At 58.2% G+C, this 115343-nt stretch carries 108 protein-coding genes and 1 tRNA gene (2 of these 109 only partly in view); 71 read left to right on the top strand and 38 right to left on the bottom strand.

What is annotated here, in order from left to right:
* From FS819_RS14965 to hemC, 4 genes are all read right to left on the bottom strand, one after another.
* A protein-coding gene (locus FS819_RS14965) for a heme biosynthesis protein HemY (protein WP_156548017.1) crosses the window boundary here: on the bottom strand, positions 1-1522 show its 5' portion. Its footprint begins 65 nt before the window's first position; the window shows 1522 of its 1587 coding nt (coding positions 1-1522); it begins with the start codon at positions 1520-1522; its stop codon lies beyond the left edge, outside the window.
* 5 nt (positions 1523-1527) lie between these two features.
* On the bottom strand, positions 1528-2862 hold the full coding sequence (locus tag FS819_RS14960; protein WP_156548016.1) for a COG4223 family protein: 1335 nt from the start codon (positions 2860-2862) through the stop codon (positions 1528-1530).
* A 94-nt stretch (positions 2863-2956) separates the two neighbouring features.
* Positions 2957-3673 (bottom strand): uroporphyrinogen-III synthase, encoded by a 717-nt coding sequence (locus tag FS819_RS14955; protein WP_156548015.1) that lies wholly within the window; start codon positions 3671-3673, stop codon positions 2957-2959.
* A gap of 4 nt (positions 3674-3677) precedes the next feature.
* Entirely contained in the window at positions 3678-4607 is a 930-nt protein-coding gene (hemC, locus tag FS819_RS14950) for a hydroxymethylbilane synthase (protein ID WP_156548014.1), read from the bottom strand.
* A gap of 85 nt (positions 4608-4692) precedes the next feature.
* Between hemC and tsaD the strand changes: the two genes are divergently transcribed.
* The 5 genes from tsaD to FS819_RS14925 are packed head-to-tail and all read left to right on the top strand — an operon-like array spanning position 4693 to position 8181.
* Positions 4693-5790: a tRNA (adenosine(37)-N6)-threonylcarbamoyltransferase complex transferase subunit TsaD gene (tsaD, locus tag FS819_RS14945; RefSeq protein WP_156548013.1), complete on the top strand. Its 1098-nt coding sequence runs from the start codon at positions 4693-4695 to the stop codon at positions 5788-5790.
* Positions 5787-6776 carry an NAD(P)H-dependent glycerol-3-phosphate dehydrogenase gene (locus FS819_RS14940; protein WP_156548012.1) on the top strand — a complete coding sequence of 330 codons (990 nt, stop codon included), beginning with the start codon at positions 5787-5789 and terminating at the stop codon, positions 6774-6776. Before tsaD ends, FS819_RS14940 begins: the two co-directional genes overlap by 4 nt.
* An 18-nt stretch (positions 6777-6794) precedes the next feature.
* Positions 6795-7088 (top strand): YciI-like protein, encoded by a 294-nt coding sequence (locus FS819_RS14935; RefSeq protein ID WP_156548011.1) that lies wholly within the window; start codon positions 6795-6797, stop codon positions 7086-7088.
* A gap of 5 nt (positions 7089-7093) precedes the next feature.
* A complete protein-coding gene (locus tag FS819_RS14930; protein ID WP_070164311.1) occupies positions 7094-7525 on the top strand; it encodes an EVE domain-containing protein in 432 nt (143 codons plus the stop codon).
* Between the two features lie 11 nt (positions 7526-7536).
* Positions 7537-8181, top strand: coding sequence for a class I SAM-dependent methyltransferase (locus FS819_RS14925; RefSeq protein WP_234624575.1), 645 nt, complete (start codon positions 7537-7539; stop codon positions 8179-8181).
* Between the two features lie 14 nt (positions 8182-8195).
* On the opposite strand, the gene FS819_RS14920 is transcribed toward FS819_RS14925, so the two are convergent.
* Positions 8196-8534 (bottom strand): hypothetical protein, encoded by a 339-nt coding sequence (locus tag FS819_RS14920; protein WP_156548010.1) that lies wholly within the window; start codon positions 8532-8534, stop codon positions 8196-8198.
* A gap of 315 nt (positions 8535-8849) precedes the next feature.
* Here FS819_RS14920 and sdhC point away from each other — a divergent pair, with 315 nt between their 5' ends.
* From sdhC to FS819_RS14840, 16 genes are all read left to right on the top strand, one after another.
* Positions 8850-9242 carry a succinate dehydrogenase, cytochrome b556 subunit gene (gene sdhC, locus FS819_RS14915; protein ID WP_015917404.1) on the top strand — a complete coding sequence of 131 codons (393 nt, stop codon included), beginning with the start codon at positions 8850-8852 and terminating at the stop codon, positions 9240-9242.
* Between the two features lie 12 nt (positions 9243-9254).
* A complete protein-coding gene (gene sdhD / locus FS819_RS14910; RefSeq protein ID WP_015917403.1) occupies positions 9255-9635 on the top strand; it encodes a succinate dehydrogenase, hydrophobic membrane anchor protein in 381 nt (126 codons plus the stop codon).
* A 6-nt stretch (positions 9636-9641) separates the two neighbouring features.
* Positions 9642-11498, top strand: a complete 1857-nt coding sequence (gene sdhA, locus FS819_RS14905; RefSeq protein ID WP_071206120.1) for a succinate dehydrogenase flavoprotein subunit — start codon at positions 9642-9644, stop codon at positions 11496-11498.
* A gap of 15 nt (positions 11499-11513) precedes the next feature.
* Positions 11514-12293, top strand: coding sequence for a succinate dehydrogenase iron-sulfur subunit (locus FS819_RS14900; RefSeq protein ID WP_015917401.1), 780 nt, complete (start codon positions 11514-11516; stop codon positions 12291-12293).
* 390 nt (positions 12294-12683) lie between these two features.
* Positions 12684-13196, top strand: coding sequence for a protease inhibitor Inh/omp19 family protein (locus tag FS819_RS14895; protein ID WP_015917400.1), 513 nt, complete (start codon positions 12684-12686; stop codon positions 13194-13196).
* 81 nt (positions 13197-13277) lie between these two features.
* Positions 13278-14441 (top strand): cell division protein ZapE, encoded by a 1164-nt coding sequence (gene zapE, locus FS819_RS14890; RefSeq protein ID WP_156548009.1) that lies wholly within the window; start codon positions 13278-13280, stop codon positions 14439-14441.
* A 179-nt stretch (positions 14442-14620) separates the two neighbouring features.
* A complete protein-coding gene (mdh, locus tag FS819_RS14885; protein WP_015917398.1) occupies positions 14621-15583 on the top strand; it encodes a malate dehydrogenase in 963 nt (320 codons plus the stop codon).
* Positions 15584-15706: 123 nt separating this feature from the next.
* Positions 15707-16903 carry an ADP-forming succinate--CoA ligase subunit beta gene (gene sucC / locus FS819_RS14880; protein ID WP_070152906.1) on the top strand — a complete coding sequence of 399 codons (1197 nt, stop codon included), beginning with the start codon at positions 15707-15709 and terminating at the stop codon, positions 16901-16903.
* A gap of 4 nt (positions 16904-16907) precedes the next feature.
* A complete protein-coding gene (locus FS819_RS14875) occupies positions 16908-17288 on the top strand; it encodes a hypothetical protein (protein ID WP_070152909.1) in 381 nt (126 codons plus the stop codon).
* Entirely contained in the window at positions 17288-18190 is a 903-nt protein-coding gene (gene sucD / locus FS819_RS14870; protein WP_156548008.1) for a succinate--CoA ligase subunit alpha, read from the top strand. The genes FS819_RS14875 and sucD overlap by 1 nt, the downstream gene beginning before the upstream one ends.
* A 172-nt stretch (positions 18191-18362) precedes the next feature.
* Entirely contained in the window at positions 18363-21359 is a 2997-nt protein-coding gene (locus FS819_RS14865; RefSeq protein WP_156548007.1) for a 2-oxoglutarate dehydrogenase E1 component, read from the top strand.
* 57 nt (positions 21360-21416) lie between these two features.
* Positions 21417-22643 (top strand): 2-oxoglutarate dehydrogenase complex dihydrolipoyllysine-residue succinyltransferase, encoded by a 1227-nt coding sequence (odhB, locus tag FS819_RS14860; protein ID WP_156548006.1) that lies wholly within the window; start codon positions 21417-21419, stop codon positions 22641-22643.
* A gap of 117 nt (positions 22644-22760) precedes the next feature.
* Positions 22761-23174, top strand: coding sequence for an MAPEG family protein (locus FS819_RS14855; RefSeq protein WP_156548005.1), 414 nt, complete (start codon positions 22761-22763; stop codon positions 23172-23174).
* Between the two features lie 32 nt (positions 23175-23206).
* On the top strand, positions 23207-23848 hold the full coding sequence (locus FS819_RS14850) for a LysE family translocator (RefSeq protein ID WP_156548004.1): 642 nt from the start codon (positions 23207-23209) through the stop codon (positions 23846-23848).
* 109 nt (positions 23849-23957) lie between these two features.
* Positions 23958-25364, top strand: a complete 1407-nt coding sequence (lpdA, locus tag FS819_RS14845) for a dihydrolipoyl dehydrogenase (protein WP_156548003.1) — start codon at positions 23958-23960, stop codon at positions 25362-25364.
* Positions 25365-25504: 140 nt separating this feature from the next.
* Positions 25505-26011 carry a cytochrome b gene (locus FS819_RS14840; protein ID WP_156548002.1) on the top strand — a complete coding sequence of 169 codons (507 nt, stop codon included), beginning with the start codon at positions 25505-25507 and terminating at the stop codon, positions 26009-26011.
* Positions 26012-26024: 13 nt separating this feature from the next.
* Here the strand turns inward: FS819_RS14840 and FS819_RS14835 are convergent, their stop codons facing one another.
* Positions 26025-27035 carry a TraB/GumN family protein gene (locus tag FS819_RS14835; RefSeq protein ID WP_234624549.1) on the bottom strand — a complete coding sequence of 337 codons (1011 nt, stop codon included), beginning with the start codon at positions 27033-27035 and terminating at the stop codon, positions 26025-26027.
* Positions 27036-27236: 201 nt separating this feature from the next.
* Positions 27237-28172: a tyrosine recombinase XerC gene (locus FS819_RS14830; protein WP_234624548.1), complete on the bottom strand. Its 936-nt coding sequence runs from the start codon at positions 28170-28172 to the stop codon at positions 27237-27239.
* A gap of 199 nt (positions 28173-28371) precedes the next feature.
* On the opposite strand from FS819_RS14830, the gene FS819_RS14825 reads away from it, so the two are divergent.
* The 16 genes from FS819_RS14825 to FS819_RS14750 all read left to right on the top strand — a co-directional run bounded on the left by FS819_RS14825 (position 28372) and on the right by FS819_RS14750 (position 47707).
* Positions 28372-30591 carry a primosomal protein N' gene (locus FS819_RS14825; protein WP_156548000.1) on the top strand — a complete coding sequence of 740 codons (2220 nt, stop codon included), beginning with the start codon at positions 28372-28374 and terminating at the stop codon, positions 30589-30591.
* Between the two features lie 192 nt (positions 30592-30783).
* A complete protein-coding gene (locus tag FS819_RS14820; RefSeq protein WP_156547999.1) occupies positions 30784-31179 on the top strand; it encodes an AGROH133_08824 family phage infection protein in 396 nt (131 codons plus the stop codon).
* A gap of 251 nt (positions 31180-31430) precedes the next feature.
* Positions 31431-32012: a F0F1 ATP synthase subunit delta gene (locus tag FS819_RS14815; protein ID WP_234624547.1), complete on the top strand. Its 582-nt coding sequence runs from the start codon at positions 31431-31433 to the stop codon at positions 32010-32012.
* Entirely contained in the window at positions 32012-33538 is a 1527-nt protein-coding gene (atpA, locus tag FS819_RS14810; protein WP_070152934.1) for a F0F1 ATP synthase subunit alpha, read from the top strand. The genes FS819_RS14815 and atpA overlap by 1 nt, the downstream gene beginning before the upstream one ends.
* Positions 33539-33568: 30 nt before the next feature.
* The gene (locus FS819_RS14805) at positions 33569-34450 is read left to right on the top strand and encodes a F0F1 ATP synthase subunit gamma (protein ID WP_015917382.1); all 882 of its coding nucleotides are present in this window, start codon (positions 33569-33571) and stop codon (positions 34448-34450) included.
* Between the two features lie 24 nt (positions 34451-34474).
* A complete protein-coding gene (gene atpD / locus FS819_RS14800; RefSeq protein ID WP_015917381.1) occupies positions 34475-35932 on the top strand; it encodes a F0F1 ATP synthase subunit beta in 1458 nt (485 codons plus the stop codon).
* 68 nt (positions 35933-36000) lie between these two features.
* Positions 36001-36408, top strand: coding sequence for a F0F1 ATP synthase subunit epsilon (locus FS819_RS14795; RefSeq protein WP_015917380.1), 408 nt, complete (start codon positions 36001-36003; stop codon positions 36406-36408).
* A gap of 820 nt (positions 36409-37228) precedes the next feature.
* Positions 37229-38161 carry an L-lactate dehydrogenase gene (locus tag FS819_RS14790; protein ID WP_156547998.1) on the top strand — a complete coding sequence of 311 codons (933 nt, stop codon included), beginning with the start codon at positions 37229-37231 and terminating at the stop codon, positions 38159-38161.
* Positions 38162-38294: 133 nt separating this feature from the next.
* Positions 38295-38606, top strand: coding sequence for an ArsR/SmtB family transcription factor (locus FS819_RS14785; RefSeq protein ID WP_049777320.1), 312 nt, complete (start codon positions 38295-38297; stop codon positions 38604-38606).
* 77 nt (positions 38607-38683) lie between these two features.
* On the top strand, positions 38684-39619 hold the full coding sequence (locus tag FS819_RS14780; RefSeq protein WP_156547997.1) for a LysR family transcriptional regulator: 936 nt from the start codon (positions 38684-38686) through the stop codon (positions 39617-39619).
* 92 nt (positions 39620-39711) lie between these two features.
* Positions 39712-40191 carry a formate dehydrogenase subunit gamma gene (locus FS819_RS14775; protein WP_060718882.1) on the top strand — a complete coding sequence of 160 codons (480 nt, stop codon included), beginning with the start codon at positions 39712-39714 and terminating at the stop codon, positions 40189-40191.
* An 8-nt stretch (positions 40192-40199) separates the two neighbouring features.
* Positions 40200-41756 carry a formate dehydrogenase beta subunit gene (locus FS819_RS14770; protein WP_156548197.1) on the top strand — a complete coding sequence of 519 codons (1557 nt, stop codon included), beginning with the start codon at positions 40200-40202 and terminating at the stop codon, positions 41754-41756.
* Between the two features lie 5 nt (positions 41757-41761).
* A complete protein-coding gene (gene fdhF / locus FS819_RS14765; RefSeq protein ID WP_156547996.1) occupies positions 41762-44641 on the top strand; it encodes a formate dehydrogenase subunit alpha in 2880 nt (959 codons plus the stop codon).
* Between the two features lie 39 nt (positions 44642-44680).
* Positions 44681-45505, top strand: a complete 825-nt coding sequence (gene fdhD, locus FS819_RS14760) for a formate dehydrogenase accessory sulfurtransferase FdhD (RefSeq protein WP_156547995.1) — start codon at positions 44681-44683, stop codon at positions 45503-45505.
* Positions 45495-45767, top strand: coding sequence for a formate dehydrogenase subunit delta (locus FS819_RS14755; protein WP_156531809.1), 273 nt, complete (start codon positions 45495-45497; stop codon positions 45765-45767). The genes fdhD and FS819_RS14755 overlap by 11 nt, the downstream gene beginning before the upstream one ends.
* Positions 45768-46048: 281 nt before the next feature.
* Positions 46049-47707, top strand: a complete 1659-nt coding sequence (locus tag FS819_RS14750; protein ID WP_156547994.1) for an OFA family MFS transporter — start codon at positions 46049-46051, stop codon at positions 47705-47707.
* A 119-nt stretch (positions 47708-47826) separates the two neighbouring features.
* Here FS819_RS14750 and FS819_RS14745 read toward each other — a convergent pair whose 3' ends face one another.
* The 5 genes from FS819_RS14745 to FS819_RS14725 all read right to left on the bottom strand — a co-directional run bounded on the left by FS819_RS14745 (position 47827) and on the right by FS819_RS14725 (position 57479).
* Positions 47827-48306 (bottom strand): chemotaxis protein CheW, encoded by a 480-nt coding sequence (locus tag FS819_RS14745; RefSeq protein ID WP_015917370.1) that lies wholly within the window; start codon positions 48304-48306, stop codon positions 47827-47829.
* A gap of 113 nt (positions 48307-48419) precedes the next feature.
* The gene (locus FS819_RS14740; protein WP_234624546.1) at positions 48420-50099 is read right to left on the bottom strand and encodes a methyl-accepting chemotaxis protein; all 1680 of its coding nucleotides are present in this window, start codon (positions 50097-50099) and stop codon (positions 48420-48422) included.
* Between the two features lie 727 nt (positions 50100-50826).
* Positions 50827-55041, bottom strand: coding sequence for a translocation/assembly module TamB domain-containing protein (locus FS819_RS14735; RefSeq protein ID WP_197434097.1), 4215 nt, complete (start codon positions 55039-55041; stop codon positions 50827-50829).
* Between the two features lie 43 nt (positions 55042-55084).
* Entirely contained in the window at positions 55085-57025 is a 1941-nt protein-coding gene (locus FS819_RS14730; protein ID WP_409050045.1) for an autotransporter assembly complex protein TamA, read from the bottom strand.
* Between the two features lie 190 nt (positions 57026-57215).
* Entirely contained in the window at positions 57216-57479 is a 264-nt protein-coding gene (locus FS819_RS14725; RefSeq protein ID WP_015917366.1) for a YMGG-like glycine zipper-containing protein, read from the bottom strand.
* A 698-nt stretch (positions 57480-58177) separates the two neighbouring features.
* Here FS819_RS14725 and hemA point away from each other — a divergent pair.
* Both hemA and FS819_RS14715 read left to right on the top strand, forming a co-directional pair.
* The gene (gene hemA, locus FS819_RS14720; RefSeq protein ID WP_070164335.1) at positions 58178-59392 is read left to right on the top strand and encodes a 5-aminolevulinate synthase; all 1215 of its coding nucleotides are present in this window, start codon (positions 58178-58180) and stop codon (positions 59390-59392) included.
* 77 nt (positions 59393-59469) lie between these two features.
* Complete coding sequence (locus FS819_RS14715) at positions 59470-60705, top strand: serine hydrolase domain-containing protein (protein WP_156547990.1); 1236 nt, start codon at positions 59470-59472, stop codon at positions 60703-60705.
* Between the two features lie 66 nt (positions 60706-60771).
* Here FS819_RS14715 and dxr read toward each other — a convergent pair whose 3' ends face one another.
* On the bottom strand, positions 60772-61965 hold the full coding sequence (gene dxr / locus FS819_RS14710; protein WP_156547989.1) for a 1-deoxy-D-xylulose-5-phosphate reductoisomerase: 1194 nt from the start codon (positions 61963-61965) through the stop codon (positions 60772-60774).
* Between the two features lie 746 nt (positions 61966-62711).
* On the opposite strand from dxr, the gene FS819_RS14705 reads away from it, so the two are divergent.
* The 13 genes from FS819_RS14705 (at position 62712) to visR (ending at position 75270) form a co-directional block, all read left to right on the top strand.
* On the top strand, positions 62712-64346 hold the full coding sequence (locus tag FS819_RS14705; protein WP_234624545.1) for a globin-coupled sensor protein: 1635 nt from the start codon (positions 62712-62714) through the stop codon (positions 64344-64346).
* A 136-nt stretch (positions 64347-64482) separates the two neighbouring features.
* Positions 64483-64779 carry an STAS domain-containing protein gene (locus FS819_RS14700; RefSeq protein ID WP_041698243.1) on the top strand — a complete coding sequence of 99 codons (297 nt, stop codon included), beginning with the start codon at positions 64483-64485 and terminating at the stop codon, positions 64777-64779.
* Positions 64776-65141 (top strand): chemotaxis response regulator CheY1, encoded by a 366-nt coding sequence (cheY1, locus tag FS819_RS14695; RefSeq protein WP_006726298.1) that lies wholly within the window; start codon positions 64776-64778, stop codon positions 65139-65141. Before FS819_RS14700 ends, cheY1 begins: the two co-directional genes overlap by 4 nt.
* Before the next feature lie 15 nt (positions 65142-65156).
* Positions 65157-67412, top strand: coding sequence for a chemotaxis protein CheA (locus tag FS819_RS14690; RefSeq protein ID WP_070164339.1), 2256 nt, complete (start codon positions 65157-65159; stop codon positions 67410-67412).
* 4 nt (positions 67413-67416) lie between these two features.
* Positions 67417-67884 carry a chemotaxis protein CheW gene (locus FS819_RS14685; protein ID WP_070164340.1) on the top strand — a complete coding sequence of 156 codons (468 nt, stop codon included), beginning with the start codon at positions 67417-67419 and terminating at the stop codon, positions 67882-67884.
* On the top strand, positions 67881-68789 hold the full coding sequence (cheR, locus tag FS819_RS14680; RefSeq protein ID WP_015917358.1) for a protein-glutamate O-methyltransferase CheR: 909 nt from the start codon (positions 67881-67883) through the stop codon (positions 68787-68789). Before FS819_RS14685 ends, cheR begins: the two co-directional genes overlap by 4 nt.
* A complete protein-coding gene (gene cheB, locus FS819_RS14675; RefSeq protein ID WP_156547987.1) occupies positions 68786-69823 on the top strand; it encodes a protein-glutamate O-methylesterase CheB in 1038 nt (345 codons plus the stop codon). Before cheR ends, cheB begins: the two co-directional genes overlap by 4 nt.
* The gene (locus FS819_RS14670) at positions 69823-70212 is read left to right on the top strand and encodes a response regulator (RefSeq protein ID WP_015917356.1); all 390 of its coding nucleotides are present in this window, start codon (positions 69823-69825) and stop codon (positions 70210-70212) included. Before cheB ends, FS819_RS14670 begins: the two co-directional genes overlap by 1 nt.
* Positions 70209-70763, top strand: a complete 555-nt coding sequence (cheD, locus tag FS819_RS14665; RefSeq protein WP_015917355.1) for a chemoreceptor glutamine deamidase CheD — start codon at positions 70209-70211, stop codon at positions 70761-70763. The genes FS819_RS14670 and cheD overlap by 4 nt, the downstream gene beginning before the upstream one ends.
* Before the next feature lie 334 nt (positions 70764-71097).
* Positions 71098-71427: a chemotaxis protein CheT gene (gene cheT, locus FS819_RS14660; protein WP_049777318.1), complete on the top strand. Its 330-nt coding sequence runs from the start codon at positions 71098-71100 to the stop codon at positions 71425-71427.
* 279 nt (positions 71428-71706) lie between these two features.
* Positions 71707-73395 carry a flagellar basal-body MS-ring/collar protein FliF gene (gene fliF, locus FS819_RS14655; protein WP_070152972.1) on the top strand — a complete coding sequence of 563 codons (1689 nt, stop codon included), beginning with the start codon at positions 71707-71709 and terminating at the stop codon, positions 73393-73395.
* Positions 73396-73725: 330 nt separating this feature from the next.
* Positions 73726-74379, top strand: coding sequence for a transcriptional regulator VisN (gene visN, locus FS819_RS14650; RefSeq protein ID WP_234617693.1), 654 nt, complete (start codon positions 73726-73728; stop codon positions 74377-74379).
* A gap of 135 nt (positions 74380-74514) precedes the next feature.
* Complete coding sequence (visR, locus tag FS819_RS14645) at positions 74515-75270, top strand: transcriptional regulator VisR (protein WP_197434095.1); 756 nt, start codon at positions 74515-74517, stop codon at positions 75268-75270.
* A 72-nt stretch (positions 75271-75342) separates the two neighbouring features.
* Here the strand turns inward: visR and FS819_RS14640 are convergent, their stop codons facing one another.
* The 3 genes from FS819_RS14640 to FS819_RS14630 form a co-directional block, all read right to left on the bottom strand.
* The gene (locus FS819_RS14640) at positions 75343-76443 is read right to left on the bottom strand and encodes an AI-2E family transporter (protein ID WP_234624573.1); all 1101 of its coding nucleotides are present in this window, start codon (positions 76441-76443) and stop codon (positions 75343-75345) included.
* A gap of 199 nt (positions 76444-76642) precedes the next feature.
* Positions 76643-76719: transfer RNA gene (locus FS819_RS14635), tRNA-Arg, on the bottom strand.
* Positions 76720-76777: 58 nt separating this feature from the next.
* Positions 76778-77941, bottom strand: coding sequence for a M20 aminoacylase family protein (locus tag FS819_RS14630; protein WP_156547986.1), 1164 nt, complete (start codon positions 77939-77941; stop codon positions 76778-76780).
* A gap of 176 nt (positions 77942-78117) precedes the next feature.
* Here FS819_RS14630 and FS819_RS14625 point away from each other — a divergent pair, with 176 nt between their 5' ends.
* Positions 78118-79218, top strand: a complete 1101-nt coding sequence (locus FS819_RS14625) for a D-alanyl-D-alanine carboxypeptidase family protein (RefSeq protein WP_409050052.1) — start codon at positions 78118-78120, stop codon at positions 79216-79218.
* A gap of 137 nt (positions 79219-79355) precedes the next feature.
* Positions 79356-80516 carry a CobW family GTP-binding protein gene (locus FS819_RS14620; RefSeq protein WP_234624572.1) on the top strand — a complete coding sequence of 387 codons (1161 nt, stop codon included), beginning with the start codon at positions 79356-79358 and terminating at the stop codon, positions 80514-80516.
* Between the two features lie 48 nt (positions 80517-80564).
* Here the strand turns inward: FS819_RS14620 and FS819_RS14615 are convergent, their stop codons facing one another.
* The 6 genes from FS819_RS14615 to FS819_RS14590 all read right to left on the bottom strand — a co-directional run bounded on the left by FS819_RS14615 (position 80565) and on the right by FS819_RS14590 (position 85081).
* Positions 80565-80828, bottom strand: a complete 264-nt coding sequence (locus FS819_RS14615; RefSeq protein ID WP_234624544.1) for a sulfurtransferase TusA family protein — start codon at positions 80826-80828, stop codon at positions 80565-80567.
* Positions 80825-82177, bottom strand: coding sequence for a L,D-transpeptidase family protein (locus tag FS819_RS14610; protein ID WP_156547984.1), 1353 nt, complete (start codon positions 82175-82177; stop codon positions 80825-80827). The genes FS819_RS14615 and FS819_RS14610 overlap by 4 nt, the downstream gene beginning before the upstream one ends.
* A gap of 355 nt (positions 82178-82532) precedes the next feature.
* Complete coding sequence (locus FS819_RS14605; protein ID WP_156531824.1) at positions 82533-83486, bottom strand: acetyl-CoA carboxylase carboxyltransferase subunit alpha; 954 nt, start codon at positions 83484-83486, stop codon at positions 82533-82535.
* 207 nt (positions 83487-83693) lie between these two features.
* Positions 83694-84692 (bottom strand): site-specific tyrosine recombinase XerD, encoded by a 999-nt coding sequence (locus FS819_RS14600; protein ID WP_156547983.1) that lies wholly within the window; start codon positions 84690-84692, stop codon positions 83694-83696.
* A 36-nt stretch (positions 84693-84728) separates the two neighbouring features.
* Entirely contained in the window at positions 84729-84887 is a 159-nt protein-coding gene (locus FS819_RS14595) for a hypothetical protein (RefSeq protein WP_197434094.1), read from the bottom strand.
* A 17-nt stretch (positions 84888-84904) separates the two neighbouring features.
* Positions 84905-85081, bottom strand: coding sequence for a hypothetical protein (locus FS819_RS14590; protein ID WP_156547982.1), 177 nt, complete (start codon positions 85079-85081; stop codon positions 84905-84907).
* Positions 85082-85233: 152 nt separating this feature from the next.
* Between FS819_RS14590 and FS819_RS14585 the strand changes: the two genes are divergently transcribed.
* On the top strand, positions 85234-85827 hold the full coding sequence (locus FS819_RS14585) for a shikimate kinase (protein WP_156547981.1): 594 nt from the start codon (positions 85234-85236) through the stop codon (positions 85825-85827).
* A complete protein-coding gene (gene aroB / locus FS819_RS14580; protein WP_156547980.1) occupies positions 85824-86969 on the top strand; it encodes a 3-dehydroquinate synthase in 1146 nt (381 codons plus the stop codon). Before FS819_RS14585 ends, aroB begins: the two co-directional genes overlap by 4 nt.
* Before the next feature lie 2 nt (positions 86970-86971).
* Here aroB and FS819_RS14575 read toward each other — a convergent pair whose 3' ends face one another.
* The gene (locus FS819_RS14575; protein ID WP_070164429.1) at positions 86972-87253 is read right to left on the bottom strand and encodes a BolA family protein; all 282 of its coding nucleotides are present in this window, start codon (positions 87251-87253) and stop codon (positions 86972-86974) included.
* A 134-nt stretch (positions 87254-87387) separates the two neighbouring features.
* Here FS819_RS14575 and FS819_RS14570 point away from each other — a divergent pair, with 134 nt between their 5' ends.
* The 4 genes from FS819_RS14570 (at position 87388) to FS819_RS14555 (ending at position 92031) form a co-directional block, all read left to right on the top strand.
* Positions 87388-88014: a J domain-containing protein gene (locus FS819_RS14570; RefSeq protein WP_041697155.1), complete on the top strand. Its 627-nt coding sequence runs from the start codon at positions 87388-87390 to the stop codon at positions 88012-88014.
* 89 nt (positions 88015-88103) lie between these two features.
* Entirely contained in the window at positions 88104-89096 is a 993-nt protein-coding gene (gene cobS / locus FS819_RS14565; RefSeq protein WP_156547979.1) for a cobaltochelatase subunit CobS, read from the top strand.
* A gap of 17 nt (positions 89097-89113) precedes the next feature.
* A complete protein-coding gene (cobT, locus tag FS819_RS14560) occupies positions 89114-91015 on the top strand; it encodes a cobaltochelatase subunit CobT (RefSeq protein ID WP_156547978.1) in 1902 nt (633 codons plus the stop codon).
* A 38-nt stretch (positions 91016-91053) separates the two neighbouring features.
* Positions 91054-92031, top strand: coding sequence for an esterase-like activity of phytase family protein (locus FS819_RS14555; protein ID WP_197434106.1), 978 nt, complete (start codon positions 91054-91056; stop codon positions 92029-92031).
* A gap of 11 nt (positions 92032-92042) precedes the next feature.
* On the opposite strand, the gene FS819_RS14550 is transcribed toward FS819_RS14555, so the two are convergent.
* Together FS819_RS14550 and rpmB are read right to left on the bottom strand one after the other, a co-directional pair.
* A complete protein-coding gene (locus FS819_RS14550) occupies positions 92043-92675 on the bottom strand; it encodes a queuosine precursor transporter (RefSeq protein WP_156547976.1) in 633 nt (210 codons plus the stop codon).
* 181 nt (positions 92676-92856) lie between these two features.
* Positions 92857-93147, bottom strand: coding sequence for a 50S ribosomal protein L28 (gene rpmB, locus FS819_RS14545; RefSeq protein WP_015917333.1), 291 nt, complete (start codon positions 93145-93147; stop codon positions 92857-92859).
* Positions 93148-93370: 223 nt separating this feature from the next.
* On the opposite strand from rpmB, the gene FS819_RS14540 reads away from it, so the two are divergent.
* Both FS819_RS14540 and yddG read left to right on the top strand, forming a co-directional pair.
* Entirely contained in the window at positions 93371-94171 is an 801-nt protein-coding gene (locus FS819_RS14540; RefSeq protein WP_156547975.1) for a DUF3108 domain-containing protein, read from the top strand.
* 26 nt (positions 94172-94197) lie between these two features.
* The gene (yddG, locus tag FS819_RS14535; protein ID WP_156547974.1) at positions 94198-95082 is read left to right on the top strand and encodes an aromatic amino acid exporter YddG; all 885 of its coding nucleotides are present in this window, start codon (positions 94198-94200) and stop codon (positions 95080-95082) included.
* 3 nt (positions 95083-95085) lie between these two features.
* Here the strand turns inward: yddG and FS819_RS14530 are convergent, their stop codons facing one another.
* The 3 genes from FS819_RS14530 to gloB form a co-directional block, all read right to left on the bottom strand.
* The gene (locus FS819_RS14530; RefSeq protein WP_156547973.1) at positions 95086-95652 is read right to left on the bottom strand and encodes a cytochrome b; all 567 of its coding nucleotides are present in this window, start codon (positions 95650-95652) and stop codon (positions 95086-95088) included.
* 83 nt (positions 95653-95735) lie between these two features.
* On the bottom strand, positions 95736-96170 hold the full coding sequence (locus FS819_RS14525) for a cupin domain-containing protein (protein ID WP_156547972.1): 435 nt from the start codon (positions 96168-96170) through the stop codon (positions 95736-95738).
* On the bottom strand, positions 96170-96940 hold the full coding sequence (gene gloB, locus FS819_RS14520) for a hydroxyacylglutathione hydrolase (protein ID WP_156547971.1): 771 nt from the start codon (positions 96938-96940) through the stop codon (positions 96170-96172). Before gloB ends, FS819_RS14525 begins: the two co-directional genes overlap by 1 nt.
* Positions 96941-97043: 103 nt before the next feature.
* On the opposite strand from gloB, the gene FS819_RS14515 reads away from it, so the two are divergent.
* The 3 genes from FS819_RS14515 (at position 97044) to FS819_RS14505 (ending at position 99930) form a co-directional block, all read left to right on the top strand.
* Complete coding sequence (locus FS819_RS14515; protein ID WP_015917327.1) at positions 97044-97805, top strand: class I SAM-dependent methyltransferase; 762 nt, start codon at positions 97044-97046, stop codon at positions 97803-97805.
* Between the two features lie 83 nt (positions 97806-97888).
* Positions 97889-98995, top strand: coding sequence for a histidinol-phosphate transaminase (gene hisC, locus FS819_RS14510; protein WP_156547970.1), 1107 nt, complete (start codon positions 97889-97891; stop codon positions 98993-98995).
* Positions 98995-99930 carry a prephenate/arogenate dehydrogenase family protein gene (locus FS819_RS14505; protein WP_156547969.1) on the top strand — a complete coding sequence of 312 codons (936 nt, stop codon included), beginning with the start codon at positions 98995-98997 and terminating at the stop codon, positions 99928-99930. The genes hisC and FS819_RS14505 overlap by 1 nt, the downstream gene beginning before the upstream one ends.
* A 17-nt stretch (positions 99931-99947) precedes the next feature.
* Here FS819_RS14505 and FS819_RS14500 read toward each other — a convergent pair whose 3' ends face one another.
* A complete protein-coding gene (locus FS819_RS14500; RefSeq protein ID WP_070164358.1) occupies positions 99948-100907 on the bottom strand; it encodes a DUF2125 domain-containing protein in 960 nt (319 codons plus the stop codon).
* A 226-nt stretch (positions 100908-101133) separates the two neighbouring features.
* Between FS819_RS14500 and FS819_RS14495 the strand changes: the two genes are divergently transcribed.
* The gene (locus FS819_RS14495) at positions 101134-101673 is read left to right on the top strand and encodes a gamma-glutamylcyclotransferase (RefSeq protein ID WP_156547968.1); all 540 of its coding nucleotides are present in this window, start codon (positions 101134-101136) and stop codon (positions 101671-101673) included.
* Here FS819_RS14495 and FS819_RS14490 read toward each other — a convergent pair.
* From FS819_RS14490 to ftsE, 4 genes are all read right to left on the bottom strand, one after another.
* The gene (locus FS819_RS14490) at positions 101668-102471 is read right to left on the bottom strand and encodes a lysophospholipid acyltransferase family protein (protein ID WP_156547967.1); all 804 of its coding nucleotides are present in this window, start codon (positions 102469-102471) and stop codon (positions 101668-101670) included. The two genes, FS819_RS14495 and FS819_RS14490, sit on opposite strands and share 6 nt — an antisense overlap.
* 79 nt (positions 102472-102550) lie before the next feature.
* Positions 102551-103267, bottom strand: coding sequence for a YdcF family protein (locus FS819_RS14485; protein WP_070164361.1), 717 nt, complete (start codon positions 103265-103267; stop codon positions 102551-102553).
* Positions 103268-103334: 67 nt separating this feature from the next.
* Positions 103335-104285 carry a cell division protein FtsX gene (locus FS819_RS14480; protein WP_156548192.1) on the bottom strand — a complete coding sequence of 317 codons (951 nt, stop codon included), beginning with the start codon at positions 104283-104285 and terminating at the stop codon, positions 103335-103337.
* A gap of 100 nt (positions 104286-104385) precedes the next feature.
* Positions 104386-105045, bottom strand: coding sequence for a cell division ATP-binding protein FtsE (gene ftsE, locus FS819_RS14475; protein ID WP_070164362.1), 660 nt, complete (start codon positions 105043-105045; stop codon positions 104386-104388).
* A 153-nt stretch (positions 105046-105198) separates the two neighbouring features.
* Here ftsE and FS819_RS14470 point away from each other — a divergent pair, with 153 nt between their 5' ends.
* The 3 genes from FS819_RS14470 (at position 105199) to FS819_RS14460 (ending at position 107327) form a co-directional block, all read left to right on the top strand.
* On the top strand, positions 105199-106017 hold the full coding sequence (locus tag FS819_RS14470) for a DUF3426 domain-containing protein (protein WP_234889346.1): 819 nt from the start codon (positions 105199-105201) through the stop codon (positions 106015-106017).
* Positions 106018-106085: 68 nt separating this feature from the next.
* Positions 106086-106634, top strand: coding sequence for a hypoxanthine phosphoribosyltransferase (gene hpt / locus FS819_RS14465; protein ID WP_070164363.1), 549 nt, complete (start codon positions 106086-106088; stop codon positions 106632-106634).
* A gap of 333 nt (positions 106635-106967) precedes the next feature.
* Positions 106968-107327, top strand: a complete 360-nt coding sequence (locus tag FS819_RS14460) for a response regulator (RefSeq protein ID WP_015917316.1) — start codon at positions 106968-106970, stop codon at positions 107325-107327.
* Between the two features lie 105 nt (positions 107328-107432).
* On the opposite strand, the gene FS819_RS14455 is transcribed toward FS819_RS14460, so the two are convergent.
* The 4 genes from FS819_RS14455 to argH form a co-directional block, all read right to left on the bottom strand.
* Positions 107433-110144, bottom strand: coding sequence for a TIGR02302 family protein (locus FS819_RS14455; protein WP_234624542.1), 2712 nt, complete (start codon positions 110142-110144; stop codon positions 107433-107435).
* Between the two features lie 188 nt (positions 110145-110332).
* Positions 110333-111604, bottom strand: coding sequence for a diaminopimelate decarboxylase (gene lysA / locus FS819_RS14450; protein ID WP_234624541.1), 1272 nt, complete (start codon positions 111602-111604; stop codon positions 110333-110335).
* 10 nt (positions 111605-111614) lie between these two features.
* Positions 111615-111806 carry an LPS translocon maturation chaperone LptM gene (gene lptM, locus FS819_RS14445; RefSeq protein ID WP_156547965.1) on the bottom strand — a complete coding sequence of 64 codons (192 nt, stop codon included), beginning with the start codon at positions 111804-111806 and terminating at the stop codon, positions 111615-111617.
* 94 nt (positions 111807-111900) lie between these two features.
* Positions 111901-113304, bottom strand: coding sequence for an argininosuccinate lyase (argH, locus tag FS819_RS14440; protein ID WP_156547964.1), 1404 nt, complete (start codon positions 113302-113304; stop codon positions 111901-111903).
* Positions 113305-113328: 24 nt separating this feature from the next.
* Between argH and tlpA the strand changes: the two genes are divergently transcribed.
* Both tlpA and FS819_RS14430 read left to right on the top strand, forming a co-directional pair.
* Positions 113329-113991: a thiol:disulfide interchange protein TlpA gene (gene tlpA, locus FS819_RS14435; RefSeq protein WP_156547963.1), complete on the top strand. Its 663-nt coding sequence runs from the start codon at positions 113329-113331 to the stop codon at positions 113989-113991.
* 30 nt (positions 113992-114021) lie between these two features.
* Positions 114022-114642 (top strand): glutathione S-transferase family protein, encoded by a 621-nt coding sequence (locus tag FS819_RS14430; RefSeq protein ID WP_156547962.1) that lies wholly within the window; start codon positions 114022-114024, stop codon positions 114640-114642.
* Positions 114643-114653: 11 nt separating this feature from the next.
* Here FS819_RS14430 and FS819_RS14425 read toward each other — a convergent pair whose 3' ends face one another.
* Positions 114654-115343: the 3' portion of a 3-hydroxybutyryl-CoA dehydrogenase gene (locus FS819_RS14425; protein ID WP_070153043.1), read on the bottom strand. Its footprint extends 183 nt past the window's final position; the window shows 690 of its 873 coding nt (coding positions 184-873); its start codon lies beyond the right edge, outside the window — the gene reads right to left on this strand; it ends in the stop codon at positions 114654-114656.

Genomic DNA, 115343 nt, shown 5'->3' with positions numbered 1-115343 from the left:
CCGGCGCGCCGCCGAAGAATGGCTCCGGCTCGTGGCTTTTCGGCGCAGGCTTTGGTGATGCAGGCGGCTGACTGGACGAGGGAGCTACAGCTGCGGCCTCGGTGTTTTCCGGCAGCGTGTCAATCTTGCGTGCCGGAATGGAGGATGCTGGTTTCTCGCCCTGTCCAAGCGGCGGCAATTCGGCCAAGGCGGCAGCACCGCTGATCACTGTGCCGTCTTCGACCGGGCCGGAGAGCTGGGCATAGGGTATCTTCCATTCGAAGGCGTCGAGCCTGCCGCTGACAGGCGAATAGGGCAGCCATTTTTCCGAGACCTGGCCATCGGCCACCCAGGAAGGATCGCGCGGTGCTTTGAGCGCCTGCGCCATCCAGTAGCGGATGCGGGCCTGGTCGCCGGTTTCGGCATCCTCGATATCGGCCAGCAGCAGGAAAACCCGTTCGCTGGCCTGCATCCGGGCAGCCGCTTCGGCCTTGGCGCGTGCCTTGGTAAAGTCCCGCGCCTCAAGGGCCATTTCCGCAACCACCAGCAGTGAATAGACATTGTTGGGCTTGACCTGCTCCAGCCGCTCGGCCCGCTTCAGCCGGTCGACCGCGCCGTCACCACCCCGCGCCCGCACATAAAGGCTGGCGATGTCTGGGTGGGGAGCAAGCTTCCAGGCGGTTTCCAGCACGGAGCCGGCCTTGCGCAGATTATCCTCGCGCAGCAAGGCGCGGGCGGCGGTCACGGAGGCTGGCACGAGATCCTTGGCGAGTTTCAGCGCGTTCATGGCATTGTCGCGGGCGGCTGACGGATCGCCGTCCAACTGGTCCATGGCTTTTGCGGTCAGCAGCACGGCTTTCAGCCGGTCAGCTTCCGACCGGGCCAGGACGCCTGCGACGCGCTGTTGGTCGAGAAGATGAATGGCCTCGTTCCAGGCGCTGGTCTGGCATCGATATTCCAAAGCAGCCTTGGCAGCCCAGGGCAGATAAGGTGCATCCTCGGCAGCCCGTTCGGCATATTGCCGTGCAGCCTCATGCGCCCCTAGCCGCGTTGCCTCCACATAGAGACCGCGCAGGCCAAGCTCACGGGTTTCCGGATCGGCAACCATCTGCTCATAGATCCGCCTTGCATCGTCATGCTTGCCCTCGATCAGGGCGGCCTGGGCTTCCAGCACCATGATCAGCGGTTCCTGATCGGCACGCACCAGGCCACGGGCGCGGGCACTCATCCGCCGGGCCAGCGCGGCATTGCCAGCGCCTGCGGCGATCAGGCCGGTCGAGATCGCCTGATAGCCTCGATCACGCTTGCGGGCGCGAAAATAGCGGCGCATCGAATGCGGCGAGGTCCAGAGCGTGCGCACCAGCCACCAGCCGATCATCACGACAGCAACGATGGCGACGATCATGGTGGCCGCCGCCGTCAGGCTCATTTCAATCAGCTGGCCCTGCCAGACAATCTGCAACTCACCTGGACGATCGGCAAGCCAGGAAAAACCGAAGCCAAGCGCCAGGACGATCAGGATATAGACTATGATACGGACCATGATGCTTATCCTTGCCGTCCGGCGACGGCACGAGCCAGCGCGTCGGAAACCTGGTTTTCAACGGTAATACGGGCGTCGAGCGCCTTCTTGAACTCGGCAGAGACGGTGCGTCCTGCCTCTGGCAGGCTGTCCCATTCGGCTGCCGCACCCTTCAGGTCGCCATTGCGGATCTTGTCCTCAATGCGCGCAACAATCGCCGAGGCGCTATCACCTTCGACATTGCCGACCGGCCGGACTTTGACCACCGACATAGCGCTGGCCCAGAGACGCTCGCCGACATTGGCGCTTTCCGCAGGCGCATTGATGGTCGAGAGGATCTTGTCGGCAACCGGGCCGAATTGCCGTTGCAGCTCGGCGCGGGAGGTGACGCCCGTGGTCGCATAGGGTTCCAGGGCGGCAATGGCAGTGTCTTCCGGGGCGATACTGCCCAGCGTGCGCAGCTCGGCCAGGAACGGCCCGCCGCGGTCTGCGGCGGTCTTCAAAGCCGAGGCCGCAATGGCGCGTGCGACTTCAATGTCGTCACGCGGCTTGTTGATCTTGGTTTCGATGGCGCTCACCTTGTCGGAGACTTCCGTCTGGTTTTCAGTGAGCTTTTCCACCCGGCCGGCAAGATCCGATTTCAGTTGGTCGATTGCCTGATTGGCGCTGGCAAGCTTTGCCTGCAAGTCGCTGACGGCGGCGGGGTCCACGGCATTTTGCTGCTGGCCTGATTCCAGTTGCGTCAAACGGCTGTCGAGACCGGATAGATCGCCCGGAGCCGTCCCGCTGGCCGTTCCTGCCTTGAGGCGCTCGACATCGGCGGCGAGCGCTGCGACCTGCTGGCTGATCGCGGTATCGTCTTTGCCTGAGCTACTCCCAGCAGAAGGCAAGACGCCAGCATATTGCAGGGCGCTGGCGCTGATCAATGCGATCAGGCCGCCGACGATGCCAGCGGCCACCAGGCTCGACGTGACGGGCGACGAGGAGCGTGGGGTCGGTTCCGATGCGTGTTCCTCGGAGCTGGCATCGGTTGGCGGCGGTCCGGGTTCATCGGGCGGTGGCGGGGAAAAGGCCGAGGTCTCGCCGCCGAAATGTGAGGGCTCCTGCTTTGTTGCTTCGGGATCGCTCACGACGGGTTCGGTTGGAGCTGTGCTCTCGCCTTCCTTGACAGCAGCAGCCGGAGCCTCCGGCTCTGTCGCTGGCGGGGAAGCCGGATCAGTGTCCTCTACGGGCTTTTCACTTATCGGCTCTTCGCTGGAGGTTGGCACCGTTTCCGGCGCCTGGACAGGGGTCGCCGTCAGGTCGATGGTTACCGGCTCTTCGGTGGTTTTGGAACGGCGTGGGGGTTTTCCGGAAACCATGGCAACCTCGCTTTCAATGGATGTGGAATGAAATTAGTCAGGGATCAGCCGGAAGGAAAGGGCCTTGCCCACATTTGCCGCTTGCCTGGTGGTTTTACAGGAGAGAAAGCAGGGCCTCCTCATGAGGATGGGGAGCAACGGACACCTTGTTCCTGAACGGTTTTGCGACGTTTTCGGCAATATCCGCGCTTAAGCAGAAAATGTGTGCGGATGCGAAGAGATTGGCAATTTCCTCTGAGAGAGGCAGGGCGAAGAACCGTCTGGCGGTCTCGGCGGAATAGAGCAGCACGGCGTCCACCGCTTTGCCGTCAAGCCGTATGATGATCTCTTCCGGCTTATAGACCATTTCTTGCATCCTATAGGCTTCCACCACATCAAAGGGAATGGAAGACCGGCCGAGCCCTTGCTCCAGGCTCTGCTTGCGTGGTCTCCCGGCCAGATAAAGCAGCGGATCGGTCCAATCGACGCGGGCGTTGGCAATTGCGCGCGCCAAAGCGGCGCCGTCGCCTTCAGCACTGGTCACGTTGCGAAAACCGAGGCCCCTTGCAGCATCAGCCGTTGCCGCCCCCACCGCAAACAGCGGCGTTTCTAAATGCGGACGAAGCGCTTCGCTCTGCGATGTAAGGCTGCGCAGCGCTTCTCTACTGGTCACGGCTAAGGCTGCATGTGGCTTTGAAAGGGCTTCGAGCGCATCGTCGTCATGATGGATGGCTTCTGCCAGCGGCAGGAGCACAGCCTCGTGACCGAGGGCGCGGAGACGGTCTGCCGTCTTGCGGCTTGCGGTCTGCGTCCTGGTCAGCAAAACGCGCATGTCGTCAGGTCCATGCCTCAAAGAAGCCAGGCCCGGCTTTGTCCCTTACCTTTTCGCCCGCCGACCAGCCGAGTGCCAGTCCATCGGCGCAGCGCCCCTCGGCCTCGACCGAATGGGAGACCTGTCCATCCGGCGTCAGGATCGTCCCGGTCAGGCGGATCGTTTCGCCATCTGATATCGCATAGCCGGCAATCGGCGTGCGGCAGGAACCGTCGAGCGCCGCCAGAAAGGCACGCTCACAGGAAACCGCGTCAAAAGTCGGGCGATGATTGATCGGAGCCAGAAGATCCTGGATGCGCCGGTCATCGACCCGTGCCTCAATGCAGATCGCCCCTTGGGCCGGCGCAGGCGGAAAGCTTTCGAGGTCGAGATATTGGGTAATCACGGTTTCCTTGTCGAGCCGCTTCAGGCCGGCCACGGCCAGCAGCGTGGCGTCCACCTCGCCTGCGGCCAGCTTGCGAAGCCGGGTTTCCACCGCGCCGCGATAGGTGATGACCTGAAGGTCGGGCCGAAGCCTGCGAATCAGCGCCTGACGCCTCAGCGAGGCCGAGCCGATCACCGCGCCCTCGGCAAGCTCCAGCAGTTTCGGTGCCGTGCGACCGATAAAGGCATCGCGCATGTCTTCCCGTGGCAGATAGGCGGAAATCTCCAGCCCATCGGGAAGGGCGGTTGGCATGTCCTTGGAGGAATGCACGGCAAAGTCCAGCCCGCCGGAGAGCAATTGCTGCTCCAGCTCCAGGGTGAACAGGCCCTTGCCGCCGATTTCAGCCAAAGACCGGTCGGTAATGCGGTCGCCGGTGGTCGACAGGACAACGATCTCGAACATATCAGGCGAAAGGCCGTGGGCCTCGGCTAGACGCTCGCGGGTTTCATGGGCCTGGGCCAGTGCTAAAGGGCTGCCGCGTGTGCCGATGCGGAAAGGTTTCGTTTGCATCCGAAGTCATCCATTGTTACCGGAGGTTCTCGTAACCATGTTTGCTCCTCCTCGCAATCAATCAAATCGACGCAACTCAGCCCCCATGACAGGTCCTTTGAAGATTCTCGGCATCGAAACCAGCTGCGATGAAACCGCAGCCGCTATCGTTCTGCGCCATGACGACGGACGCGGCGAAATCGTATCTGATGTGGTCTTGAGCCAATTGGACGAGCACAGCGTTTATGGCGGCGTCGTGCCGGAAATCGCCGCCCGCGCCCATGTCGAGGCACTCGATACGCTGGTGGAAGAGGCGCTAGCCAAGGCTGATATGCGGCTGGGCGATATCGATGCGGTCGCCGCCACCGCCGGTCCCGGCCTGATCGGCGGGCTGATCGTTGGGTTGATGACCGGCAAGGCGATTGCCCGGGCGGCGGGAAAGCCGCTTTATGCCATCAACCATCTGGAAGGCCATGCGCTGACGGCGCGGCTGACGGACAATGTCACCTTTCCCTATCTGATGCTGCTGGTTTCCGGTGGCCATACCCAATTGGTTCTGGTGCGCGGTGTTGGCGATTACCAGCGCTGGGGAACCACCATCGATGATGCGCTTGGTGAGGCGTTTGACAAGACCGCCAAACTGCTCGGCCTGCCCTATCCGGGTGGCCCGGCGGTAGAACGCGCCGCTGTTCACGGCAATGAAAAACGCTTCAATTTTCCGCGCCCGCTGGTGGGTGAGGCGCGGCTGGATTTTTCCTTTTCCGGATTGAAGACGGCGGTGCGGCAGGCGGCACAGGCGGCAGCGCCGGTCAGCGAATCAGATATCGCCGATATCTGCGCCTCTTTCCAGCGCGCCATCGCCCGCACCATGGACGACCGAATCGGCCGGGGGCTGGAGCGGTTCAATACGGAATATCCGGGCCTTGAGACCAAGCCCGCTTTGGTGGTGGCCGGTGGTGTGGCCGCCAATCAGGCGCTGCGTGGTGCCTTGCAGATGCTATGCGATCGGCACGGGTTTCGCTTCATCGCCCCACCGCATCATCTTTGCACCGACAATGCGGCGATGATCGCCTGGGCCGGGCTGGAGCGGTTGGCCCATGGTTTTCCGGCGGATGATCTTTCGGTCTCGCCGCGTGCCCGCTGGCCGCTGGATGGCAATGCGGCGACGCTGCTTGGCTCTGGCAAGCGAGGCGCGAAAGCATGAGTGGACACCATCACATTGCGGTGATCGGTGCCGGCGCCTTTGGCACGGCGCTGGCGGCTGTCATGGCGTTGGAAGGGCGATCCAAGGTCACTTTGCTGGGCCGCGATCCCGCCTTGATGGCCGATCTCAGGGCCGATGGCATGCATGACGCAGCTCTGCCGGGGGTTGCCTTGCCTTTCGGGCTGGAATTCGCCTTTGAGCCGGATGCGCTAGCCGATGCCGATATTGTGCTGTTTGCCATGCCCTCGCAGGCGCAGGCAGATGCCGCATCGACCTATGGTCCCTATCTTTCCGCCGAGGCCATGGTGGTCACCTGTGCCAAGGGCATCGACCGGGCAAGCTCCCGGCTGCTGACCGAGCTTTTGGAAGAAAAATTGCCGCATCATCCCGTCGCGGTTCTGTCGGGACCAGGCTTTGCCATGGATATCGCCCGTGGCCTGCCGACCGCGATGGCGCTGGCGGCTGACAATCTTGACATGGCCGAGGGCCTGGCGCGGACGCTGTCCACCCGGACATTCCGGCTTTATGCCGCCGACGACCGGATCGGCGTGCAACTTGGCGGGGCGCTGAAGAATGTGCTGGCGATTGCCTGCGGCATCGTCGAGGGTCGTGGATTGGGTGAATCAGCCCGGGCAGCGTTGATTTCGCGCGGTCTTGCGGAAATGTCGCGGCTGGTCGTCGCCATGGGCGGCAAGGCGGATACGGTGCGCGGCCTGTCGGGCCTTGGCGATCTGGTCCTGACGGCCACTAGCCATCAATCCCGCAACCTGCGCTATGGTATTGCCCTTGCCAAGGGTGAGCAAAGCCAGCTTGGCAGCAGCGGTCTGGTCGAGGGTGCCTTTGCGGCTGCCGTTGCCGCCCGCCTTGCTGAACACCACGCTATCGCCATGCCGATTACCCAGGCTGTTGCCGCCATCATCGATGGTGTGCTGGATATTGACCGGGCGGTCGATGCGCTGATGACCCGCCCGATTACCACGGAATAATTTTTGAGGAGACGAGCCATGCTGTTTGCCGTGATCTGCGCCGATAAGCCCAACCATCTTGACCTTCGAATGGCGACCCGCCCGCCGCATGTGGAGTGGCTGAATGGATTGAATGCCGACGGGGTGTTGAAAATCGGTGGGCCTTTCCTGAATGGCGATGGCAAGCCCTGCGGTTCGATGCTGCTGATCAAGGCCGACAATCTTACTGCGGCCAAGGAAATCGCGGCGCAAGACCCCTATGCCAAGGCGGGCCTGTTCGAAAGCGTCGACATCAAACCCTATAACTGGGTCTTCAACAATCCCGAGGCGTGAGACGCATGGCTTTCTGGCTTTACAAATCCGAGCCTTTCAAGTGGTCATGGGCCATGCAGAAGGATGCGGGCGAGGCGGGCACCGAATGGACCGGGGTGCGCAATTATCTGGCCCGCAACAATATGCGGGCGATGCAGATCGGCGACAAGGGCCTGTTCTACCACTCCAACGAGGGGTTGGAAGTGGTTGGCATCACCGAGGTCTGCGCGCTTTCCCATCCTGATTCGACCGCTGAAGGCGATGCCCGTTGGGATTGCGTCGACATTCGCGCCGTGCGGGACATGCCAAAACCGGTGACCCTTAAGGACGTCAAGGCCAATCCGAAACTGGCGCAGATGGCGCTGGTGACCTCGATGCGGCTTTCGGTACAGCCGGTGACCGAGGAGGAGTATTTCGAGATTTGCCGCATGGGCGGGCTTGAAAACCCGCCGGTGTGAGCGTTTCCCCTGTGAAGATCGATCCCCGGCGCTTCATTCTCGACAATACCGATCTTGTCGCCCCGCCGCATGTGCCGGAGATCCGGCTGCATCTGGCCAGTGAAGTGCATGATCTCTGGCTGAAAACCGAGGACGATCTGGCGGAAATTGGCCTGCCACCGCCGTTCTGGGCCTTTGCCTGGGCCGGCGGGCAGGGCCTGGCGCGGCATATCCTTGATAATCCACAGCTTGTGGCGGGCAAGCGGGTGGTGGATTTCGCCAGCGGTTCCGGTCTGGTTGCCATTGCCGCGGCCAAGGCTGGTGCTGTTTCGGTGCTGTGCGTGGATATCGATCCCTTCGTACAGGCGGCAATTGCCCTCAATGCAGCGGAAAACGGGGTGGATCTCGGCTTTTGCGGCGAGGATCTAGTCGGCCAGACACTGGATGCCGACATGCTTCTGGCTGGCGACGTTTTTTACGACAAGAGCTTTGCCGACCGATTGGTAGCCTGGTTTTCAACGCTGTGCGGGCAGGGGATCGATATCCTGGTCGGCGATCCCGGGCGAAGCTATTGCCCGACTGATCGGATGCAGGCCTTGGCGACCTACCAGGTTCCGGTCACGCGGATGCTCGAAGACAGCGAGGTGAAGAAAACCACCGTCTGGAAGTTTTGCTGACGGGGCAGCATCGGTCAGGGGCGTATGATGCAAACACCTGCTTCATAGGTGCAGGGCGAGGTTTCCAGCTGCGCTTTGACGTCGATGATCTTGGCCTTTGGTGCCAGAGGGGTGGTGTTTTGGCCGCTCCTGTCGTAGCGCCAGGCAGAAACACCAAAAGTATAGGTGCCGCCGGGGGTGCCGATCCCGATGATCGATCCTGCCGCTGAACCGGCATGCGACCTTCTCTGCTGGCCATGATAAGCGGAACCATCATTTGTGCCGCCCGCATAAGCGGCCTGGGCCAGCAAACATACGCAGGCCAGGGCCAGGGCGGATGCTTTGATACGGGTGATTTTACCAGTGGCAGGCAAGGTTTTTTCTCCGGTCCCCATCAAAACGTGGTTAATAAGAGATTAATTCGAGCCACGGGAAAATCAAGTCATTCCAGCTATCTGGTCGATTTTCTTAAGAACTGCTGTTTATTGTCGCGCCATGCGTCTTTGGTCGGAGAGGTGCCTGATCAGGGACTTGCCAATCGATTAAATTGAAAGCCAGTTTCAAATCCGCCTTGTCCTGCATCAATCGGAGGATTAAAGGTCCAATTTGACGCACTGCACTCCATGAAGGAGCGCCCTATATCCCTTCCATTCCAAAGGTGGAATGCACTTGAACGCCGTGAGGACGAGATGGCGAACGTGACAAAACAACGGCCTTTGTCGCCGCATCTGCAAATCTACAAGCTTGTTCCGACAATGTTGATGTCCATCGTGCATCGCATTACCGGCGGAGCCTTGTATTTTGGGACCGCGCTGGTTGCCTGGTGGCTGATCGCCGCCTCGACGGGAGCGGATTATTACGATTGGGTCTCCTGGTTCATGGGGACGTTCATCGGCAAGATCATTCTGTTCGGCTTCAGCTGGGCGCTGATCCACCACATGTTGGGTGGCATGCGTCATTTCGCATGGGACCTGGGCTATGGTTTGGAGAAGCACTTCAACACCAAGCTTGCCAAGGCGACAGCCGTTGCATCCGTCGTCCTGACCGTTCTGGTCTGGGTCGTCGCGTTCATCATCCGCTGAGGGATTTTAATCATGGATATGCGTACACCGCTCGGTAAAGTTCGCGGTCTCGGCTCCGCAAAGGACGGCACGGAACATTTCTGGCGCCAGCGCCTGACGGCCATCGCCAACGTGCCGCTCATGCTGTTCTTCATCATTTTCATGCTGACCCATGCCGGCGCACCCTATGCCGATGTCGTGTCGGCTTTGTCGAACCCTCTCGTGGCTGTTATCATGGGACTGGTCGTGCTTTCCGGCCTGATCCACATGAAGATCGGCATGCAGGAAATCATCGCCGACTATATTCATAACGAAGTTATGAAAATGGGGCTGATGATGCTCAACACATTTTTCGTGGTCATCACGGGTGCGCTCTGTCTTTTCGCCATCCTCAAGATCGCGTTTGTAGGATAATTCATCATGGCAGCGACAAGTTCTTCTTCCAAGTCCGGCCCAACCATCAATGGCCGCACATATACCTATGTCGATCACGCTTATGACGTGGTCGTTGTCGGCGCCGGTGGTGCTGGCCTGCGCGCCACGCTCGGCATGGCCGAGCAGGGTTTCAAGACCGCCTGTATCACCAAGGTTTTCCCGACCCGCTCCCACACGGTTGCAGCCCAAGGCGGCATTGCCGCTTCGCTCAACAACATGACGCCGGATTGCTGGCAGTGGCATCTTTACGATACCGTCAAGGGCTCTGACTGGCTGGGCGACGTGGACGCCATGCAATATCTGGCCATGGAAGCGCCAAAGGCGGTCTATGAGCTGGAACATTACGGCGTGCCCTTCTCGCGTAACGAAGAAGGCAAGATCTATCAGCGCCCCTTCGGTGGCCATATGCAGAATTACGGCGAAGGTCCGCCGGTACAGCGCACCTGTGCTGCCGCCGACCGGACCGGCCACGCCATTCTGCATACGCTTTACGGTCAGTCCTTGAAGCACAACGCTGAATTCTTCATCGAATATTTCGCCCTCGACCTGATCATGGCCGAGGATGGCCGTTGCACCGGCGTCGTGGCCTGGAACCTCGATGACGGCACTATCCATCGCTTCTCGGCAAAGATGGTGGTGCTGGCGACCGGCGGTTATGGCCGCGCCTATTTCTCTGCAACATCGGCCCATACCTGCACCGGCGATGGCGGCGGCATGATTGCCCGCGCCGGTCTGCCGCTTCAGGACATGGAATTCGTTCAGTTCCACCCGACCGGTATTTACGGTGCCGGCTGTCTGATCACCGAAGGCGCGCGCGGCGAAGGCGGCTATCTGGTCAATTCCGAGGGTGAGCGTTTCATGGAACGCTATGCCCCATCGGCCAAGGATCTTGCCTCGCGTGACGTTGTCTCGCGCTGCATGACCCTGGAAATCCGCGAGGGCCGGGGCGTTGGCAAGAACAAGGATCACATCTACCTGCATCTCGACCATCTCGATCCAGCCGTTCTGCATGAGCGCCTGCCGGGCATTTCCGAGAGCGCCAAGATTTTTGCCGGCGTCGATGTGACCCGCGAGCCGATCCCGGTTCTGCCAACCGTTCACTACAATATGGGTGGCATTCCGACCAATTATTGGGGCGAAGTGCTGAATGCCGATGCTGAAAACCCCGAGCGGATCGCACCCGGCCTGATGGCTGTCGGTGAAGCCGGTTGCGCTTCGGTGCATGGCGCCAATCGTCTTGGTTCCAATTCGCTGATCGACCTCGTGGTGTTTGGCCGTGCCGCGGCCATCCGCGCTGCCGAAGTGATCGATAGGGTCTCGCCGATCCCGGCATTGAACATCGCCGCCTGCGACAAGATCATGGAGCGGTTCGACGCCATCCGTCATTCCAGCGGCTCGACGCCGACTGCCGTGCTGCGTGACAAGATGCAGCGCGCCATGCAGGAAGATGCTGCCGTGTTCCGCACCCAGGAAGCGCTGGAAAGCGGTTGCCGCCGGATCTCGGAAATCTGGAAGGAAATGCCCGACATCAAGGTGACCGACCGGTCGCTGGTCTGGAATTCCGATCTGGTGGAAACGCTGGAATTGCACAATCTGATGGCCAATGCCATCACGACGGTCTATGGCGCCGAAGCCCGCAAGGAAAGCCGTGGTTCTCACGCCCGCGAGGACTTTGTCGATGGCCCGTTCGGTGGCCGCGACGACGTCAACTGGCGCAAGCACACACTGGCCTGGGTCAATGAGGCAGGCGATGTGAAGCTGGACTACCGTCCTGTACATACCGAGCTTCTGGCGGATGGGATCGATCCCAAGAAGATCGAGCCCAAGGCCCGCGTTTACTGATGTGAGGATATCGACATGGTTGAACTGACGCTTCCCAAGAATTCTCAGATCAAGCCGGGCAAGGTCTGGCCAAAACCTTCAGGTGCCAAGAACCTGCGGGAATACCAGATCTATCGCTGGAGCCCCGATGACGACAAAAATCCAAGCCTCGACACCTATTATGTCGATATGGACGATTGCGGTCCGATGGTTCTCGACGGTCTTCTCTATATCAAGAACAAGATCGATCCGACGCTGACGTTCCGCCGGTCCTGTCGTGAGGGCATTTGCGGCTCCTGCGCGATGAATATCGATGGCACCAACACGCTGGCCTGCACCAAGGGTACCGACGAGGTGAAGGGGACCGTGAAGGTCTATCCTCTGCCGCATATGCCTGTCGTCAAGGATCTGGTTCCCGACCTGACAAACTTTTATGCCCAGCACCGCTCCATCGAACCCTGGTTGAAAACGGTGTCTCCGACGCCGGTTAAGGAATGGAAGCAGAGCCATGACGACCGGCAGAAGCTGGACGGCCTTTATGAGTGCATTCTCTGCGCTTGCTGCTCGACCTCTTGCCCGAGCTATTGGTGGAATGGCGACCGCTATCTTGGCCCAGCCGTGCTGCTGCAAGCCTATCGCTGGTTGATCGACAGCCGTGACGAGGCCAAGGGGGAGCGTCTGGATAATCTGGAAGATCCCTTCCGGCTCTATCGCTGCCATACGATCATGAATTGCGCGCAAGTCTGTCCAAAGGGCCTCAATCCGGCCAAGGCGATTGCTGAAATCAAGAAAATGATGGTCGAGCGCCGCGTTTGACGCAGGTTGCCCGACGCGGTCAAGCCCAAGGCGAAGATGCTCAGGCATCCTCGCCGTGAAGGCATTCCAAATATCTCAAATGCATTGCTTGCTTGAGATATTTGCAAAAGAAACAGGATGATCCATCTTCAAAGTCTCATCCTGTGAGTGGCGCGGGCGGGCTGCTGTCGCGGTTGCGACAGTCTCTGGCGGCGCTATTGGCTGCATCTCACGCGGTTTTGTAATGAAAATATCGATCTTCTGGACGCAAACCCGCTATTTGCTTGCCGTTGAAGATGCTTCTGCCTTGATTTCAAACCAGCTTTGGCGCTAGTTTCCGGGCGTTTGGTGCAAGATAGCTGCCGCTGAAAGGCGAAAGCTGACGATGATGAAGCAACCGGGAGTGTTAGGATGAAACTGAAATTTGCGGCGACGGGTTTGATGGTCGTGCTTTCTCTTGCCGGGTGTCAGCGTACGTCAAGCGATTACGGTTCCTCGTCACTGCCGCCTTTGCAGGCGCAACCGGTGCCTCAGGTTCAATCGGGGCAATTGCCGCCTCCAGGTGCAAGCCAGTTTCCGGTCGCTCCCACGTCTAACCAGAGCGCTGCCTTGACACCGAATGCGCCGCCGCCGGGTAGCTCTCTCGATTTCACCAAGGAACAGATGGTTGGCAATTGGCGTGTGGCCAATGGCCAGTCCAGCTGCGACATGTTCCTGACCCTCACCAATCTGGGTGGTGGATCGCGCGGCGGTACACGCGGTTGCGTCGGTCCGCTGACGACGATGGGTGCCTGGGACGTCGCCAACAAGCAGTTGATGCTGAAGGATCGCGACGGCAATGTGATCGGCACTCTCTACAAGACAGCAGACAATCGCTTCAACGGCTCCACCAGCGCTGGCCAGCCTGTCAGCCTCAGCCGGTAAGGGTGGCTGAGCCGCCTTTCATTCTGAATCCCCGCCCTTTGATGCAATAGGGGCGGGCCTATATCCCCCGCGGAGTTCGACATGCAGCCTGTGCCCGATTATGCCCTCAGCGTCAGCGAGGATTTGAAGGCGCGGACCCTGTCGGGGGAGCTGATGGCCGACCCCGCCCAGATGGCGGTCGCAGCCCGGCTTGATCGCGTCCTGCTTCAATTGAAAGAACGCAAGCCAGCGAAAAAGTCCTCGGCGCTTGGCTGGATCTTTGCACGGCATCGAGCGCCGCAAACCAAAATCATGGGGCTTTATGTGCATGGCAGCGTCGGGCGTGGCAAAACCATGCTGATGGACCTGTTCTTTCGCATGGCGCCCGTGGAAAAGAAGCGGCGCGCGCATTTTCACGAATTCATGGCCGATGTGCATAATCGCATTCACATCCATCGGCAGAAACTCAAAAATGGCGAGACAAAACAGGCCGACCCCGTGCCGCCGGTGGCGGAGCAACTGGCCGCCGAAGCAGGGCTTTTGTGCTTCGATGAATTCACCGTTACCGATATTGCCGATGCAATGATCCTGTCGCGGTTGTTTACCGAACTTTTCGCCCGTGGCTGCATTCTGGTGGCGACCTCCAACGTTGAGCCGGACAATCTCTATCCGGATGGGCTGAACCGGGGTCTGTTTGTGCCGTTCATCGGCTTGCTCAAACAATATGTCGAGATCCTCTCGCTCGATTCGCCGACCGATTACCGGCTGGAAAAGGCCGATCAGCTTCCGATCTATCTCTCTCCGGCAGATGCTGTAGCGGATCGGGAAATGGACCGTGCCTGGAAAATGATGACGGCGGGCCGTGTTGAAAAGCCGCTGGATATCGAGATGAAAGGCAGGCTTTTGCCGGTGAGGCGAGCCGTTGGAAAAATGGCGCGCTTCACGTTTGCCGAGCTTTGCGAGCAGCCGCTGGGTGCCTCCGATTACCTGGCGCTTGCCGACCGCTTTCACACTATTTTCATCGACCATATTCCTTATCTTGGACCTGAAAAACGCAATCAGACGAAGCGCTTCATCATCCTGATCGACGCGCTTTACGACCATCATGTCCGGGTGCATGCCAGCGCTGCCGCCGAGCCCGAGGCCCTGCTGACAGCGAGAAAAGGAACCGAAGGGTTCGAATTCGACCGGACGGCGTCGCGGCTGTTTGAGATGCGTAGCCGTGAATATCTCGAGGCACATACGGGCCGCATTGCGGAAATGTGAAGAATTGATGACTTAATATCTTACCTTTACGTAAGAATTTTATAGTCTAAACGATTGAAAAATATGCTCTCATAAATATCGGTTGCGCTTTTTTCCAGGTCGCGCTATGCGAATGGCCCAAAGGCCGGTCACTCTATTGGAGGGCCGACTTGGTTTTGGATCTAAAAGGAAGCACTTCAATGGCGCGCAACAAGATCGCACTTATTGGTTCTGGAATGATCGGTGGTACGCTGGCCCATCTGGCTGGCTTGAAGGAACTGGGCGACATCGTCCTGTTCGATATTGCCGATGGCGTACCGCAGGGTAAGGGTCTCGACATTGCGCAGTCGTCGCCCGTTGAAGGCTTCAATGCCAAGCTGACCGGTTCGAGCGACTACGCCGCCATCGAAGGTGCGGATGTCTGCATCGTCACCGCTGGTGTGCCGCGCAAGCCCGGCATGAGCCGCGACGACCTGCTCGGCATCAACCTCAAGGTCATGGAACAGGTTGGCGCTGGCATCAAGAAATATGCCCCCAACGCCTTCGTGATCTGCATCACCAATCCGCTCGATGCCATGGTCTGGGCGTTGCAGAAGTTCTCCGGCCTTCCGGCCAACAAGGTTGTCGGCATGGCCGGCGTTCTCGACAGCTCGCGTTTCCGCCTGTTCCTGGCTGAGGAATTCAACGTTTCGGTTCAGGATGTCACGGCTTTCGTGCTTGGCGGCCATGGCGACACGATGGTGCCGCTGGCTCGTTACTCCACGGTTGGCGGTATCCCGCTGACCGATCTGGTCAAGATGGGCTGGGTCACCGCTGAACGCCTGGAAGAGATCATTCAGCGCACCCGTGATGGCGGCGCCGAAATCGTCGGTCTGTTGAAGACCGGTTCGGCCTTCTATGCGCCAGCCGCTTCGGCGATCGAAATGGCTGAATCCTACCTCAAGGACAAGAAGCGCGTTCTGCCTTGCGCTGCACACCTGACCGGTCAGTACGGCGTCAAGGACATGTATGTTGGCGTACCCACGGTGATCGGTGCTGGCGGCGTCGAACGCGTCATCGAGATCGAACTGAACAAGGACGAGGAAGCCGCCTTCCAGAAGTCGGTCGGCGCTGTCGCCGGTCTCTGCGAAGCCTGCATCAATATCGCTCCGGCTCTTAAGTAATCGCCTTTGGCGGCTGCGCCTTCATCTGCGGATGATGGCGCAGCCGCGCATGGTTTTAACGCAGTTCTAAGCCGGGCGGCATGACCGCTGGTTCTGGAATTGCTCCGAACACAGGACCAGACGATGAATATTCATGAATATCAGGCCAAGGCTCTGCTGAAGAGCTTTGGCGCACCGGTTGCCGAAGGTGTGGCAATCTTTTCCGCCGATGAAGCCGAGGCGGCCGCAAAGCAGCTTCCTGGCCCGCTTTATGTCGTCAAGAGCCAGATCCACGCTGGTGGTCGCGGCAAGGGCAAGTTTAAGGAACTTGGCCCGGAAGCCAAGGGCGGCGTTCGCCTGGCTTTCTCGATCGATGAAGTGAAGTCGCATGTTGCTGAAATGCTCGGCAACACGCTGGTGACCAACCAGACCGGCCCTGCTGGTAAGCAGGTTAACCGCCTGTATATTGAAGACGGTGCTGATATCGAGCGCGAGCTTTATCTGTCGCTGCTCGTCGACCGCGCTGTCGGTCAGGTTGCTTTCGTGGTGTCCACCGAAGGCGGCATGGACATTGAAACGGTTGCGCACGACACACCTGAAAAGATCATCAGCGTTGCGATCGACCCAGAAGCTGGTGTAACGGCTGCCAATCTCGAAGCCCTGACTGCGGCTTTGCTGCTCGAAGGCGAAGCCAAGGCTGACGCTGAGAAGCTGTTCCCGATCCTCTACAAGGCCTTTGTCGAAAAGGACATGGCGCTTCTGGAAGTGAACCCGCTGATCGTCATGAAGAACGGCCGTATGCGCGTTCTCGATGCCAAGATGTCTTTCGACGGCAACGCTCTGTTCCGTCACGAAGACGTTGTGGCTCTGCGCGACAAGACGGAAGAAGACGCCAAGGAAATCGAAGCCTCCAAGTATGATCTGGCCTATGTTGCCCTCGACGGCAATATCGGCTGCATGGTCAATGGCGCAGGTCTTGCCATGGCAACCATGGACATCATCAAACTCTACGGTGCTGAGCCGGCAAACTTCCTCGACGTTGGTGGCGGTGCGACCAAGGAAAAGGTCACGGCAGCGTTCAAGATCATCACGGCTGATCCGGCTGTGAAGGGCATTTTGGTCAACATCTTCGGCGGCATCATGAAGTGTGATGTTATTGCCGAGGGTGTTCTGGCTGCCGTCAAGGACGTCGGTCTCACCGTTCCACTCGTCGTTCGCCTCGAAGGCACCAATGTCGAGCTGGGAAAGAAAATCATCAACGAATCCGGTCTCAACGTCATTTCGGCGGATGATCTGGACGATGCTGCGCAGAAGATCGTCGCAGCCGTGAAGGCAGCGTGATCTGATGGCTGATACATCCAAGACCGTGAAGCGCCAGCCTTTTGGCCCGAATGAGACAGATATCAATCTGTGCTACTTCGTCTGCTTCGACAGCGAGCTTCCAACCGATGGCGACGTCGCCGAGCGTTGGGTGCATTTCAACGATAATGACGATGCGCTCGCCTATTTCGCTGACAAGTCCAAGGACGCGAGCCTCTATGTCTGGAAGGGCGAGCTTGCCATTGCCAAGGGCGACGGCCAGTTCGATTGGTTCTTTACCCAGTGGTCCAAGAGCCTTGAGAAGCAGCTGACGCAGAAGCCGGCCAAGGGCATGGGCTATCGCTTTTCCAATGACGCCTTTGAGGCATTTGAACCCCTCGAATTCGAGGAAGAGGAAGCCGAGTAATGTCGATTCTGATCAATAAAGACACCAAGGTTCTCGTACAGGGCCTGACCGGCAAGACCGGCACTTTCCATACCGAGCAGGCGCTTGCCTATTACGGCACCAAAATGGTCGGCGGTATTCATCCGGCTAAGGGCGGTAGCAACTGGACCGGCTCCAAGGGTGAAACCCTGCCGATCTTCGCTTCCGTTGCCGAAGGCAAGGACGTCACAGGCGCCAATGCATCGGTGATCTACGTGCCGCCAGCCGGTGCTGCTGCTGCAATCATCGAAGCCATCGAAGCTGAAATTCCGCTGGTCGTCTGCATCACCGAAGGCATTCCGGTTGCCGACATGGTCAAGGTCAAGGCTCGCCTCGACAAGTCCAAGTCGCGCCTGATTGGCCCCAACTGCCCAGGCGTGATGACGCCGGAAGAATGCAAGATCGGCATTATGCCGGGCTCGATTTTCCGCAAGGGTTCGGTTGGCGTGTTGTCGCGTTCCGGCACTTTGACCTATGAGGCTGTGTTCCAGACCTCGAACGAAGGCCTCGGCCAGACCTCGGCTGTCGGCATCGGCGGCGACCCGGTCAAGGGTACCGAGTTCATCGACATCCTGGAAATGTACCTCGCTGACGAAGCCACCAAGTCGATCATCATGATCGGTGAAATCGGTGGTTCGGCTGAAGAAGAAGCTGCACAGTTCCTCAAGGACGAAGCCAAGAAGGGCCGCAAGAAGCCGATGGTTGGTTTCATCGCCGGTCGTACGGCTCCTCCCGGCCGCACCATGGGTCACGCAGGCGCTGTGATCTCTGGCGGCAAGGGGGGCGCGGAAGACAAGATCGAAGCCATGGAATCGGCTGGCATTCGGGTTTCGCCCTCGCCAGCCCGCCTTGGCAAGACGCTGGTTGAAGTTCTCAAGGGCTGAGACCACATAGAGATGAGCGGGCAGACGTCTTTATGGCGTCTGCCCGTGCAGGCATTTCAAGTCCAGCCGAGCGCAAGCCTTGACTGGCAGATATTCGACAAGCCGAATATTCGGTCGAATAGTTCGGTGATGACCTCAAGTCGGGAGGCGGGCACGAGGCCCGCAAAAAACCATGGCAAGGCAAGAAGCCAACGAGCAGTTTCAGATCACCTCGTTCCTGGACGGATCGAATGCGATCTATATCGAGCAGCTTTATGCGCGTTACGAAGACGATCCGGGTTCGGTATCGCCTGAGTGGCAATCCTTCTTCAAGGCGCTGGGCGATAATCCAAGCGACGTGAAAAAGGCGGCCAAGGGAGCCTCCTGGCAGCGGAGCAATTGGCCGCTGACGCCCCGCACCGATCTGGTTTCAGCGCTCGATGGCAATTGGGGCCTGGTCGAGAAGGCCATTGAAACCAAGGTCAAGGGCAAGGCTGAAGCCGCAGCCGTAACCACAGGCAAGCCAGTTTCTGAAACCGAAGTGTTGCAGGCGACCCGTGATAGCGTACGCGCCATCATGATGATCCGCGCTTATCGCATGCGCGGTCATTTGCATGCCAAGCTCGACCCGCTCGGCATTGCCACGGCGGTTGAAGATTACAACGAGCTGTCGCCATCATCCTACGGATTTACCGAGGCTGATTTTGACCGCAAGATCTTCATCGATAACGTTCTGGGGCTGGAATATGCCACCGTGCGTGAGATGATCGAAATTCTTGAGCGCACTTATTGCTCGACGCTCGGTTTCGAATTCATGCACATTTCCAATCCGGAAGAAAAGGCCTGGATTCAAGAGCGCATCGAAGGCCCCGATAAAGGCGTTGATTTTACCGTTGAGGGCAAGAAGGCTATTCTGCAAAAGCTGGTTGAGGCCGAAGGCTTCGAGCAGTTCATTGATGTGAAGTACAAGGGCACCAAGCGCTTTGGTCTGGATGGCGGCGAATCGCTGATCCCGGCGCTGGAGCAGATCATCAAGCGCGGTGGTCAGGAAGGCCTCGAAGAGGTCGTGCTCGGCATGGCGCATCGCGGTCGTCTGAACGTATTGACCAATGTGATGCACAAGCCGCATCGCGCCGTATTCCACGAGTTCAAGGGTGGTTCGTTCAAGCCTGATGAAGTCGAAGGCTCCGGCGACGTGAAGTACCATCTGGGTGCCTCGTCCGACCGCGAATTCGATGGCAACAAGGTTCACTTGTCGCTGACGGCCAACCCCTCGCATCTGGAAATCGTTAACCCTGTGGTGATGGGCAAGGCTCGCGCCAAGCAGGACCAGCTGGCCAAAGTCTGGGAAGGCGACGTGATTCCGCTGAAGGAACGCGCCAAGGTTCTGCCATTGCTGCTGCATGGCGACGCGGCCTTTGCGGGTCAGGGCGTTGTGGCTGAAATTCTTGGCCTGTCTGGTCTGCGCGGTCACCGCGTGGCTGGCACGATGCATGTGATCATCAATAACCAGATCGGCTTTACCACCAATCCGGGCTTCTCGCGCTCCTCGCCTTATCCATCGGATGTGGCCAAGATGATCGAAGCGCCGATCTTCCATGTGAATGGTGACGATCCGGAAGCTGTGGTTTATGCCGCCAAGGTGGCCACCGAATTCCGCATGAAGTTCCACAAGCCTGTGGTTGTGGACATGTTCTGCTACCGCCGCTTTGGCCATAATGAAGGTGATGAGCCTTCGTTCACCCAGCCAAAGATGTACAAGGAAATTCGCGCCCACAAGACCGTTGTTCAGGTCTATGGCGATCGCCTGATTGCTGAAGGCGTGATTACTGAAGGCGATCTCGAAAAGATGAAGGCCGATTGGCGCGCCAATCTCGAGCAGGAGTTCGAGGCTGGCCAGTCCTACAAGCCCAACAAGGCTGACTGGCTGGATGGCGTCTGGTCTGGTCTTCGCGCTGCCGACAATGCCGATGAGCAGCGTCGCGGCAAGACAGCCATGCCGATGAAGTCCCTGAAGGAGATCGGTCGTAAGCTGTCGACCATTCCTGATGGCTTCAAAGCGCATCGCACCATCCAGCGTTTCATGGAAAACCGCGCCCAGATGATCGAGACCGGCGAGGGTATCGATTGGGCGATGGCCGAGGCACTGGCTTTCGGTTCGCTGGTCGTTGAAGGCCACAAGATCCGCCTGTCCGGTCAGGATTGCGAGCGCGGCACATTCAGCCAGCGTCATTCGGTGCTCTACGATCAGGAAAGCGAAGATCGCTACATTCCGCTGGCCAATCTGGCCCCCAATCAGGCTCGCTACGAAGTCATCAATTCGATGCTGTCGGAAGAGGCCGTGCTTGGCTTCGAATACGGCTATTCGCTGGCACGTCCGAATGCGTTGACCCTGTGGGAAGCCCAGTTCGGTGACTTCGCCAACGGCGCCCAGGTGGTGTTCGACCAGTTCATCTCGTCGGGTGAACGCAAATGGCTTCGCATGTCCGGCCTCGTCTGCCTTCTGCCGCATGGCTATGAAGGTCAGGGACCGGAACACTCTTCGGCTCGTCTGGAGCGCTGGCTGCAAATGTGCGCCGAAGACAACATGCAGGTTGCCAACGTCACCACGCCGAGCAATTATTACCATATCCTGCGCCGCCAGGTGAAACGCGACTTCCGCAAGCCGCTGATCCTGATGACGCCGAAGTCGCTGCTGCGCCACAAGCGGGCCCAGTCGACACTGGCGGAAATGGCAGGCGAAAGCTCGTTCCATCGCCTGCTGTGGGATGATGCCGAGATCATCAAGGACGGTCCGATCAAGCTCCAGAAGGATGCCAAGATCCGCCGCGTGGTGATGTGCAGTGGCAAGGTTTACTATGACCTGCTGGAAGAGCGCGAAAAGCGTGGCATCGATGATGTCTACCTGCTGCGTATCGAACAGCTCTATCCGTTCCCGGCCAAGGCGCTGATCAATGAGCTCAGCCGCTTCCGCAATGCGGAAATGGTCTGGTGCCAGGAAGAGCCGAAGAACATGGGGGCCTGGTCCTTCATCGATCCTTACCTGGAATGGGTGCTGGCTCACATCGACGCCAAGTATCAGCGCGTGCGCTATACCGGCCGTCCGGCTGCTGCCTCTCCGGCAACAGGCCTGATGTCCAAGCATCTCGCCCAGCTGCAAGCCTTCCTGGAGGACGCACTCGGCGGCTAATGCTGCCGGGTCCACCCTTTCGCTCGAAATCCATATCGATCAACGGAATTTATCATCATGGCCACTGAAATCCGCGTCCCCACTCTGGGTGAATCCGTCAGCGAAGCCACCGTCGGCACCTGGTTCAAGAAAGTCGGCGATGTCGTCAAGGCGGACGAGCCGCTCGTGGAACTGGAAACCGACAAGGTAACGGTTGAAGTCCCTTGTCCTGCTTCGGGCGTTCTGACCGAAATCGTTGCCCAGAACGGTGAAACGGTTGGTCTGGGCGCTCTGCTCGGCCAGATCGCCGAAGGCGCATCGGCTGGTGCGGCTGCACCTGCTGCTGCTGCCCCGGCGCCTGCTGCTACACCTGCACAGGCGGCCCCTGCCGCTCCGGCTGCGGGCTCCGCCATGCCGGCAGCGCCTGCCGCAGCCAAGATGCTGGCTGAAAACAATATCTCTGCCGATCAGGTGGATGGCTCCGGCAAGCGTGGGCAAGTGCTGAAGGGCGACGTGATCGCTGCTGTTGCCAAGGGCGCTTCGGCACCTGCCGCTGCTCCGGCCCCGGTTGCTGCGCCGCGCCCCGTCTCCTCCGCCGACGATGCGTCGCGCGAAGAGCGCGTCAAGATGACCCGCCTGCGCCAGACCATTGCCAAGCGCCTGAAGGATGCGCAGAACACGGCTGCCATGCTGACCACCTATAACGAGGTGGATATGTCGGCAGTGATGAGCCTGCGCAACAAGTACAAGGACATTTTTGAAAAGAAGCATGGCGTCAAGCTGGGCTTCATGGGCTTCTTCACCAAGGCCGTCACCCACGCCCTGAAGGAACTGCCTGCCGTCAACGCTGAGATCGACGGCACCGATATCATCTACAAGAACTACTGCCATGTCGGCATGGCCGTCGGCACCGACAAGGGCCTGGTCGTTCCTGTGATCCGCGATGCCGACCAGATGTCGATTTCGGAAGTTGAAAAGGATCTCGGTCGTCTTGCCAAGGCTGCCCGCGATGGCTCGCTGTCGATGGCCGACATGCAGGGTGGCACGTTCACCATCACCAATGGCGGTGTCTACGGTTCGCTGATGTCCTCGCCGATCCTCAATGCGCCGCAGTCCGGTATTCTGGGCATGCACAAGATCCAGGATCGTCCGGTCGTGGTTGGTGGTCAGATCGTGATCCGTCCGATGATGTATCTTGCACTGTCCTACGACCACCGGATTGTTGACGGCAAGGAAGCCGTGACCTTCCTCGTGCGCGTCAAGGAAAGCCTGGAAGATCCGGAACGTCTGGTTCTGGACCTCTAATCCTTCGCAAGCGGTGAAATCATTTTCCGCTGCCAATAGGTGGCGGAAGATGTCAGCGCATAAAATGCGATGCGGCATTCCCTCCGGAATGGTGTGAACCAAAAGTGGAGCATGACCATGCAACCGACTTTTCTTGCCGCCTCGCCTTTTCTGCCGCTGATTGGTATCAGTGTGATCCTGTTGGTCGTCCACATCATGCTGCAAGGCATGACGGCGACTAGGGAACTCGGTGCCAGTTGGAACGCAGGTCCGCGGGATGGCGACAAGAAGGCAACCGGTCAGCTCGCAGGCCGTGCGGCACGGGCCTCCACGAATTTCCGGGAGACCTATTCGGGGTTCATTGCCCTTGCATTCGGCCTCATTCTGGCTGGCGATCCACATGGGTTCGGCTTGATCGGTGCCTGGGTCTGGTTGCTGTGCCGGATTATTTATATTCCGCTTTATCTGGCGGGAGTTCCCTATATCCGGTCTCTGGTATGGCTGGGCTCGATGGCAGGTTTGGTGGCGATGCTATTGGTGCTGTTGTTTTAAGCGGCAGAGATGGCGCGGAGTGAGGAAAGTCGATGCATCCCTATCTGTTTGAACTCGCATCCTTGATGGCTATTTTTTTCTTCGCCATCGTTTCTCCAGGTGCTGATCTCGCCATGGTGATGCGCCAATCCCTGGTGCATGGACGGCGTGAGGCGATCATCACAAGCTTCGGTGTCGGTTCGTCATTGATGTTTCATGTCACCTACACCATTCTCGGTCTTGGCCTGATCATTTCCCAGTCGATCTATCTGTTCAATATCGTCAAATGGTGTGGTGTTGCCTATCTGCTTTACATCGGTGTGAAGTCTTTGCGGGCCGGTAAATCCGATGTGACGGCGCAGCCGGTTGTGGAGGCGGGGGATCATAAACGCCAGTCGATCTCCAAGTCCTTCTTTCTCGGTTTTGCAGCCAATGCACTCAATCCGAAACCGGTGTTTTTCTTCCTGTCGATCTTCTCCACGGTGGTCAGCATTCACACGCCGATCGTGGTTAAGTTCGGCTATGGCCTTGTCATGGCAAGCTGCCTGATCACCTGGTTTGTCGGCGTCAGTATTTTCATGACGACGCCGAAAATGCGTGCGGCCTTTTCACGCGCCAGCCAATGGATCGACCGCATCAGCGGTGCAGTCTTCATTGTGCTTGGTTTGAAGCTTGCGACGGAAAAGGCCAGTTAATGTGAGCGCTTTGCGCTTGTCTCATGCGGGCCTTGGCCCTGTCTGTTGGTGTTTTTGCCGGTGCCCACAATGACGGGCGGCATAACGTTTGATGTGAAGGAATGATTGAATGGCATATGATCTTGTTGTCATCGGTAGTGGCCCCGGCGGCTATGTCTGCGCGATCAAGGCAGCCCAGCTTGGATTGAAGGTGGCTGTCGTCGAAAAGCGCGCCACTTATGGCGGCACCTGCCTCAATATCGGCTGCATTCCATCGAAAGCGCTGCTGCATGCGTCCGAAATGTTTCATCATGCCGCCCATGGTATGGCTGAGCTTGGCGTGGATGTCGCCACTCCGGTGCTGAATCTGCCGAAGATGATGGCGCACAAGGATGCGACCGTGAAGGCCAATGTTGAAGGCGTGTCCTTCCTGTTCAAGAAGAACAAGATTGATGGTGTCATCGGCACGGGCAAGATCGTTGCTGCTGGCAAGGTCTCTGTCACCAATGACAAGGGCGAAGAGCAGATTCTGGAAACCAAGAACATCGTCATTGCCACTGGCTCGGATGTGGCTGGCATTCCAGGCGTGGCCGTTGATATCGACGAGAAGATCATCGTCTCCTCCACCGGCGGCATCGCGCTGGACAAGGTGCCGGGCAAGATGATCGTGGTTGGCGGCGGCGTGATTGGCCTTGAGCTTGGCTCGGTCTGGGCGCGTCTGGGTGCCAAGGTCACGGTTGTCGAATATCTCGATACCATTCTCGGTGGCATGGACGGCGAAGTGTCCAAGCAGTTCCAGCGGATGCTGGTCAAGCAGGGGATGGAATTCAATCTCGGTGCTAAGGTGACTGCCGTTGAAAAATCCGGCACAGGTGCCAAGGTGACGTTTGAGCCTGCCAAGGGTGGCGAAGCCACCGTGCTGGAAGCCGATGTCGTGCTGGTGGCCACGGGCCGCAAACCTTACACCACGGGCCTTGGCCTCGAGACCGTTGGCGTTGCACTCGACAACCGTGGCCGTGTCGAAATCGATAACCACTTCCAGACCAATGTGGCTGGAATTTACGCCATTGGCGACGTCGTCAAGGGGCCGATGCTTGCGCACAAAGCGGAAGACGAAGGCGTGGCGCTGGCCGAAATTCTCTCCGGTCAGCATGGCCATGTGAATTACGATGTCATTCCCGGCGTTGTCTACACCCAGCCGGAAGTCGCCTCCGTCGGCAAGACGGAAGAAGAACTGAAGGCCGCAGGCGTCGCCTACAAGGTCGGAAAATTCCCATTCACCGCCAACGGTCGCGCCCGCGCCATGCTGGCGACGGATGGCTTCGTCAAGGTTCTCGCCGATAAGGAGACCGACCGTGTCCTCGGCGTTCACATCATCGGCCTTGGGGCAGGTGAAATGATCCATGAAGCGGCTGTGCTGATGGAGTTCGGCGGCTCTTCGGAAGACCTCGGTCGCACTTGCCATGCGCATCCGACCATGTCGGAAGCCGTGAAGGAAGCAGCGTTGGCAACCTTCGCCAAGCCGATTCACATGTGATGTGGCCTCTTCTGTAAAGAAGAGGAAAATCGACAAGTATTATATTTTTGTAATATTGAAAGCCTTGGCTTGTGGTTCAAGCCAAGGCTTTTATCATGAGGCGTTATTTCTTCTTAACGCTCTGATAAAAGGAAAGACTTATGGTCTCGAACCCGGTTGCAGGTTATTCTATCGCCCAGAGAATGTTGCACTGGTCGATGGCTTTGTTGATTTTCTTCAATCTGATCTTTTCTGATGGCATAGAAAATTGGAACCGGCTGACGCGAGGTGGCGAAACGGTAACGCCGAATGATTTGGCCTTAGCCAATATTCATGCCTATGTCGGTGTCGCTATTCTGGTTCTCTGTCTCGTTCGCCTCGTGTTACGGCTGGTGCAAGGGGCTCCGGATGCGCCGGATGCCGAAGCGCCCGTGCTGAAACTTGCCGCCAATCTGGCCCATTGGGCTTTTTACGCGCTGTTTTTCCTGATGCCGATCACCGGGATTGCCAAATATTATTTCGGCATTGATGCCCTGGGAGAATTGCATGGCGGGCCGCTCAAGCTTCTGCTCTGGGCGTTGATCATCGTGCATGTGCTGGCCGCGTTTGTTCACCAGTTTTATTGGAAAACCAATGTACTAACCCGGATGACACGCGGCATCTCTTAAACACCGCAGCCTTTTATTGCAGGGCCGTCACGGTGAAGCCCTGCGTTCGCAGCAATTCGACCAGCCCTTGCTCGCCCGGCAGATGCAGGGCGCCGACCGCCATGAAGACCTTGCCTTGGCTGAGCAGCGGACCAGCGCGCTGTGCCATGATTTTGTTGCGGTCGATCACGATTCGCTGATCGAAATCGGCGTGGCCATCAATTTTGGCAGTTTCGGTGTCCGGTGCAACCGCTTGCATCATCGGCATGATCTCACCAACCTCGCCTTTCAGGTAAAGGGAGATCATGGTTTCATTGACGTCATTGATCTTGTCACCAAGCTCGACGGCATCAATCAGCGATTGTAAATGAAAAGCCATCGGCAAGTCATTCATTGCCGCCAATTGTTCAGCATAGGTTTCCAGTCCGACCACCCGCTTGCCAGCCTTGGCGGCATTTTCGGCAATCTGCTTGTCGAGGAAGGACTGTCCCTCGGCTTTGCGGGCCTTTTCGCAGGCCGGGAGTGCCACGAAAGCCGCAAGAATCCAGGGCTTCATCCGGTTGACGGCGGTGAGCGACAGACCTCGTTGTTTCAACCCGGTTTCGAGCGTTGCCGTCTGCTCAGGGGTCAGGCGGTTGGTAATCGTCGTGCCATCGGTAAACATCGACAGTTCGGGCTTTGCCAGAAGCGCGAGGGCGGCTTTCTTGTCGTCGAGGATCTCGTCGGATTCGACGATGATGGTATCGGCTGCCGCCGAGGCTTCCGGCGCGCCTTTCGGCATTGTCAGCACGCGCGGGTCGGTGACATGCATGGTGCCAAGCAGAAAGGACGGCGCAATGCCGGGCTTTTCGATCTTCCAGAAAATCGAATGGCCATTTGGCACCTTGGCCGCTTCTGCCTCCAGCGCTTGATAGGCTTTCGGGTCCTTTTGCTGCAACTCCGGCAGGAGATTGCGTCCGGTGCAGGAAAGGTCCTCGGCCCTGACAAAGCTGGAGGACACGATGGCTGCAATCAGCAGCGTCAGGAACAGCAGTGGCAGAGCCATCACCAAGGCCAAGGCATGATCAACCCAGCGGGGGGCAGCCCAGCGGGGGGCAGCCCAGCTGGCAACCCTTGTGTTTATCGCTGATATAGTCTTGGCTTTAAACATCCTGCCTGCTTTCTAAGGACCATGTGGGCGCGTGTCTGACCAGCGAAGCCGGTTCCGTTGTCCCGAACCCTATTTTCCAAATTTAAACATTTAGTATCACGCGCGCGGATGCGCCCGGTCATACACATCCAGCAGCCGTGCCGAATCCACGCCGGTATAGATCTGGGTGGTGGAAAGGCTGGCGTGGCCTAGCAATTCCTGAATGGTGCGCAGGTCGCCGCCCCCGCTCAGCAGATGGGTGGCAAAGGAATGACGCAATACATGCGGCGTTGCCGTATCCGGCAGACCGAGTGCCGAGCGCAAGCGCTGCATTTCCCGCTGGATGATTCCCTGCTGCAATTTCCCGCCGCGCGCGCCGCGAAACAGCGGCTCTGCGGCTGGCAAATGATAGGGGCAAAGGTTTTGATAGGATAAAACCGCCTGACGCACGATGGGCAGGAGCGGTACGAGCCGGGTCTTGTTGCCCTTGCCGATGACCCGCAGCGTGGTCGTCGTGGCGACGATATCGGCGGGTGTGAGATTCAGCGCTTCGGAAATACGCAGGCCGCAGCCATAGAGCAAGGTGAAAACCGCAGCGTCGCGCGCCGCAATCCAAGGCTCCTCATTCAATTGCGTTTCTGCCGCCACCACCGTTAAAGCCTGGGCAGGGCTAAGCGGCTTGGGCAGCGATTTCGGCTGCTTGGGCGAGCGGATGGCACCGGCACCGGCGGCATTAACCAGGCCTTTGCGCTCCAGATAGCGCAAGAGCGACCGGACACCGGCAAGATGGCGACCGAGCGAACGAGCGCCAGCACCTTCCTTACGGCGTGACGACAAAAAAGCACGCAGGTCGGAAGGCCGCAGCGCCTTGATATCCTCAATTGAGGGAGGACCGCCGAAATAGCCGGTCAGAAAGCTGAGAAATTGCCGGGTATCGCGTTCATAGGCGGTCAGCGTATGATCGGCGAGCCGTCTTTGTCCAGACAGGCTGGCAAGCCAATTCTGGCGTTCCGCCATCAGGTCGGGGGCGGCAATCAACAGCAGTTCGGTCACGGCAGGGCCTTTGTGAATGATAGTTTTATGCAGTACCTAGTCCGTCTTAGATCTAAAAAGGTCCAGGAATTGCGCATGAGAGCCATCCTGACGGAGAGCCGTTAGGGAATGATTAACCGAGGCACCAGTCCGATATGGACAAGTGTCAGGTTAAATTTCTGGTTCCATTTTGCGCTTTTCGGGGGCATGGTCCGGCGCAATGAGCATCGAATCGTCAGATCTGTTTGGTCCGCGCACCAAGGCCGGCCCTGCCCGCCGCGCGGTGCCTGTGCTGGTGCCGTTGCCAGCGCCAGGGCCTTACAGTTACGCCGTTCCTGATGAGATGATTTTGGCACCGGGTGCCATCGTGCAGGTGCCGCTTGGGCCGCGTAAAGTGGTTGGCGTCGTGTGGGATGGCGACGATGACGGAGCCAAGATAGATCCCGCCAAGCTGCGCAGCATCGAAAAGTTGTTCGACTGCCCACCGCTGGACGCGGGCATGCGCCGGTTCATCGATTGGGTGGCGGCCTATACCCTTTCCCCGCCTGGATTGGTGGCCCGCATGGCCTTGCGCGCCCCTGCTGCTTTCGACCCAGACCCGATGATCGAAGGTTTGCGCTATGCGGGTCATGCCCCGGAAAAGCTGACCCCGGCCCGTAGGAAAGTGCTGGAATTGGCTGAAGATGGGCTTTCCTGGACCAAAAGCGGGCTTGCGCATGCGGCAGGGGTCTCGACCTCGGTTGTTGACGGCATGGCAAAGCTCGGCCTGTTCGAAACCGTATTTCTGCCGCCACCACCGCTGGTGGCGCTGCCGGACCCGGATTACGCCGCCCATCGGCTCTCCGGTCCGCAGTTGGGCGCAGCTGAGGTTCTGGTCGAGAGTGTTCGGGATGGTGGTTTTTCGGTGGCACTGATCGATGGCGTCACCGGGTCCGGCAAGACGGAGGTCTATTTCGAAGCGATTGCCGAAACGCTGCGTCAGGGTCGCCAAGTGCTGATCCTCCTGCCGGAAATCGCCCTGACCACGGCTTTTCTGGAGCGGTTTCAGGACCGTTTTGGCGCTAAACCCGGCGAATGGCATTCCGATCTTGCCACCCGGACCCGGGAAAAAGTCTGGCGGCAGACGGCGACAGGTGACATTCGGGTGGTGGCTGGTGCCCGCTCGGCGCTGTTCCTGCCCTTTGCCGATCTGGGGCTGATCATTGTCGATGAAGAGCATGATCCGGCCTTCAAGCAGGAAGACAGGGTGTTCTACAATGCCCGCGATATGGCGGTGGTGCGGGCGCGGATTGCCAGTATTCCTGCTGTGCTGGTGTCGGCTACGCCGTCCGTCGAAAGTCAGGTCAACAGTTATAGCGGTCGCTACAAGCGTATTCACCTGCCGACCCGTTTTGCCGATGCGGCCATGCCGGATCTGCATCTTGTCGATATGCGCCGCCATCCGCCGGAACGGGGCGGTTTTCTTTCGCCTCTGATGCTGCGGGCCATCGCCAAGACGATGGAAAAACAGCAACAGGCGTTGTTGTTTCTCAACCGGCGGGGCTACGCGCCGCTGACGCTATGCCGGGTCTGTGGCCATCGTTTCCAATGTCCGCAATGTTCCAGTTGGCTGGTGGAACACCGGTTTCGCGGCCAGATTCAATGCCATCAATGCGGTTATGCCGAGCCGACGCCCAATGCCTGCCCCGAATGCGGGACGCTGGACCATCTTGTTGCCTGCGGGCCGGGCGTGGAGCGGATTGCCGAGGAGGTGGAACGGCACTTCCCAGACGCCCGCACGCTGGTCTTGTCGTCGGATCTCGGCGGTGTCAAACGGCTTAGGCTGGAATTGGAAGCCATTGCCAAGGGTGAGGCCGATATCGTCATCGGCACACAATTGGTGGCAAAGGGTCATAATTTTCCGCTGATGACGCTTGTCGGTATCGTCGATGCCGATATTGGCCTTGCCAATGGTGATCCACGTGCCGCCGAGCGAACCTTTCAGCTGTTGAGCCAGGTGACGGGTCGGGCGGGGCGTACCGGTTTGAAGAGCCATGGCCTTTTGCAGACGTATCAGCCGCAGCATCCGGTGATGCAAGCCATTGTTTCCGGCGATGCCGATGCCTTTTATGAGCGGGAAATTACCGAGCGGGAGCGGGCGGTGCTGCCGCCTTACGGGCGTCTCGTCTCGATCATCGTGTCAGCGGACAATCGGGCGGATGCCGAAACTCATGCCCGGCACTTGCGCCAGGCCGCCCCTGCCGTCAGCGGCATCGCCATTCTGGGGCCTGCCGAGGCACCGCTGGCATTGATCCGTGGCCGCCATCGTTTCCGCCTGCTCATTCATGGCCGCAAAGCCAGCGACATGCAGGCTTTTGTCGCTGCGATGCTGAGCAACGGCCCGAAAGAGCGTCGCTCCATCCAGGTGCAAGTGGATGTCGATCCGCAGAGCTTTCTTTGATGCTGGGGAATACGACGAGTGATTTCCAATAATCCGTCGTATAAAGGGCCTTCAGGGCTTGAGGTGACGAAAGCCGGATATTGCGCCTGGATTTGCCTGTGGCATAAGAGCGCAAATACGATTCATCCTCCTGTTTTGCGCCGTATCCAGGCCTGAGACAGGGACGATTACAAAGGACCACCAGAGGCTGTCATGGAATTTTATTTTCCGACCGAAACCGGCGAGCAGCTGGCCTTTGCCAGCGCCGCGCTCTTTGCCCTTCTGGGCCTGTTCATCATGTTTGCCCCTGTTATCACCCTTCGGGGGCTCGGCTTGAGCGGGCGGGAGGGCCGCCGGGAAGGGTTGGCCGCGCTGCGTCTGGGCGGTGGCATGATGGCTGGCCTTGGGGCGAGCGCCGTGATGTTGGCCCAGCCGATGCTCTATCTGGCCTATGGGATCACTCTGGGGGTCGGGCTGTTTGGTTTGATTTTGTCGATCCTGTCGGACCATGGGGGAGTTCGCGGAGCGACCTGGCGCAATTTTCTACTTATAATTGCCGTCACTGTTTTAGGCATTTTGCCTTTCATCTACGTCTTCGGCCTGGTGTGACGCGATTTCGCGCAATTCGCCTCATTAATTTGACGGTGAAGATCACAAAATCGTCAAAAGCGGGTTGCCCTCCTCGTTTATTCCGTTAATACCCGTGTTGCGAGTCCGGGGATCGTATGCTAGACGGACCGCAAATTTGGACGAGACAAGCTGCACTGCTTGTGACGTCCGGGGGAAAACTTAAACGATATCAAACTGGTGTTGCGCCAGCCGGCGCATGCGACAGTTTTGAGTAACATTCAGGGAATTTTGTGCCCGTGGCAGACACATCCCAGCCTATTTCCGGTCAGCCGGTTTCCGCAGTTGCAGAGCGCTACGCGTCGTCGCTTTTCGAGCTGGCACGCGAGGCGGATTCTGTGGATGCGGTGGCTGGCGATCTCAATCGTTTCCAGGCGATGATCGACGAGAGCGTCGATCTGCAGCGGCTGGTGACCAGCCCGGCCTTCACCAGCGAGCAGCAGGCTTCTGCCATCGCAGCTCTGTGTGACAAGGCTGAAATTGGCGGCCTCGTCGGCAATTTCCTGAAGCTCGTTACAGCCAATCGTCGCCTGTTTGCCGTTCCCGGCATGATCGCAGCCTTCCGCATTATCGCGGCGCGCCACCGTGGCGAACTGGCTGCTGATGTGACCTCTGCTCATGCGCTGACCCCGGCGCAGGAAACCGAACTGAAGGAGGCGCTGAAGAGCGCGACCGGAAAGACCGTTACGATGTTCGTGACTGTCGATCCGTCTCTCCTGGGTGGTCTGATCGTTAAGATCGGCTCCCGTCAGATAGACACGTCTCTTCGCACCAAACTTTCCACCCTTAAGCTTGCACTGAAAGAGGTTGGCTGATGGATATCCGCGCCGCGGAAATTTCCGCAATTCTGAAAAATCAAATCAAGAACTTTGGCCAGGACGCTGAAGTTTCCGAAGTCGGCCAGGTTCTGTCCGTCGGTGACGGTATTGCCCGCGTCTACGGTCTGGACAATGTTCAGGCCGGTGAAATGGTCGAGTTTCCCGGTGGTATCCGGGGCATGGCGCTGAACCTCGAATCCGACAATGTCGGCGTGGTTATCTTCGGCTCCGACCGCGACATCAAGGAAGGCGACACCGTTAAGCGGACCGGCGCCATCGTTGAAGTTCCTGTTGGTCCTGAGTTGCTGGGTCGCGTTGTTGACGCTCTCGGCAATCCAATTGACGGCAAAGGTCCGATCAACTCGGCAATCCGTTCGCGCGTTGACGTCAAGGCTCCAGGCATTATTCCGCGCAAGGGCGTTCATGAGCCGATGTCGACAGGCATCAAGGCCATCGATGCTCTGATCCCGGTTGGCCGCGGCCAGCGCGAGTTGGTGATTGGCGACCGTCAGACCGGCAAGACCGCCATCATTCTCGACACCTTCCTCAATCAGAAGCCTGCACACGATGCTGGTGGCGATGACAAGATGTTCTGCGTTTACGTGGCTATCGGTCAGAAGCGCTCCACCGTTGCCCAGTTCGTCAAGGTTCTGGAAGAGCGTGGCGCTCTGAAATACTCCATCATCATCGCGGCAACCGCTTCTGATCCTGCTCCTATGCAGTATCTGGCTCCGTTCGCTGGCTGCACGATGGGCGAATATTTCCGCGACAAGGGTCAGCACGCCCTGATCGCTTATGACGACTTGTCCAAGCAGGCTGTTGCTTACCGTCAGATGTCGCTGTTGTTGCGTCGTCCTCCGGGCCGTGAAGCTTATCCTGGCGACGTTTTCTATCTGCATTCGCGTCTGCTTGAGCGCGCTGCCAAGCTCTCCGATGAGCGTGGCGCTGGTTCGCTTACCGCTCTGCCGGTTATTGAAACCCAGGGCAACGACGTGTCGGCCTTCATTCCGACCAACGTGATCTCGATCACCGACGGCCAGATCTTCCTTGAAACCGACCTGTTCTATCAGGGCATTCGTCCAGCTGTGAACGTTGGTCTGTCGGTTTCGCGCGTTGGTTCTGCTGCTCAGATCAAGGCCATGAAGCAGGTTGCTGGCTCGATCAAGGGTGAGCTTGCTCAGTATCGCGAAATGGCCGCCTTTGCTCAGTTCGGTTCCGACCTTGATGCTGCCACGCAGCGCTTGCTGAACCGTGGTGCGCGCCTCACCGAACTTTTGAAGCAGCCGCAGTTCTCCCCGTTGAAGGTGGAGGAGCAGGTTGTTGTGATTTTCGCGGGTGTCAACGGATATCTCGATAAGCTTGCCGTCAGTGATGTCGGTCGATTTGAGCATGGCGTGCTTTCCTATCTCCGGACAGAAGGCAAGGACATCCTCGATGCAATCCGCACGGAGAAGGCTATCAGCGACGACGTCAAGGGCAAGCTCAAGACTGCTCTCGATACGTTCGCAAAGTCTTTCGCCTAAATCGGACTCGAGCCAAGGACGGATTAACGGATGCCTTCACTAAAGGATCTGAAAAACCGGATCGCCTCCGTCAAGGCGACGCAGAAAATCACCAAAGCGATGAAAATGGTCGCTGCGGCTAAGTTGCGTCGTGCGCAGGAGGCGGCCGAGGCCGCCCGGCCGTATTCCCAGCGCATGGGCGCCGTTCTCGCCAATATCGCCCAGGCGGTTGGCAGTGATGACGGCGTGTCCACGCTGATGACGGGCACTGGCAAGGACGACGTGCATCTGCTCGTGGTCTGCACGGCGGAGCGTGGTCTTTGCGGTGGTTTTAATTCACAGATCTCGCGCTTTGCGCGTGATCATGTGCGCAGCTTGCTGGCAGCGGGCAAGACCGTGAAGATCTATTGCGTCGGCAAGAAGGGCTATGACAGTCTGCGTCGGGAATTCGGTGCATTGATCGTCGAGCGGACAGAGTTTCGCGAGGTCAAGCGCGTTGCGTTTGAAAATGCGGATACGGTTGCCCGCAAGGTGATCTCCATGTTCGACAAGGGCGAATTCGACGTCTGCACCTTGTTCTATTCGGAGTTCAAGTCGGTTATAAGCCAGATCCCAACAGCCCGGCAGTTGATTCCAGCGGCTGTAGGCGATGCTCCGGCAGCTTCCAGCAGCGCTGCCGCGATCTATGATTACGAACCGGATGCGGCTTCGATCCTGTCCGACCTGATCCCGCGTAACATTGCGGTGCAGATTTTCCGTGCGCTTCTTGAAAACGCCGCCGGTGAAATGGGTGCCAAGATGAGCGCGATGGACAATGCCACGCGCAACGCCGGTGAGATGATCAACAAGTTGACGCTGAGTTACAATCGCCAGCGGCAGGCCAAGATCACCACCGAACTCATCGAAATCATTGCAGGCGCCGAAGCGCTCTGAGCTTGAACAAAAGAGGGTATGAATATGGCTAGGGCAGCGACCCAGACATCTCCCGCAGCGGGCAAGGTGACCCAGGTCATCGGCGCCGTCGTCGATGTGAAATTCGACGGCGTCTTGCCGCCGATCCTGAATGCGTTGGAAACAGAAAACGGCGGCCATCGCCTGATTCTGGAAGTGGCGCAGCATCTCGGTGAAAATGTGGTGCGGACCATTGCCATGGACTCGACCGAAGGTCTGGTGCGTGGCCAGCCGGTTTCCGATACCGGCGCTCCGATCTCCGTGCCTGTCGGCGACGAGACGCTCGGACGTATTCTGAACGTCATCGGCGAACCGGTCGACGAACTTGGGCCAGTGACGACGACTGCTCGTCGCGCGATTCACCAGCCTGCTCCTGAATATGTTGAGCAATCGACTGAATCTCAGATTTTGGTGACCGGCATCAAGGTTGTTGACCTTCTCGCTCCTTACGCCAAGGGCGGTAAGATCGGCCTGTTCGGCGGCGCGGGCGTTGGCAAGACCGTTCTGATCATGGAATTGATCAACAACGTTGCCAAGGCACACGGCGGCTACTCGGTATTTGCTGGCGTGGGTGAACGTACCCGCGAAGGCAATGACCTGTACCACGAAATGATTGAATCCAAGGTGAACGTCGACCCGCATGAAAACGGTGGCTCTGCTGCTGGTTCCAAGTGCGCCCTCGTTTACGGTCAGATGAACGAGCCTCCAGGTGCGCGTGCGCGCGTAGCCTTGACCGGTCTGACCATCGCGGAAGACTTCCGCGACAAGGGCCAGGACGTTCTGTTCTTCGTGGACAACATCTTCCGCTTCACGCAGGCTGGGTCTGAAGTGTCGGCTCTTCTGGGTCGTATTCCTTCGGCGGTTGGTTATCAGCCAACACTGGCAACCGACATGGGTGCCTTGCAGGAACGCATCACCACCACGAACAAGGGTTCTATTACCTCTGTTCAGGCGATTTACGTTCCCGCCGACGACTTGACTGACCCGGCTCCTGCAACGTCGTTTGCCCACTTGGACGCAACGACCGTTCTGAACCGTTCGATCGCTGAAAAGGGTATTTACCCAGCTGTTGATCCGCTCGACTCCACCTCGCGTATGCTAGACCCGATGGTTGTCGGTGAAGAACATTACGAAGTGGCTCGTAAAGTTCAGTCGACCCTGCAGCGTTACAAGTCGCTCCAGGACATCATCGCCATCCTTGGGATGGACGAACTGTCCGAAGACGACAAGATCGCGGTTGCCCGCGCCCGTAAGATCGAGCGCTTCCTGTCGCAGCCGTTCCACGTTGCCGAAATCTTCACCGGCTCGCCAGGCAAGCTGGTGTCGCTGGAAGACACGATCAAGGGCTTCAAGGGACTGGTCAATGGCGACTATGACCACATGCCGGAAGCCGCCTTCTACATGGTCGGCTCGATGGATGAAGCCATCGAAAAGGCAAAGAAGCTGGCAGCTGTTGCTGCCTGATCCATGGATCGAAGAACGCACGGTTTATGACCGTGCGTTCAGTTTCCAGCGTTAGAAAGTAAAAAGCCATGGCTGACAATTTCAATTTCGAATTCGTTTCCCCCGAGCGGTTGCTGATCTCGGAAAAGGTAAGCGAGGTTGTCATTCCGGCGACCGAAGGTGAGATGACCGTCATGGCCCACCATGCGCCGACAATGACGGTTATCAAGCCAGGTGTCGTAACGGTGAAGTTCGCTTCCGGAAAAACCGGCAAATATGTGATTTTCGGTGGCTTTGCCGATATCACACCGGAAAGACTGACTCTGTTGGCGGAAAGTGCCGTACCGGTCGATGAATTGAGCCGCGATACGCTGATGAAGCGGATCGAATTGGCCAAAGCTGAACTGGACGATACGGAAAATCACGAACACCGGACCAAGCTGGAGCAGTTCTTGAACGCAATGACGCATCTGAATGGCGTGCTGGTTCCAGCCTGATTGACACTGTTCTTCATTTTCAGGTTTTCAAGGCGGCCCTCGCGGCCGCTTTTTTGTGGTGAAATCGAAAGCCGGCTGATTTCATCAGACGTGCTTAAAATCCTGTAGTTTTTTGAGTTTACCGCGTCGTTTTTTCGCTCAATCCGGTTGGATTTGGGAGAATATGCAGAGGCGGTCGATGATTTTTAAAATGCTTTTCGATCGTTCCATTCAATGTGCGCTCTTCCCGTCTTGAGATTAAGATAAACAGACCGAAGGCTTCGATTTCCTGCTATTCAGTATTGAGCAGATCGAGCCTGGGTTTTAGGTGCTGATGTAGCTGGTCGTTTTCCAGCTTTTCTTTGCCGTTCGCGGCACAGCGTAATTGCTAATTCCACCAGGCGCCGATGCTGTTCAAACGCAATCCGCCGACATTCCTCTATCAAATGATTGCGCTAGCACTATTTTTTATGTCCCAAGGGGTCATTCTATCTCAAAAATGGCCGGATGCCGCGGTTGACACTCGCCTCACGTAACGTCACTGTCGCCGCTTACTCAGAAGTAATACTCCTCTCAATCGATTTAGAAGTGAAGTAAAAACGGTGCATGTGACGAACGCAATGGACCTTCATAAGCACGACTGAATGGGGAAAGCATAAGGACGTCTAGCATCGCACTTCGTGCATTTTTTACCGTTTCGAAAATATGTTGTAAGTTATAGCAATGTTTTCAACCCTTTGGGATTGAAGAGATTTCGCAGCAAATCTCCATTTGGGGACGCGCGATAAGGCGTGAATACGGGGTCAGTAACGCGGGTAGTTTCGCGGTCAGGAGTGGGGACATGAAGGTCGGCATAGTGGGAGCGGGCATGGTGGGCAGTGCATCGGCCTATGCGTTAACAATGCTTGGCATCGCCTCGGAAATCGTGCTGGTTGATTATAATACGGATCTGGCCCAAGCTCAGGCCGAAGACATATCCCATGCCGTGCCATTCGTTTCTGCAACCCTTGTTCGGGCCGGACATTATGATGATTTCGTTGGAGCGGGCGTGGTTATCATCTCGGCAGGTGTCAGTCAGAAACCGGGTGAAACCCGGCTCGAATTGCTTGGCCGCAATGCGGAAGTATTCCGGCAGGTCGTGGACCAGGTTCTCGCAGCAGCACCGAATGCAATTTTGCTGATCGCTTCCAATCCTGTCGATATTATGACTGACATTGCGACCCGCCTTTCGGGCCTTGCGCCACAAAGAGTGATCGGCTCCGGCACCATACTCGATACCGCACGGTTTCGCAGCCTGCTAGGGCGATATCTGGAGATTTCGCCGCAATCCGTCCATGCCTATGTTCTGGGTGAGCATGGCGATAGCGAAGTGTTGGCCTGGTCGAATGCCATGGTTGGCGCCGTGCCATTGATGTCTTTTGCCGAACAGGCGGGCAAGCCGGTGACGAATGCGGTTCGCAGTGAGATCGACGCCGGTGTGCGCCATGCCGCCGACAAGATTATCAAGGGGAAAGGTGCCACCTATTACGGCATCGGTGCCGGTCTGGCACGGATCGTCAAAGCAATTGCCAGCGATCAGCGTGATGTGCTTTCCGTTTCCAGCGTCACAGCGGAGCTGGGTGGTGTAAAGAATGTTGCGGCATCCGTGCCACGGGTGATTGGCTCGAGCGGAATTCTGATGGATCTTGTGCCTGATCTTGATGAAACAGAGCGGATTGCCTTGGCAAAGAGCGCAAGGATGTTGAAGGATCTCGCGCTGTCTGTGCCATGTTGAGCATATTTTGTCCGTCGCTGATCCGCCTCCCTTCATCCGGTGTTCAGCAGTCCGTAGACATTGTCATTCGATGGAACCTATGATCGCTTCTTCAACAGACGCCGAAACGCCGGCGAGCCAATTGGCCAACTTCATGCAGAAAGCAGCAGGTGCCGCTGCTCTTCTGAAGGCCTTGTCCCATGAAAATCGGTTGTTGATCCTGTGTATTCTCAGCGAAGGGGAAAAGACGGTTGGCGAGCTGGAAGTGCTTCTGCAATTGCAGCAGGCCATTGTTTCACAGCAACTGGCGCGGTTGCGGATGGACAATCTGGTGGAAAGTCGCCGGTCCGGGCGCCAGATTTATTATTCGATCACCAATCCGGCGGTGAAGGAACTGGTATCGGTGCTGTACCAGATGTATTGTTCGCCTGCGGGCGAGGAGACGACATTCGACCTGCGTGATTGATGCGCATGGGACTGCCGACAAAGGACGTGCTTCGGCCTTTCCGATGATTCAAGGCTCGGGCGACAGGCGGTGCAGCGATGATCGACAAGCTGGAATTTTTCATTGCACTTGCCCGTGCCCAACATTTCGGTCGTGCTGCGGAAGAATGCGGCATTTCCCAGCCCACGCTGTCAGCGGCGATCCGCCAGCTTGAAGATCAGCTGGGTGTGATCCTGGTGCAGCGCGGTTCCCGGTTTCAAGGCCTGACGCCCGAGGGGCAGCGGGTGCTGGAATGGGCGCGGCGGATTGTCGGCGATGCTCGTACCATGCGCGAGGAAATGCGGGCGGCGCGCAATGGTCTGGCTGGACATATTCGCCTGGCGGTGATCCCGACGGCGCTGGCGATGGTGCAGAAGCTGACGGAGCCATTTCAGACACATCACCCGGCTGTGACGTTCCAGGTGGTGTCGCGCAATTCTCTCCAGGTCCTCAGCCTTCTGGAAAATCTGGAGATTGATGCGGGCATCACCTATCTCGACAATGAACCGCTTGGCCGGGTGACGTCTGTGCCGCTCTATGCCGAGCGTTATCACCTGATTGCGGCGACCGGCACGCCGCTGGCCGACCGGGAAAGCGTGACGTGGCAAGAGGTTTCCGATCTTCGGCTTTGCCTATTGACCCCCGATATGCAGAACCGGCGCATCATCAATCAGCATTTCACCGAGGCGGGGGTGGTGCCTCGGCCGACGCTGGAATCCAACTCGATGATCGTGTTGTTTTCTCATATCCGGACCGGGCAATGGTCGTCGATCATGCCACGTAACGTTGCGGAATCCTTCGGTTTCCCCGAGGAAATTCGTATGGTGCCGATTGTCGAGCCGCAGGCCCAGCATCTGGTTGGGCTGGTGGCGACCCATCGTGAACCCTATACGCCGCTGGTTTCAGCGCTATTGCATGAGGCACGCCGCCTCGCAGCCGCACAAGCCTTTGATAGGTTTTTTCTATCGCGTAACGATACAGCGGTATTGACCTGAGCGACAGGCTGGATTCATTCTCGCAAAACGGGTGAGTGTACCGTCTTGCCGCGCGACGCATGGCGTCGTTGCTGGCCGCTGAGGAGGAAGCGATGAATATGCATGTGGTGGCGGAGGCCGACGTGGCCAGAGTGGAGGCGATCATCGATAGCCTCAAGCATCTTGAAGGCCCCCTTCTGCCGATCCTGCATGAAATCCAACGCGAATTCGGATGCGTGCCTGATAGTGCCAAACCGGTGATTGCTCGTGCCTTGAATCTGTCGCGGGCCGAAGTGCATGGGGTCGTCAGTTTCTACCATGATTTTCGTGATCATCCCTCCGGTCGCCATGTCCTGAAACTCTGTCGGGCCGAGGCTTGCCAATCCTTGGGTGGCGAGCCTCTTGGCGAAACGATCAAGGCCCGGCTCGGTATCGATTGGCATGAAACCACCGCTGATGGCGCGGTGACTCTGGAGCCGGTCTTCTGTCTCGGGCTCTGTGCCTGCGCGCCGGCCGCCATGCTGGATGGGGAATTGCATGGCCGCTTGGACGAGCACTGTCTTGACGATCTACTGATGGAGGCCCGTCGATGAGCGAGCCGATGAGCATCACCGTTTTCGTTCCCCGGGATGCCGCTGCTCTTGCGGTCGGGGCTGATAAGGTTGCCGCCGCCATCAAGCGGGAAGCTGAGGCACGCCATGTCGATGTGACGGTCATTCGCAATGGGTCGCGCGGCATGCTTTGGCTGGAAACCCTGGTCGAAGTGCGCACGGACCACGGCCGGATTGCCTATGGTCCCGTCAAGCCTTCCGATGTCGCTGGCCTGTTCGATGCCGGGTTTTTGACAGGGGCTGCCCATCCGCTCTGTCACGGCTTGACCAGCGATATTCCTTTTCTGAAGAACCAGACCCGGCTGACCTTTTCCCGTTGCGGCATTACCGATCCGCTGTCTCTGGAAGATTATCGGCATTACAAGGGTCTGACCGGCCTCGCAAAAGCGATTGCCATGCTGCCCACCGAAATTGTCGCCCAAGTCACCGAAAGCGGCCTTCGTGGTCGCGGCGGGGCAGGTTTCCCGACCGGAATCAAATGGAAAACCGTGGCGGACGCCAAAGCCGACCAGAAATACATCGTTTGCAATGCCGATGAGGGCGATAGCGGCACCTTTGCGGACCGGATGATCATGGAGGGTGATCCCTTCGTGCTGATCGAAGGCATGGTGATTGCCGGGATCGCTGTCGGTGCCACCAAGGGCTATGTCTATACCCGCTCGGAATATCCTCATGCCATCGCCGTGATGCGTGAAGCCATCGAGATCGCCCGCAAACAGGGTATTCTGGGAGCATCCGTGTTAGGCTCTGCTTACGCTTTCGACATGGACGTCCGCGAGGGGGCCGGTGCCTATGTCTGTGGTGAGGAAACCTCGCTGCTCAACAGCCTGGAAGGCAAGCGTGGTGTGGTGCGCGCCAAGCCGCCGCTTCCGGCGCTGGAAGGATTGTTCGGCAAGCCAACCGTTGTCAACAATGTCATGTCGCTGGCCTCCATTCCTGTTATTATGGACCGCGGTGCGCAGTTCTACCGGGATTACGGCGTTGGCCGGTCGCATGGCACCATCCCGATCCAGATTGCTGGCAATGTCAAACACGGTGGCCTTTACGAGACCGCCTTTGGCCTGACGCTGGGCGAGATTATCAACGATATCGGCGGCGGCACCCTCACGGGCCGTCCGGTAAAGGCGGTGCAGGTGGGCGGGCCGCTTGGGGCCTATTTCCCGCCCTCGCTGTTCAATACGGTGTTCGATTACGAGGCCTTTACCGCTGCTGGTGGCTTGATCGGCCATGCTGGGATTGTGGTCTTCGATGACAGCGCTGATATGCTGAAACAGGCCCGATTTGCGATGGAATTCTGCGCGGTCGAAAGTTGCGGCAAGTGTACGCCCTGTCGGATCGGCTCGACACGGGGCGTCGAAACCGTGGACCGGATTGCAAAGGGCATTGAGCCTGAAAAGAACAAGGTGCTGCTGGAAGATCTCTGCAACACCATGAAATTCGGATCGCTTTGCGCGCTTGGCGGCTTTACGCCCTATCCTGTCATGAGCGCGATGACGCATTTCCCGCAGGATTTTGCGCCTGCCCCCCTTGTTGAAGCGGCGGAGTAAAGACCATGTCTCTGATCCATGAAATTGACTACGGCACCCCGGCTTCCTCATCCACCGAAACTGTGACGCTGACCATTGATGGCCGCGAGGTGACGGTGGCAGCGGGCACGTCGATCATGCGGGCTTCGATGGAGGCTGGCATTCAGGTACCGAAGCTGTGCGCCACCGATATGGTGGATGCCTTCGGTTCCTGTCGGCTCTGTCTGGTGGAGGTCGAGGGCCGCAATGGCACCCCGGCCTCCTGCACCACGCCCTGTGCGCCCGGCATCGTCGTTCACACCCAGACGGAGCGGCTAAAGCAGATCCGCAAGGGGGTTATGGAGCTTTACATCTCCGATCATCCGCTGGACTGCCTGACCTGTGCCGCCAATGGGGATTGCGAATTACAGGATATGGCGGGCGCGGTTGGCCTGCGCGATGTGCGCTACGGCTATGAGGGTGACAACCACGTCAAGACCCGGGCCGGTGACGGGTTGAATGCCCGCTACATGCCGAAGGACGAAAGCAACCCTTATTTTACCTATGATCCCTCCAAATGCATTGTCTGTTCGCGGTGTGTGCGGGCCTGTGAAGAGGTGCAGGGTACGTTTGCACTGACCATTGAGGGGCGCGGCTTCGACAGCCGGGTCTCGCCCGGTGCTCATGAGGCGTTTCTGGAATCGGAATGTGTGTCCTGTGGTGCCTGCGTGCAGGCCTGTCCGACCGCGACGCTGACGGAAAAGTCTGTCATTGCCATTGGCCAGCCGGAGCATTCGCTGGTGACGACCTGCGCCTATTGCGGCGTCGGCTGTTCCTTCAAGGCGGAAATGCGCGGCGAAGAACTGGTGCGCATGGTGCCGTGGAAAGACGGCAAGGCCAATCGCGGCCATTCCTGCGTCAAGGGCCGGTTTGCCTATGGTTATGCCAGCCACAAGGATCGCATCCTCAACCCGATGGTGCGTGAGAAAATTACCGATCCGTGGCGGGAAGTGACCTGGGAGGAGGCCTTTGCCCATGTGGCGTCGGAATTCAAGCGGCTGCAATATCAATATGGTCGCGATTCCATTGGCGGCATTACCTCCTCGCGCTGCACCAATGAAGAAACCTATCTGGTGCAAAAGCTGATCCGCGCTGGCTTTGGCAATAACAATGTCGATACCTGTGCCCGTGTCTGCCATTCGCCGACCGGTTATGGTCTCGGTCAAGCCTTCGGCACATCGGCGGGTACGCAGGATTTCGACAGTGTCGAGCATTCCGATGTGGTGCTCGTGATCGGTGCCAATCCGACCGATGGCCATCCGGTGTTCGGCTCACGGCTGAAGAAGCGGCTGCGGAAGGGCGCCAAGCTGATCGTTATCGATCCGCGCCGCATCGATCTGGTCAAGACACCGCATGTCGAGGCAGCTTTCCATCTGCCGCTGAAGCCCGGCACCAATGTTGCCGTTCTGACGGCGCTGGCGCATGTGATTGTCACTGAAAGTCTGGCCAACGAAGCCTTTATCCGCGAGCGTTGCGACTGGTCGGAATTTGAGGATTGGGCGGCTTTTGTGGCCGAGCCCCAGCACAGCCCGGAAGCAACCGAGATGTTTACCGGCGTAGCCGCTGCCGATCTGCGCGGCGCGGCAAGGCTTTATGCCACAGGCGGTAATGGGGCGATCTATTACGGGCTCGGTGTGACCGAACATAGCCAGGGCTCGACCACTGTCATGGCGATTGCCAATCTGGCCATGGCGACCGGCAATATCGGTCGTCCGGGTGTCGGGGTGAACCCGTTGCGTGGACAGAATAATGTGCAGGGCTCCTGCGACATGGGGTCTTTCCCCCATGAGCTGCCGGGCTATCGGCATATTTCCGACGATGCCACCCGCGAGACCTTCGAGAAGCTCTGGGGCGTGACGCTGAACAACGAGCCGGGCCTGCGCATTCCCAATATGCTAGACGCAGCGGTGGAAGGCACGTTCAAAGGGCTTTACGTTCAGGGCGAGGATATCTTGCAATCCGACCCGGATACCAAGCATGTTTCGGCAGGCCTGGCGGCGATGGAATGCGTTGTTGTCCACGATCTGTTTTTGAATGAGACCGCCAATTACGCGCACGTCTTCCTGCCGGGTTCGACCTTCCTGGAAAAGGACGGCACATTTACCAATGCCGAGCGGCGCATCAACCGGGTGCGCAAGGTGATGAGCCCGAAGAATGGCTATAGCGACTGGGAAGTGACCCAGAAAGTGGCTGAGGCCATGGGTCTAGGCTGGAATTACAGCCATCCGTCCGAGATCATGGCTGAAATCGCTGCGACCACGCCAAGTTTTGCCGGTGTTTCCTATGAGATGCTGGAGGAAAAAGGGTCGGTGCAATGGCCTTGCAATGAGCAACATCCACTTGGTTCGCCGATCATGCATGTCGATGGCTTCGTGCGCGGCAAGGGTAAGTTTATCCGCACCGAATATGTGGCGACGGACGAGCGCACCGGCCCGCGTTTCCCGCTGCTGCTGACCACCGGGCGTATTCTGTCGCAGTATAATGTCGGCGCGCAGACGCGGCGCACCGAAAACACCGTGTGGCATGGGGAGGACCGGCTGGAAATCCATCCGCATGATGCCGAGCAGCGCGGTATCAAGGAAGGAGACTGGATCAAGCTGGCCAGCCGCTCCGGCGATACGACCTTGCGGGCGTTGATCACGGATCGGGTTGCGCCGGGCGTAGTCTATACCACCTTCCACCACCCCGATACGCAGGCCAATGTCATCACGACAGATTATTCCGACTGGGCGACCAATTGCCCGGAATATAAGGTGACCGCAGTGCAGGTTTCGCCCTCAAACGGCCCGACCGAATGGCAGCGGGACTATGATGAACTGTCGCGCCAGTCCCGCCGGATTTCCGGCAAGCTGGAAGCGGCGGAATAGGATGAGGGGCGGGGAAGATAAAGGGAGGGTTTTGCCGGTATGCCGGAGATGAAAACCACCTGTCTCGTGCCGCAGGTGCAGTATCGCCAGGGGATGACCACGCAGGCCCACCGGATCGTGCCGGAGGAAGTGCCGGTGGCCTTTTCCTATGGCGGTTCCACCCATGCGGTGATGATGGCGACACCCGCTGATCTCTTGGATTTTGCGCTGGGCTTTTCGCTGGCCGAGGGCATCATTACCCGTCTGGATGAGGTTCTGGCCATTGAACCGATCGAGGCGGCAAGTGGCATCGATGTGCAGGTGACGCTGCTTGATACGACAGCGGAAGCCCTGACGACCCGCCGCCGTCGCATGGCGGGGCCTGTTGGCTGTGGTCTCTGTGGGATCGAGTCAATCGAACAGGCCAGCCGGGATGTGCCGAAAGTCACCGGCGAATTGATGCTGACACCGGCGGATATCCGTGAGGCTGTCGATGCGCTCAGCCGGGCGCAGGCGCTCAACCGGCAAACCCATGCGGTGCATGGTGCCGGTTTCTTCATTCCCGACGAAGGCCTGTTGGCGATCCGGGAAGATGTGGGGCGTCACAATGCTCTTGATAAATTGGTTGGAGCGGTGTTGAAGGCCGGACGCCGGGGCGAAGACGGTGTGGTGGTGGTTACCAGTCGGCTGTCGGTCGAGATGGTGCAAAAGGCGGCCATGCTGGGCGCGCCGATCCTGTTGGCGATTTCCGCGCCAACCGCGCTAGCCATCCGCACTGCGCAGGCGGCGGGCATGACCCTGATCGGCATTGCCCGTGGCGATGATTTTGAAGTGTTCACTCGTCCTGACCGCATAATATCCGGGGTTTCCGCCGATGTCGCATGACCATATTGCTGAAAAACTGATCCGCATGGCCAATCAGATCGCCCAGTTCTTCAACACGCAGCCGGAGCATGAGCGGGTGCAGGGCGTGGCGACCCATATCAACAAGTTCTGGGAACCGCGCATGCGCCGTCAGTTTTTCGAGATGATCGATACCGGTCGAGATGGATTTGACCCGCTGGTGATCGAGGCGGCGAAACTGATCAAGCGTCCAGTGGATAATAGTGCCGAGGCCTTTGGCATGGCGGGGCGCGGCACAGCTTGAGTCTGACCGAACGGGCGACGGCCTAGTGTGCATGGCGCCAAATAGTCTAAAGATTTTAACAGGTTGATTAGGGCCCTATCTGGCCATTCGACAGACGCGCTATGTGTGGCGGTGGCAGTTGCGCTGTCTGCTACAGATAGTGCTGGGAATAGACAAGCCAACCAGTGTCGTGATGCATTCACTTGGTTCATGCCATCATGCACTGGTTTTTTGTTTGAGCAACGACTTCTCCAAATTTGGCTGGTGCCTCCATTTGGATAGAAGCACGAGGAGGGATATTTATGGCAGTTACGAATGCGCCGGGGACAGCGCTGTCATCATCTGCCGGTTTGCTTGATCGGGAACGGATCATCGCAAAACCGGGTTTTAATCGCTGGCTGGTGCCACCAGCAGCGCTTGCCATTCATCTTTGCATCGGCATGGCCTATGGTTTTAGCGTCTTCTGGCTGCCGCTCAGTAAGGCATTGGGCACCACGGTGCCTGCAAGCTGCGCTGGTCTGTCACTTGTCGGCGCGCTGTTCACCACCGAATGCAATTGGCGCGTCGCCGATCTCGGCTGGATCTACACATTGTTCTTCGTGCTGCTCGGCTGTTCCGCAGCGCTTTGGGGTGGATGGCTGGAGCGGGTTGGCCCGCGCCGTGCCGGGTTTGTTTCGGCCTGCTGCTGGTGCGGCGGCATTCTCGTCGCGGCGCTGGGGGTTTTCACCCATCAACTGTGGCTGATGTGGATCGGTGCGGGCGTGATCGGCGGCATCGGGCTTGGTCTCGGCTATATTTCTCCGGTGTCTACGCTGATCAAATGGTTTCCCGACCGGCGCGGCATGGCGACCGGCATGGCAATCATGGGCTTTGGCGGCGGGGCGATGATCGGTGCGCCGCTTGCCAACCTACTGATGGGCGTGTTCCGTTCCGATGCCGGGCCGGGCGTCTGGCAGACGTTCGTAGTCATGGCTGCCATCTATTTCGTCTTCATGATGGGCGGCGCTTTCGGTTACCGCATTCCCCCGGCTGGCTGGCGTCCAGAAGGTTGGACCCCGCCTGTTGCCAAGAGCAGCATGATTACCCATCGCCACGTGCATCTGCGTGATGCTCACAAGACCCCGCAATTCTGGCTGATCTGGGCTGTGCTCTGCCTGAATGTTTCGGCGGGTATCGGAGTGATCGGCATGGCCTCGCCCATGCTGCAGGAAATTTTCGCCGGCTCGCTGATCGGTCTGCCGGACCTGACATTCTCGCAACTGGATACCGCGCAAAAGGCACAGATTGCCGCCATCGCTGCCGGATTTACCGGATTGTTGTCGCTGTTCAACATTGGCGGACGGTTTTTCTGGGCGTCGATGTCGGACAAGATCGGGCGCAAGAACACCTATTACTGTTTTTTCCTGCTCGGCATCCTGCTGTATGCGATAGCACCGACCTTGGCGGGTCTGGGCTCCAAGGCGCTATTCGTTCTGGCGTTTGGCGTCATCCTGTCGATGTATGGCGGCGGGTTTGCCACCATTCCGGCCTATCTCGCCGATATTTTCGGAACGCAATTCGTGGGCGCCATTCATGGCCGGTTGCTGACGGCCTGGGCAACGGCGGGCATCGTCGGTCCTGTCGTGGTCAACTATATCCGCGAAGCCCAGATTGCTGCCGGGATTTCCCCCGGTCCCGCACTTTATACCGGCACGATGTATATCCTGGCCGGCATGCTGGCGCTCGGCCTTGTCGCCAATGCCTTGATCCGTCCATTGCCGGAGAAATGGTTCATGTCGGATGACGAGGTTGCCGCCCTTCAGGCCAAGACTGCCGCTGCCAGTGCTGGCCCGACCGGCTCGTTCGGCATTGGCAAGGGTGGTTTCGACGCCAAGGCGGCACTTGCCTGGGCCGTTGTCGGCATTCCCTTGCTCTGGGGTGTTTGGGTCACTCTGCGCAGCACGCTGGTGCTGTTTGGCTAACCAACCTTGCCATGCCGCCCTGCTTAGGCAGGGCGGCATTTCGCATAACAGAACAAAAAGCACCAAAACAAAAAAAGCGGCCCGATGAGGCCGCTTTCGATACTATTGGTTTTTAATGATCAGGCCGCCAGCTCTTCCAGCTCGCTGCCCTTGAACATTTTGGAAAGGTTCAGGAAGCAGATCATACCGTTTTCATTGGCGATGATGCCTTCGGAAAACGTCTTGTCGAAAGAGGCCGAAACTTCAGGTACCGGCTGAACCTGGCTGGAGGGGATGGTCAGGATGTCGGACACCCGGTCGACCAGCATGCCGATGACCATATTGTGCACTTCAGCGACGACAATGGCGGAGCGCTCATTGGCAACCGTGCTCTTCATGCCGAGCTTGTAGGCAAGATCAATGATCGGAATGACTGAACCGCGCAGGTTCATCACACCGATCACATCGGCTGGTGCATGCGGAATGGGCGTGGAAGGCGCCCAGCCGCGGATTTCCCGGATTGTGGTGGTCTTGACGCAGAACTCCTGGTCATGCAGGCGAAACGCGATGATTTCGAGGTTTTCACCGCCGAAGCTGGTAGGGGTAATAGGTGTTGCCATGATATCCGTCCCGCCTGTCTTTCGCCCTCCGCTTCCTGTAAACAGGTTACCCGCCGGGGCTGTATTGCGATCATTAGTCTGATGTTCGTCCATGCGATGCGTAGCGATTGCCGCTACGCCGCATATTTGTCATGGCTCATCCTAGCGGAAGAATGTTTCTCAAATCTAAATTGTTCGAGCAGGTTGCGCAGGTTTTCGGTTTGCTGGGCGAGACCATGGCTCGCCGCCGAGCTTTCTTCCACCATGGCGGCATTTTGCTGGGTATTCTGGTCCATGGTGTTGACGGCCTTGTTGATTTCTCTAAGGCCGGTTGCCTGTTCCCGAGACGCTTCGACAATGGCGCCGATATTGCGGTTGACCTCCTGAACTTCCGCCAGGATCGTCGTCAGCGCCTTGCCGGTTTCACCCACCAGCGACACGCCGGTTTCGACCTGGCTGGTCGACGTGGTAATCAGCAGCTTGATTTCCTTGGCGGCCTTGGCAGAGCGTTGTGCCAGTTCGCGTACTTCCTGGGCAACGACGGCAAAGCCTTTGCCTGCCTCGCCCGCGCGGGCGGCTTCAACTCCGGCATTCAGCGCCAGAAGGTTGGTCTGGAAGGCGATATCGTCAATCACGCCAATGATGTTTGAAATCTCATTGGAGGAGTTTTCAATCTGGCCCATGGCGTCAATGGCGTTGCGAACCACCTGGCTGGAGGCTTCAGCCTGGGCCTTGGTGCGCGCAACGAGATTGGCGGCTTCTGCTGCCCGCTTTGCGCTGTCGGTGACCGTCTGGGTTACTTCCTCAAGGGCTGCGGCGGTTTCCTCGACAGAGGCAGCCTGCTGCTCGGTGCGGCGGGAAAGATCGTCAGAAGCAGATTTGATCTGGTTGGTTCCAGCGGCGATTGCGTTGGCGTTCATGGCCACGGTTCGCATCGCGGTTGTCAGTTTTTCCATGGCATTGTTGAGGTCCATCCGGATTTGGTCGAGGCCTGACACAAAAGGCCGCTCCAGCGTCACCGTTAGGTCGCCATCCGAAAGAGCCTGCAAAGCGTGCCCGATTTCCTGTACGCACCGCACCCGGTCAGTGACATCGGTGGCGAATTTCACCACCTTGATTACCCTGCCGTCGGCATCAAAGATCGGGTTATAGGAGGCTTGAATCCATGTCACCTTGCCGCCTTTGCCGATGCGCTTGAACTCTTCTGCGATGAACTCGCCATTGCTGAGTTTTTCCCAAAACAGCTTGTAGTCGCGGCTCGCGGTATAGGAAGGCTCGCAGAACATCGAATGATGCTTGCCCTGGATCTCGGCCAAGCTATATCCCAGCACTTTCAGGAAGTTTTCGTTGGCAGTAAGAATCTCTCCGGTCTTGGTAAATTCAATGACTGCCTGAGCGCGTGAAATCGCAGCCATTTTGCCGCGGTCTTCCAGGGTCTGCAACTGGGCAGCGGTGACATCAGTTGCGATCTTGACCACCTTGTAAGGCTTGCCTCTGGAATTGCAGACCGGATTATAGGAGCCGTTGATCCAGACTTCCTGACCTGCCTTGTTGATCCGCTTGAAGGTAGCCGTTTCCGATTGTCCGTCTGCAAGCTTTTTCCAGAATGCCTTGTATGGCGCAGAGGACACATAGGAGGGATCACAAAACAGCGCATGCTTGCGCCCTTTGAGTTCCTCGGGCCGATACCCCATCAAACGACAGAAGACGTCGTTGGTGGTGATAATCGTGCCTTCGAGATCGAACTCGATCACGGCCTGCGATTTTGCAAGCGCCGACAGAATGTTTTCTGCATCTGAACCGAAACCCAGCATCGTTCTTCCTCTGTGTCCTGTAGCAGGCGTGTCCTGTTGGGGCATTCCCTGATGACGCCGCGGTGCTTGTATTTCTCGAACCATACCAACGCTCGAAGATGTGAATCGCATCCTCGCCTTGGGGAGTTGCAGGTTGAATACGAAAATCATTTTCAATGACTGTTCGTATAATTCTTCAGTGTGATCGATTTTTTAGATCCAAGGGCCTATGCATAACGCCGAACCGTATTGGCTCGTGTGACGTCAAGTAAGGAGAGCAATCTCACATGCTTTGTTGTGTGATCGATGGCTTTGTTGTGTGATCGATGGCCTTGCCTTGGCTTAACCCCTATATTCATACAGATATTTTATTAAAAAATAGCTATTCAAGCTTTCCTTTGAATAGCGTCGACACCTCTGGTCTTTTAGGGCCGTTAAGGACACTGGACTTCGGGAGCTTCTCAGGCTGAATTTTACCGAGAGTTCGCTGTACAATTTCTTAAGTCCTCGCCGTATTTAACGAGAAAACGATCCAGAGTGTAAAAAATATTTAGTCGAGATTTATGCCTGCGATAAAGCGCTGGCGATCCATGGTCTTGTTTGTCCGTAATTCCCTGAACTACCTCGATTTGAGAAATTCTAAAGTAAATTCAGGGTGTTGTGCATCGCGCGCTTATAAGGCTACGATGCCATGCAGCGAGTAGACCGCGCCTTGAACCTATCGGAGACGTTTTGAGTCTGACGGTCTCTAGTATTCCTTCTCATAGAATACGCCGCCGCCGCTCGATCCACTGGCGCCTGCTTCACCTTTCAGCTTGAAGCCACGACCGACATCCAGGTTGATCACGGCTTTGCTGCCGGTGCTGCCCTGCTGGAATTCAAGATAGGTTTTGTCGTTCAGGTATTTTCCGGCGCTGAACTGGGTATTGCCCTTGGAATCGGTGCTGATGTCGAGATCGTCGACGCCAACGGCGCTGCGAAGACTGTTGAACAGCGATGTCGAATTACCACCGCCCAACTGACCGACGGCATCCGCCAATTGAGCAATTTGCAGTGGCGACAGTTTCGCCATCGACTGGCCGAAAATAAGCTGTGCCAGGACCTCGTCCTGCGGCAGGGCGGGGGCGGAGGAAAAACTGATATCCGGGTCGGTTGCCACGCCGGATACCTTGGCTGTCAGCGTCGTGCTGCCTGATGTGCTGGTAGCCTCGAAGTCGACAACCGGGATAAGGCCACCGCTGAAGGTGATTTTGCCTGAGCTGAAATCCAGCCGCTTGGTGAGAATGACCATCCGGCCCCGCCGCATGGTGAAGGCGCCCGAGACTTGCGGTGCTGCGATACTGCCCTTGATGGTCACGGTGCCGTTCAGTTCGGCGTCGATCCCGCGTCCGCGCACGAAGATTTGCGAGGGAGCCGCGATTTGCAGGTCGAGCAGAACCGGCGAGTTGCTGCCGTCCCCCGTTTTCTCCGGATTGAGAATTGCCGTCTGGCGGCGCACGTCGGCGGGGGCGTTCTTGTGCTTGATGTCGAGTTGGGCAATCGATCCCGGCAGCCGGGAGGGAATGGTGATCGATGTCTTGTCGAGCGTCAGCTTGCCGGACAGGGTCGGTCCATCCATCAAGGGGCCTTTCAACCCCATGGTGCCGTTGACGGTCGCGGTGACCAGCGTACCATCGATATAGATGGCGTTGTCGAGCTTGATTGTAAGGTCGCTGGGCAATCCCTGAGCTTTCAGGTCGATCGTGCCGGTCGCCGACACCCTGCCTCCGGCGGAAATCCTGCCGGTTGCGGAGTTGATCCGGGCCTGATCGCCGGTCAAGGCAATGTCCACGGCCAATTGCTCAAGAGCGATATTGTGCTTCACATCAATCAGCCGGGCCTTGGCCGTGCTGATGGTGCCGGATAAAGCCGGGGATGACAGGGTGCCGCCAATGCGGATATCGCCATTGGCATTGCCTTCCGCCGTCAATCCTTGCTTGGTCAACAGGCCCTGCAAGGCGCTGAGCGGCAGATTGGCCTTGAATGCCATATTGATGGGCTTGTCACCTTCAAGGGACAACGAGCCGCCGCCCGTGACATTCAGGCCGCCGCCACCGGACACGCGGCTGTCCACGGACAGGCGGTTTTCGGCAAAGGTGCCGGAGGCTGCAATCGCCAGAGGCGGCAGGCCGGCGGCCTGCATCTGCGTGACACTGGCATCATCGAGGCGCAGGTCATAAGCGATCTTCGGAGCGGATGTGCTGCCGGTGGCGGTGATCTTGCCGGAGAGTGTGCCGCTAGCGCCAAGGTTGGCAGAGAGTGTATTGGCAAGCGAGGCGGGGAGCGCGTTGATCTGCGCTGTCATATCCAAAACCGCGCCTGCCTTGCCAGCGACCGTGATTGTGCCGCTGCCCGCCTTGATGGTCAGCGTCTCGATTGTCGCCGTGCCATTTTCCACGGTGATATCAGTGGGCCGGGCTAGCGTTACGGCGATGCCGCGTGGGCTGATTGCAAAATCCTGCAGGGCAATGCCGATACTATTGCCATCCTGCTGCACCAGCGCTTTTCCGGTCAAAGGTGCATTGTCATATCGTCCCGATAGGTTGATATCGGTGCGGGTTCCTCTCCGGTCGAACTGAAGCGCCAACTGTTCCACAAGAGCAGAGCCGGTGGAGATCCGGTCCGCCTTCACCATGCCCTGCAAGGCCAGCGATTGGAGGTCGTTGGTGGTGACATCGACCGATGGCTGGGCGATTGTTGTCGTGCCCTGGCGAATGGCGGTGCCATTGGCCTTGATCCGGGCGGCAATCTTGCCATTGGCCTCATCCAGTCTGATGGAGCCTTTCAGATCGCCCGATGCGGTCTGTCCGCCAAGGGCGGCCAGCAGGCCCAGATCGGGAAAGTCAAAATCGACAGAACCGCTGGGAAGACGCGCACGGGAAAAGTTCAGGGCGCCCTTCAAGCTGTTGTCACCCACCGTCAAACTCAGATCCGGCAGGGAGATGATGCCGTCTTTGGAGGTGAGGTTGAGGTTGGAGCGCACCGGCTTGCCATCCAGCGCGCCTTGCGCGGTCAGCGTCGCAGAAGGCGCGCCGCGTGTCAGGTCGGCTTTCGCCGCCATGGAAAAACCAGTGAGGGCGCGGCCGGCAAGCTTTGCTGCGTCGATGGTGATCGTGCCATTGGTCTGCAAGGCACTGACAGGACCATTGGCCTGGAGGTCGAACGCCGCCTTGCCCGATGCATTGGCCTGCAAGATGCTGAGATCAGTGACTGTTCCCGAGAGAGTGGCGGCGAGCTGCTGTCTGGCAAAAGACAGTTTGCCCGAAGCGTTCAGCAGTCGTGTTTCCAGTGTAAAGCCTGGAATGACAATTCCATCACCTGCGGAATAGCGTGCCTCGCCGGAAAGCTTCACCATATTGGTTTGCTCCGTGCCACCAGGCGTTCCCACCAGCTTTTCCGTCACGGCCTGTGGCAGGGCTTCAGGCCGGGCAAACAGTAAATACTCCGCCTCCACGGCCTTGCTGGCGAGGGTATAGGTGGCCGTCACGCTGCCACCAAGCGCCGGGCTTTCGATGGTAAGCGGTTGGGCGGTGATCTGCTGAGGGCTGACCGCAATCGGGGCCTTGAGGGTCAGCGGCGCCTTTATGGCGCGCGCCTGCGTCGGGTCCGTCAGCTGCGCCTGCTGCACGGTCAGTATGGTATCGATGCTGCCGGAACGGGTTGTCAGGTTGAAAGCCGGAGCGCTTGCCTTAAGAGCAATGCCGCCAAACGTGCCCTGCGGCAGTGCCAGGCTCTCCAGCGATGCGGTCGTTTCAAGCTTTGCCGCTTCGGCAGCCCCGGTCAGGCTGAATGTCAGGCCGGAGACTTGGGCGGCGAGGGTGCCATCTTCCAGCGGCCAACGGATCGCGGCTGGGCCATTCTTGCCGGTCAGTGTGGCATGAAGGGAATTTTCGCCTTTCGGCGTATAGGTGCCGCTGGCGGCAAGCGACAGGCTGCCGGTCTCGACGCTGCCTTTTTCCACGCTCAAGGCACCGTCATCGGAAAGACGCGCGGCAATATCGATCATCGTCTTGCCAGCAAACAGGTCGCGAAGATTGGCGGGCAACAGGCTATCGAAGGCACCGGCACCATTGATGGCCACATGCCGACCGTCCGCAGCCAGTCTATGGGTGGTGGTGATGTCTAATCGCGGTGTACCGTCGAGCGTTGCCGTCAGCGATCCCTTCCAGTCGTTGATCGGACCGCCGCCCTTGACCGTGATGGCAAGCGCCGGATCATCCGGCAATTGCAGCAGGTTGGCGAGGATTCCGCCCTTCGGCTCCTGCAGGGTGGCATCAACATCCAGCCGGTTCTGCTGCGGCGCGTAGGCGAGCTGGGCCGACAGGTTTGCCTGCGGCAGATCTGCACGGCTCACTGTCAGCTGCGAGGTGATGGCTTGCGGGTTCGCCGCACTACCTCTCTGGGCCTCGACATTGCCGTCCAAAGCCAGTTTGGCCGCAGTGCCGATCAGCGGTTGTTCCAGCCGGATTTCCGGCACGGACACCCGCTCGACCCTGACATCCACCGGCAGGCTGAAGCCATTGCTGCTGGAGGTTTCTGCCGTCGTCTCCACGGTCGGCAAGGGCTTGCGGGCCAGGGTCAGGGAGGCGGCCTTGATCTGCGAGGCCTCAAAACGGCGTGACATCAGCGCCAGCGGCGACCAGTCGATGGAGAGATCCTGAATTCGGCCATAAGCACCGTTCGCGTCGGAAACGGTGATTGTGTCCACCCGCAAATGACCGTCCAGCAGGCCGCTGATCCCGTCCACGCCGATGATCCGATTTGGCTTCGACACCAGTGAGGCGACGAAATCGCCGATGAAGCGGCTGCCGAACTGCGTCGTGCCGATCAGCGTCAGCGCCACGACCAGCATCGCAGCCAGCACCAGCAAACCATAGGCGAGGATGCGGCCAAGGCCTGAGAATAGGGTTTTGAGTGCGCTCACTGTCTGTTCCGACCTTCTTCTGTCCCGAAAGGCTACTTCTTCGTCAGAAACTTTGTCCAATACCGACATATATGCCGTATTTGTCGCCGTCGGGATAGGGATTGAGCGGCACGGCCACATCCAGTCGGATCGGGCCGAACGGCGTCGCATAGCGCAGGCCGATGCCCGCGCCTGCCTTGATATCGGAGAAATCGGGCACATGCCCACTGGACACGGTGCCGACGTCGAAGAACGGCACCAGGCCAATCGTTTCGGTAATACCGATGCGCGTTTCCAGTGAGGCTGTCATGTAGGAAAGCCCGCCGGTGGCGTCATCCGCGCTGTTTCTGGGCGAAATGCTCTGATAGCCATAGCCGCGCACCGAGCCGCCGCCGCCAGCGAAGAACCGTCTTGTTGCCGGAATATCGGCAAGACTGCCAGTGCCGAACAAAGTCCCTACCGCAAGTTTGCCCGCCAGCACCACCCGGTCTTCCGCGCCAAGCCCGTAATAGCCGGAAATCGACCCTTCGAAATTGGAAAATACGGTACTGCCGAAGAATTCATAGCTTGGCGCGGCACTGAGCGTGGCGCGGTAGCCTGTGGTCGGGTTCATCTTGTTGTCGCGGGTATCGCGCACGTAATCGAGAGGCACGGAAAAGGTCAGATAATCGTTTCGGCCAAAGGCATCATCGATCCGGGCATATTCCAGCGCGGTTGCTGCCGAGACCGTGTCATAATCATTCAATTCGTAGGCATAGCCCAGCTTGCCGGTGATGGTGTCGGCATCATAGGAATCGGTGCTGAGTGTTGCCGCCTTGATCGACGCTTCCAATGTACCGGATGGCAGGAGAAAACCCGGCTTGGTAAAGGTGATCCCAGCGGAATAATCGAAATCCGTCGCATCGGTTCTCTCGCCAATACCACTGACGGTGCCTTCGATCCGGACGGATTCCGCCTGGCCAAACAGGTTGCGGTGGCCCCAATAGCCCTGCAATCCCGCGCCGTCGATGGTGTCATAGGTTGCGCCGGCCCCGAAATAACGGAATTTGCCTTCCGAGGCGGTGATATTCAGAGGGATGGCACCTTGCGGGTTGAGTGTGTCGGCTTGCGTCACAGTCACGCTGGAGAAGACGTTCAGTTTGCGCAAGCGGTCGGAGGCCTTGCGCAGATCTTCCGGCGAATAGGGCTGACCGGCCTTGAGCCGTGAATATTTCTGCACGAAACCAGGATCAATGGCCTTGGTGCCGGAGACCCTAACCGGACCGAGGGGCGCGACAGGCCCTGCGGATATACCAATGGTCACATCAACCTGGTTATTGCGATGGTCGGCCACCACCTGCCGTTCGGAAATGCGGGCAAGAGGACGGCTTTGCGCTTTGAGATCATCGGCCATCTTGTTGGCGGCCTTGATAATTGCCAGAGACCCGGCAGGCTTGCCCGCCACCAGATCATAGGCGGTTGGATCGAGCTTTGCGGCATCGCCGGTCAACGTTACCTTGCCGAGCGTAAAGACCGGGCCGGGCTCGACCTCTATTTTGACCGGCACGGGTTTCGTGCGAGGAAATTCAGGATTGGGGGGCAGGCTATCCAGGGGCGTGCCATTGACCGTTATGGTAATGACGCCGCCGTAATAGGAGTGTTCGTAAAGTGTCGCCAGCAGCCGTTCCCGGTCCTCGCGGGCCTTGATGACCACGCCAAGATCGCCGGAGACCGGCTTGTCCTTCTCCTGGATCAGCTGCGAGCTTTGCTCCAGCGCATCTTTCAGGTCGCCGGAAGCATCTTTCGCATCGCGATTGACTGAAGCTTCTTTCGACTGGAGATCGACAGAATAACGCACGGGATCGACGACATCCGTTTTGCCTTCATCGCGGCCCCACAGGGTTATCCCGAAAATCTTGAAGGCATAGGCGTCAACGGGAAACGACAAGGCTGCCGCACCCACGACGACACATGCCAGAGCGGTGCCTGACGTCCGAAACGCTTTACTGACATTCGGCAATGTCACCCTACTCGGTTTAAACAGTGTCTGAAGTCCTCAATCTGGCTGGAGCAAAACCATCCCGCACCCCTTGCTCCGAAATCGCTATTCCCATCCGCGATTATAGCCGGAAAAGTTCATCGGTGAACTTTTCCGGTATTCTTATTGCCACCGCCGGATCTGACCGAGAACGGCTGGGTCCGGCGGTGGCTGGATATCAGTAGCCGCGTGGGCAATTGTCGACGTAGCGACGGCCGTAGCGGTCACGATAGTAGCACTGGCCCGGCTGCTCGTTGACGCGTCCGATGATGGCGCCCGCTACGCCACCCACGGCAGCACCAACCGCGGCACCGCGGACATTGCCAGTTGCGACGCCGCCGATGATGGCGCCCGACGCTGCGCCAATGCCGGCGCCCTTTTCGGTTTCCGTGCAACCGGCGACTGCCAGGCCTGCCAGAATGAGTATAATTGCCTTTTTCATGTCCATCTCCGTATTGGATTTATCCGGATACCAAGGTCTCGCCGATCGTTCTTTTCCTGGCCAGATTTGGGTCTTCCGGCGCGTCCGCCCCTGCGCTGATATTTTGTTATGCAGCATTATTTGTCGTCTTTTGACGCATTTCCTGCCGATTGTTGTCCATTGCTGGCCAATTGCTGGAATCCCAACATTGCCAAAACATATAGCGAGAGCGCCGAATGTCCACCGGAAACACTCTGTTTTTTAAGGTGTCTCTCAAAGCGATTGTCAGCATGGACGATTTTTTTCGCGATAGGCGACTTATGGCAATGATCACTGAAGATAGTCGCTCATATTCCGGTTGTGAATACCGCTAATTTGCAATTGCCGACATAGCTGAGGACGATGGGTGGTAACCCATATTAAAGTTATTTTGTTTTAGTTTATTCTATAATAAATGTCTGCTGTGTTCGGGTTCACTCTCGCCGTCTGCGTCTTCAAGCTTGACACAGATCAAGTCTGTTTGGATCCGTATCGGCTAGTGAATGAACATGCGGCCTGCGGCGATGGGGGAGATCGATCGTCGGGCAGCGATGGTGGCAGTGGTTATCGAACCCCGCATCAGCGCCGGTGCCTTTTGTCGCAGTTTAGAATCACTTTAAGGGGTTGACCGCTGCCCCGAACGATCTCAAAAGAGATCCAGGAAGATTGGAGCAGGCGCAATGGATTTTGAAGCGTTTTTCAAGAGCGAACTGGATGGCCTGCACGAAGAAGGCCGTTACCGGGTTTTTGCCGATCTTGAGCGCCAGCGCGGCAATTTTCCACGTGCCACCCGCTACACGGAAAACGGTCAGCATGACGTGACCGTCTGGTGTTCGAACGACTACCTGGGCATGGGCCAGAACGAACAGGTCGTCGAGGCGATGAAAAACGCCATCGATCACTGTGGCGCGGGTGCTGGAGGCACCCGCAATATTTCCGGCACCAATCACTATCATGTTCTGCTGGAGCAGGAACTGGCCGACTTGCATGGCAAGGAACAGGCGCTGATTTTCACGTCAGGCTATATTTCCAACTGGGCGACGCTCGGTACGCTTGGGCAGAAAATCCCTGGCCTGATCATCTTTTCCGATGCCCTGAACCATGCCTCGATGATCGAAGGCATCCGCTATGCGAAATGCGAACGGGTGATCTGGAAGCATAACGACGTCAAGGATCTGGAAGCCAAGCTGAAGGCCGCCGATCCCAAGGCACCGAAGCTGATCGCCTTTGAGAGCGTCTATTCGATGGATGGCGATATCGCGCCGATCAGGGAAATCTGCGATCTGGCTGACCGCTACGGCGCCATGACCTATCTGGACGAAGTGCATGCGGTCGGCATGTACGGGCCGCGCGGCGGCGGCGTTGCCGAGCGTGAAGGCATCATGGACCGTCTGACGATCATCGAAGGCACGCTTGGCAAGGCATTTGGGGTGATGGGCGGCTATATCACCGCCTCGACCGCCTTGTGTGATTTCGTCCGTTCGTTTGCGTCAGGTTTTATCTTTACGACAGCTTTGCCACCGTCGCTGGCTGCCGGTGCAGTTGCGTCGATCCGGCATTTGAAGTCCAGCCAGATCGAGCGTTTCGCCCATCAGGAACGGGTACGCCGGTTGCGGTCGCTTCTGGATGCGCGCGGTATTCCTCATATGCCCAATCCCAGCCATATCGTGCCGGTCCTGGTTGGCGATGCCGCCAAATGCAAATGGATCTCCGATATCCTGCTCGACAATTTCAATATCTATGTGCAGCCCATCAATTACCCGACAGTGCCGAAGAAAACCGAGCGCCTGCGCATCACCCCAACGCCGTTGCATAGCGATGCCGATGTCGATCATCTGGTCGGCGCCCTGCATCAGCTCTGGTCGAGATGTGCGCTGGCGCGGGCTGTCGCCTGATTTTTCCATTTCACTCTTGCGCAGGTTGTGCGGGTCATGGTCACATGGCCCGCATTTTGTTTTAGGGGAGGGATGGGATGTCGATTGTCGAGCGGGTCAACCGCGTGCTGGAAGAGGCTGTGTCAAGCGAGGCTCTGGTTGGGGCGGTGGTCATGGTGTTCAGGCACGGACAGCCCCTGCTGCGGCGGGCCATTGGCTATGCGGATCGGGAAGCGCGTATTCCAATGCAGTTCGATAGGATTTTTCGTTTCGCATCCGTCACAAAACCATTTGTCGCGGTCACGGCACTCACTCTGGTCGACAAGGGATTGCTGGGGCTTGACGATCTGGTGGCTGATCATCTTCCCTGGTTCCGGCCCAAGACGCCAGCCGGCACCTTCGCCGCCATCACGGTGCGTCATCTGCTCACTCACACATCGGGTCTGACCTATGATCCGGCGCTGCAAAGGCTGCCGCGGGAGCGGGCCATCAATCTCGGTCTTCTCGATACGGATCTGACGGTTGAGGAAAATTTCAGCCGCCATAATGCCATTCCGCTGGCTTTTGCCCCTGGCGAGCGTTGGGGCTATTCTATCGCCACGGATCTGCTGGGCGCAGTTGTTGCCAAGGTGCATGGTGCGAGCCGTGCAGGGGAGCAGGACGAAGATGATGGGGCAGCAGCTCCGGTTCCTGGCGCAACAAGCAAGACGGCATTCGCCCAGTATTTCGGCTCTATCGAAGGCAGAAACCTGCTGGAGGCGGCGGTGGTCGAGCATGTCTGCGACCCCTTGCGGCTGACGGATGCTCGTTTCCATGTGAGGGATATGGCGCGGCTTGCGGTTCCGTATCGGGACGGCGAACAAAGGGCCGAGCGGATGGAGGAGCGATGGAAGGCTGCGGCTCCATGGGGCGGCGAGGGGCCGGCTTTTTCCCCCTCGCGGATTTTCAATCCCCGTGCCTTCCAGTCCGGTGGTGGAGGAATGGCCGGTACAGCGCTGGATGTCCTGACGCTGCTTGAAACCATTCGTACTGGCGGCGGTGGACTGATGTCACCCGAGCTTGCGCAAATGTGTCTCTCCAACCAGATCGGCGATCTCCCCATGGGGCTTCCCGGCAAGCGCTTCAGCTTTCTCGGTGCTGTCATCACCGATTCCGCCGCAGCGGCCACCGCCTTGCCGCCGGGCGCGGTGCAATGGGGTGGTGTCTATGGCAATACCTGGTTCATCGTTCCCGAGGCCGGTTTGACCGTGGTCAGCCTGAGCAATACGGCATTGGAAGGCTGTGATGGCACGTATGTCGAGCGCTTGCGTGCCGCGGTATGTGCGGCTGCATAGGTCCTGAAGCCGTAATCGGCTCAAGAAAAATTATGCAGCAGATTTAAAGAGTTGCAGCATTCTGGATTACCGCATGCGGCCTTGGTTCAGGATGACCTCCTGGGCACGGCGTCGTGCCTGCGCATCGGCGGCAAAGACATCGGCAATCACGGTCGCTGGTGCCAAGCTCATGAGATGATCCATAACATCCTCGACCACATCGGCCATGTCGAGAAAACCGATTTTTTCCTCGACAAAAGCCTCAAAGGCACATTCCTCGGCGGCGTTCAACACGGCGCCCTGCAAGCCGCCGCGCTCAAGCGCCGTACGGGCGAGACGGATGGCCGGAAAGCGGTCCAGGTCCGGCGCTTCGAAATCCAGCCGCGCCAGCTTGGTGAAATCCAACCGGTCCACATCCAGCGCCGCGCGTTTCGGATAGCTCAGCGCATAACCGATGGCGGTTCGCATATCCGGCACGCCAAGCTGGGCCAGTACCGAGCCGTCACTATAGCCCACCATGGAGTGAACGATAGACTGCGGATGGACGATAACCTCGATCTGGTCGGGTGTCAGATCGAACAGGTGCTTTGCCTCGATCATCTCCAGCGCCTTGTTGAACATCGAGGCGCTGCCAATCGACACCTTCAGTCCCATGGACCAATTTGGATGGGCGCGGGCGGTTTGAACACTCACATCGGCCATCTGCTGGCGGGTGAAGGTGCGAAATGGCCCGCCCGAGGCGGTCAACACGATGCGCTCCAGTGTGTCGCGGTGATTTTCGTCCAGGCATTGGAAAATCGCCGAATGCTCACTATCGACGGGGATAATCTTGCCGCCGCCCTTGCGTACCGTCTCGATGAACAATTCGCCTGCCGAAACAAGGCATTCCTTATTGGCCAGCGCGATATCGGCGCCGCGTGCGGCGGCGGTCAAGGTCGGCTGCAAACCGGCGGTGCCGACAATGGCGGCCATCACCCAGTCGGCCTCAAGGCATGCTGCTTCCTGTAACCCGCTGCTGCCGGCTGCAACGTCGATACCGCTGCCCGACAACAGGTCTTTCAAGGCAATATATTGATTTTCGTCGGAGGTAACCGCCAGCTTTGCGCCTGTCAGCAATGCCTGCTCCGCCAGAAGCGCGACATTGCCGTGCCCTGTCAGGGCCATGATATCGAAGCGATCGCGCCCGCCCATTTGTCTGATCACATCAAGTGTGTTGGTTCCGATAGAGCCGGTCGACCCCAGAATGGTGAGGCGGCGGGGCTGGGACGTGGCGGTATTCATAGATATATCCGGCAATTGCACCTGTTCCCCATGCGTCTACAGGGGAATGGGCAGGGCGGCAAGCTTCAAGCCGATGGCGTGCGTTGGTGGACCGTGAAAGGCCCCTTGAGGGCTGCGGACGATTTGATACGGCACAGCCAGCCCCTACCTATCCTTAGAAGGATATGGACCAGATATCTGGGCAATTTTTCGATTGAAGATGATAAATCCAGCAGTTTTACTAGGTTGGACTGCTCTTCATGCGTGGGTTAAACGCATGGTATGTCAGAATGTCGGCTTTGTCGCGACCGCCAACTTGCCTCGCTCATTCAGCGATACAACCACTATCGTGCTTGCTGCAATCAGCGCAGCCCCTATTACTAGAACAATCATTGCCCACCTTTTCGACCTTCATGCCGCTTGGTGCCACATTAGCACAACTTAACCTTGCTCCAAGCTTGATTTCACGTTTAGGCCTTCACAAATAGATTCAAATTTTAAGAATTTGGCAGTAAAGTTGAGCATTGAATAAACATTAACCTCCAATCAACGAATTAACCATAAAGATTGTAGGACACGGAGGAATGGGCGCGTTGCGCGTCCCACCCGGCATGATGCCAGTCCCACCGTACCGGTTCCGATCCGGTATCTCCAGTACAGAGCGGTTCTCAAGGTTATGCGGCGTATAGCGTATCCATGCGGACGATTTAACAGGTGATGGCGGTCAGTTCCTGGTTCGACAGGGCCGACCCCGCGGGGATTGGCAATTGGTTCAGCACGCTGAGGCAGAACGGACAGGTGGATCGCAGGCTGGCAGCTTGCGGGACCGGCTGAATTTTGCCGGACTGGACCAGGATGCTTGCAGTCTTTTGCGCCGCCACCGGGTCGGGCTGGAGCCTGAGGTGGAAACGGGTCTGCGCGCGTTTTTTCGCAAGCTGCAGACGGCACCCGATGCGGCCCGTCAGTTTACCGGCGAGAGGCAGATCGACCGCCTCCATGATCTCTATGTTTCCCACTGGGAAGTAATGACCGACGCGCGTTTCGATGCGCTCTATGCCGAACGTGTCAAGGTGCTGGCTGATAGCCAGAGCCGGATGGGGCTCGACCCCCGTTGGCAGATTGCCGGCCATGCCGTTGTTCTGGAGGGCCTGGTCAGTTCCGTCTTCGCCGATCTTGCCAATCGCGGCTTCATGCCGTCCTCGCGCAAGCGAGCCGCCGAATTGCAGGCGCTGGTCAGTGCGCTCATTCGTCTGGTCATGGTGGATGTGGAAATTGCCGTTTCCCTGCGCTTCAACGAATTGCGCCTCAAGCATCATCGCGACATGGCCGACCTGCGGCGCAAGGAGCGCGCCAGCGTCACGGATCTGTTTCAGGGCGCATTCACGGCGCTGTCGCAGGGCGATCTGTCCAGCCGGTTGAACACGGATGTCCCGGAGGAATACCAGGATCTCGTGTCGAGTTTCAATGGCGCGATGGAGAGCATTTGCGCTGCGGTTTCCGTTATGGACGCCAGCCGCCGCACAGCGGAAGAGGTCAGCGCCGCCCTTGGTGAGCAAGGGGCCGCGCTGGGTGTGCGGGCCGATGAAGCAGCGGCGGACCTTGATGCGGCAAGCGCCAGCCTGCGGCAGGTGACCGAAACGGTCAGCCATAACGCGGCGCAGTCGAAACTCACCGAGCAGGCTGTCGAGATGACCGTCAAGGCGGTTGAAGCGAGCGGCGAGGTGGTTGGCAAGGCCATCGCCGCCATGGCGGATATCGAAACCTCTGCCGAGCAGATCGGCCATATTATCGGCTCCATCGATGAAATTGCCTTTCAGACCAATCTTCTGGCCTTGAACGCCGGGATCGAGGCGGCCCGTGCCGGTGATTCCGGTCGGGGCTTTGCCGTCGTTGCCCAGGAAGTGCGGGCCTTGGCCCAGCGTTCCGCCGACAGTGCGCGGGAAATCAAGGCCCTGGTTGCGGCCACCAAACATCAGGTCGAAGCCGGGGTGGAGATGGTCAATCGCACCCAGGATGCGATTTCCAGCATCGTCACGCAGGTCGTCGATATCAATCGATCGGTCTCGGTGATGGCGGGCGAAACGGCCAAACAGGCCGCAGCCCTGGATAGCGTCGCTTGTGTGCTGGAAGCCCAGGGCGAAACATCGCGTGCAAGCGCGCAGTTGTCACGCCAGGCGGCGGATGACAGTGCCGACCTGCATACGGTGATCGTCGAGCTTGGCAAGACCGTGCGGCAATTCACCATTGAGCGCACCCAATATCATGGCAGCCAGACCAACCCGTCGAACGGTTACCCGGTACCATCAGCGCAAGCGGCAGAGCTGCCGATGGTGGCTTTTTCCGAGGACTTCGGGGGGCACGATTTTTTAGTGCCGATTCGGGCAGGAGGCCTTTCGATGTGAGCGGTTTATTTACCTACCTCTTATACAACGGAGGAAGGTTCGGGATGAAACGGCTTTTCGTGCCGGAGAAGCGCTTAGGTTTTGAACTCTCATAACCCTTATGGGGCGGTCGATAGAAACGGTAGGGAAACAGTCTATGGCGAGCAAGAAAGGCGCATCGGCGCAGCTTAAGCTGGCATCGGTGCTCGACTTGAATGAAGCGTCTCAGCTCAAGGACAAGCTTCTGTCCATGCGGGGAGGAGCAATTGAAATCGACGCATCCGGTGTCGAGCGGATGGGAGCACTTTGCGCCCAGGTGCTCGTCTCGGGCGCGAAAACCTGGGAAGAAGACCAGAAAACCTTCTCGATAAAGAAGGCGTCAGACGCTTTCACCAAAACCATACAGCTCTTGGGCTTGAACAACGATCAACTGATCGCGGAGATCCGGCAATGAAGAAAAAAGTATTAACCGTGGATGACTCTAGAACCATCCGCAACATGCTTCTCGTGACCCTCAACAATGCGGGTTTCGAGACCATCCAGGCCGAAGACGGCGTCGAAGGTCTTGAAGTGCTTGAAGAGTGCAATCCCGACGTGATCGTTACCGATATCAACATGCCGCGCCTTGACGGTTTTGGTTTTATCGAGGGCGTACGCCGCAATGAAAAATACCGCGCCGTTCCGATCCTCGTTCTGACGACCGAAAGCGATGCTGAGAAGAAGAACCGTGCGCGCCAGGCCGGCGCTACCGGCTGGATCGTCAAGCCATTCGATCCGACGAAACTGATCGATGCGATTGAACGTGTAACCGCCTAACGGGGTCTGACTTCGATGGATATGAACGAAATCAAAGAGATCTTTTTCCAGGAATGCGAGGAACAGCTCGCGGAACTGGAATCCGGTCTTCTGAAAATGAACGATGGGGATCGTGACCCGGAGACGGTGAATGCTGTTTTCCGAGCTGTTCATTCCATCAAAGGAGGCGCAGGCGCGTTCGGTCTCGACGATCTCGTTGCCTTCGCTCACGTTTTTGAGACCACCCTTGATTGCGTTCGATCCAATAAGCTGGAACCGGGCATTGAAGTCATGAAGGTCATGCTCAAGTCGGCCGACGTGCTCGCCGACCTGACCAATGCTTCTCGTGACGGTGGCAGCGTCGATCCTTCGCGTTCAAGCGGCCTTGTCAAGGAACTGGAAGCGCTTGCCAAGGGTGAAATGCCTTCGTCATCCGCCACAGCACCGGCACCTGCGCCAAAGGCGGCTGCCAAGCCTGCGCCTGCGCCAGCAGCAACGGATGATAGCGGTTTTGCACCCGTTCCATTCTCCTTTGACGATTTTGCCGACGAAGAGCCGCCCATTGTGTCTCCTCCGCTTGAAGTGACCTTCAAGCCGCGCCGGGATCTCTATGCCAAGGGCAATGACGCCACGCTCTTGCTGCGCGATCTGTCGCGCATCGGCGAAGTCAGCCTGAACTGTAATGTAAGCGCCGTTCCGACGCTTGAATCCATGGATCCTGAGGAGGCTTACTTCTCCTGGAAAATCCTGGTGAAGAGCGAAAAAGGCGAAGAAGGCGTTCGGACTGTTTTCGAGTTTGCCGAATGGGATTGCGAACTGGAAATCAAGGAGCAGGAAGCGACTGCTGCTGAAGGAAGCGATGAGCTGCCGATGGTACCGGTGCCGTTCGATCTGTCCGCGCTGGACGACGACAGCGGCGCTGAAGAGGCTGACGATAGCTCGGCTGACTTGATTGCCGAGGCCGTGGAAGCCGCCGATACCGCAACCAAGGTGGTCAGTGCCGTTAGGGAGAAGAGAGAATCTCCAGCCGCTGCTGCTGCCGCTGCCGCTGCCGCCGCGCAAAACCAGTCCGCAGCTTCGGCTGCCGGGCAAACGATCCGCGTCGATCTCGATCGCGTCGACCGCCTGATCAACCTGGTGGGCGAGCTTGTCATCAACCAGGCCATGCTGTCGCAGAGCGTCATCGAAAATGACACCAACGGCACGTCGTCGATCAATATGGGCCTCGAAGAGCTGCAACAGCTCACCCGCGAGATCCAGGATTCGGTGATGGCGATCCGTGCTCAGCCGGTCAAGCCGGTGTTCCAGCGCATGTCGCGTATCGTCCGCGAAGTCGCTGATATGGTTGGAAAATCGATCCGCCTGGTCACCGAAGGTGAAAACACCGAAGTGGACAAGACGGTCATCGACAAGCTGGCCGAGCCGCTGACACACATGATCCGAAATGCCGTTGACCATGGTATCGAAACCCCTGAAAAGCGCACTGCCGCAGGCAAGAACCCGGAAGGCACGGTCAAGCTGACGGCAAAGCACCGGTCTGGCCGTATCGTGATCGAACTGGTCGACGATGGCGCCGGTATCAACCGCGAGCGGGTCCGTCAGAAGGCAATCGACAACGATATCATCGCTGCCGACGCCAATCTGTCCGACGAGGAAATCGACAATCTGATTTTCATGCCGGGCTTTTCCACGGCGGACAAGATTTCCGACATTTCCGGCCGCGGCGTTGGCATGGACGTGGTCAAGCGGTCCATCCAGGCATTGGGCGGGCGCATCTCCATCAGCTCGCGCCCCGGTCAGGGCTCGACTTTCACCATGAGCTTGCCGCTGACACTGGCGGTTCTGGATGGCATGGTCGTCACCGTTGCTGGCCAGACGCTTGTCGTTCCCTTGACGGCCATCGTTGAAACCTTGCAGCCGGAAGCCCAGAATATCCATTCCTTCGGGGCTAACCAGCGGCTGATTTCGATCCGTAACAGCTTCTGCCCATTGGTGGATGTCGGTCGGATCCTGAACTTCCGCTCTGCCCAGGCCAACCCGATCGATGGTGTTGCTCTGTTGGTTGAATCGGAAGGTGGCGGTCAGCGCGCCTTGATGGTCGATGCCATCCAGGGTCAGCGTCAGGTGGTCATCAAGAGCCTCGAGGCCAACTATACTCATGTGCCCGGTATCGCCGCGGCAACTATTCTGGGCGATGGCCGCGTGGCTCTGATCCTGGATGTGGATGCTGTCGTTGCTGCTTCGCGCGGTCAGTCTCTCAAGCAGGAAATGTCGTTAGCCGTCGCAGGATAGTCCAATGTCGAATGCGGTCGAAAATCTGGTTCAGGGGAATCGCGAGTTGATCGCGTTCCGTGTCGGTAATCAGGAGTTTTGTGTCAACATCATGCAGGTGCGGGAAATCCGTGGATGGACCCCCGCAACGCCGTTACCACAGTCTCCTCATTACGTGATGGGCGTGATCAACCTGCGTGGTGCTGTCCTGCCGATCGTCGATCTGGCGATCCGGCTCGGGCTGAAGCGAACAGAGCCGACCGTTCGGCATGTGATTATCGTGGTCCAGATCAGGACCAAGGTCGTCGGCCTGCTGGTGGATGCCGTGTCGGACGTACTGAGCGTAACAGATGATGCGATCCAACCGACGCCTGAGGTCTCGTCTGATCTCGAGCGCCAATATGCAAGGGGCATCCTCGCCATTGACAAACGGATGATCTGTTTGATTGAGCTGGCGGGCCTTTTCTCTGAAACTGAAAGCGAAGCGGCATGACATCGACCTTTTCTGCGCATAGCCGGCAATCGGACGACGAGATCATGGCCAGTGGCGAATACCCGTTGACCCGTCGCGATCTCAACGAAATTGCTGCGATGATCTATGCCGATGCCGGGATTGCGCTGAACGATTCCAAGGCTTCCCTTGTCTATTCGAGACTGTCGAAGCATATTCGCAATCTTGGATTGCGTGGCTTTCGGGAGTATTGCGCGCTCGTGTCGTCCCAGGAGGGGGCCGGGGCGCGACGTGAAATGTTGTCGCATCTGACAACGAATTTCACCCGGTTCTTTCGCGAAAACCATCATTTCGATCATTTGCGCACCGAGGTTCTGCCGGGGTTGATCAACCGCGCCAAGGCTGGCGGTCGCGTGCGGATCTGGTCTGCCGCCTGTTCTGATGGGCAGGAGCCCTATTCCATCGCCTTGACGGTCCTGTCCTTGATGCCGAATGCCGCCGACTACGATTTCAGGATCTTGGCAACGGATATCGATCCGAAGATCCTGGCGCTGGCTCGTGCCGGAGCTTATGACGAAACAGCGCTGGAAACCGTGAGCCCGGCGATGCGCAAGCAATGGTTCCGCGATGTCGATGTCGGTGGACGCCGGAAATTCCAGGTCGATGACCGGGTCAAGAAGCTGATCACCTTCAACGAGCTGAATCTGATGGCGCAATGGCCGATCAAAGGACCGTTCGACGTGATCTTTTGCCGCAATGTGGTGATCTATTTCGATGAGCCCACCCAGGTGAAGATCTGGTCGCGGTTTGCCGGGCTGCTGCCGGAGGGCGGTCATCTTTATATTGGCCACTCCGAGCGGGTGTCGGGCGATCCGAAGAACCTTTTCGATAATATCGGTATCACCACCTATAAATATACCGGCAAGACCGGAGGGCGCAAAGCATGATATCAGCCGCTCGCGTTCTTGTCGTCGATGACAGCCCAACCATGCGGGGACTGATCACCGCCGTTCTCAATTCCGATCCGGAAGTCAGCGTCGTTGGTCAGGCCAAGGATGCCATGGAGGCCCGCGCCGCCATCAAGCAGTTGAACCCGGATGTGGTGACGCTCGATATTGAAATGCCAAACATGAACGGTTTGGAATTTCTCGAAAAGATCATGCGGCTGCGGCCGATGCCTGTCATCATGGTTTCGACCATGACCCATCGCGGAGCTGAAGCGACTCTGGCTGCCTTGGAAATTGGCGCATTCGACTGTGTCGGCAAGCCGATGCCGGGCGAGGCCCGTCCGTTCGGCGATCTTGCCGAGAAGGTCAAGGCGGCGGCCCGCTCGCAGCGCCGGCAGATCATGCAGGCGGCGCCGGTTGCCACACCTGCGGCCGATTTTCGGGTGGGCCGCAAGATCGTGGCAATCGGTTCCTCGACAGGGGGGGTCGAAGCGCTGATTGCCGTGTTGCAGAAATTTCCGCCCAATTGTCCGCCGACGGTCATTACCCAACACATGCCGCCGACGTTTACCAAGAGTTTTGCGGAGCGGTTGAACCGGCTCTGCGCTCCCGTGGTGGAGGAAGCAACCGACGGTGCCAGATTGCAGATCGGCAAGATCTATCTGGCCCCTGGTGGAGAACGGCATCTGCAAGTGGTGAACGCATCCGCTCCCAGTTGCCGTTTGCTGGAAACGCCCCCGGTCAACGGGCATCGACCATCGGTTGATGTTCTCTTTGATTCGGTGGCGGAATTGGCTGGACGCAATGCCGTTGGCGTCATACTGACAGGTATGGGGCGCGATGGAGCGTCTGGATTGCTCAAGATGCGAAGTGCAGGCGCACGGACCATTGGGCAGAACGAAAAGACCTGTGTGGTCTATGGTATGCCTCGCGTTGCCCATGAACTGGGTGCCGTCGAGCATCAATTGCCGCTTGGCTCAATCGGCGAAGAAATTCTCAAACTCACGGCCGCACGGAAAGAAGGTTATGAATAATGTCAATAGCTGAAAAAATTAAGGTCCTGATAGTGGACGACCAGGTGACCAGCCGATTACTTTTGAGCGACGCACTGACTCAGCTGGGTTTCAAGCAGATCACGGCTGCCGGCGACGGTGAGCAGGGGATGAAGATCATGGCTCAACAGCCTCATCATCTGGTGATCTCCGACTTCAACATGCCGAAGATGGATGGTCTCGGCCTTCTCCAGGCTGTTCGCGCCAATCCTGCCACCAAGAAGGCAGCGTTCATCATTCTGACTGCGCAAGGGGATCGGGCGCTGGTGCAGAAGGCGGCGCAATTGGGTGCCAATAACGTCCTCGCCAAGCCGTTTACCATCGAAAAGATGAAGGCGGCCATTGAAGCTGTTTTCGGAGCATTAAAATGAGTGACGAAGCTGCGGCTCGCAGGGTCCATATTATTCAAGGTGAATACAAGGTTGTCAGCGACCCGAATGTGGTGCTTTCAACTATCCTGGGTTCCTGCGTGGCTGCATGCATACGTGATCCCATTGCCGGTGTCGGCGGTATGAACCATTTCCTCCTGCCGGGCTCTGCCAATCCCGGCATGGGAGGCGGGGATGCCACGCGCTATGGCGTCCATCTGATGGAATTGCTGATCAACGGCCTCTTGAAAAAGGGCGCGCGGCGCGATCGTCTGGAAGCCAAGATTTTCGGAGGCGCCAAGACGATTGCGACGTTCTCGAATGTCGGCGAACAGAATGCTGCCTTCGCTGCGCAGTTTCTGAAAGACGAAGGCATCAAGGTGGTTGGCTCTTCCACGGGCGGCGAGCATGGCCGCAAGCTGGAGTTCTGGCCGATCAGCGGTCGTGCCCGCCAGTATCCTCTGACAGGAGCGGAAACGCAAAAGACCGTGGCCATGGAACAGCGGCCGGTCAAAGTGCAAAAGCCGGTGGAAAGCTCGATCGAGTTTTTCTAATGGTTCCGTTCTTTTTCGGGCAATCCATATTGATGAAGGTTGCGTAACTATTTTTAAGGACAATCTAAGGTATGTGATGCGGCTGGCGGCACGATGTATTCGAGCAAGGCTGGCATGAAATGAATGACCATCCGAACGCTGTTTGAGGTTTCGGATGAGTGGAATGGACAACCCCTCGCTCGTTTATACAAGCTCAGGGCGGGACTGAATAAAAAGCATAAATGGAGCTTGCCGCGTGGCTTTTGTCTGTGGTGGGTTCCGGGAGAACAGAACTGCGAAGCCTGAGTCAGTATTGGAGGCCACGAGCGTGGAAGAATCACTACCTGAAATTCTGATGCGTGTTGTGACGGAACTTCACGACGTTGCCTATCTGATCGAGCGGGTCGAGCCGCAATTGCTGGAATTGGGTGGATCAAAGGCGTTGGAATCGGCTGAAACGCTGAAAGTCTTGCAAGGTATCGATCTCGCCGTGCAGAAATCGCGCGGGTTGGCCGAATTTATCGATACTATTACGGCGGATGTTTCCGACGACTGGAAAGTGGACATGACGACGGCGCTCAGCCTCGTCAAGCTTGCCGAAATGCAGAAGGCACTGGGCGATGGCCTGCGTCATGGTCATTCGCAGCCGCTCAGCAAAGCTGCGGGCGATTTCGACTTTTTCTGACCCCTGCCAGCCCCGAGAGAACATTTCCAGTAAGGGTGCGAGGCGGTTTTTGTCCGCAAACACATAAAAATAAACAGAAAGACTTTTTTGTAATTCCGTAAATGCATAAATGCCAAAGTGTTCCGATCGCTCCTTTGTGGGGCGATCTTCGTTTTGGGACATTCGTTTCCGCACATCATGCTTGGTTCACAGGCTTGAGGAAACGCTCGCACAAGCTTCGCGTTCTAGGGTGACACTAGGCCAAAAGCCGTAACCTCATGTTTGACGGTGCGAGACAGAATGAATCTGTTCAATCAACTACTCCAGGTCTTCAAGAACCTTTCGTCCTTGGGACCTACAAAACTATGGACCCTTGCGGGTGTTGGCGTCGTTTCGGTGGCGCTGGTTATCGGTGCGGCGTTTTTTATCAATAAGCCTGCCTTTGAGACCCTTTACGTCGGCCTCGAAGCGACAGACGTCAATCAAATCAGTATTGCGCTGGCTGAAGCGGGCGTCGGTTTCCAGACTGGCGCCGATGGCAAAAGCATTCAGGTCCAGGCCGGCATGACCGGCAAGGCCCGTTTGTTGCTGGCCGAACGCGGCCTGCCAAATAGCACCAATGCTGGTTACGAACTGTTCGATAATGTCGGCTCCCTGGGTCTGACATCCTTCATGCAGGAAGTGACCCGGGTGCGCGCCCTTGAGGGCGAGATTGCCAGGACGATCCAGCAGATCAACGGTATTGCGGCGGCACGCGTGCATATCGTCATGCCGGATGTCGGGAATTTCCGGCGCGGCGCGCAAAAGCCAACGGCTTCGGTGATGATCAGAGCCGGTTCCGATGCCGGTCGTAAATCCGCAGCTTCGATCCGCCATCTGGTAGCATCTGCTGTGCCGGGTCTTGAAGTCGATGATGTCACCATTCTGGATTCGACCGGCCAGTTGCTGGCATCGGGCGATGAGACGGGCGGCACTGCAAACCGGAATCTCGGCGTTGCCCAGTCGGTTCAGCAGGAAATCGAATCGAATATCGACAAGGCGCTCGCACCTTTCCTCGGTATGGACAATTTCCGTTCCAGCGTCACGGCGCAGTTGAATACCGACCAGCAGCAGATCCAGGAAACGGTTTACGATCCCGAATCCAAGGTCGAACGCTCGACCCGCACCACCAAGGAAGCACAGAAATCGCAGCAGCGGCAATCCGATACCGCAGCGACCGTGGAGCAGAATATTCCGCAGGCAGCGCCGCAAGCGGGCGGTGCCGGTCCTGAATCGTCCGACCAGCAGGACAAGAAGGAAGAGCAGACCAACTACGAAATCAACAGCAAGACGATTGCCACCGTCAAGAATGGCTACACGCTGGACAAGCTTTCCGTGGCCGTTGTGGTCAACAAGCAGCGTATCGCCACCATGGTCGGCGAGCCGGTCGATCAGGCCAAGATCGATGCCTATCTGGCGGAAATGCAGAAAATCGTCAAATCGGCTGCCGGGCTCGATGACAAGCGCGGCGACGTGGTAACGCTGACGGCGATGGACTTCCTGGAGAACCAGCTGCTGAGCGAGGCTCCAACCGGACCCGGTGTGATGGAAATCCTCAGCCGCAACATGGCGGGTATTATCAACTCGCTTGCCTTCCTCGCAGTTGCCTTCCTTGTTGTCTGGATGGGCATTCGGCCAATGGTACGCTCGATGGGCGGCGGCGGGACTGCGGCGCTTGAGGGTGGCAGCGACGCTGTTGCCGGACTGGAACTGCCAGACTTCTCGCCCGGTCTTGATGCTGGTGCCGGTGGTGGCCTGATGGATGGCTTTGGATCCGACTTCGGCTTTGATAGCGCCGATGATGTCCTTGCCCTCGACAATGACCCGAATGGCGGCTTTAACCGCCGCGTCAAGGAAGGACCGGAACGGCGCCTGGCGCGTATGGTGGAAATCTCGGAAGAGCGCGCTGCCAAGATCCTGCGCAAATGGGCGGTCGAGAACGCAGCCTGATCCTTCAACCCAATCGAATAGGAGAGCTGCGCTGGCTAAAGTTGGCGCAGCTTTTTTGTATGGTGCGGATAAGCCACACCTTCTGTGCTAAACCCCGTAGCGTTTAGAAGTTATTTACATACAATAACATTATGGTGATTCGGCATGTTTCGAATGACGCGCTTAACCACGGAATGGGCGGCTTCCATGGCAAAGCATAGTGAGAGGTCGCCGTTCGTCCCTTGAAAGGGGAGCCTTATGAGTGTCGAACTCCTTGAGCCTGGGGGCTATCAAGGGATCCGTAGCCAGAAGACGGCGAACAGGCCTGAAGGCCCCAGGTTGCGTGATGCGATGATCCGGCAGCTTTCCTCGGCAGCGTCCTCAGGAAAGCTTCGGGTGGCGATGCATATCCTGACCGACTATGCCGGAGCCTCACACTATCTCCTGGCGCGCTACGACCTTATTCAGGAACATGGGCTGGATTTCGTGGTGACGGCGGACTGGCCGTTCGATCTGGCACGTGGGGTTGCCACGGAATTGTCGGCTGCCTGTTCGCGGGCCACCGAGCTTGAAAAATGCCTGGGCTTGCTGCAAGCAAAATTCGTGCTCCTGCCTGACGACCTAGAACTGCCCTTAGGGGCCAGCCGTCAATATTGCTCAGTGATGTTCAATGTCGGTCGTACACGACTGGCGCTGGTCATGCTTCTTCCGGACGGATTCGTAATTTCGCCGGACCGGTTGCGCGACGTGGGTTTGCTGGCAGCCTATTGCGTCAGCCTGTCGACGGGACGGTCGCAGAAAGCGGATCGTGACTTCGAACTGACGGAACGCGAATTGGAATGCCTGTTTTGGATTGCCGAGGGCAAGACAAGCGATGAAATTGCCACGATTCTTGGTATTTCCCGCAATACGATCAATAATTACATCACCAGTGTGATGCGCAAGACCGCTACGAAAACTCGCTCTGAAGCGATTGCCTATGCGGTTCGCAACAATCTGGTCTAAACGCCGACGGCCCTTCAACGTGACGGTTGGCATTCTACTTCAGGATATCTCAAGTTTTTGATGTCTTGAGATATCCAAAATCCCTTCAAGGCGGGGATGCATTCGCATCTTCAAGCGTTGGTATGAAAGGCAGCCATGGCGTTCAATGCAGACATGTCGAGCGGCAGGACAGGATCGGCGGCAGATCTGAAAGCCCGGCTGGCTGCAAACCGGGGGGATATTTTTCCTCGGCTGATTGCCATGCAGAAGGCGATCAACGCCCGCAGCTTTGCTGTGTTCCGGGTGGCGGGTTCAGGCCTGCCGCGCAAACGCATGTTGCAATGCGAATGTGAGAGCTGGGCGGCAAGCGGCATGGTCGGCAGCTATAGCGATGCATTTGTGTCCTGCTATGGTGAACTTTTGCTGAGCCATATCGACGATTTGCTGCTGCCTTTGATGTGGAATGCCAAGGACAACGACACATTCTGTATCAGCAGTGAGTTTGGGGCTTTCGTATCGCGCCTGCCCGCTGGCAATCTGCCGTTTTCGGGGGTTGCTTTTCCGGTCCGGCTGGGTGCTGTCGGCAATGGCTATGTCATTTTCGCATTGAACGGATCTGAGGATCTCGACAGCGATGTGATGATCGATATGCATAATCGCAGCTGCAAGCTGATGATGGATATTCTATCCCTGAGCGAGCGCAAAGTAGCGCCATCCGAGGCGTTGAGCGACCGGGAAATCGCCTGCCTGCAATTGGCGGGCGATGGGCGGATCAGCGAAGAAATTGCCGAAAATCTTGGCCTCTCGGTCCATACCGTCAATGCTTACCTGGGCTCGGCGACGATCAAGCTTGATTCGGTCAACCGTATCCAGGCAATCGCCAAGGCTATCAGGCTCGGCTATATCAACTGAGCTTCTGAATAGATTTTCCTGTCTGGCAGAAATTTCTGAATGGGTTTGTCGGAAAGCGCTACCGAAGCGCAATCACTCAGGCTGTTTGGCTTCCAGGAGCCATTCGCGCCAGATGGCCACCAGGATCGCCATCAGCACCGGGCCGACGAACAGGCCGAGCATGCCCATGGTCTTGACGCCGCCGATCAGGCCGAAAAATGTTGGCAGGAAGGGGAGTTTGATCGGTCCGCCCACCAGTCTTGGCCGCAATGTCTTGTCGACAATGAAAAGCTCCACGGTTCCCCATGCCAGCAATCCAACCCCTGCAATGGTCGAGCCGCTGGCAACCAGATAGATCGAGACCAGGGTGAAGGACAGCGGCGCGCCACCGGGAATGAGCGCCATGAAACCGGTGATGATGCCCAGCGTCACAGGGGAAGGCACACCGGCGATCCAATAGGCGAGGCCAAGCACGATACCTTCGCCGACAGCAATGATCGTCATGCCGGTCACCGTGGAACTAATCGTCATCGGAACCAGCCGCGACACCCGTTCCCAGCGCCCGGGCAGGATGCGCTCGCCGACGATATCCACTTGCGCGACAATACGCTCCCCGTCGCGATAGACGAAAAACAGGGCGATCAGCATGAAAAGCAAGGTGAGAAAGCTGTGGAACGCCGAGGAGCCGACCACCAGCAGGCCACGGTAAATCGTGCCGATATTGGCGCCGCTGATCAGTTGCACCAATTCGCCAAGCGCGCCGGGATGGCCGACATATTGATCCCAATGCTCGGAAAGCCAGGAACCGGCCAAGGGGACCTGAATTAACCACTGCGGTACTGGCGCGCCGACTTCATTGGCCCTCAAGGCCCAGACGCCCCAGCTTTTCACCTCATCCACGGCATAGATACCAGCCAGCGAGATGGGAACGACAATGAAGGAGACTACAAGAATGATGGCAATCGTCGCACCAATCGTCCTGTTGCCACGGGCAAGGCCGAGGATGCGCCGATAGATCGGCCAGCTTGCAAAGCCGATCACCATGGCGGCCAGCAGGGGTACGATGAAACCGTAGAAAAAATAGGCGCTGGCCATCAAAACGGCCAGCAGCAGCCAGCGCGCCGCCGAGGTTGGGGCAACCAGCGCATAGCGCTCTGCGGCAGCACGACGTACAGGAACGGCGGGGGGTGTCACGACGCTATCGTTTTTCGCAGTTCTCACGGTCACCTGTACACTCCGAAGTCCAAAAGCCTCTCTGAAGCATGATAACTTCAGCATGAGCCGACGCGCGTCCGCGCTCCGTCGATCGATAGTAGTTCCTAATTCCAAAAAGCTTGTGAAAATATGGCGGCCGCACTGCAAATTATCGTTTATTTTGCTTTTGGCTTAAAAATGGTGATTCCGACGCGATTCGAACGCGTGACCCTCAGATTAGGAATCTGATGCTCTATCCTGCTGAGCTACGGAACCACTGCCTATCTCCATACAAAAACCCGTTCGTGAAGCCAAGCCTTTTCCTTGCGATATCTCAATCCGCCAGCCGCTGTTCGGCAAGCCTGACCCAGTAGGAAATGCCGTAGGCGATGGCTTCGTCGTTGAAATCATAGGCCGGGTTGTGAAGGCCCGCCGTATTGCCATTGCCGATCATGATATAGGCACCGGGCCTCGCCTTCAGCATGAAGGCGAAATCTTCCCCGGCCATGGAGGGGTCGACGTCGGTGTTCACATTGCCTTCGCCGACGATATCGATGGCGGCGCGGGCGGCATTGTCGGTTTCTTGAGGATGATTGGCCGTGACCGGGCAGGGGCGCTCATAGATCACTTCGGCTTCCGCTCCATGGGCGCTGGCGATGCCAGCGACGATTTCGCGGATCCGGCGCTCTGCCATGTCCTGCGTTTCGTCGTCATGGGTGCGAACGGTACCGGTCAGTTCGGCCTGCTCGGGAATGATGTTGTGGGTCGTTCCCGCCTGAAAGCGGGTGACGGAAACGACGACTGAGCGCACCGGATTGGCGCTGCGCGCCGCGATCAATTGTAGATTGGTGACGATCTGGGCGCCGATGGCAATCGGATCGATGGCGCGGTGCGGTTCGGCAGCGTGGCCGCCACGGCCCTTGATGGTGATGAAGAATTTGTCCGGAGCGGCCATGATCCCGCCCTTGCGGATCGCGAAGGTGCCAACCGGCATGCCGGGCATGTTGTGCATGCCATAGACTTCGGCGATGTCGAAGCGCTCCATCAGGCCATCTTCCACCATGGCCAGCGCGCCTGCTCCACCTTCTTCGGCGGGCTGGAAAATCACGGCGACTGAGCCGTTGAAATTGCGGTTTTCCGCCAGATATTTTGCGGCACCCAGCAGCATGGCGGTATGGCCATCATGGCCACAGGCATGCATGCGGCCATCGGTTTTCGATGCCCAGGCTTTGCCGGTGATTTCTTGAAGGGGCAGGGCATCCATGTCGGCGCGAAGGCCGATCACCCGGCTGCCATCGCCGCGTCCCTTGATCAGGCCAACGACGCCGGTGCGTCCTAAACCCGTGACCACCTCGTCGACGCCGAATTCCTTCAGTTTTTCTGTGACAAAGGCAGCCGTCTCATGGACGTCATACAGAATTTCCGGATTCTGGTGCAGATGATGGCGCCATTGCCGGACATCGGCTTCCAATTCTGCGGCGCGGTTCAAGATTGGCATCGGTTTTCCTGATCACATGCGTTTGAACCGGGCAGGTCCGGCTCATTTATCACTCGGTTGCAATTGACGTTGCTGATGGGCTTTGCCATTGGTTCGACATATAGGACATATGGTTGCCCGATGCGAGAGACATTCAGGGTGGTCTGTCCAGTTTCCGGAAGGAGAAGTCATTGTCCGTGCTGCCTCGCCAGATCCGGCGCGCCTTTGTTGCCGTTGCCCTGTGTGCCGCCATGCTGCCGTCTACGGTCGCCGCTAACCCCGTGCTGGTGGTGGATGTCAACTCCCTGACGGTGCTGGAGCATCAGGATAGTTTCAAGAAATGGTATCCGGCCTCGCTGACCAAGCTGATGACGGCCTATACCACGTTCAGGGCGCTGAGAGCCGGTGAAGTGCGCCTGGACAGCGTGGTGACACTGAGTGCCTTTGCAGCGTCGCAAGCGCCGAGCAAAATGTTCTTCAAGCCCGGCTCGAAAATGACGCTGGACGATGCCCTGAAGATGATGCTGGTGAAATCTGCCAATGACATCGCCGTGGCCGTGGCAGAAAATGTCGGCGGCAGCCAGGCGGCGTTTGTTGCCCGGATGAATGCCGAGGCCGCCCGGCTCGGCATGACATCCAGCCATTTCGTCAATCCGAATGGATTGCCAGCTCCCGGCCAATATTCCACGGCCCGCGATCTTGCGGTGCTGGCCGTGACCATTCGTCGCGAATTTCCTGAATATGCGGGCTATTTCAAGATCGAAGCGATTGATACCGGCAAAAAGGTCTATCCCAATGTCAACATGCTGGTCGGCCGTTTCGATGGGGTCGATGGCATGAAGACCGGTTATATCTGTGCCTCCGGTTTCAATCAGATCACCTCTGCGACCCGCAATGGCCGTACGCTGATCACCGTGGTGATGGGCGCTGACAGCCTGGCGGCACGCGCCGATATTTCCGCCAATCTGCTCCAGAAATATTTCGATCGACCCAATGCACAGGGATCGCGCCTTTCGGCGCTGGGGCCTGACAGCGTTGACGGTTTGAATGCGGTGAACGACGTGTCTGCCGAAATGTGCTCCACTGAGGCACGCAAGCGGCGCAGCGAAACCCGCGACGAGACTGGCCGGATGAAGCTGCAATCGCCCTATATCCACGAAATGGCCGCACCGCCTGTGCCGGTCTTTGCAGGCATCATCCCCGGCAGCGAGCCGCCGGATCCGCCACCGGCGGCTTCGGGTGCCAAACAGCAGCAGATGGGCGACGTTCCGCGCCCCACGCCGCGCCCGCAAATGTAACGCGGAGAGCCATTGAACGTGGCAATCCGTGTTCTCTTTAATATCTCAAGCCTTTGATGCATTTTGACATTCGAAATTTTTTCAAGGCGAGGATGCGTGAGCATCTTCGAGCCTTGGTATAAGAAGAGGTCATGACCATGGTTGCCCTTGCCGACCGCATTCCTGTTTCTATCCTGACCGGCTTTCTCGGCGCAGGAAAATCCACGCTGCTGAACCGGCTGCTGAAAGATCCCGCCATGCGGGACGCGGCGGTGATCATCAATGAATTCGGTGAAGTGGGGATCGATCACCTTTTGGTGGAAGCCTCCAGCGATTCCATCGTCCAGCTTTCGGATGGCTGCCTGTGCTGCACGGTGCGTGGTGAATTGATCGATACGCTGGCTGAGCTGGTCGATGCCTTGCAGACCGGGCGGATCAAGACCTTGTCGCGGGTGGTGATCGAAACCACCGGATTGGCGGATCCCGCGCCGGTGATGCAGTCGGTGATGGGGCATCCTGTCCTGTCGCAGTCTTTTCAGCTGGAGGGGCTGGTCACCGTGATCGATGCCGTCAATGGCGAGAGAACGCTGGACAGTTACAGCGAAGCTGTGCGGCAGGTGGCGGTGGCCGACCGGCTGGTGATGACCAAGGCCAGCCTTGCTGAGGACGGTGCTGTCGCAAGGTTGAAAAGCCGGATTGCCGGGCTGAACCCCCGCGCGGTTGTTGTCGATGCGGAAACATCGGCTGCCGGGGAAGCTGTCATCCTGAACAACGGTCTTTATGATCCGGCGACAAAAATGCCTGACGTGGCGCGGTGGTTGCAGGAAGAGCAACAGTCGGAGGATCATCGTCACCACGACCACGACCACGACCACGACCACGACCACGACCACGACCATCATCATCATTCCCACCATCACCATGACAATGTCACACGTCACGGTGCCACGATCCGCTCCTTCTCTATCCTGCATGACGATCCGGTTGATCCGGCGGCGCTTCATATGTTCATCGACCTGCTGCGGTCGGCTCATGGCGAAAAAATGCTGCGGATGAAGGCGGTAGTTGGGCTGAAGGACGATCCGGAGCGTCCGGTTGTCATTCATGGTGTGCAATCGATCTTTCATCCGCCGCACCGGCTGGCAGCCTGGCCAGACCCCTCCGACCGCCGGAGCCGGTTGGTGATGATTACTGACGGGCTGGACGAAGCCTATGTGCGGGATCTGTTTGATGCCTTCACGGGTAAAGTGGCGATCGATCGACCGGATCGGAAGGCTCTGGAAGACAATCCACTCGCTGTCCCGGGCATGACGTTCTGATCGGGCAAAGCTGCTTGCGTCACGAGGCAGCTTTTTTCAGGCGCTGTTTTATCGGTTGGGCATCTGGTCAGGCTTGCCGATCACAAACCGATGACCGCTGCCTGATGCCTCGCTGGACAGCAGGGTATATCCATCTTCCCGGCAGAAATGCGGGATATCGATGATTGCCAGAGGATCGGTCGTTTCGATGGTTAGCTGGCTACCGGCTGCCATCCGGGAGAGATGTTTTCGCGATTTCAGCACGGGAAGCGGGCATTTCAGCCCTTTGAGGTCCAGGATGTCTTCGGGCTCCGGGGTCAACTCCGGGGTCACCGGGCGGCCCAGAATTTCCAGAAGGGTTTTGCCGCTGGCTCAGAGGCTGCATCCATGGCCACCATGCTGGACTGCGGCGGCGGCGGCGCGACCGGGTTCGGCACGGGAACCGGGCCGGTGGCGGGGAGGGCGACAGTTGCCGTCTGGGTTGGGTCGATGTTGGCCGGAGCGCCAGGACTCACAGCACCAGCACTCGGAGTGCCAGAGCTCACAGTGCTTGCCGTCTGCGGATCGCTTGGCGCGCCATAGCGACCGGTCTTGGCGGAATTGTCCAGCGATGCGAACAGCGGGGCGGCTGTCGCTGCGGTTTTCCGTGGGCTGATGACCGGATTGGCCGGATCGGCGACCTCGGACAATTTCAACAGCTTGCCAGCCTTCAGCGCCGAGCCTGTCGGAGCATAGGCCAGATCGCGGCCTTTCTTCAGGTCGGCAACCAGAGCCTTGCGTTCGGCTTCGCTTGGATCGTACCAGACCTTGTCCTCATATTTCTTCATGGCCTTGGCATAGTCGCGGCTATAGGCGGAATTATAGGAGGCAAGCGCGGCCGACAATTGCGGTGGCGTGCTCATCGGTGGGCAGGCGCCCGCCGGGTTCAGGCTTTTGCCTGCTTCGACCTGCTGGTTGAATACATATTTCTTGTCGCAAACCCCAACCTGCGGCGGTTGTTTGGTGACTTCAAACTGGTCGTAACCGGCCTTCAGCATCTGCCAGAACGGCATGTGGGTGCTGTAGCGATGCCGGGCCATGTTTTCGGCGGTCATGCGGAACGGAAAGGCTTGTAATTGTACAGTCTGCTGGCCACCACGAAATGCATCACGCGCAAAGGCATAGATTTCCAGGATCTGGGCATCCGTCATCGAATAGCAGCCGGAGGACGAGCAGGCCCCATGGATCATCAGATTGGTGCCGTTGCGATTGTTGACGGCATCGTATTTGTTGGGAAAGCCCGTGTTGATCGCCAGGTAATATTTTGAATAGGGATTGAGATTGGCGGGCGTCAGGGCATAGAAACCCTCCGGCGCCTGCCGGTCGCCTTCCTTCTCTTTTGGTCCCAGTTTCCCGGACCAGGCGCAGATCTGGTAATCGGCGATTTTCTCGAAACGGCCGTCAGTCTTGGCCTTCCAGATTTCCAGAACGCCTTCTTCCTTGAAAATCCGGATGGCAATCGGCGAATTGCGCTCCATGCCCTTGGCCTTCATCGAGGCAAGGATTTCAGGCGGCAGCGGCTGCTCTACCTTGTTGGACACATTGTCCGGCATCTTCTTTTCGCTGACGCTATCCAAGGTGTCGTTGCACCCTGCCAGAAGCAGGGTGGTGGCGATCAGCAGGGCGGCGTTTGAAATGCGCATTGTCGAGCTCAACTGGGTCTCATTGGGGCGAAGGCATTATATAAGAACAAGGATGCGTGAGTATGTCCTTATCATGGGACGACGAAGCATTGATCATCCAGGCGGGACCATATCAAGTCGGAGCCTGTCGATCCAGTCTCGATCCTTGCCCGAATATGGTTTCTAAAGTGTGAATAAGTGCCGATCGCCCATGACGCACACTCCATGTCTCGCCTGAATTGCCGAGGCTGGAATATCCGCTTAAACCGACAGCCCTTGATTATGGCTGTCGGTTTAAGGCCCGATTGAAACATTTATGCGGCAAATCGCCTGCTAGATTGCATGGCCTTGCAAAAGGAACGACGCGCTCGGCGGTTTACAGATTACGGCCGATATCGAGGAATTTCTGGCGCCGCGCCGCGCGCAGTTCCGCCCCGCTTTGGCCAGACATATCCTTCAGTGCCGCCGCGATGGTTTCCCCGGTACGATCGATAACCGTTTCGGGATTGCGATGGGCGCCACCAACCGGTTCGGGAATGATGTCGTCGATAATGCCGAAACCCTTCAGGTCTTCCGCAGTGATCTTCATATTGGTGGCGGCTTCCTTGGCGCGGGTGCTGTCGCGCCATAGAATCGAGGCCGCACCCTCAGGCGAAATCACTGAATAGATGGCGTGTTGCAGCATGTAGACGCGGTTGCCGGTGGCAATGGCAATGGCGCCGCCTGAGCCGCCTTCGCCGATGACGACTGATATCAACGGGGCCTTCAGGTTAAGGCACATTTCCGTCGAGCGGGCGATGGCTTCGGCCTGGCCGCGCTCTTCAGCACCGACGCCCGGATAGGCGCCAGCAGTATCGACCAGCGAAATCACCGGCAGACCGAAACGGTCGGCCATTTCCATGACGCGGATCGCCTTGCGATAGCCTTCAGGCCGGGGGCTGCCGAAATTGTGCTTCAGGCGCGATTTGGTGTCGCTGCCTTTTTCCTGGCCGATAATCGCAACCGGGATACCCCGGAAACGGGCGAGTCCAGCCTGGATGGCTGCGTCCTCGGCAAATTTGCGGTCGCCAGCCAGCGGCGTGAAATCGGTAAACAGGCGCGAGGCGTAATCGACGAAATGCGGACGCTGCGGATGGCGGGCCACCTGGGTTTTTTGCCAGGCATTCAGCTTGGAATAAATCTCTTCCATGGCTTCGCGCACGCGGACTTCCAGACGACCGATCTCTTCCGAGGTGTCGATGCTTTCATCCTCACTCTTCAGCTTCTTCAACTCGTGAATCTTGCCTTCGAGGTCGGAAATAGGCTTTTCGAAATCGAGATAGTTGATCATCAGGTCCGTTCCGATCCGTTACTCTATCCTGCTTTACGATGTTGGCTGAGAGGCGGCCATCGTAATTTCTGACTATATGTCTGATCTCACCACCCATCCTTGATGGTGTGAAACCGTAAATGTCGTCGCAATGCTTGGCCGCATGTCTGTCTTGCAGACAATTTCCGTGCCAACCAAAGGGGCTTAGCACATCGCCTAGCCGGGCTTCTAATCGTGGTTTTTCCTATGTTTTGCAAGAGGGTGATGTGTCTCAACCAGAATCTGGAGCCTTTCTTCGAGCACATGCGTGTAGATTTGCGTCGTCGAAATGTCGCTATGTCCCAGTAATTCTTGCACAACCCGTAGATCCGCGCCGTTTTCAAGCAAATGGCTGGCAAAAGCATGCCTGAGCACATGTGGGGACACTGCATCGCCGCTGAGACCGGCGCGAATGGCCAGATCCTTCAATTCCCGCGCGAAAACCTGTCTGGGCAGATAGCCTTCGCGGCTGGCGGCGGGAAACAGGAAGCCAATGCCCGATGATTTTCCCAGTTTCGATACTGTTTGTTTCGATGCTGTTTTTTTCGATGGTGGTTTTTCTGCCTGTTCGATTTCCTTGGCCTGCGCGTAAGCCTGCATGGCAGCGATGGCCGAGCGCGATAGCGGCACCAGCCGCTCCTTGCTGCCCTTGCCGCGGACCACCAGGAACCGGCCCTCCTGCGCAAGGACATTGGCCGGGAGGGAGACCAGTTCGCTGACACGCATGCCCGTCGCATAGAGAAGTTCCAGCAGCGCTAAGCGCCGCAGCCTTTGCAGGCGATCGGGGCCTTCCAACGCCGCCTCGGCCTGGGCCAGGGATAGGAGCTTGTCGACATCGGCAATCGAAAGGGTCTTGGGCAGAGGCCGGCCCTTTTTCGGAGTATCGAGGATCGAGGTCGGATCGTCGCCGCGCAGTCCCTCGGCATAGAGAAACTTGTAGAATTGCCGAAGCGCCGACAGACGGCGGGCTTGGGACGAGGCTTCGAAACCGCGATGGCCAAGATCGGACATATAGGCGGACAGATCGTCGCTGGTGGCGGCCATGACGCTGACCTGGCGCGTGGCCAGAAAGCCATGCAGATCTTCCAGATCCCGTTCATAGGAAGAGAGTGTGTTGCCCGCTGCACCGCGCTCGGCACTCATCATCTCAAGGAAAGCTTCGATGCGGGCGTGGCCGAGATCAACCATGGATGCTGTCGTTTCTATCGTTTGGTGTGTGTGCCGTCACGGTGATGGCTGCTGGGGCTTGATCTGCGCAGCAGGAATGGCTGCGGTGATCTCCCGCTGCCCGGGTTCCACGAAGATGACCAGCGCCCACATCGCTGCATAGATCATGGCCGCCACGGTGGCGATGACAAACAGGAAACGGAACAAGGTGGGCATGATGACGGCCTCCGGCTTTAAAAGCCATGCTGTGCAGTGCCGTGCTTCCCGGAAGAAGCAGTCGAGGTTGCTGTAACACTTTGGGTTCTCTTGGTGTCGTTTATCTCTTCGGGAAAGAACAGCTCTGCTTTTCCCTCAGTGCAACACACATCAGCAATATCGGCTGGAGCCGTTCCTGTTTCAAGATCGAACATGGCAGGTTTTGCCTAATAACTCCGTAAACCCTTGGGAGTTAAGGGAGGCAATAGGCCATGCGGGTGATTGTTTCTTGTCGGCATGTGCGTCAAGTGCTTGACGTGGCCCCGGCATTTGTCAATAGGGTGGTAAACCTGTTGCGAAAAGGCTGATGACCCACTCGATGCCCCATGCTGTTCTACCTCTTGCTGAGCGTGCCCGCTCGGTGCTCGGGCGTCGAAACCTGATTTTCGTCGGCCTGATGGGGGCTGGAAAATCCGCGATCGGGCGTCTCGTGGCCCAGCAACTGAACCTGCCTTTCATCGATACCGATACCGAGATCGAGCGGGTCTCGCGCATGACGATCAGTGAATTGTTCGCGGCCTATGGCGAGACGGAATTCCGGGCGCTGGAAACCCGGGTGATCCGGCGGCTGCTCAGGTCCGGGCCGAAAGTCGTCTCGACCGGCGGCGGCGCCTTCATCAATGACCGGACCCGCAGGCAGATTGAGCGCGGGGGTATTTCCATCTGGCTGAAAGCCGATCTGGATGTGTTGTGGGAGCGGGTCAACAAGCGCGATCATCGCCCGCTGTTGAAAACCGAACACCCGAAACAGACGCTGGAAAAGCTGATGCTGGAGCGCTACCCGATCTATCAGCGTGCCGATATTACCGTATTGTCGCGCGATGGGCGTAAGGAAGCCATTTCCGCTGAGGTTATGGACGCGGTGATCGCCTATGTCAGCAAAGGCAGGAGCAAGCGATGAGCATAGATCAGGCATCCGAACGCCCGCAATCTTCAGAGCGCCTTGTCCATGTGCCGCTTGGTGAGCGCGCCTATGATATTTTGATCGGCGACGGCCTGATCGGGCGGGCGGGCGGCGAGATTTCCACCCGTATCAAGGGTCGCAAGGCAGCCATCGTCACCGACGAGAATGTCGGGGCGCTTTACCACGGCGCGCTAATGGACAGCCTGGAGGCGGACGGCTTTGAAGCCGTCTCGCTGACCCTGCCTGCCGGTGAAAAGACCAAGAGCTTTGAGCACCTGACCAAGGTTTGCGACGTGCTGCTGGAAGCGCGCATCGAGCGCAACGATGTCGTCATCGCCCTTGGCGGCGGCGTCATCGGCGATCTCACCGGCTTTGCGGCGGGCATCGTTCGGCGCGGGGTGCGGTTCGTGCAGATCCCGACCTCGCTATTGTCACAGGTCGATAGTTCCGTCGGCGGCAAGACTGGTATCAATGCCAGGCAGGGTAAGAATCTGGTCGGTATCTTCAATCAGCCGGATCTGGTTCTGGCCGATACGGCGGTACTGAATACGTTGAGCGAACGGGAATTTCGTGCCGGCTATGCCGAAGTGGCGAAATACGGCCTGATCGACAAGCCGGAGTTTTTCGACTGGCTGGAGCGCAACTGGCGCGAGGTGTTTGCCGGTGGAGCAGCCCGCACGCAGGCGATTGCACTGTCCTGCCAGGCCAAGGCCGATGTGGTCGTGGCTGATGAGCGCGAACATGGCCGCCGGGCCTTGCTAAATCTCGGCCACACCTTCGGCCACGCGCTGGAAGCGGCCACGGGTTATGACAGTCGCCGTCTCGTGCATGGAGAAGGCGTTGCCATCGGCATGGTACTGGCCCATGAATTCTCGGCCCGACTCAATCTGGCGAGCCCTGACGATGCCAAGCGGGTCGAGCGCCATTTGAAAGAGGTTGGATTACCCACCAGGATCGCCGAGATTCCCGGTGATATGCCGCCTGCTGAAGAGCTGATGAAGGCCATTGCCCAGGACAAGAAGGTCAAGGGCGGTCAATTGACCTTCATTCTCACCCGCGGGATCGGACAGTCTTTCGTGGCCGACGATGTGCCGTCCTCGGAAGTGCTGAGTTTTCTACAACACAATCTGCCCGGCTGATCTTACCAGCGTGTTGCCTCACCGGGCGCTGATGGTTCGATGGCCAGCGCATGCAGCCCGGCATCCAGTTCCGGCTTGAGCAGGTCGGTAACGGCCCGGTGCCGGGCCAGGCGGCTAAGGCCGGTAAAACTGCCTGAGACAATGCGCACCCGCATATGGGTTTCACCAGTGCCGGTTATATCAGGTTGATGGCCGGCATGGTGGTGGCTCTCATCGATCACCAGCAAACGCTCGGGCTGGAAGGCCTGTGTCAATTTCTGCTCTATCGTCTGGCGAAGTGACATCTGGTGGCTCTGCATACGGTGGCGTCCAATTCTGCTGACCAATTCGGGCGTTTTGAGAAAAGCCTCCAAATGGCCAAGAACAATATGATTTGTCAATTCTTGTTGTGAGACGGGGAAAGCCTCATAATTTGCCAATGAAACTCGACTCAAAATATTTCGACAAGATCCGCACGCGCCGCAAGAAGGACGCGGAGCCGGAGCCGCCTGTCACCACCTGTCAGTGGGACGGTTGCGAGCGTCCAGGCGTGCACCGTGCACCGGTGGGTCGCAATGCCGAAGGCAAGTTTTTCCTGTTCTGCTTCGAGCATGTGAAGGAATATAACAAGGGTTACAATTACTTCTCCGGCCTCTCCGACAGCGAGATTGCCCGCTACCAGAAGGAGGCGATCACCGGTCATCGTCCAACCTGGACGGTCGGTGTCAACAAGGCCGCCAAGGGATCGCCCATTCATTCCACCCAGCGCTCCGGCTCGGCCACGGCGCAGGCGCGGATGAGGGACCCTTTCGGCTTCGTCTCCCAAGGGCGCGGCAATGCGTCGCGGTTTGAGCCGCAGGCGCGAAAACTGAAGACGCTGGAAGCAAAAGCCTTCGATGCCCTGGGGTTGACGGGCGCTGCCACCGCACAAGATATCAAGAGGCGCTATAAAGAGCTTGTCAAAAAACATCATCCAGATGCAAATGGCGGAGACAGAGGTTCTGAAGAGCGTTTTCGGGCTGTTATTCAGGCCTATCAATTGTTAAAGCAGGCGGGTTTCTGTTAATCGAAGACTATATCCGATTGCGTATGCGACCTGATTGTATGCGACCTTGATTGTATGCGCTGGGAGATGCCGCCCGGCTTGGAGAGACGATGAGCAAAATTGACCTTGATATCGCCAACCTGCCCGACACGACAGTTTCCGTCCGGGAGGTGTTCGGCATCGACAGCGACATTCGCGTGCCTGCCTATTCGAAGGGCGATTCCTATGTGCCGGATCTCGATCCCGACTATCTGTTCGACCGGGAAACCACGCTGGCCATCCTTGCCGGTTTTGCTCACAACCGCCGCGTCATGGTGTCCGGTTTTCACGGTACGGGCAAATCCACCCATATCGAGCAGGTCGCTGCCCGGCTGAACTGGCCCTGCGTGCGCGTCAATCTCGACAGCCATGTCAGCCGTATCGACCTGGTCGGCAAGGATGCTATCGTCTTGAAGGACGGCAAGCAGATCACCGAATTCAAGGACGGCATCCTGCCCTGGGCCTATCAGCACAATGTGGCGCTGGTGTTCGACGAGTATGATGCCGGTCGCCCGGACGTGATGTTCGTTATCCAGCGGGTGCTGGAATCCTCTGGCCGCCTGACCCTGCTCGACCAGAGCCGCGTTATCCGCCCACATCCCGCTTTCCGGCTGTTTGCGACGGCCAATACGGTTGGACTTGGCGACACGACCGGCCTTTATCACGGTACCCAGCAGATCAACCAGGCACAGATGGACCGTTGGTCGATCGTCACCACGCTGAACTATCTGCCGCATCAAAAGGAAGTCGATATCGTCCTGGCCAAGGTCAAGGGCTTTGCCGCCACCCAGAGCGGCCCCGATAATGTAGCCAAGATGGTGCGGCTGGCCGATCTGACCCGGTCAGCCTTCATCAATGGCGATCTTTCGACCGTGATGAGCCCGCGTACCGTGATCACCTGGGCCGAAAATGCCGAGATTTTCGGCGATATCGGCTTTGCCTTCCGCGTCACCTTCCTCAACAAATGCGACGAGCTGGAACGGACCCTGGTGGCCGAGCAATACCAGCGCGCTTTTGGCATTGAACTCAAGGAAAGTGCTGCCAACATCGTTCTTGGCGCCTGAAAAGAGACTTAAGGAACATGGCAGGTCGCGGCGATAATTCCCAGGCGAAACCCGGCACAGCGGTTGATACCGAACCGTTGCGTCGGGCGATTACCGGCTGCGTGCGGTCGATTGCGGGCGATGCCAATGTCGAAGTAGCTTTTGCCAACGATCGTCCGGGCATTGCTGGCGACCGCATTCGTCTGCCGGAAATTTCCAAGCGACCGACCGCCCACGACCTGGCGGTGACGCGAGGTCTTGGCGATTCGATGGCGCTGCGGCTTGCCTGCCATGACCAAAAAGTCCATGCCTCGATGGCACCGGAGGGGCAGGATGCCCGTTCGGTGTTTGATGCGGTCGAACAGGCCCGGGTGGAATCGATTGGTGCCTTGCGGATGACCGGTGTTGCCGCCAATCTGAAATCGATGACCTCGGAAAAATATGCCAAGGCCAATTTTTCCGGCATCGAGCGGCGCGAGGATGCTCCCCTGTCGGAAGCGGTGGCGATGATGGTCCGAGAGGCGCTGACCGGTCAAAAGCCACCGGAAAGTGCCGGTAAGGTGCTGGATCTCTGGCGCTCGTTCATCGAGGAAAAGGCCAGCAGCGATTTTTCCAATCTGGCCAATGTGATCGAGGATCAACAGGCCTTTGCCCGCGTCGTGCGGCATATGCTGTCGTCCATGGAAATGGCCGAGGATTTCGGCGAGGACCCGGAACAGGCCGAGCAGGAAGAGACATCCGAAGAAGACCAGCAGCGCAGCGGCGAGGAAGAGCAGGAAAATTCCGAGGAGGACGCTGGCTCTGAAAGCGCGCCCGCCGATGAAAGCGAATCTGCCGAAGAGCAGATGGACGACGGCGAGATGGACGGTGCGGAAATTTCCGACGACGACATGTCCGAGGAAGGCGACGAGGACAGCGAGACTCCCGGTGAAATGCGCCGTCCGGCCAGCCCGTTCGACGATTTCAATGAAAAAGTCGATTACAAAATGTTTACCGAGGCCTTCGATGAAGAGACCTCGGCGGAAGAGCTGTGCGATGAAGCCGAACTTGACCGGTTGCGCGCCTTTCTCGACAAGCAGCTTGCCCATCTCCAGGGCGCGGTCGGTCGTCTGGCCAACCGTTTGCAGCGCCGGTTGATGGCGCAGCAGAACCGGTCCTGGGATTTCGATCTGGAAGAGGGCTATCTCGATCCGGCCCGGTTGACCCGGCTGATCATCGATCCGATGCAGCCGCTATCGTTCAAGCGGGAAAAGGACACCCAGTTCCGCGATACGGTGGTGACGCTGGTGATCGACAATTCCGGCTCGATGCGCGGCCGTCCGATTACGGTTGCCGCCACTTGCGCCGATATTCTAGCTCGCACGCTGGAGCGCTGCGGCGTCAAGGTGGAAATCCTCGGCTTCACCACCAAGGCCTGGAAGGGCGGCCAGAGCCGCGAGCAATGGCTGGCCAGCGGCAAACCGCCGACGCCGGGCCGCCTCAACGACCTGCGCCATATCGTCTATAAATCGGCGGATGCGCCGTGGCGGCGGGCACGGCGTAATCTCGGCCTGATGATGCGCGAAGGCCTGCTCAAGGAAAATATCGACGGTGAAGCGCTGATTTGGGCGCATAACCGGCTGTTGGCGCGGCGCGAGCAGCGCAAGATCATGATGATGATTTCTGATGGTGCGCCGGTGGACGATTCGACGCTGTCGGTTAATCCCGGCAATTATCTGGAACGGCATTTGCGCGCTGTGATCGAGCAGATCGAGACCCGGTCTCCGGTCGAATTGCTGGCGATCGGCATCGGCCATGACGTCACCCGCTACTATCGCCGCGCCGTGACCATTGTCGATGCGGATGAATTGGCCGGTGCGATGACCGAGCAATTGGCTGGCCTCTTCGAAGACAAGCCCACTAAGGGTGCCCGTGGCGGTTCGTTCCGCCGCGCCAGCTGAGTGCGCGTGATCCGTTGCTAATCACCTCTCGCAAAGCCTTGCTCGCCTTCTGCTGCGGCTCCGCACTGCTTTTGGCAGCATCTCAGGCCGTTGGTGAGTCTGCGGCGGTGAGTAGCCGCAAAATTGAATATTTCAATCCGGCCTCGGACCAGACCGTGTTCGGCAAGCTGGAATTTCTCGGTGGGCTGGACCTGACATCCTCAGACAGTCTGTTCGGGGCATGGTCTTCGATCCGGTTTCGACCGGATGGCAAGCGTTTCATTGGTGTGCTGGATACCGGTCACTGGATTTCAGGTGAAATCAAACGAGATGAAAAGGGCCGCCTTTCCGGTATCGATGGCGTCTCTTTGGCTCCGATGCTGGACCGCGAAGGCCGCAACAATGCGCCGAAACGGGCGATGGACGCCGAGAGCCTGGCAATCCGTGGCGATAAGATCTATGTGGGCTTTGAGCAGCGCCATCGGATCGATCAATATCCCCTCGACGGATTTGAAACGGCCAAGCCGGAAAAAAGCTTGCCATTGCCCTTTCCCAAAAAGGTCCTGGAGAGCAATCGCAGCCTGGAAATGCTGACGGCATCGCCTGCGCAAGGACCGCTTGCCGGTGGTCTTGTGACGATCACCGAGGAGAGCCTGGACATCAATGGCAATCTCTATGCTGGCGTGGTCGATGGTCCGCATCCGGGTGGCTTCAAGCTGGTGCGCCGTGATGATTTCGACGTGACCGATGGCGCCTGGTTGCCGGATGGTGATCTGCTGCTATTGGAGCGCCGGTTCCGGTTTCCAAGCGGGCTCGGCATGCGCATCGTGCGCGTCAAGGGCGACAGCATCAAGCCGGGCGCTCTGGTGGATGGAGAGATCCTGCTCGACGCCGATCAAAGCTTCCAGATCGACAATATGGAAGGCCTGGATGTGGTGGACATGGGCAATGGCGACCTTCGCCTGATCCTGGTCTCCGACGACAACCACTTCATGCTGCAACGGACGCTGATGCTGGAGTTCCGGCTACAGCCGTAAGGCAGCAGAGGTCAAACCCGCGCAAGCTGGTAGGGCTTCAGCCTGTTCATCAATGCCCCATAGGGCAAAAGCATAATCAAGCCGACCAGCATTTTCACGGTAAAATCACCGATGGCCCAAGAGATCCAGCGGGGGATTTCAGGGGAAAACGCACCAAGCAATGGCGCCCAGCTTATCGCAAAATCATCATTCGGACCAATGAAGCCAAAGACCGGTGCAAAAGACAGCGAGAAGAAAATCACCGTATCGAGTACCGAGCCGAACAGTGAACCGGCCAGCGGTGCTTTCCACCAGTCCTGCTGGCGCAGCCAGTTGAAGACGCTGATGTCAAGCAATTGTCCGACCAGATAGGCGGTGCCTGAGGCAATGGCGATGCGTGGTTGTCCGGTGACGAAGGACAGTGCCACGCCCACAAGAAAACCGACAAACACCACTTTACGCGCCGTGGAGGGGCCAAACTGGCGATTGGTGAGGTCGGTGACCAGAAAGGCGACCGGATAGGTAAAGGCGCCATAGGTCAAGAGGTCGCCGAGTTGCACGCCCGCCAATTGGCCCGACAGTGGAAACTGCACGAGGATGTTGGAGGCGACCACGACTAAGGTCATGAGCATGCTGTAGACGAGGATGTGACGTGTGATCCGCATTTTTTTATCCTGGGAGATGCCACCAGCTATAGCTCAGTCCACATTCGGACCGGCCATAACAAGAAAGGGTCGATACTTGCCGCTGTGCCAAAGACTTTGGCGAGAAACGGCGCAAGCGAAAAGGCTCGAACGTTTTACCGTTCAAGCCCGTTCGTTATGTCAATGCTGTGGCTGCCTGATATCAGGCGGCGACTGCGGTCTTCTTGACGATCTGGCGGCGCAGCAGACGAGCGCGCATGCTCAGTTCGGTTTCATTTGCCTTCAAAAGGAAGGCATCCAGGCCACCGCGATGCTCGACGGAACGAAGAGCAGCAGCAGAGACGCGCAGACGGTAACGCTGGCCGAGGGCATCGGAAATCAGCGTAACATCGCACAGGTTCGGAAGGAACTTGCGGCGGGTCTTGTTGTTGGCATGGCTTACATTATTACCCGACTGGACGCCCTTGCCGGTCAATTCGCAACTGCGGGACATGATGCACCTATTCTTATTGGCAGTCGGAAAGCTTTCCGGGCAATAACCCAGGGCGCAATCCAACGCGGTCTGATTGGAAAGTTGCGGTTCTATAGTCAGCTGAAGCCGCCCCGTCAAGACAAACCTTGGCAAAAGGGCGGATTTATCGACGCTTCGGCTATGGTCTTGCCATAGTGAACGCCATAAATGAAGGGGTAACAGACATTGGAGCCATGGTGTCGCAATGCATTTTAAGCTTGTTCGTAAACTGTCTTTTCTGCTGGTCGCCCCTGTGGTGCTTGGTGCTACGCTGGTCTGCGCCAGCGGCTCTGCCTTTGCAGGTGAGACCTATCGCAATGAATATCGCGTCACCCTGCTTGGTCTGTCTATTGCCCGGGCGACTTTCGTTACCGAGGTCACACGTCCCGGCTACACCATTACCGGCACGATTTCGTCGGCGGGCATTGCCAATGTCTTCACCAGTCTCGATGCAAAGACCAAGGTGACGGGACTGGTGGCTGATGACAAGCATTTGCAGGCCAGCAATTACAATCTGGTCTATACGCGGGGCAAACGGACGCGGGTCTATGACGTGCGTTATGCGGGCGGCAATGTGGTCTCCACGACCATCACCCCTGAACCGAACCGCAACAAGGACCGCTGGATACCAGTGAGTGCCGGGGATCTTCGCTCGGTGCTCGATCCGGTCGGTGGGCTGACCTTGCCCGACGATGGCAAGATCTGCTCGAGGACCCTGCCGATTTTCGATGGTGAAAGCCGCTTGGATCTGGTGATGTCGCCCAAGGGCAAGAACAAGTTTACCGCTGGCAATGTGTCGGGCGAGGCAATCGTCTGCTCCGTGCGCTATGTGCCGAAATCCGGCTTCAACAAGGGTCGTAGCGATATCGAATATCTGCGCAGCGCCAACGATATGGAAATCTGGTTTGCCAAGACCGGAACCATGACCTTATATGCCCCTGTCTATGCGCGGGTGCCAACGCGGGTGGGAACGCTGTCGATCACAGCGACCCGATTTGGGGCCTGATCAGCACTAAAATAATTGAGGGGCGGATGAAAGTTCGGGCAACGCTGATCGGGTTTTCGGCCATACTGATGTGGTCTTTTCTGGCGCTGTTTACGGCAGCGTCCGGCACCATGCCGCCCTTCCAGCTCTCGGCCATCTGCTTTGCCATCGGCAGTCTTCCCGGCATTGCGACTTTCATTATACGTCCGGAGCGGCTGACATTGCTGAAACAGCCGGCCAAGGTCTGGTTGGTCGGGATTGCCGGCCTGTTCGGCTATCATTTCCTCTATTTCACGGCACTGAGAAATGCCCCTGCCGTGGAAGCCGGGCTGATTGCCTATCTCTGGCCGTTGCTGATCGTGTTCGGATCGGCGCTGCTGCCGGGGGAAAGGTTGCGCTGGTATCATATGGCGGGTGCGATTGCCGGGCTATGCGGCACCGTGCTGATCATCGGCAAAAACGGCCTGTCGTTCGATCCGGCCTATGCGATGGGCTATGGGGCGGCCCTGCTTTGCGCCTTGACGTGGTCCAGCTACTCGCTGGTCACGCGCCGGTCCGATGCGGTTTCCACGGATGTGGTGACCGGCTTCTGCCTCGCTACTGCACTGCTGTCGCTGGTGTGTCACCTCTGGCTTGAAACGTCGGTCTGGCCGGATAGCGCCAGTCAGTGGCTTGCTGTGGCGGGTCTTGGGTTGTTTCCCGTCGGTGCGGCCTTTTACGCCTGGGATTACGGCGTCAAGAACGGTGACATCCAGATCCTGGGGGCAGCGTCCTACGCCGCCCCGCTGCTATCGACGCTGGTGCTGCTGGTTTTCGGTTTTGGTGAGGCAAACCTGCGCATTCTTGGTGCTTGCGTGCTGATCACGGGTGGTGCGGCGCTGGCTGCAAGCGGCATGTTTCGCCGCAAGACAGCCATCGAAGACGCGGCTTGACGATTACCTGCCGGGCATCATCTTCATCAACACGCCGTCCTTCAGCACGGTATGATGGAAAATCGCCGCAACTGCATGCAATGTGGCCGCGCCGATGATGATCCAGGCAAGCAGAGAATGCATGTCGCCGAGCAGATGGCGATAATCCGGCGATATACCGATGAGATCGGGAATGGAAAACAGCCCGAAGAAGTCCACCGGTTTTCCCTGCGACCAGCGCCATAGAAAGCCAAGGGAAATCTGTGCGGCAAGCCCGAAATAGAGCAGATAATGCACCGCCTTGGCCATCAGGCCCAAAACGCCTTTTTCTTCTTCCGGCAGGGTTTTGAGACTGGCCATCCGCCAGACAAGCCGCAGCACAAACACAGCGAAAAGTATGATTCCGGCACCATAATGCAGCGCCTTCAGGCCATTGCGAAGCGCACCGCCTTTTTCCGTAAATTCCCAGATTTCTGCCGAGAGAAACAGGGCAAGCACCAACAACGCCGTTACCCAGTGCAGCCAGATCATGCCGCTATTGTAGCGCGTGGAGCGCGGTACGGTCGAATCAACAGGGATATTCATCGTCATGGTGCCACTCCAAAAAATCGGATTTTGCAGCGCAACAAAACGTTTTATGCTGACAGGCGCCTGAAGCCCACCGGTATGCCTGGTTATCGAAGTGGCTGACCCGGTTTCCAGCCTGGAGGGGCCATTTCGAAAGTGTCGAAGGTAAAGCCAGGCGCGACTGTGCAGCCCACCAGAGTATAATCCCCTAGGCTTTCCGCCGCCTGCCAACTGAGCGCTGGAATGACGGCCTGGGGGCGCTCGCCGCGCACAAGGTCCGTGCCCAGAACCAGCGTTTCCACCGTCATGCCATCGTCGCAGCGATAGAGCGCCAGCGGCGCGCCCGCATAATAATGCCAGATCTCGGCGGCATCCTTCACCCGATGCCAATGCGACCGCTGGCCTGCTTTCAGCAGATAGTAGATGGCCGTGGAATGGCCACGCGCTCCACCTTTGCCGTCGCGGAAGGTTTCGCTGTACCAGCCACCTTCAGGGTGGGGCTGCATGGCCAGCGCTGCAATGATCTCATCGGCATCGGCCATCAGAAATTGTCCTTGCGCTTGCGGATTTCGGCAAACACCTCTTCATTGCTCTTGCTTTCCATCACCAGGTTGCGGCGGATTTTTGGATCGGCCACCCGCAGGAACGGGTTGGTTTCCTTTTCCAGAGACATGGTGGTGGGAATGGTGAACTGCCCTTGCGCCCGCATCGCCTCGATGTCGCGGGCGCGGGCTTGAAGCCGCTCATTGTCCGGGTCGATGGTCAGGGCGAAACGGGCATTGGAAAGCGTGTATTCGTGGCCGAAATAAATAGCGGTTTCATCCGGCAGCACGGCCAGCTTTTGCAGGGAATGCCACATGTCGGCTGCGGGCCGCTCAAACAGCCGTCCGCAGCCAAGTGCAAACAGCGTGTCGGCGGCAAACAGCAGTTTGGCGTCTGGAAAATGATAGCAGACATGGCCTGCCGTGTGGCCCGGCGTTTCAATCACCTGGACCCGGTGCGGCCCGAACAGAAATTCGTCGCCATCGCTTACGGAACGGTCGAGACCCGGAATGGCGACAGCCTCGTTGACCGGACCGATGATCTCGCAGCCATACCGATTCTTCAGGGCCAGATTGGCCTCGACATGGTCGTTGTGGTGATGGGTGGTGAAAATATGGCTGATCTGCCAGCCTCGTTTTTCGGCAGCCGCCACAATCGGCCCTTCCTCCGGCGCATCGATGCAAGCGGTCAAGCCGGTTTCGAGGCAATGAACCAGCACGCCGTAATTGTCGGTACGGCAAGGGAAAATTTCGATTTCCGGGTTTTTCATCGGGCAGGCCCTCTGGCTTGGAAGTGGTAATTGCAAGGTGGTTTACGAAGAATCTAGTGCCTGGGGCCTTGATGTCCAACAGCCTGCTGCTAACAATTGTGCCATGCATGTGGATATAGTCGATCTTCGTCAGTTCTATCACACCATGCTTGGCCATGCCGCCGAGCAATCCATTACCATGGCGCTGTCGTCGCTCTGGGCGCGGCTGCCGGAGGAGCGGCTGGTGGGGCTGGGCTATTCGGTGCCGTATCTGGATCGGTTTCGGGCCGATACCGAGCGCACCTTCGCCTTCATGCCGGCGGGACAGGGCGCGGTGAACTGGCCGCCGGGCGAGCTTTCGGCCACGTCACTGGTGTTCGATGAGGAATTACCGCTGCCTGACAGTTCCATCGATCGGGTGTTGATGGTCCATTCCCTTGAATTTGCCGAGAATCCGCGCGAGACGCTCAAGGAAATCTGGCGGGTTCTGGCACCGGGCGGTCGGCTGGTCATGGTGGTGCCCAATCGCCGTGGGGTCTGGGCGCGGATGGAGCATACGCCTTTTGGCTCCGGTCGCCCCTATTCTCGGGGTCAGTTGACGGCGCTGCTGCGCGAGACCAATTTTACGCCGGGAGCCAGCACCGAGGCATTGTTTTTCCCTCCATCCAAGCTCAGAACCATGTTGAAAATGCATAGTGCCTTCGAGCGCTTCGGTCGCATGCTGTCACCGGCTTTTGCTGGCGTTATCGTTGTCGAGGCGCAAAAGCGGCTCTATCAGGGGTTGCCGGTCGCCATGCGCGCATCGCGCCGGGTATTTGCTCCGGTTTTGAGCCCGCAAGGCGTGCCAACCACACGCCAAACCCTGTTGCCGCCCTCGACAAAATAGAGGTTCCGGGCTACTGCATACCTATTTGAGCAGCCTGTTTGAACCGCATCAGGTTCAAGACCAAAAACCAGGAAATCACGTCAATGAGCAGCACCATGAACCAGCCCGTTCCACGTCCGGGAATCCTTGATATTGCCGCCTATGTTCCCGGCAAAGAACACGCACCGGGCGTTGCAAAAGTGTTCAAGCTCTCATCGAATGAAACGCCGCTGGGGCCAAGCCCGAAAGCCATCGAGGCTTTCAAGGCGGGCGCCGCCAATCTGGAGCTTTATCCCGATGGCCAGGCCGTGAAGCTGCGCGAGGCGATTGCCAGTGCGCACGGGCTGAACGCGGCCAATATTCTCTGCGGCAATGGTTCGGACGAGCTGCTCGGCCTGCTCTGCCATGTCTACCTGGGCACGGGCGATGAGGCTGTTATCACCGAGCATGGTTTCCTGGTCTACCGTATTCAGATCATGGCGGCAGGTGCAACGCCGGTCACGGTCAAGGAGCAGGATTACCGCGTCGATGTCGATGCCATTCTTGCGGCGGTGACCGACAAGACACGGATGGTGTTCATCGCCAATCCCGGCAATCCGACGGGGACCTATGTGCCGGGTGCCGATATTCGCCGTCTGGTTGCTGGCCTGCCGAAACATGTGCTGCTGGTGCTGGATGCGGCCTATGCCGAATATGTTCGCCGTAACGATTACGAAGCCGGGCTGGAAATCGTTTCTGAAAACCGCAATGTGGTGATGACCCGCACCTTCTCTAAAATCCACGGGCTGGCAGCGCTGCGGATCGGCTGGATGTATGGTCCGGCTGCCATTCTCGATGCCCTGAACCGGGTGCGCGGACCGTTCAACATGAATGCCCCGGCGATTTCGGCGGGGGCTGCTGCCATTCTTGACCGTGATTTTGCCGATAAGGCTGTGGATTTCAATCTCGAGTGGCTGGACCGGTTGACGGAAGCCTTCGAGGGGATCGGCCTGAAGGTTACGCCGTCGGTCACCAATTTCCTGCTCATCCATTTTCCCGATGTTGATGGCAAGCGGGCGCCGGAGGCCGATGACTTCCTGACCAGCCGTGGCTACATCCTGCGGGCGGTCAAGGGATATGGCTTTGCCAATTCCCTGCGCATGTCAATCGGCACGCCGGAGGCCAATCTTGGCGTGATGGATGCCCTGACCGAATTTATGGGCAAGCCGTGATGGCCAGCATTCAGTTTGACCGGATTGCCCTGATCGGCATCGGCCTGATCGGCTCTTCCATTGCCCGTGATGTGCGTGCGCTTGGCCTGGCGCGCGAGATCGTCGTCTCAACCCGCTCAGTGGATACTTTGCGGCGAGCCGAGGAATTGCAGCTTGGGGATCGCTATACGACGTCGGCTGCCGAGGCGGTTGCAGGGGCCGATCTGGTGATCGTTTCTGTACCGGTCGGGGCGTCCGAAGCGGTGGCCATCCAGATTGCGTCGCATCTTGCGCCGGGAGCTATCGTCACAGACGTGGGGTCCACCAAAGCCTCTGTCATTGCGCAAATGGCGCCGCATATGCCGGATCATGTGCATTTCATTCCGGGCCATCCGCTGGCTGGTACGGAGAAATCCGGCCCCGATGCCGGTTTTGTCGGTCTGTTCAATGGACGTTGGTGCATTTTCACACCGCTGGAAAATACGGATCAGCAGGCGATTGCCCGGCTCAAGAGCTTTTGGGAAGCGCTGGGCTCGCGTGTCGATGAAATGGACCCGCTGCACCATGACAAGGTATTGGCGATCGTTTCGCATCTTCCCCATATCATCGCCTATAATATCGTCGGCACTGCGGATGATCTCGAAGCCGTGACGGAATCGGAAGTCATCAAATATTCGGCCTCCGGTTTTCGCGATTTTACCCGTCTGGCGGCGTCCGATCCCACCATGTGGCGCGATGTCTGCCTGCACAACAAGGATGCCATTCTGGAAATGCTGGCGCGGTTTTCAGAAGACCTCGCCTATCTGCAACGGGCGATCCGTTGGGGGGAGGGCGATAAACTGTTTGAGCTGTTCACCCGCACCCGCACAATACGCCGCTCGATCATCGACGCGGGCCAGGATGTGGACGTGCCGGATTTCGGGCGTCATGGGCTGGATGGCAAGACGAACGGATAGACCGTCTGGCGCCCGGTTCAGATCGGCGGGATATTGCCAAGCGGGATGAAGCCCAGAACCACGACGCCATTGGTGATCTGAAGTGTCACCTGGCCCTTATTCTGGCCAAGGAAAACCGCTTTCAATCCCTTGGCAGCCATCCGGGCGATGTCCTTGGTTTCGGGATAGGCGGCAATCACCAGGTCCCGCCAGGCATCAACCTTGCCAATTTCCAGCTTGAGCGTGCCGTTAGCAAGGCCTGCGTTATCGATGGAAATCGGTCCACTGGCAGTAATCGTGCGGCCTTGGCCCATATCGATCTGCAGATTGCGGATGTCGCCGCTTAGACCCCGCAATTGTATGGGTTCCGGATGTTCGATATCGAGGGCCCCTGCCTGGGCGAGTAATTTCACATCCAACTGTGCGGCCATGGGCGGCAGATCGGGGTTGCGGTCGTCCTGGCCAAAATCCAAGCCGGTCAAGCGGGCGGTTCCCACGAGGTCCTCGCCATCGCGTTGCAGCCGCGTCCGGCTCTCAGTGGCATCGATCCTCAGAACCCGGCCGGAGAGCGCGTCGGTCAGGTTGGCCTGCAATTTCTGGATCACGCTTGCTGACGAATCGACGCCGTTCATGCCCAGCGACAAGGTGGAGCGAAAGCTGTCCCATTGAAAAGCACCGGCAAGCCCAGTGGAGGTTTGCAGAATGGCTGGCCCGTCGATTTCCCATTTGATTCTGCCGGGCCGGAAAATTTCTGCCGACGACCGGAAGGCGCCTGATGATCCGGTAATGCCATTGCGGTGATCGTTGACCGAAACTTTGGTGCAATTCAACCCGATATGCAGCGGAAAGCCACTCATCCGCATTCCGGGGCAATCGAGGGCAGAAGCCAGTGGATTATCACCGTCAAAGGCATGTTCGAGTTTTGTCGTGGCGTAATTGGCAGCGGCGAACCAGCCTGCGGTGTAGACGATACCGAGCAGGACAAGCACAATGCCCACCAAGAGAACTCGCGATCTCTTCCGGGGTCTCTTCGTCCGGCTGGACATGGCCATGCGCTTCTCCAATTGTCTTCCATTTTGCTCAGCGGTCACCGAGGCGACTTTTGAGGCACCAGAGCCGAGCACCGTTTATCAGTGCAAAGACTGCTGTAAAAATTCATTTCTGCTGGATAATTTCAACCCAAACCTATCAAAATTCGGGAATGAGACAGCAGGAGCCAGCATTATGACCAGCGATATGGACGAATTTTGGGTGTTTGGCTACGGGTCTTTGATGTGGAATCCCGGCTTTGTCCATGAAGAACGGCAGGCTGCCAGGGCCCATGGGTTTCGCCGCTCGCTTTGCGTTCGATCTTTCGTGCATCGCGGTACCGAACAGGCACCCGGCCTGGTTCTGGGGCTGGATCGTGGCGGTTCCTGCCATGGTGTGGCTTTTCGTGTTAGTCCGTCGTCATGGCCGCAAACGCTCGACTATTTGCGGGCGCGGGAACTGGTGACGCAGGTCTATCAGGAAAAAACGCTGCGGTTGCAACTGTCTGATGGGCGCCGGGTGCTTGGCACTGGCTACGTGGTGGACCGAAACCACCGCCAATATGCGGGAGCGGTTACCGTTGAGGAGGCGGTACAGGTTACCGCGCAGGCCAGTGGCCAGTCGGGTGATAACCGGGCCTATGTCGAAAATACCGTAGAACACCTGCGCAGCATGGGCATCCGCGATCATTGGCTGGAGCAGGTGGTCAAGGGGCTGAACAAACCGACGCTATGAGGGGTTCTTGGCCTGTTCCTGCGCTCTCATGGTTTCAAGACGGTGTTTGGCGGTCGGCGGCAGTGGGAGATCCGGATTGGTCTGGGCCGCCTCCAGCAGCAGTGCGTCGCTGGCCGCCTCCAACTGGCGGGTCAATACTTCAAAAAATGCATCGGGCTTCATTCCCGGCTGGATGGGGGGAAGGATACGAATCTTGTAATGCCCGGGATAGCGCATCAGGCTGCGCCGCGGCCAGAACAGACCGGCATGCATGGCAACCGGCACGACCGGCACTTTGAGATCGCGGTAAAGCCGGGCGATGCCGAATTTATATTCAGGATCGGCGCCGGGCGGGCGTCTTGTCCCCTCAGGGTAAATGACCAATTGGCGGCCGTTGCGCACTTCCACGGCGGCACGCTGCATGACCTTGACCATTTCCTTGCCACGTCCACCGCGATTGACCGGGATCATGTTCTGTTTGGCGGCATACCAGCCGAAGAACGGAATCCACATCAATTCCCGCTTGAGAATAAAGACCGGATCATCCAGCCAGGGCAGAAGCGCATAGGTATCCCAGAAGGATTGGTGCTTTGGTGCGAGGATGTAGCCGGAGTCTGGGATATTCTCCAGGCCTTCAATTTCGAATGTCGTGCCGACCACGGTTTTCATCAGCCAATGACTGAACCGCGCCCATGTCTTGGGGACGGAATATGCGATTTTGCGCGGCAAGATGAAATAGATCGGTGCGGCCAAGACCATCCAGAGGATCAGGCAGGCATAGAACAGCACGTTGAAAACATGGGACCGCAAAGCAAGCATGAAGATATTCCGCCGACAGATGGCCCTGCCTATACGAATTTTCCAATCAGCGGAAGATGGTTAGGTATCGCAGGTCTGATTAGCTTTGGGAGGATTGTTGTGGTGCACTGCCAGACGTGCGAAGCCCCTGCCAATTGTCCCAGCCGCCGAGATCGCGGGTATAGGCAATGAGGATCTTGGCATATTCCGACAGCAGCGTGCGCAGCGCATTGGGATCGGCATACCAGGCCCTGGTGCGCAAATCGGCTGTGACGACCGGATAGGGAATGAACTGGGTTTGATGGTCTGTACGGCGCAGTTCCATCAGGCTGCGGCGCATATGGTAATTGCTGGTGACGACCAGAACCGAGGAAAAGCCCTTGTCGTGGATCCACTGGGCGGTTTCATTGGCATTGCCGATGGTGTCGATGGCGCGGTAGCCCATATCCACGCAGCAGGCAAATAGATCCGGTGAGCTTTGCGTCATCCTGCGAATGGTTGCGGGCGATGTGGATGGATGGACACCGGAAATCAACAGCCGCCGTCCCGATCCCTTGCGCAACAGGTCGACAGCCTGGTCGATGCGCTGATAGCCCCCCGTCAGGACGACAATGGCATCAGCCTTGGGCTCAGCAGGTGGCATCATCGCGGTGACGTCATCGGCGAAATGCAGGAAACCGGCGACAAGACAGGCCATCAGCAAAAGAATAGCATAGCCGCCATAGCGTAGCAGGCGGCGCAGCGGTGCTTGCCGATGGAATAGTTTGGCGGTCCGGCTGCCTTGATCCTGGTCAGGGTCTGCTTGGCGCATTGTCATTGCTCGTGCGTAATGGAACTGCATCGAGGATGCTGGTGCATCCCCGCATCAAGGACGGATAAATAGATCATTCGGGCGGCAACCCGCCGCTGCGGCTGGGGTCCGACCTGATCTGGTCGATTTCATAGATGGCGCGCATGACAGTCAACCTGGCCGTGACCGTTGTCAGCAGAGCAATAACGATCATCGTGGCGAAAATACCGAGATAGCCGGAAAAGCCGATTTCGAACCGGCCAAACATGGCGGTGGCTTGATCGGTTTGCGGCGTGGCGAGCGTATTGTCCTGCCAGATGCTGGCTAGCGCGAACAGGCTGGCTGCGGCAAGTCCGCCAGCTGCGGAGCCCTTCAGGCTGATCTTCAGAAAATGCTTCTGAAATTCCCGTGCCACAAACAGGCTTTCGGCACCGACGAAATGCAGGACCTCGATAATATGCCGATTGCCGGACAAGGCGCCGCGCGTTGCAAAAATCACCGTCAGCACCATGGCGGTAAACACCAGGATCAGCAGGCCAAAGCCAATCAGCACCGTGGTGCGGGCCATCGATACCAGGCGATCCACCCAGGTGCGGTGATCATCCAGCGAGGCCTGGGGGATCTGCGAGGTCAAAAGATCGCGCATGGCGGCGAAGTCAGGCGGATTGTTCTCGTCAATGGTGACAATGACCAGCCGAGGCACCGGAAGGTCGTTGATATCCAGTCCGGTGCCGAGCCATGGCTCCAGCAGGCGGGCCGTTGCGGCCTCATCGACGATTTGTCCGGTCTTGGTGCCGACGAAGGTCAGCGCCAGGTCCTTGGCCTTCGTCAAGGCCTCATCCATGTTGACAGTGTCGTCCGGCTTGATCTGGATCGTCACCTCGCGGGAGATCTGGCTTTGCCAGCTGGACGCCGTTCCCCGGACAATCGACACCGCGCCGAGCGTCAGGCAGGCCAGGAACGCCATGATGGCAATCACCACCATCAGCGCATTGCCCTGGATGTTGGAGGGCGGCAGGATGGCGCCGGTGGGGCGCACCTGCATTTCCACCCGCCTTTGCGCCTTTGCTCGCTCCGGCGGCGGGGTCTTGGCCAGCGGTGGGGTCACGGGTATTTTTTTCGGCTGCGGTGGCAGGGATTTGCGGTCATTCATAAATATCGAGCCGCCCTTCCGTCAGGATCATCCGCCGGGCATCGACCTGGTCCATCAGGGCCAGATCGTGGGTGGCGATCACCACGGCAGTGCCCAGCCGGTTCAGCTCCAGAAACAGGCTGAGCAGGCGGCGCGCCATCGGTGGATCGACATTGCCGGTCGGCTCATCGGCCAGCAGCACTTCGGGCCGGTCGATCAGGGCTCTGGCAATCGCAACGCGCTGCTTTTCCCCGCCCGACAGGATTGGCGGCAGAACGTTGATACGCTCGCCCAGCCCCACCCATTTCAACAGTTCCAGCACATCCTGCTTATAGCTCGCCTCATCCTTGCCGCGCACCCGTAGCGGCAAGGCGACATTTTCATAGGTCGTCAGATGGTCGAGCAATTGGAAATCCTGGAAGACGATGCCGACCCGGCGGCGCAGCAAGGGCAATTCATTGCGCGGAATCTGGGTAATATCACGACCGAAACTGCGAATCAGGCCACGTGTCGGTTTCAGCGACATGAACAGCAGGCGCAAAAGCGTGGTCTTGCCAGCGCCCGACGGCCCGGTCAGGAACTGGAAGGAGCGCTTTGGGATGTCAAAGGTCAGGTCGCGGAGGATTTCAGGCCCCATCCCATATCGCAGGCCGACATTTTCGAAGTGGATCAATGGATAAACCCGGGCTTGAGCCTGTTGACGACTGCTCAGTTCTTAACGGTTCCGGTTACCATTTGGTAAACGCCGCGATGTTACGGCGCCAATCCGGCGATTTTTTACAAATCATTAACCATTCGAATTTACGACTTGGATGGATTGGTTTCAATGCCCCTTCGTATTCTATCGCATCTGGCTGGTGCGAAGCTTTCGATCAAGGGCGATTCATCTCTGTTGAAGGCAAGCCGGACTTGGTTCTTTTCATCCAATGTCTGGACCTGCTGTGGCGAGGGTTCCATGAACGCATTCCGTTTTCGGCCTAAATATGTCGAACCCGATATCGATCTCTTGCCGCCCGAGCGGCCCTATCGTCCCATGCCACGTCCCGGCTTTCGGCTGGCGGAAGATGTGAGCGATGCGAAATTCGTCACGGTCGGTGATCCCGTCGGCGTACTTCGAAGCCGAATTCAGGCGGAGATGAACACCCGATACCGGCCACAGGCGCCGGCAGCGCAGGGCTTGCTGCACGCTCTGGTCAATTATACGGTCCGGCATGTCGTCCTGTTGGAAAATCGCCTGGGGCAGCTATCGGAACGGTCTTTCACCTCGTTGATAGCAGCCCTTGCCGTGCTGATGTTTTTCAGCGCCGGTGGTTTTTGCCTGATTGGCGGCACCGAGGCGGTCCCCGCCAGAAACCCGCTCGACATTACCCATGTCAGTCTGACACCGCAAAATTCCGGTGGCATGCCGGTTCTGCTGGTCAATGCGATTGTGGAGAATCATGCCGCGACGACGCAGGCCCTGCCGGATATCCGGGCGGATCTCTATTCGGATGGCCGTCTCATTGCCTCCACACTGATTACCCCACCTGCGCCGGAAATCGGCGTCGGCCATAGTCGCGGTATTGCCGCTCGGCTGCGCCATCCCGGTGGAAAAAACCCGGAACTCAAGCTTTCCTTTGCACCTAAGGATGCCTCGCAATCCTGATTGTGCTATCGGCAGGGTGAAAGAAAAACCTGTCGCCTGAAGATCGGCAGCGAAATCCTGGAGACTCCATGCCTGTCGTTCGCGGAAAAAATATCGAGCCTTTGTTCACAGCCGAACAGATCGCCGCCCGCAATATCGAGATCGCCAAGGCGATTGTCGACGGTCCTTCCGAGGATCTTCTGGTGATTTCGATCTTGAAAGGCTCGTTCATTTTCGCCGCTGACCTGATCCGGGCGCTGCATCATGTCGGCATTGCGCCTGAGGTGGAGTTCATCACCCTGTCCAGCTACGGCACCGGCACTGTGTCCCAGGGGGTGAAGATCCTCAAGGATATCGACAGCGATGTCCGTGGCCGCAATGTTCTGCTGATCGACGACATCCTGGAATCGGGACGGACCCTGCTGTTTGCCCGCACATTGATGTATGAACGCGGTGCTGCCAATGTCACCATTGCCGTGTTGCTCGACAAGAAGGTCAAACGCCAGGAAGTGTGCGAGGCTGATTATGTCGGTTTCGAATGCCCGGATTATTTTGTCGTCGGCTATGGCATGGATGTCGCCCACGCTTTCCGCGAATTGCCGTTTGTTGGTGTTGTTACCGGCGATGCAGCGTCGTAATTTTCGATAAAACATAGTTATTACAAGCATTTACGGTGTGAATGCTTTATTGCGGCGGGCGTCTCGAAGCGGGAAGGTGTCGCATTCAACAGGTAGAAACTATTAACCATCCTCTCGTCTTGGCTGCCGGTTGTTTACCTCTCGCAAAGGAAAAACTGGTGATTTGCATGGGCAATGACAGCGCCACGCATCCTCTATGATTCGGGGATGGTGCTGTAGCGGCGCGGATGCGTGAGCATCCTCAAGCCTCGGTACAACATGCCGCATGATGACAGCCGTCGATCGGGTCCGATTGAATGGTGATGTGGCAGGCTTCAAGATGGGAATGCGGATATGGCCAAGATACTGATTACCGAAGACGAGGATGCTCTGCGGTCCTTCGTTGCCCGGGCGTTGCGGCTCGACGGACATGAAACCCATGAGGCGGCTGATGGCGCCGAGGGTCTCGAAATGCTGGCCACCAGCAATTTCGACCTGTTGCTTTCGGATATCCGCATGCCGGTCATGGATGGTATCGAACTGGCGCATCGCGCCCATTCGGATTTTCCGGGCCTGAAAATTCTGCTGATGACCGGCTATGCCGAACAGCGCGAACGGGCTGACGATCTGCTCGAAAAAATCATCGATGTCGTGCCAAAGCCGTTCGCGCTTCCAGATATTCGCAAGGCCGTAGCACAGGCTTTGACGGCCTGACGGGTTTCGGTTGATTTGCGACGTTTGCCCGGTACGGGTTGCAGATCCGTTCGGCGCTTGGCGTCGTGGACGTGAAGGGCGCGAGCGCCGCTCCCCGCCCTTCCATTACATGTCCAGCAAGCGCTCCAGATAACGGCGCTCTACCTCCGGGCTGGCATTATTACCCAGCTTGTTGCGGATCGCGTCGAGGATTTCGCGGGCGCGTTGCACGTCGATTTCGTCAGGGACTTTGACCCGTTCGCCAAAATCCGGCCCGGTGGTTGACCGTGGCCGCCCCAGCGGGTCGCGCCCGCCCTGATTGCCTTCCGCCATGCCTTGCCCCTGGCCCTGACCTTGACCCTGGCCGGGCTGCATGGCCTGCATCATTTGGTTCATCATATCGCGCGCCCCTTGGCGCAAGGCTTCCAGCGCCCGGCCCTGGCCCTGCACAGCCCGGTCACCCTGGCTCTTGCCGAGTGCTTCACCCGCGCCCTGCATTTCCCGGCCCGCCTGGCCGAAATTTTCTCCAGGTTTGATACCGAGCTTGCCAAGTCCGTCCTGGACGCCCTTCAACTGCTTGCCAAGCGCATCCTGCTGCTGGCGCAATTGTTTGAGTGCTTCACGCAGTTGCTCGGCGGTCATCTGATCCGGTGAGGAGGGATTTTTGCCAGCGCTGTCTTTATTCTGGTTGCCGTCCGGGTTTTGGCCCTGATCCTGGTTCTGCTGGCCATCTGGCGTCGGACCGGTCGGCGGATTGTCCTGGGTCATGCCGTCACCATCTTCGGGCTGAAGGTCATCGCCCATCTGCGACCGGCTCTGTAATTCCTGGTCCAGTTTGAAGGTCTGATCCATCAGCTTCTGCTGGTCCTGCATGATCTGGCCGAGTTTGTCGATCTGCTTGCGCGCTTCGCTGGTCTGCTGTTGCTGCTGCGGATTGGAACGTTGCGGGCGTCCGGCCTGAAGATTGTTCATCATCCGTTGCATCTCCTGCAACATCTGGCGGGCGGCATCCTTGTTGCCGGAGCGGGCCAGGTTCTCGATCTGGTTCATCATGTTTTCCAGATCGCGCTGGGTCAGCATTTTCTGAGCGCTCTGCTGGTTCTGCTGGCCGTTTTGCGGCTGCTGCCGTTCTGCAAGAGCCTTCATATAGTCCTGCATCGCCTGACGGACCTCGTCCATCAGCTTCTTGATCTCGGCATCGGGCGCATTACGCTCCAGCGCTTCCGACAGCTTCTGCTGCGCCTCGCTGAGCTTGCGCTCAGTCAGAGACACATCACCATCATCGATGCCAAGCGCGATTTCCCAGAGGTAATCTGCCGTGTCTTTCAAGGCTTCGGTGGTGCTCGCCATCTGCATGCGGGCATGGGCCGAGGAAATCAGCAGGTAATGGGAAAGCTGCGGAATGGTTTCATCGGCGCGCAGCGTCAGTGCTTCGTTGAGCGCCACGGCGCGGGGCATCTGCCGCGTGTCCAGCGCAAAGACCTGGCGCTGTTCGGCCACGGCGGCGGCGAGCGGTTCGGAGAAATTGCGGCCCGGCAGGATCATCTCATGGGCTGGGCTGCGGCCCTCCTGGCCCAATCCGTCCTTGGCAATCAGCGTGATCCTCACCTTCTTTCCAGCCAGCGGATGTTCGGTCAGGTTGCGGCTCGACATGCTCTTGATGTCGCGGGCATTGCGGCTCGGCAGGTCCAGCTTGAATTCAGGGAGGGGATAGAGCGGGCTGGCCTGTGGGGCGGCATCCACAGGGACGATCTCGGCGCGGGCTTCCAGCAACCCGTAATCGTCGCGGGCGGTAAAGCCGATTTCCAGCGCTCCGTTGACGGCACGTTTCGGAATGCCGTCAAAGGCGATGGTTGGGCCATGGTCGGGAATGACCTTCAGCGGCCATTGCCGGGTGCCGAGGTCCAGCGTGCCGCTTTCGCTCAGTGTCAGGGTCAATGTACGGGCGTTGTCCGTCTGGGCTGGCGTTGGCGTTGGCGTGGCTGACGAGACGGCTGCCAAGGAGCCGGGCGTGTTTTCCTGGTCGGCCTTGACCGGCTGGAAATCGACTGCCGCTGCCCCGGATGCCGGTTTGAAGTCTGCCTGTTCGTCTCCGGTGCTGCCGGTCAACCGTACAGTGACCACCGATTGGCTGGGAACGGCGATATCCTGGGTGCCATCGCCATTGCGTCCCGTGAGGAAAACAGGGGGACGGCCCGTATAGCCCGGCGGGGTAATCCAGGCATCGATGCGCAGGGTAGGGGCGTTGTCGTCCCTGTCTTGCAGCAGAAAGGCATCGGTGAGACGGCCAGCGCCATTCGAGCCGGAATAGGCAAAGGCCACCGCCAAAAGTAGAGCGGGCAAGGCGCGCAGGCCGAAGCGGTCGAAGCGGGCGATATCAGGCTTTGGTCGTCCGGCATCGAGCGTGGCGATCCGGGTTGCCATGCGCCGTTGATGCTCATGCCAGAGGGCGCGAGCAAAAGGCGTGTCGAAGGCCGGTTCCTCACCCTGTACGCCGATGGGTTGATGCGTCAGATGATTGCGCTCTTCCAGCAACCGGTCTGCTTCGCCAATGTGCGGCCAGCGCAGACGGGCCAGGGGCAAAAGCGAGGCGAGAAAGCCGAAGACCAGCAGAAAAACCAGCGGCCAGCGCAGATAGCTGGGTGCCTCGCGGAAAAAGCCGAGCCAAGCCAGCGACAGGAAAATAGCGGCAATCGAGGCTGGAAGCAGCAGCAGGGGCAGCAACCGCTCACAAAACAGCACGAGCCTTGCCGTCCAGCGGTTCACGGCCAGACTGCGGGCCAGCTTTTGATCGCTGTTCAAAGCCCCTTGGCTCTTTTTCGTGCCGGAAGCGGTCATGGGCAGTCTCCGGTTTCCTGTCATCACCACGCATAAAACTTGAAGCGCAACCAATACGGTTCATCACAGCATTGACGTGTCAGGATAGCATTGTTTGTGGCGAAGACGAGGGGCAGGCCCGGTGCAGGGGTGGTTTTTTCAGCCATTCGGGTAAATTGTGAACGCGATCTCCTGAAAAGACGGCGTGTTCAGGATGCCAGCCAATCGGGCAGGCTGTCCAACCGGATCATATCCTCATAGCTCGGCCTTGGCCGGATCACGTGGAATTGGTTGCCCTTGACCAGCACTTCCGGGACAAGCCGTCTCGTATTGTACGTGCTCGATTGTACGGCGCCATAAGCCCCTGCCGAGCCGATGGCGATCAGGTCGCCGGGCCTTGGCATGCTCATTTCGCGGTCGAGCGCCAGATAATCGCCGGTTTCGCAGACCGGCCCGACCACATCGGCGCGGATGCGCGGGGCGCTGGCCGCAGACAGCAGCACCGGGCGAAGCTCGTGATGGGCGTCATAGAGCGTCGGGCGGATCAGGTCGTTCATGGCGGCATCGACGATGACGAAGGTCTTGTTGCCGCCGTCCTTCACATAGATCACTTCGGTCACCAGAATACCGGCATTGCCGACGATCAGCCGACCTGGCTCGGCCACGATCCGGCAGTCCAGCGAGGCCAATTGCTGCTTGACGATGGCCGCATAGGCCGCCGGGTCGGGCGGCGGATTGTTGTCGTCTTTGTAGGGAATGCCAAGCCCACCGCCGACATCGACGTGATCGATGACATGACCTTCGGCCCTTAGCGTGGTTACCAGGTCGCGCAACAGCTTGAAGGCCTCGGCAAACGGCTGGAGATCAGTGATCTGGCTGCCGATATGCATGTCGATCCCGGTGACCTTGATACCCTCGAGGCTGGCGGCACGGGCATACACGGCGCGGGCGCGCTCATAGGAAATGCCGAATTTGTTTTCTTTCCGACCGGTGGAAATCTTCGCATGGGTGCCAGCATCAACATCGGGGTTGATGCGGAAGGAGACATGCGCCGTCTTGCCGGCTTTCAGCGCTCTTTGATTGAGGATGTCCAGTTCGGGTTCGGATTCGACATTGAAGCAGTAAATCCCGACCTCCAGCCCCAGATCCATTTCCGACAGCGTCTTGCCGACGCCGGAAAACAGGATGCGGTTGGGGGGAATGCCAGCTGCCAGCGCCCGGCGCAATTCGCCTTCGGAGACCACATCGACGCCCGCGCCCAATTGCCCTAGGGTTTTCAGCACCGCCTGGTTGGAATTGGCCTTGACCGCGTAGCAAACCATGGAATCGACGCCGTCGAAGGCCTCGGAAAACACCCGGTAATGGCGTTCCAGCGTTGCGGTGGAGTAGCAATAGAAGGGTGTGCCGACCGCCTTGGCGATCTCTGGAACGGACACATCCTCGGCATGGAGAATGCCATCGCGATACTGGAAATGGTTCACGGTGCGCCTATCACAGAAGCGGATCGAGGAAGAATTTCTTCTCCGGTGCCTTGGTCTGGGTTGGCGCGTCCGCCTTGTTCTGCTGGGCAACCGGCGTGCTCGGCTTGTCCAGATCGCCCTTGCGGCCACAGCCGGTGACCAGAACGCTGGCGGCACCGAGCAGGGCAGCGGAAATCATCAGTCTTCGATAGCAAACAGCCATAATATCCTGTCCAACGTAGTGGTGGGCCTATGTCTAGCCAAAAACCGGGCTCTATGCATCCCGATTTTTGTGATGGATCGATCGGGTTTGACGATCAGTTGCGGCTGCGCCACCATTTGATCTGCTTGCGCACCTCGTCCGGTGCCGTGCCGCCATAGCTTTTCCGGCTGGCAACCGAGGCTTCCACCGTCAGGACCGAATAGATATCGGCGGTGATGGCGGTATGAATGGCCTGCAAGTCTTCAAGCGGCAGATCGGCAAGATCGCAGCCTTTTTCCTCCGCGAGGGCGACAACCCGGCCCGTGACGTGATGGGCATCGCGGAAGGGAAGCCCTGCCTCGCGCACCAGCCAGTCCGCCAGATCGGTGGCAGTGGAAAAACCGGAGCCAGCCGCGGCCTTCATCCGGTCGGCCCGCACAGTCATGTCGCGGATCATCCCGGTCATGGCGGCCAGCGCCAGTTCCAGGCTTTCCGCAGCGTCGAAGACCTGTTCCTTGTCTTCCTGCATGTCCTTGGAATAGGCGAGCGGCAGACCCTTCATGATCGTCAAAAGCGCAATCAGCGAGCCGTTGATCCGGCCCGTCTTGGCGCGCACCAGTTCGGCGGCGTCCGGGTTCTTCTTCTGCGGCATGATCGAGGAGCCGGTCGAAAAGGCATCCGAGAGCCGGATAAAGCCGAATTGCGGCGTCGACCAGATGACGATTTCTTCCGCAAGCCGCGACAGATGCACCGCCGAAATGGCGGCAATCGACAGGAATTCCAGCGCGAAATCGCGGTCTGATACGGTATCGATGGAGTTGCGGGTCGGTTCCCGGAAACCGAGTGCCTTGGCGGTCATGTGGCGGTCGATGGCATAGCCGGTGCCGGCAAGAGCGGCAGCGCCGATTGGGCTTTCATCCAGATGCTCGATAGCGTGGCGCACCCGCTGGCGATCCCGGCCGAACATTTCCACATAGGCCATGCAGTGATGACCAAAGGTGACTGGCTGGGCCGTCTGCAAATGGGTAAAGCCGGGCATGACGGTGTCGGCATGTTCTTCGGCGCGGTCGAGAAAGGCGCCGATCAGGTCGGTCAACAGGCTTTCGGCTTTTTGCAGCTCTTCCTTGACCCAGAGGCGGAAATCCAGCGCTACCTGGTCGTTGCGCGAGCGGGCGGTGTGCAGGCGACCTGCGGCGGGACCGATCAGGTCGGCCAGCCGCGCCTCGATATTCATGTGAATGTCTTCGAGCTTGCGGGAGAAGGTGAATTGTCCGGCTTCGATCTCTGACAAAATCGTGTTCAGCCCGGTGACGATCTTGTCTTTGTCTTCGCCGGAAATAATGCCTTGATGCGCCAGCATGGTGGCATGAGCAATCGAGCCGCGGATATCCTGGGCATAGAGCTTCTTGTCGAAACCGATCGAGGCGTTTATCTCCTCCATGATGGCCGCAGGGCCGGAGGCAAAACGGCCGCCCCACATCTGGTTGGAGGATGTCGTGTCTTTGGTGTCCTCGGCCATGCTCAATAGATCCTGGAGACGTCGATGACGAAAAAAAGACCGCTGGGACTTCCTTCCGCCAAGCTGATTGCGTTTGCGGCGATTGCCGGTGTGTTGGCCGGCGCGGTTGCGGTATACGTGAAGGAGACGGGGTCTGGCAATGGCTCTGAAATCGCTGCCGCCCAAGGGTGTGAGACGGCGGCACAGGCGATCAAGACGCTTGACCCGCTGATCAAGGGCCAGGTTGCCGCCGTGGTGGCGGCCAATCCGCCACGCCCGATTACCGGTCTCACCTTCAAGGATGCCAGTGGCGCCGACAAGAGCCTCCAGGATTTCAAAGGCAAGCCGCTGCTGGTCAATCTCTGGGCGACCTGGTGCCTGCCCTGCCGGGAGGAAATGCCCGCCCTCAATCGTCTGCAACAGACCAAGGGCGGTGATGCATTCGAAGTCGTGGCGATCAATATCGACAGCGGCAGCGACGAAAAGCCGAAAGCCTTTCTCAGCGACAACGGTATCGATCATCTCGGCTTTTACCGTGACAGTTCCATGGGCGTCTTCAATGCGCTGAAAAAACAGGGCCTGGCTTTCGGCCTGCCGGTGACGCTGGTTCTCGATGGCAAGGGTTGCCTGCTCGGTTCCATGAATGGTCCTGCCGTATGGGACAGTGAGGATGCCAAAACCCTGATCGATAAAATAATGTCTCTTTGAAAAGCTGGTAAAGATGGAAAGGGGGACGACATGTTGAAAATCTGGGGTCGGGCAAATTCGACCAACGTCAAGAAGATCTTATGGGTCGCGGAAGAGCTGGATCTTGTTTATCAGAGGATAGACGCAGGCGGCGCTTTTGGCGTCGTCAACGATCCCGCATTTCGCGCCATGAACCCCAACGGGCTGGTGCCTGTGCTGGAAGACGGCGATGTGGTGCTGTGGGAATCCAACACTATTCTCCGGTATCTCGCGGCTCGGTATGGCGATGCTGCGTTCAATCCGGTTGATCCGGTCGCCCGCGCGCAGGCGGAAAAGTGGATGGACTGGGTGACATCGACCATTGCCACACCCTTTCGGGATGTGTTCTGGGGCATGATCAGAACACCGGCAGCAGACCGCGATATGGGGAAAATCGAAGCGGCGGCCAAGGTTGTGGCCGGGCATCTTTCCGTCGTCGATACGGTGCTGGCCAAACAGGATTATCTGTCCGGCGAGACATTCGGTGTCGGCGATGTTCCGCTCGGATGCTTCATCTATGCATGGTTTGAAATGCCGATTGCCCGACCGGACCATCCACATCTGGCCGCATGGTATGAGCGGCTGAAAAGCCGCCCCTCCTATCAAAACGCGGTGATGAAGCCGCTGAGCTGAATGCCCTTGGATTACCGCGTCGGAACCGGGATTTCGCCGCGGTAATCATAGAAGCCCCGGCCGGATTTGCGGCCAAGCCATCCGGCCTCGACATATTTGACCAGCAGCGGGCAGGGGCGATATTTGCTGTCGGCCAGGCCGTCATGCAGAACCTGCATGATCGACAGGCAGGTATCGAGGCCGATGAAATCGGCGAGCTGCAAGGGCCCCATCGGATGATTGGCACCGAGCTTCATCGCCGTATCGATGGCCTCGACCGAGCCGACACCTTCATAGAGCGTATAGATCGCCTCGTTGATCATCGGCAGCAGGATGCGGTTGACGATGAAGGCGGGAAAATCCTCGGCGACGGTAATGGTCTTGTCCAGCGACCGTACAAAATCCTTGGCGGTCTCGAAGGTCTTTTCACCGGTGGCAATGCCGCGCACCAGCTCCACCAGCTTCATCACCGGCACCGGATTCATGAAATGGATGCCCATGAAGCGTTCCGGGCGATCCGTGGAGGCCGCAAGCCGGGTGATGGACAGCGACGAGGTATTGGTAGCGAGAAGTGCTTCCGGCTTCAGCACCGGGCAGATCTGGCCGAAAATCTTACGCTTGACGCTTTCATCCTCGGTGGCGGCCTCGATTACCAGATCCACCTGGGCGAGGTCCTGGACGTCGGTGACGCCGGAAATGCGGGCCAGCGCCGCCTTGCGTTC

This window comes from Allorhizobium sp. Av2, assembly GCF_021462805.2.
Classification (GTDB): Bacteria; Pseudomonadota; Alphaproteobacteria; order Rhizobiales; family Rhizobiaceae; genus Allorhizobium; species Allorhizobium vitis_G.
The sequence above is the reverse complement of the archived record's forward strand: the minus strand, read 5'-3'. Positions and strand labels throughout refer to the sequence as shown.

Excerpts from the sequence above, each read along its gene's own strand:
- FS819_RS14960 (WP_156548016.1), bottom strand. The coding sequence starts at position 2,862 with ATGGTTTCCGGAAAACCCCCACGCCGTTCCAAAACCACCGAAGAGCCG.
- FS819_RS14955 (WP_156548015.1), bottom strand. The coding sequence starts at position 3,673 with ATGCGCGTTTTGCTGACCAGGACGCAGACCGCAAGCCGCAAGACGGCA.
- hemC (WP_156548014.1), bottom strand. The coding sequence starts at position 4,607 with ATGCAAACGAAACCTTTCCGCATCGGCACACGCGGCAGCCCTTTAGCA.
- tsaD (WP_156548013.1), top strand. The coding sequence starts at position 4,693 with ATGACAGGTCCTTTGAAGATTCTCGGCATCGAAACCAGCTGCGATGAA.
- FS819_RS14940 (WP_156548012.1), top strand. The coding sequence starts at position 5,787 with ATGAGTGGACACCATCACATTGCGGTGATCGGTGCCGGCGCCTTTGGC.
- FS819_RS14935 (WP_156548011.1), top strand. The coding sequence starts at position 6,795 with ATGCTGTTTGCCGTGATCTGCGCCGATAAGCCCAACCATCTTGACCTT.
- FS819_RS14930 (WP_070164311.1), top strand. The coding sequence starts at position 7,094 with ATGGCTTTCTGGCTTTACAAATCCGAGCCTTTCAAGTGGTCATGGGCC.
- sdhC (WP_015917404.1), top strand. The coding sequence starts at position 8,850 with ATGGCGAACGTGACAAAACAACGGCCTTTGTCGCCGCATCTGCAAATC.
- sdhD (WP_015917403.1), top strand. The coding sequence starts at position 9,255 with ATGGATATGCGTACACCGCTCGGTAAAGTTCGCGGTCTCGGCTCCGCA.
- sdhA (WP_071206120.1), top strand. The coding sequence starts at position 9,642 with ATGGCAGCGACAAGTTCTTCTTCCAAGTCCGGCCCAACCATCAATGGC.
- FS819_RS14900 (WP_015917401.1), top strand. The coding sequence starts at position 11,514 with ATGGTTGAACTGACGCTTCCCAAGAATTCTCAGATCAAGCCGGGCAAG.
- FS819_RS14895 (WP_015917400.1), top strand. The coding sequence starts at position 12,684 with ATGAAACTGAAATTTGCGGCGACGGGTTTGATGGTCGTGCTTTCTCTT.
- zapE (WP_156548009.1), top strand. The coding sequence starts at position 13,278 with ATGCAGCCTGTGCCCGATTATGCCCTCAGCGTCAGCGAGGATTTGAAG.
- mdh (WP_015917398.1), top strand. The coding sequence starts at position 14,621 with ATGGCGCGCAACAAGATCGCACTTATTGGTTCTGGAATGATCGGTGGT.
- sucC (WP_070152906.1), top strand. The coding sequence starts at position 15,707 with ATGAATATTCATGAATATCAGGCCAAGGCTCTGCTGAAGAGCTTTGGC.
- FS819_RS14875 (WP_070152909.1), top strand. The coding sequence starts at position 16,908 with ATGGCTGATACATCCAAGACCGTGAAGCGCCAGCCTTTTGGCCCGAAT.
- sucD (WP_156548008.1), top strand. The coding sequence starts at position 17,288 with ATGTCGATTCTGATCAATAAAGACACCAAGGTTCTCGTACAGGGCCTG.
- FS819_RS14865 (WP_156548007.1), top strand. The coding sequence starts at position 18,363 with ATGGCAAGGCAAGAAGCCAACGAGCAGTTTCAGATCACCTCGTTCCTG.
- odhB (WP_156548006.1), top strand. The coding sequence starts at position 21,417 with ATGGCCACTGAAATCCGCGTCCCCACTCTGGGTGAATCCGTCAGCGAA.
- FS819_RS14855 (WP_156548005.1), top strand. The coding sequence starts at position 22,761 with ATGCAACCGACTTTTCTTGCCGCCTCGCCTTTTCTGCCGCTGATTGGT.
- FS819_RS14850 (WP_156548004.1), top strand. The coding sequence starts at position 23,207 with ATGCATCCCTATCTGTTTGAACTCGCATCCTTGATGGCTATTTTTTTC.
- lpdA (WP_156548003.1), top strand. The coding sequence starts at position 23,958 with ATGGCATATGATCTTGTTGTCATCGGTAGTGGCCCCGGCGGCTATGTC.
- FS819_RS14840 (WP_156548002.1), top strand. The coding sequence starts at position 25,505 with ATGGTCTCGAACCCGGTTGCAGGTTATTCTATCGCCCAGAGAATGTTG.
- FS819_RS14835 (WP_234624549.1), bottom strand. The coding sequence starts at position 27,035 with ATGGCTCTGCCACTGCTGTTCCTGACGCTGCTGATTGCAGCCATCGTG.
- FS819_RS14825 (WP_156548000.1), top strand. The coding sequence starts at position 28,372 with ATGAGCATCGAATCGTCAGATCTGTTTGGTCCGCGCACCAAGGCCGGC.
- FS819_RS14820 (WP_156547999.1), top strand. The coding sequence starts at position 30,784 with ATGGAATTTTATTTTCCGACCGAAACCGGCGAGCAGCTGGCCTTTGCC.
- atpA (WP_070152934.1), top strand. The coding sequence starts at position 32,012 with ATGGATATCCGCGCCGCGGAAATTTCCGCAATTCTGAAAAATCAAATC.
- FS819_RS14805 (WP_015917382.1), top strand. The coding sequence starts at position 33,569 with ATGCCTTCACTAAAGGATCTGAAAAACCGGATCGCCTCCGTCAAGGCG.
- atpD (WP_015917381.1), top strand. The coding sequence starts at position 34,475 with ATGGCTAGGGCAGCGACCCAGACATCTCCCGCAGCGGGCAAGGTGACC.
- FS819_RS14795 (WP_015917380.1), top strand. The coding sequence starts at position 36,001 with ATGGCTGACAATTTCAATTTCGAATTCGTTTCCCCCGAGCGGTTGCTG.
- FS819_RS14790 (WP_156547998.1), top strand. The coding sequence starts at position 37,229 with ATGAAGGTCGGCATAGTGGGAGCGGGCATGGTGGGCAGTGCATCGGCC.
- FS819_RS14785 (WP_049777320.1), top strand. The coding sequence starts at position 38,295 with ATGCAGAAAGCAGCAGGTGCCGCTGCTCTTCTGAAGGCCTTGTCCCAT.
- FS819_RS14780 (WP_156547997.1), top strand. The coding sequence starts at position 38,684 with ATGATCGACAAGCTGGAATTTTTCATTGCACTTGCCCGTGCCCAACAT.
- FS819_RS14775 (WP_060718882.1), top strand. The coding sequence starts at position 39,712 with ATGAATATGCATGTGGTGGCGGAGGCCGACGTGGCCAGAGTGGAGGCG.
- FS819_RS14770 (WP_156548197.1), top strand. The coding sequence starts at position 40,200 with ATGAGCATCACCGTTTTCGTTCCCCGGGATGCCGCTGCTCTTGCGGTC.
- fdhF (WP_156547996.1), top strand. The coding sequence starts at position 41,762 with ATGTCTCTGATCCATGAAATTGACTACGGCACCCCGGCTTCCTCATCC.
- fdhD (WP_156547995.1), top strand. The coding sequence starts at position 44,681 with ATGCCGGAGATGAAAACCACCTGTCTCGTGCCGCAGGTGCAGTATCGC.
- FS819_RS14755 (WP_156531809.1), top strand. The coding sequence starts at position 45,495 with ATGTCGCATGACCATATTGCTGAAAAACTGATCCGCATGGCCAATCAG.
- FS819_RS14750 (WP_156547994.1), top strand. The coding sequence starts at position 46,049 with ATGGCAGTTACGAATGCGCCGGGGACAGCGCTGTCATCATCTGCCGGT.
- FS819_RS14745 (WP_015917370.1), bottom strand. The coding sequence starts at position 48,306 with ATGGCAACACCTATTACCCCTACCAGCTTCGGCGGTGAAAACCTCGAA.
- FS819_RS14740 (WP_234624546.1), bottom strand. The coding sequence starts at position 50,099 with ATGCTGGGTTTCGGTTCAGATGCAGAAAACATTCTGTCGGCGCTTGCA.
- FS819_RS14725 (WP_015917366.1), bottom strand. The coding sequence starts at position 57,479 with ATGAAAAAGGCAATTATACTCATTCTGGCAGGCCTGGCAGTCGCCGGT.
- hemA (WP_070164335.1), top strand. The coding sequence starts at position 58,178 with ATGGATTTTGAAGCGTTTTTCAAGAGCGAACTGGATGGCCTGCACGAA.
- FS819_RS14715 (WP_156547990.1), top strand. The coding sequence starts at position 59,470 with ATGTCGATTGTCGAGCGGGTCAACCGCGTGCTGGAAGAGGCTGTGTCA.
- dxr (WP_156547989.1), bottom strand. The coding sequence starts at position 61,965 with ATGAATACCGCCACGTCCCAGCCCCGCCGCCTCACCATTCTGGGGTCG.
- FS819_RS14700 (WP_041698243.1), top strand. The coding sequence starts at position 64,483 with ATGGCGAGCAAGAAAGGCGCATCGGCGCAGCTTAAGCTGGCATCGGTG.
- cheY1 (WP_006726298.1), top strand. The coding sequence starts at position 64,776 with ATGAAGAAAAAAGTATTAACCGTGGATGACTCTAGAACCATCCGCAAC.
- FS819_RS14690 (WP_070164339.1), top strand. The coding sequence starts at position 65,157 with ATGGATATGAACGAAATCAAAGAGATCTTTTTCCAGGAATGCGAGGAA.
- FS819_RS14685 (WP_070164340.1), top strand. The coding sequence starts at position 67,417 with ATGTCGAATGCGGTCGAAAATCTGGTTCAGGGGAATCGCGAGTTGATC.
- cheR (WP_015917358.1), top strand. The coding sequence starts at position 67,881 with ATGACATCGACCTTTTCTGCGCATAGCCGGCAATCGGACGACGAGATC.
- cheB (WP_156547987.1), top strand. The coding sequence starts at position 68,786 with ATGATATCAGCCGCTCGCGTTCTTGTCGTCGATGACAGCCCAACCATG.
- FS819_RS14670 (WP_015917356.1), top strand. The coding sequence starts at position 69,823 with ATGTCAATAGCTGAAAAAATTAAGGTCCTGATAGTGGACGACCAGGTG.
- cheD (WP_015917355.1), top strand. The coding sequence starts at position 70,209 with ATGAGTGACGAAGCTGCGGCTCGCAGGGTCCATATTATTCAAGGTGAA.
- cheT (WP_049777318.1), top strand. The coding sequence starts at position 71,098 with ATGCGTGTTGTGACGGAACTTCACGACGTTGCCTATCTGATCGAGCGG.
- fliF (WP_070152972.1), top strand. The coding sequence starts at position 71,707 with ATGAATCTGTTCAATCAACTACTCCAGGTCTTCAAGAACCTTTCGTCC.
- visN (WP_234617693.1), top strand. The coding sequence starts at position 73,726 with ATGATCCGGCAGCTTTCCTCGGCAGCGTCCTCAGGAAAGCTTCGGGTG.
- visR (WP_197434095.1), top strand. The coding sequence starts at position 74,515 with ATGGCGTTCAATGCAGACATGTCGAGCGGCAGGACAGGATCGGCGGCA.
- FS819_RS14630 (WP_156547986.1), bottom strand. The coding sequence starts at position 77,941 with ATGCCAATCTTGAACCGCGCCGCAGAATTGGAAGCCGATGTCCGGCAA.
- FS819_RS14620 (WP_234624572.1), top strand. The coding sequence starts at position 79,356 with ATGGTTGCCCTTGCCGACCGCATTCCTGTTTCTATCCTGACCGGCTTT.
- FS819_RS14610 (WP_156547984.1), bottom strand. The coding sequence starts at position 82,177 with ATGCGCATTTCAAACGCCGCCCTGCTGATCGCCACCACCCTGCTTCTG.
- FS819_RS14605 (WP_156531824.1), bottom strand. The coding sequence starts at position 83,486 with ATGATCAACTATCTCGATTTCGAAAAGCCTATTTCCGACCTCGAAGGC.
- FS819_RS14600 (WP_156547983.1), bottom strand. The coding sequence starts at position 84,692 with ATGGTTGATCTCGGCCACGCCCGCATCGAAGCTTTCCTTGAGATGATG.
- FS819_RS14595 (WP_197434094.1), bottom strand. The coding sequence starts at position 84,887 with ATGCCCACCTTGTTCCGTTTCCTGTTTGTCATCGCCACCGTGGCGGCC.
- FS819_RS14590 (WP_156547982.1), bottom strand. The coding sequence starts at position 85,081 with ATGTTCGATCTTGAAACAGGAACGGCTCCAGCCGATATTGCTGATGTG.
- FS819_RS14585 (WP_156547981.1), top strand. The coding sequence starts at position 85,234 with ATGACCCACTCGATGCCCCATGCTGTTCTACCTCTTGCTGAGCGTGCC.
- aroB (WP_156547980.1), top strand. The coding sequence starts at position 85,824 with ATGAGCATAGATCAGGCATCCGAACGCCCGCAATCTTCAGAGCGCCTT.
- FS819_RS14575 (WP_070164429.1), bottom strand. The coding sequence starts at position 87,253 with ATGTCACTTCGCCAGACGATAGAGCAGAAATTGACACAGGCCTTCCAG.
- FS819_RS14570 (WP_041697155.1), top strand. The coding sequence starts at position 87,388 with ATGAAACTCGACTCAAAATATTTCGACAAGATCCGCACGCGCCGCAAG.
- cobS (WP_156547979.1), top strand. The coding sequence starts at position 88,104 with ATGAGCAAAATTGACCTTGATATCGCCAACCTGCCCGACACGACAGTT.
- cobT (WP_156547978.1), top strand. The coding sequence starts at position 89,114 with ATGGCAGGTCGCGGCGATAATTCCCAGGCGAAACCCGGCACAGCGGTT.
- FS819_RS14550 (WP_156547976.1), bottom strand. The coding sequence starts at position 92,675 with ATGCGGATCACACGTCACATCCTCGTCTACAGCATGCTCATGACCTTA.
- rpmB (WP_015917333.1), bottom strand. The coding sequence starts at position 93,147 with ATGTCCCGCAGTTGCGAATTGACCGGCAAGGGCGTCCAGTCGGGTAAT.
- FS819_RS14540 (WP_156547975.1), top strand. The coding sequence starts at position 93,371 with ATGCATTTTAAGCTTGTTCGTAAACTGTCTTTTCTGCTGGTCGCCCCT.
- yddG (WP_156547974.1), top strand. The coding sequence starts at position 94,198 with ATGAAAGTTCGGGCAACGCTGATCGGGTTTTCGGCCATACTGATGTGG.
- FS819_RS14530 (WP_156547973.1), bottom strand. The coding sequence starts at position 95,652 with ATGACGATGAATATCCCTGTTGATTCGACCGTACCGCGCTCCACGCGC.
- FS819_RS14525 (WP_156547972.1), bottom strand. The coding sequence starts at position 96,170 with ATGGCCGATGCCGATGAGATCATTGCAGCGCTGGCCATGCAGCCCCAC.
- gloB (WP_156547971.1), bottom strand. The coding sequence starts at position 96,940 with ATGAAAAACCCGGAAATCGAAATTTTCCCTTGCCGTACCGACAATTAC.
- FS819_RS14515 (WP_015917327.1), top strand. The coding sequence starts at position 97,044 with ATGCATGTGGATATAGTCGATCTTCGTCAGTTCTATCACACCATGCTT.
- hisC (WP_156547970.1), top strand. The coding sequence starts at position 97,889 with ATGAGCAGCACCATGAACCAGCCCGTTCCACGTCCGGGAATCCTTGAT.
- FS819_RS14505 (WP_156547969.1), top strand. The coding sequence starts at position 98,995 with ATGGCCAGCATTCAGTTTGACCGGATTGCCCTGATCGGCATCGGCCTG.
- FS819_RS14495 (WP_156547968.1), top strand. The coding sequence starts at position 101,134 with ATGACCAGCGATATGGACGAATTTTGGGTGTTTGGCTACGGGTCTTTG.
- FS819_RS14490 (WP_156547967.1), bottom strand. The coding sequence starts at position 102,471 with ATGCTTGCTTTGCGGTCCCATGTTTTCAACGTGCTGTTCTATGCCTGC.
- FS819_RS14485 (WP_070164361.1), bottom strand. The coding sequence starts at position 103,267 with ATGACAATGCGCCAAGCAGACCCTGACCAGGATCAAGGCAGCCGGACC.
- FS819_RS14480 (WP_156548192.1), bottom strand. The coding sequence starts at position 104,285 with ATGCAGGTGCGCCCCACCGGCGCCATCCTGCCGCCCTCCAACATCCAG.
- FS819_RS14470 (WP_234889346.1), top strand. The coding sequence starts at position 105,199 with ATGCCCCTTCGTATTCTATCGCATCTGGCTGGTGCGAAGCTTTCGATC.
- hpt (WP_070164363.1), top strand. The coding sequence starts at position 106,086 with ATGCCTGTCGTTCGCGGAAAAAATATCGAGCCTTTGTTCACAGCCGAA.
- FS819_RS14460 (WP_015917316.1), top strand. The coding sequence starts at position 106,968 with ATGGCCAAGATACTGATTACCGAAGACGAGGATGCTCTGCGGTCCTTC.
- FS819_RS14455 (WP_234624542.1), bottom strand. The coding sequence starts at position 110,144 with ATGACCGCTTCCGGCACGAAAAAGAGCCAAGGGGCTTTGAACAGCGAT.
- lptM (WP_156547965.1), bottom strand. The coding sequence starts at position 111,806 with ATGGCTGTTTGCTATCGAAGACTGATGATTTCCGCTGCCCTGCTCGGT.
- argH (WP_156547964.1), bottom strand. The coding sequence starts at position 113,304 with ATGGCCGAGGACACCAAAGACACGACATCCTCCAACCAGATGTGGGGC.
- tlpA (WP_156547963.1), top strand. The coding sequence starts at position 113,329 with ATGACGAAAAAAAGACCGCTGGGACTTCCTTCCGCCAAGCTGATTGCG.
- FS819_RS14430 (WP_156547962.1), top strand. The coding sequence starts at position 114,022 with ATGTTGAAAATCTGGGGTCGGGCAAATTCGACCAACGTCAAGAAGATC.